This window comes from Sinomonas cellulolyticus, from assembly GCF_014656475.1.
GTDB lineage: Bacteria > Actinomycetota > Actinomycetes > Actinomycetales > Micrococcaceae > Sinomonas > Sinomonas cellulolyticus.
Genome location: NZ_BNCM01000008.1, coordinates 1 through 115,343, shown reverse-complemented (window position 1 = coordinate 115,343; position 115,343 = coordinate 1). Strand labels below are relative to the sequence as shown.

Sequence of the window (115,343 nt, the reverse complement as noted above, 5' to 3'; positions counted from 1 at the left end):
CAGGGGATCCCCGTCCGGGACGACGACGGTCGCGTGGTGCTCGGACAGGGCCGTGATCCTCGCGTCGGGAAGGTCGAGGAGCCTGCCGAATCCCGTGGTCCACGCGGGCCTGTCCCCGCCGAGCACTTTGGAGCCTGCGTCGAGGACGATGCGCCGGGGGATCTCCTCTGAGCCTTCGTGGCGGCTCACGACGGTCGCGGCGACCGTCAGTGCGATCTCCTCCGGCGCGCACCGGCCGAGCTCGAGCTGCTGCGCGTCGCCGAACACGTACACTCCGGGCCGCACCTCCGTGGTGTCGCCTGGCTCCGTGAGGAGGGCGCTCGGCGTGGAGCCGCCGCTCACCCGGGTCACCTCGAACCCTGCCTGCGCGAGCCGCTCGGCGGCCTCGGCGAGGGCGCGCTGCTCCTGGGCCGCGGCCTCCGCCGGCATCCCCGGGGCGTAGGAATGCCCGGGGAACGTGAAGACTCCCGCCACGGAGAGCCCGGCCTCCGCCGCGGCCCGCGCCACTCCCACGGCCTGGCCGGGCGCGACGCCGCTGCGGTGGTGGCCGCTGTCGATCTCGACGAGCACCTCGATGCCGGCAGCCGCGTCGCCGAGGCTCGCACCCATCTGAAGGGCGCCCTCGGCGGAGTCCGTCCCGACCGCGATCCGTGCCGTCCCGGAGAGGCGGCGCAGCCGCTCCGCCTCGCGGGGCCCGACCCACAGCGGGTACGCGATGAAGAGGTCTGCCACGCCGCGCTCGGCGAACACCTCGGCCTCGCCGATCGTCGCCACGGTCAGCCCCCCGGCACCCGCCGCGAGCTGGAGGTCCGCGATCTCGGGGATCTTGTGCGTCTTGGCGTGCGGACGCAGGGCGAGTCCCTTGGCCGCGACCGCCTCCGCCATACGTGCGATGTTCCGCTCGAGGATGTCGCGGTCCACAAGGATGTCGGGCGTGTCGATCTCGGGCGGGACGGCAGTCATGGGCTTCCTCGGGTCGGACTCGGCTGGCCCGACCAGCTTAGGCAACGGTGGCGGCGGCCGCCGTCCGGCGAGCGGCCGCAGAATAAGGCGCCGCCCGCCGTCGTGCGCTGTCCGAGGCCGGCCGTAGGCTGTGCGCATGAGGATCAAGATGTGCTCCATCCACGTCATCGACCCGGCCGCGGCGCACGCCTTCTACACGGAGACGCTCGGTTTCGACACGTTGCTCGCGATGCCCGAGGCAAGCCTGTTCATCGTGTCGTCACCGGATTCGGGCGGGGTGGGGCTGCTGCTCGAGCCGAGCGGGAACCCGGTGGCTGAGGCGTACCGGAAGGGCGTGTACGACGCCGGGCTGCCGGCCATCGTCCTCGGGTCGCCGGATGTGCGGGCGGACTACGAGAGGCTGACCGCCGACGGCGTCGTCTTCCGTGGAGAGCCCACGGAGGATCCCTCGGGCGTCATGGTCGACTTCGAGGACACGTGCGGGAACATCATCCGGCTCCACCAGGACTGATGCCCCGGGCCATTCGGGGACTTCATCCCTGAGGGCGTGGCGGGCGCCCGAAGCAGTGAACAATACTGACCCGTATGAGACGCACCGCGGCCGCCATCGCCCTGACCCTCGTCTTCGCTGCCTTCGCGGCCCAACCCGCGCTCGCCGCACCGTCGGGCGGGAAGGGCGGCGGGTCCGGGTCCGGTTCAGGTTCGACCCTCGGCGCGGACATCTCCTGGCCCCAGTGCGGCAAGGCCTATCCCGCGGGCCAGGCGTTCGGCATCGTCGGCGTCAATGACGGGCTCGCCACCACAACCAACCCCTGCCTGGCGGACCAGCTCGCGTGGGCCGCCAAGTCCACGGGCACCACCGCGCAGCCGAAGGCGCAGCTCTACGTCAACACGGCCAACCCGGGCGGCCTCGGAACGGCGTCGTGGCCCACGACCTCGCCCTCGGGGACCCCCTACGGCACGTGCGACGGGAGCGACAGCCTGGCCTGCGCGTGGCAGTACGGCTGGAACCGGGCGCAGGAGGACGTTGACCAGCGCTTCGTCCCGGCAGCCTCAGCCGCCGGGATCACGACCGACCCTGCCGCCTACACGTGGTGGCTCGACGTGGAGCTCGGCAACACCTGGAAGACGGGCGGCACCGCGGACGAGCAGGCCAGCAACCGCGCCGTCCTCGAAGGGATGACAGAGCACTTCACCTCGCGCGGCGCCAAGGTGGGGCTCTACGCCACGGCGAGCCAGTGGGGCACGATTGCCGGGACCGTTCCTGCCGGAAGCAACCTCCTCGGCCTGGACAACTGGCGGCCGGGCGGGTCGAGCCAGCGCAACGCCCAGCTTGCCTGCAGCGCGGCCCCCCTCACGGCGGGGGGCCGCGTCACGCTGACCCAGTTCGTCTCGGGGGATACCGACTACGACATCTCCTGCATCGGCTGACCCCCTCGCGCGCGCGAGCGTCCCGCGCGATACTTTTCGGCATGAAGCGACTCGCCGCCGCGCTGGCGCTCGTCCTCGGCCTGATTCCCTTCGGCTCCTCACCGGCCATGGCCGCGCCAGGCAGCTCCGACGGTGGCGCGGGCCCGGCGCTGGGCATCGATGTCTCGTGGCCCCAGTGCGGCGCATCGCTTCCTGCGGACGGCGCGTTCGCGATCGTCGGCGTCAACGGCGGCAGGGCGAGCACCACGAACCCGTGCCTCGCGGACCAGCTGCGGTGGGCCGTGGCCTCCCGGGGAGGGACCTTCCAGTCCACGGTGCAGCTCTACGTCAACACGGACAACCCGGGCGGCCCGTCGCCGTCGTCCTCGTGGCCTGGCAGCGGGAGCACGCCGTACGGTACGTGCGACGGCTCCGGCTCGACCGCGTGCTCGTGGCAGTACGGGTGGGATAGGGCCATGGAGGACATGGCGGGGCGCCTCGCCCCGGCCGCACAGGCCGCGGGCCTCCTGGCGTCGCCGTCGGCGTACACGTGGTGGCTCGACGTCGAGACCGGCAACACATGGCAGGCGGACGCCGCGGGAAACCGCGCTGTCCTCGAGGGCATGGCGGCCGCGTTCAGCCATGAAGGCGTAAGGGTCGGCGTCTACTCCTCGCCGTACATGTGGGAGGACCTGATCGGGACGGTAAGCTCCACGAGCCCCCTGTACACACTCAACAGCTGGCTCCCCGGCGCGCTCTCCGCCGAGGATGCCGCGGCGAACTGCAAGCTCGACCCGCTCATGGCCGGCGGCCACGTGGTGCTCACCCAGTACACTACCGGCCTCGACTACAACTACCCCTGCGGCGGCTGAACAGGGGCTGGCCGTCCCTTCAGAACGCTCACCCGCGTGGCTAGGCTGGCGTCATCCAGCGTCACCACGGAAGGGGTCCGTCATGAAAGCTGCCCGCTACTACGACCGCAAGGACATCCGCATCGAGGACATCCCGGAGCCCGAGCTCAAGCCCGGCACCGTGGCGATCGACGTCGCGTGGTGCGGCATCTGCGGTACGGACCTCCACGAGTACCTCGAGGGGCCGATCTTCATCCCGCCCAAGGGTTCGCCCCAGCCGATCTCGGGAGAGGAGGCACCGGTCACTATCGGCCACGAGTTCTCGGGCACCATCACTGCCCTCGGCGAGGGCGTCACTGATCTCGAGGTGGGCCAGAACGTCGTCGTCGAGCCCTACATCGTCCACGACGACGTCGACACGGGGCCCGGCCAGGCGTACCAGCTCTCGAAGGACATGAACTTCATCGGGCTGGGCGGTCGGGGCGGAGGACTGTCCCAGAAGATCGTGGTCCAGCGGCGGTGGGTCCACCCCATTGGCGACATCCCCCTCGACCAGGCCGCGTTGATCGAACCTCTGTCTGTGGGGCATCACGCGTTCGTCCGCAGCGGGGCGAAGGCCGGGGACGCCGCCATCGTGGGCGGGGCGGGACCGATCGGCCTTCTGACCTCCGCTGTGCTCAAAGCCTCCGGGCTGACGGTGTACGTCTCCGAGCTGAGCGAGGCGCGTAAGAAGATGGCGCGCGAGACCGGAGTGGCGGACGAGGTCTTCGACCCACGGGAGGGCGACGTCGCCGAACAGGTCCGGGCCCTGACCGGCGGCAGGGGCGCCGACGTGGGGTTCGAGTGCAGCTCCGTCCCGGCGGTCCTGGACATGCTCATGGCCACGGTCCGGCCGGGCGGAGTGATCGTCAACGTCTCCATCTGGGGCCACAAGCCTCAGGTGGACATGCCCTCTCTCGTGCTCAAGGAACTCGACCTGCGCGGGACCATCGGCTACGCGAACGACCACCCAAGCACGATCGCCCTGGTCCAGTCCGGCAAGCTCGACCTGGCGCCGTTCATCACCGCCAAGATCCCCCTGGACGACCTCATCACGGAAGGCTTCGACCAGCTCATCAACAACAATGAGCACCACGTGAAGATCCTGGTCAATCCCAACGCCTGAGCTGTGCCCATTCAGGGGCTGGCCGTCCCTTCATGGGCGGGGCACAGCTACCGGCGGGGGCATGCACAGCGCCCGGCGGGACGCTGGTGCCATGGAGAACAGGTCAGCCCCACAGCCCACGCCACGACGGGCGGGCCTCGGCGCCGCTTGTCTGGCTGCCCTCGGCGTCGGGCTGTTCGGGCTCGCGACCCTCCCCGCTGAGGAGGCCAGCGCGGCCGGGATCGTCGGCGGCATCCACTATCTCTCTGCGAAGGCGCCGGTGGTCAAGGCCGAGGGTATAGGCGAGGACTGAGAACCACCATGGGCTGAGCGCCGGTCAGCTCAGCCGTGGCGCCCGCCGCGCAGCGACCGCTCCGCCGCGGCGCCGTGCTTGGCAGAGGCCGACTTGGCGGCCTTCTGCTCAGCCTCCGCCTTGACGCGCCGGGCCTCCTCGCGCACGGCCGCCATGTTGGCCCGCTCGGCCTGGAGCCACTGGGGCCGGTCCGCGAGCAGCGCGGCGATCTCATCGGTGGTGAGCGCCTCGGTGATCCCGGCGCGGGCGAGACCCGAGATGGTCACGTTGAGCTTCTGGGCGACGACCGGCCGCGGGTGAGGACCCTTCTCGCGCAGCTCGGTGAGCCACGCCGGCGGGTTCTCCCGCAGCGAGTCGAACTCCTCGCGCGTCACCACGCCCTCTTGGAACTCCGCGGGGGCGGCGGGAAGGAAGATGCCGAGCTTCTTCGCGGCGGTGGCCGGCTTCATGGACTGGGACGCGCCCTGGGGGTTCGAGCTCATGGATCAAGGCTACCGTTGACCCATGCAGTCCGAGAGTGCTCCGCCCCTGAGGGTCGCCTTCGTCGCGGGTGTGGCCCCCGGCAAGTGGTTCCACCGGTGGGAGGAGCGCTTCCCCGGGCACCCGCTCGCCTCGGCGATGGTCGACGACGCGGAGCAGCTCGCGGTACTGCGCGACGGGCGGGCGGACATCGCCTTCGTCCGGCTGCCCGTGGACAAGGACCGGGAGGAGCTGCACGTCATCCCGCTCTACGAAGAGCTGCCGGTCGTCGTCGCACCCAAGGGCCATGAGATCCAGGCCTTCGAGGAGGTCCCTTTCGCCGAGGTCGAGGATGAGCTCTTCGAGTACAACGGCGGCCCCTCCGATCGCCTGGACCTGGTCGAGGGTGGGGCGGGGCTCGCGATCATGCCGATGTCCGTGGTGCGGCACTTCAACCGGAAGGACCTGCGGTACCGCCCCGTGACGGGCCTGGAGCCGTTCGGCGTCGCGGTCGCGTGGAGGCGTGACAACGAGGCGGAGGCCATCCAGGAGTTCATCGGGGTGGTGCGCGGCAGAGGTGCCAACAGCTCGCGGCAGGCCTCCGTGCAGCGGGGCCAGCAGGAGGCTGCGAAGAAGCGCCGCGAGGACCTCGCGGCGTCGCAGTCCAAGGAGGCGCGCGCACGCAACGAGTCTTCCCGGGCGGCGAAGGCTGCCCGCGGCGGCCGGCCCGGCGCGCGATCCGGCGGCGGACGCCCCGGGAAGGGCCGTCCGGGGGCAGGCAAGCGCCGGGGCCGGTGATTCCTGCGGCCTCTGGACCTCCCGCTCGGGCCGGTGGCGGACTAGCCTGAGCAGAATGGAACCCCAGATCAAGGTCGCCTAAGGCTGCGCGGTGGGGGAGAAGGATGACCCCTTCGAGGGGATGCCGACGTTCTCGATGGGTGCGGGGCCGCCGCTCGTGGTCCTGCCCGGACTCACACCCCGGCACGAGGTTCCGCGCGGGCCGGCTTTCCTCGCCGAGACGCGTCAGCTTGGCCCGCTCGCCCGTCATCGCACCGTGTGGTGGGTCAACCGTCGCCCCGGCCTCGAGCCCACTGCCGGCATGGCGGAGATCGCGGCCGACTACGCCGCGTGCCTGCCCCGGCTCGGTGCCCCGGTCGACGTGCTGGGCATCTCGACGGGGGGCACCGTCGCGCTGCAGCTCGCGGCGGACCATCCCACGCTCGTGCGCCGCCTTGTGCTCGTGGCTTCGGGCTGCCGGCTGGGCCCCGCCGGCAAGGCGGGCCAGCGGGCCCTGCTCGCGAGGATCGAGGCTGGGGACCTGCGGGGCGCGGGGGCGGAGCTGGCCCGCCTGGCGGGCGTGCGGCCGGCAGCCCGTAGCCTCGAGGGCTTGGCCGGGTGGCTCGCGGGGCCATGGATGTACAGGGGGCCGACGGCGGACGTCGCGGCGGTGCTCCGCGCGGAGGACGCCTTCGACATGACCGACCGCCTCGCGGCGATCGGAGTCCCGACGCTCGTGATCGGCGGCGACGAGGACACGCCGTACGGGCCGGAGGTCTTCCGCGAGACCGCCCGGGGGCTTCCCCGAGGGCAGCTGATCATGTACTACGGCCGCGGCCACGTCGGGGTGTCGCTCACCCCCGGCTTCACGAAGGACGTCCTGTCCTTCCTTGACGCCCCCTGACGGGAAGGGCGTCGAGCAGCGGCAGCTGGCCCTTGACGAGCTTCTCCCGGGCGGTCGGCTCCGGCACCCACTCGGCGCGGTCGATCTCCGGAACATCAAGCATGCGGCCCGATCCCCGCGGCCATTCGAGCGGGAAGGTGTTGCTCACGATCGATTCCGGGGCGAAGTCCGCCTCGGCGGTGAACACCGTGAGCCGCTTCCCCGAGGGCTGCCGGAACTCTCCGAGCAGACGGTACTCCGCCTCGGGCGGCGGGGTGCCGATTTCCTCGGCGAACTCGCGCTTGGCCGCCGCGAGGGGGTCCTCACCCTCCTCGTAGATGCCCTTCGGGATGGACCAGGCGCGTTCGTCCTTGCGGGCCCAGAACGGTCCCCCCATGTGCGCAATCCACACCTCGAGTGAGGGACCGGCCCCACCCTCGGCCCAGCGGTACAGCAGGATTCCCGCGCTCGTCACCGGCATCGCAGCACCATGCTGGCAATCTACCGCTCCTTCCCGACCGGAAGCCGGGGACGTGCTCAGAAGATGGACCATCCGATGCGCGAGGAGAGATCGGCGAGGGCTGCCGAGCCCGCCACGGAGTTGCCCTTGGCATCGAGCCCCGGGCTCCAGACGCACACGGCGCCGCGGCCCGGGGCGACGGCCAGGATGCCCCCGCCCACGCCGCTCTTGCCGGGAAGCCCGACCCGGTACGCGAACTCCCCCGCGGCGTCGTACATGCCGCACGTGAGCATGATGGAGTTGACCCGCCGTGTGTCCTCGGCGGAGAGAACCGCCGAGGGCGTGGCCACCGCGGGTGCGCCCCGCCCGGCGTCGGCCAGGAACACTCCCGCCCGGGCGAGGTCACGGCAGCTCATGGTGATCGAGCAGTGCCGCACGTAGTGCTCCACCACCTCGGGCACCGGGCGCCGGAGATTGCCGAAGTCTGCCAGGAAGTTCGCGAGGGCGAAGTTCCTGCTGCTGCTCCCGAGCTCCGCTGCCGAGGCCGCCTCGTCGACGGCCGGCGCCGTGCTCCCCGAGAGGGCGCGCAGGAAGGCAAGCACCTCTCCGCAGGCGTCCCCGCGTGCTTCGAGGAGGAAGTCGGTGACCACGAGGGCGCCGGCGTTGATGAACGGATTGCGGGGAATGCCGGATTCGGCTTCGAGCTGGACCAGGGAGTTGAAGGCGGTGCCCGACGGCTCCCGCAGCACCCGCTGCCACAGGGTCTGGCCCGGGTCGTGGCGGAGGGCCAGGGACAGTGAGAAGACCTTGGAGATGCTCTGGATGGAGAACGGCACGTCGGCGTCGCCGGCGGAGGTCACCTCCCCGTCGACGGTGGCGACGGCGATCCCGAAGCTCGTGGGGTCCACCGAGTGCAGATGCGGGATCGAGTCGGGCACCCGCCCGACCGGCGCGGCCGGTCGGTGGGCACGGACAAGCTCGTCCAGGGTCTGCCGCAGCCCCGTGGCGAGTGCGGTGCTCATACCTGCCCCACCGGCTGGGAGAGGCGGTGGGAGGCCCAGAGCTCGAGGTGGAGCAGCGCAATCGCGGCGTGCGCGGGCTGGCTGAAGTCCAGGTCGGTCATCCGGCTCGCCTTCGCCACCCGGTAGTACACCGTGTTCCTGTGCAGGTTCAGTCGCTTCCCGCACTCGGCGACGTCCGTGCCCGAGGCGAGATAGCCCTGCAGTGTCCGCGCCAGCTCTTCCTCCTCGAGGCACAGCCGCGTCAGGGCCCGGTGGCGGAACGGAGACGACTCCAGCGCGCGGACCGCCTCGTCGAGGAGCACTTCCGCCTCGAAGTCGTCCAGCGTCGCGACCTGCTGCCGCCTCCCGCTCAGACGCATCGTGCGCAGCAGTGCCTCCGTCTCGGCGCTCGTGGAGCGCAGCGCTGTCAGGCTGGGCGCGATCTGACCGATCGCGATGTGCACCGTGAGGCCCAGATGCTGGCGGGCGTCCCTCGCGATGGCCTCCGCGAGGGTCCGCAGCGTCGCGGCCGCGTTGGCCGAGCGCAGGTCCGGGACGATGATGGCGGTCTGGCCCCGGTGCTGGCCGACGATGGCCGAATCCTTGCACGCGGCGGCGAGGATCGAGGCGAGGTTGGCAAGCTCCCCGTGCTTCAGCTCTGCCTCGGCCGATCGGAGGTCCTCTGCGGAGAGCCCGATGAGCAGGAGGCAGGCGGGCCGCTCCGGATCGATCCGGGAGAACTGCGCGCTCGCGGTCGCCTCGTCCGGAGTGGAGAGGAGACGGGCGATCCGATCCTCGCGCAGGTGGACGGACTGCTGGTTCCGGTGCCGGACCAGCTCCGACGCCGCCCGGCGGGCTGCTCCCACGAGCACCTCGTCGACGTGGGCGCCGAACCCGAAGCCCGTCTCCTGCAGCCAGATGTAGCCGAGCACGCGTTCGCCCGCGAAGATCGCCACGGCGGCCCGTTCCTTGAGGCCGTCCTCGGGGCGCGCAGCCACCCGGACCACCCCATGGCTCCGGTGGAGTTCCCGGTAGGCGCCGAGGTCCTTGAGCATCGTCTCGTACTTCCGGGGCCCCCGGCGGGTCAGGATAGACGCCCGACGCAGCTCGTCGATGTCATTGGTGACCGTCGAGTAGGCGAGGACCTTGTTCGCCGCATCCTCGATGACGACGTGGCTGGAGGTGAGCCTCGCTGTGGTCTGCGCAATGGCGAACAGGTCCTCCTGGAGCAGCGCCAGGACGTCGCTGTGGTAGTCCGTGGTCTGGATGCGCCCGTTCACGAGGGAGAGGAACGCATCCCAGCCGGCCGACGGATCGACGAGGAACAGGCCGACCCCCGCAGCGCGCAGCAGTTCCTCGATCTCCAGGGTCTCCCCGGGAGCGCCCTTGAGGGCGACGGCGACCGGCCGGCTCTGCGCGAGACGTCGCACCATGGGCAGCGCCTCCCGTCCGCGGACCCCCATGAGGCAGGCCAGTGCGCCGGAAACGTCGCGGTCGATGTCCTCGGAGTCGAGGATGAGGGCCTGGGCCACGGGCGAGTTGGTGGGGCTCGGGCGGGTGATGAGCCGGCCCAGCGCCGTTGGGAGGTCTTCCAAGATGTCGTCGACGCTGACTGATCCCACAGCTAGTCCTTCACTGCCCTGATGATGTGCGGCGGCGCCTCATTGCGCCGCCGTCGATTCATGGTAGGCGGCTCACGTCGGGCTGTTTCTGTGGTGCAGCCCCATGCTGTCCGTGATCCTTTGGGCTGCTGCCCAAGGCGAGGGCCTCGCCAGAACGCGCCAGGGCGTGGGGCGTCACTTCGGCAGTGACGGTCCCACGCCCTGGAGGAGGTCAGGCGCCCGCGTGCGCCGGGCTCGACCTTCCTAGACCTTCGCGGCGAGCGCTACGGGGTTCGGGGTCCCGAAGCGGTGCGCTGTGATCGAGACAGCCTGCTCGTGCACGAACGGGAGGATCTCGACCCGGCCCGCGGCCACCACGGGATGCGCGTACACCGCGATGTCGGGGGTGCCGCCCACGGCGTCGGCGAGGCCGAGGACGGCCTGCCGCGCGGCGTCGCCCTCGCCGGCGATGAGCCGCACCCGGCCCTGGCCCAGCGTCGCCGCCCGGCGCAGCCACGCCTGCGAGTCCTCGACAGTCACGCCCACGCGGTGCTTCCGCAGGACCTCGGCGGTGCTCCCCGGAAGCTCGACGGCGCTGCTCACCGTCACGCGCGATCCCGCCACGAGCCCGGCCGCCACGACGCGGAGCGCCTCCGCGACGCCGTGGCCGGACGTCCCGGACTCGAAGCGGACCGTCACCGGCATGGGACGGTACCGGAACACGTTGCGCTCGCAGTCCAGCCCGGAGACGTCCTTCGAGATCCCGAACTCCGCGGCCCACGCCGCGGCGTCGCTGCCGAGCGCGGCGGCCAGCCACGCGGCGTCGTCCGCGCTGAGGCCCGCGTCGACGGCCGCCTGCGCGGCCGCGAGCAGCTCGGCCGGCGCGCCCTCGGGGCGCGCGCCCCCCGCCACGGGCGCGTCCTGCCAGGAGCCGAGCCCCACGAGGTAGTTGGGGCCGCCGGCCTTCGCCCCGGCGCCCACGGCGGACTTCTTCCACCCGCCGAACGGCTGGCGCCGGACGATGGCGCCCGTGATCCCGCGGTTCACGTAGAGGTTGCCGGCCTGGATGTGCTCGGTCCAGTAGGCGATCTCCTCGGCATCGAGGGAATGCAGCCCGGAGGTGAGCCCGTACTCGATCCGGTTGACCAGAGCCACGGCCTCCTCGAGGGTCGCGGCGGTCATGACGCCCAGGACGGGGCCGAAGTACTCGGTGAGGTGGTACTCCGAACCGGGGCGCACGCCGGCGCGCACGCCGGGGCTCCACAGCTTGTCCGAGTCGTCGAGCCGGCGCGGTTCGAGGACCCAGTGCTCGCCGTCGCCGAGCTGGGTGAGGCCGCGCTGGAGCTTCTCGCCGGGCGGCTCGATGATCGGGCCCATCTGGGTCCGGGCGTCCCACGGGTACCCGACGTGCAGGGACCGGACGGCGTCGACGAGCTGGTGGTGGAACCGCTTCGAGCGGGCCACGGAGCCGACGAGCACCACGAGAGAGGCCGCCGAGCACTTCTGCCCAGCGTGCCCGAACGCCGACTGGGCCACGTCCCGCGCCGCGAGGTCCAGGTCCGCGCTCGGGGTCACGATGATCGCGTTCTTGCCTGAGGTCTCGGCCAGGAGCGGCAGGTCCTTGCGGAAAGAGCGGAAGAGCTCCGCCGTCTCGTAGCCGCCGGTGAGGATCACGCGGTCCACGTCCGGGTGGGCGATGAGCCTCTGGCCCAGCCCGCGCCCTGGCTGTCCCTTCGGGAGTTGGACCAGTTGGAGCACCTCGCGGCCGACGCCGGTCTCGGACTGGGTCGCGTCGAGCGCCTCCCACAGGGCCTCCACCATGACGGCGCCCGAGCGGCGGGCCGGCTTGGCGGGCTTGATCACGACCCCGGAGCCGGCCGCGAGTGCGGCGAGCGTGGAGCCGGCGGGGATCGCCACGGGGAAGTTCCACGGCGGAGTGACGACCGTGAGGCGGCTCGGCACGAACCGTGCCCCGTCCACGGCGTCGAGCTCCCGGGCGAGCGTCGCGTAGTAGTGCGCGAAGTCGATCGCCTCCGAGACTTCCGGGTCGCCCTGGTCGAGGGTCTTGCCGGCCTCGGACGCCATCGCCTCGAGCAGGTCTGCGCGGTGCCGCTCGAGTGCCCGGCCCATCTCGTCCAGCACTGCGCCGCGCTGGGCGCCGGTGAGGGCGCCCCACCGCTCGCCGGCCGTCACGGCCGCGTGCACGACGGCGTCGAGGCCGCCCTCTGTGGTCAGCGTCGCCGAGTCTGCAGTGTCGGTCCCGATGCGGCTATCCTCCGCCCGGGAGAGGATCGCCCGGCCCCAGGCGCGGTTCGCCGGGAGATCCGGATCGGTGTCCGGTGTGTTCGAGAACGCGGCGCCGTCACCGCCTGATGGCCGCTGTGCGGAACGGTCCTGGGTGCGGTTGGGGCCGGGGACGGTCCGCCGGCCCGAGGCGTCGGCGAACGGCGGCTTGTCGAGCGCGGCGAGGGAGGCGAGGAAGCGCTTCTTCTCGCGCTCGAACAGAAGCTCGTTCGAGTCGAGCTCGAACACGGCGCTCATGAAGTTGTCCTGGCTCGCGCCCTCCTCGAGGCGGCGGATCAGGTACGCGATCGCCACATCGAACTCGCCGGGGTGCACCACCGGGGTGTACAGGAGGAGGTGGCCCACATCGGCCAGGACGGCCTGGGCCTGCGCGGAGGCCATGCCGAGGAGCATCTCGAACTCGATCGGCGCCTTCTGCCCGGCCCGCTGGCCCTCGCCGGCGCCGGTCTCGACCCCGCGCGCCTTGGCCAGATGCCAGGCGAGCGCCACGTCGAACAGGTTGTGGCCGGCGATGCCCACGCGGACGTTGGCGAGCCGCTCGGGGTGGAGCGCGTAGTCGAGCACCGCCTTGTAGGAGGTGTCGGAGGCCTCCTTGGAGTCCCAGGTGGCGGAGGGCCAGCCGTGGATCTCGGCGTCCACGTGCTCCATGGGGAGGTTGGCGCCCTTCACCACGCGGACCTTGATGGGCGCCCCGCCGGCGGCAGCCCGTGCGGCGGCCCAGTCCTGGAGGTGCATCATGGCGCCGAGCGCGTCCGGCAGGTAGGCCTGCAGCACGATCCCGGCCTCGAGCCCGCGGAATTCCTCCCGCTCGAGCAGCCGCGTGAAGACCTCGATGGTGAGGTCGAGGTCCTTGTACTCCTCCATGTCCAGGTTGATGAACTTCGGGGTGGGGCTGGAGGCGGCGAGCCGGTACAGGGGAGCGAGGGAGTCGACGATGTGCTCCACCGCCTCGTCGAACGCCCAGTGGTTGTGGGGGGCCACGGTGGAGGAGACCTTGATGGAGACGTAGTCGACGTCGTCCCGCGCGAGCAGCCGCCGGGTGCCCTCGAGGCGCCGCTCCGCCTCGCCCTGCCCGAGGATGGCCTCGCCGAGCAGGTTCACGTTGAGGTGGACGCCGGGCCGGCGGATCTTGGCGATCGCGGGGCCTAGCTTCGCGTCGGAGGCGTCGACGATGAGGTGCCCGACCATCTCCCGCAGCACGCGGCGGGCGATCGGGACCACGACCCCGGGCATCACGGGTGCGAGCGCTCCGCCGAGCGCGACGGCCCGTCGCAGCGGCCACGGCAGGAACGCGGGGACCATCGGGGCGAGCTCCCGGAGGTTGCGCGCCGCGACGGAGAGATCCTCCGGCCGCACGACGCCGTCTACGAACCCGACGGTGAAGGCGAGTCCCTTCGGATCCTTCAGTACGCCGGCGAGCTGCGCGGCAGAGGGGTCGACGGGGTAGGTGGCGGCGGCGTCCAGCCATGCCCGGACCTGGGCGATGGCGGTCTCGGCGAGATCCTGTGGGCGCACGTCCGAGGCGGAGGCGTGGGCAGCTGTTGTCATGCAGCCAGTATGTGGCGTACAACACGGAAGGAGAAGCGATGATTTGTGACCGATAATCATCGGAGATGCTGACCATTCTCAGTGGACCGGGAGGCTCCCATGCTCGAGATCCGCCGCCTCAGGCTCCTGCGCGAGCTGAGCATCCGCGGCACCCTCGCCGAGGTGGCCGAGGCCCTCGCGTACAGCCCGTCATCGGTGTCGCAGCAGCTCGCGCTCCTCGAGAAGGAGACCGGGGTCGAGCTGACGCGCAAGTCCGGCCGCGGCGTCCTGCTCACCCCGCAGGCGCAGGTCCTCGTGGCCCACACCGAGACGCTCCTCGCGGACCTCGAACGGGCCGAGGCGGCGCTCGCCGTGAGCCAGGGCGAGCTGAGCGGCACCGTGCGCGTCGCCGTCTTCCAGACCGCAGCGCTCGCACTCCTGCCCACCGCGCTGCGCACCCTGCGCGAGCGGCATCCGCAGCTGCGCGTCGAGATGGTCCAGCACGAGCCGGAGACGGCCCTGCGCGAGACGTGGGCCCGCAGCTTCGACATCGTCGTGGCGGAGCACTACCCGCACCACGCCGCGCCGCACTACCCGGGCCTCGACCGCGAGCGGCTCACCGAGGATGCGATCCGGCTCGCCCTCCCGCCCACGGGCGCGGACCCCGAGTTCGACGCCGTGCGGCGGCTCGCCGATGCGGCTCGCCTGCCGTGGGTCATGGAGCCGCATCCGGCCGCGTCCCGTCACTGGGCCGAGCAGGCGTGCCGGGCCGCGGGCTTCGAGCCGGACGTCCGGTACGAGACGGCGGACCTCCAGGCGCACGTGCGCCTCGTCGAGTCCGGCAACGCCGTGGCCCTCCTGCCCGACCTCGTGTGGGTCGGCAGGACGCCGTCAGCGCGCCTCGTGACGCTCGACGGCGCGCCGCGCCGCACCGTCTTCACGTCGGTGCGCGGCTCGGGTGCTGCGAACCCGATGATGCGCGCAGTCCGCGACGTGCTCGAGGAGACGGCGCGCGCGGTCCTTGCTGCATAGCCGCGGCGACTGGGTGGGAGGCATCCTCCCTCCGAGCGCACCACCGCAGCGCACGACGCCGGCCGCGCGGCCGCCGTCGTCCGCGCGGCCCGCGTGGTGCATGGTCCTCGGACGGCGTCCGGGCGTAAGGTCGGGCGGTACGCACGCCGCACCCTCCCGCAGCAACCCCGGCCAGCGCCGGGCCGACGAACGGAGCACGCCATGACGGACGCCCCCACCCCCCACAGCGACGAGCCCAGGGTCCCCCTCCCCGGATCCGAGCGTCCTCCCGCCCCGGGCCTGCGCGCGGCCAGGCCCGCCGATCCCTCGGAACGAATCGAGGTCACCGTGGTGCTTCGGCGCAGGGCCCCCCTGCCCGAACAGCCCTCCGCACCCCTGAGCCGCGAGGCGCTCGCCTCCGGCCACGGGGCCTCGGACGCCGACCTGCAGCTCGCCACAGAGACCTTCACCCGGCTCGGCGCCGAAGTGCTCGAGGCAGACGCCGCGTCTCGGCGGATCCGGCTCGGCGGCACGGTGGAGGTGCTGAGCGGGATCTTCGGCACAAGCCTCGACTCGGCCACGAGCATCGGCCCCGGCGGCGAGGCGGTCGCCCACCGGCACCGCACGGGCGGGCTGATGATCCCTGCAGCGCTCGACGGCGTGGTCACCGCCGTCCTCGGGCTCGACGACAGGCCCCAGGCGCGGCCCCAGTTCCGCGCCATCCCCCTCGCCGCTGCGGGAACCAGCTACAGCCCGCCGGACCTCGGCAGGATCTACGCCTTCCCGGCGGGCACGGACGGCTCCGGCCAGACGGTGGCGATCCTCGAGCTCGGCGGCGGCTTCGGGCAGGCCGACCTCGATGCGTACTTCTCCGGCCTCGGCCTCGCGACCCCCTCGGTCACAGCCGTGGGCGTGGACGGCGCCGTGAACGAGCCTCGCAAGGATCCCCAGGGCGCGGATGGCGAGGTGCTGCTGGACGTCGAGGTGGTCGGCGCATTGGCGCCCAAGGCCGACATCCTCGTGTACTTCGCCCCGAACACCGACGCCGGGTTCCTCGACGCCCTCTCGACCGCCGCCCACGCAACTCCCGCGCCCTGCGCGATCAGCATCAGCTGGGGGCAGAGCGAGGACGACTGGACCGCGCAGGCGCGCAACGCCATGGACCAGGCGCTCGCCGACGCCGCGGCCCTCGGTGTCACGGTGACCGCCGCGGCGGGTGATCGGGGGAGCACCGACGGCGCCACGGACGGCCGCGACCATGCCGACTTCCCAGCCTCGAGCCCCCATGCGCTGGGCTGCGGGGGGACCCGGCTCCAGGCAGACCCGTCCACCGGTGCCATCACGTCCGAGACCGTGTGGAACGACTCGCCCACCACGTCCGCCACGGGAGGCGGCTACAGTGACGTCTTCCCGGCGCCGTCGTGGCAGACCGCCGTCGCCCCGGCCCCGGCCGGGCACGCCTCCGCGGAGGCGCACCGCAAGCCCAAGCCCAAGCCCAAGCCGCCGACGCCTGCACCCGCTTCGCACGGTCGGGGCGTGCCGGACGTTGCCGGCGTTGCCGATCCGCAGACCGGCTACCGGGTCAGGGTGGACGGCGCGGACATGGTGATCGGCGGGACGAGCGCCGTGGCCCCCCTGTGGGCGGCGCTCATCGCCCGGCTCGCGCAGGCCACGGGGAAGCGGTTCGGGCTGATGCAGCCGGCGCTGTATGCGCAGCCGGGGGCCTTCCGCGACGTCACCTCGGGGAACAACGGAACCTTCCACGCCGGGCCCGGCTGGGACGCGTGCACGGGGCTCGGCTCGCCCAACGGCACCGCCCTGCTGAAGGCCCTCGGCGGCTGAGGCGCTGACCTGACGGCGCGCGCGCCGTCAGGTCAGCCGGTACCGCTCGATCTGCTTGAGACGGCGCTGGAGGGAGTCGCGGCGGGGGTGGGGCTCGGCCTCGGCGGGCTCCGCCGTGAGTTCGATGTGCTCCCGGCCGTACACCCACAGCAGCAGGTCGTCGAGGAGCCGGTCCGGCCCGGGGGAGTACCGGTGGTCGAGGGCCTTGCGGACCTCGGTGATGCGCTCGGCGTCGAGCAGTTCGACCAGCTGGCGGGTCTGGGTGAGGCCGTGCGCGGCGACGAGCTCCGAGGCCCACCCCCAGTCGTCGTCGACCTTGCGGTCGACGTGGGGCAGGAGGGTCTGCCACACGTCGCGGATGCGGTCGGGCGTGAGGGGAGCCGCGCCCTCGCCCTCGGCGTCCCAGTAGCTGACCACGGTCTCGTAGCGGTCGTGGAGGTCCGCGAACTCCTTCTCCACCACCTCGAGCATGGCCGCCGTGGCCGTGAACTGCCGGTCGAACTGGGGACTCCAGGCGCGGGGGTCCTGGCCCTTGAAGCGGATGTCGTGCTCGATCTCGCTCCACGCGTGGGCGAACACGGTGCGGATCTGGCACTCGAAGAAGTAGGACCCGTTGGCCGGCAGTTCCGGGTTGAACGCCGACTGGTAGGCGCGGACCGCGTCGTTGTGGATGGTGCGCAGGATGAGGTGGCGGCTCGAGTAGCCATAGGTCCCCGACTCGATGGAGCCGATCGCCTTCTCGCGGTCTCCCCGGCAGTCGAAGACCTGCCGCTGCCGCTTGATGATGTTCGCCGCCATGGTGTTCTCCGCGGGCAGCTTGGTGATGACGCGCACGCCCACCATGTCGTTGAGGGTGCGGAAGGGGTCCGGGAACTTCAGGGCCGGCTCCCCGCCGGGCACTGACGGCGGGTCGAGGCGGGAGATCTTCTCGCGGAAGGATTCGACCGTCTTGGTGCGCCCGGTGATGAACAGCGGCTCCACCTCGGAGTCCTTGAACATCGCGATGAGCGTCTGGAGCATGTTCCGGGTGACGTTCTTCAGCTCGGGCCGCACCCGCTCGTACGTTGCAACGGACGCGTCCACGAGGACGCGTTGGCCGGCGTCGAGGCGGTCGTAGTTGGAGGCCATGCCCAAAACGGTAGCGTGTCGGCTCCCGTGCGCGGCTGTTAAGGTGAGTGGCATGCTGACAGTCATCGGCGAGGGGCTCATCGACGTCGTGCGCCGCCCTGCGGGCACCGAGGCACACCCCGGCGGGAGCCCGCTCAACGTCGCCGTGGGCCTGGCCCGGCTCGACCACCCGGTGCAGTTCATCGGCCGCCGGGGCGACGACGCCAACGGCCGCCTGCTCGCAGACCACCTCCGCGTGGCGAACGTGCTCGTCCCGCTCCCGCCCGACGCCAGCCCGACCTCGGTGGCGGCCGCCGAACTCGACCACCGCGGCGCCGCGACGTACACCTTCGAGCTGGACTGGCACCTGCCCGACCTGCGGGACCGCCTCGACACCCTCCTGAGCGCCACCACACTCGTCCACACCGGCTCCATCGCGGCCGTCCTCGAGCCCGGTGCGGACCAGGTCCTGCACCTCGTGGAACGCGCGCGCCCCCGCGCCACGATCGGCTTCGACCCCAACTGCCGTCCCACGATCACGACCGACCCCGAGGTGGTCCGCGCCCGGGTCGAGCGGCTCGTGGCGCTCGCAGACGTGGTCAAGGCCTCCGACGAGGACCTGGCCTGGCTCTACCCCGGAACGGACCCCCTCGACTCCGCGCGCCGCTGGCTCGCGTTGGGCGCTCCGGAGGGTCCCGCCTTCGTGGTCGTGACCCGCGGAGCGGAGGGGCCCTGGGCGGTGGCGCATGCGGGCGAGACGGCCGTCCCCGCTCCGGCGGTCAGGGTGGCGGATACGGTCGGCGCCGGGGACTCCTTCATGGCCGGACTGCTCTCGGCCGTCGTGGACCGGGAGCTCGACGGCGCCCAGCGGCGCTCCGAGCTGCGCCGCCTCGACGTGCGCGAGCTCGGCCGCATCCTCGACTTCGCCGCGCGCGCCGCGGCGGTGACCGTCTCACGCCCGGGCGCCAACCCGCCGTCGCGCGCCGAGCTCCGCGCCGCGGCAGGGCACGGCGCAGACAACGGAGGTACGCCATGACCGAGAACGCAGGCGTGTTCGTCCTGACGAGCCAGGACCTCGTGGACGGCGGCGAACTGCCGCAGCCCCAGACCAGCGGGTACTTCGGCCTCGACGGGAAGGACCTCTCGCCGCACCTCGCGTGGAGCAGGGCGCCCGAGGGCACCCGCAGCTTCGCCGTCACCGTCATGGATCCGGATGCGCCCCGCGCGGGCGGCTTCTGCCATTGGGCCGTGGTGAACATTCCCGCCGCCGTGGACGAGCTGCCCGAGGGTGCCGGCGGTGCGCCGGACGGCATGGGGCCCGCCGACACGGACGCGGGCCTGCCGAACGGGTCGCTCGAGCTGCTGAACGATGCGGGCTTCACCGGGTTCGTCGGCGCCGCGCCGCCGCGGGGGTCCGGGCCGCACCGGTACGTTGTCACCGTGCACGCCCTCTCCGTGGAGCTGCTGCCCGGCACCCCGCGCAGCAAGGGCTCCCGCGTGCTGAAGGACATCCTCGAGCACGAGCTGGCCTCCGCGAGCCTTACCGCGCATTTCGAGGTGCGCTGAATGGCACGCTTGGGCATGGGCCGGGACATGCGCCTGGTCGCGAGCGACATCGACGGCACGATCCTGCGCCGCGACGGCAGCATCTCCGAGCGCACGGTGCGGGCGCTGCACGCGTGCGAGGCGGCCGGCGTCGAGCTCGTCTTCGTGACGGGGCGCCCCGCGCGGTGGCTCACGCCGCTGTCCGAGCAGCTCGGGCACACGGGAACGGTGATCTGCTCGAACGGGGCGCTCGTGTACAGCCTCGAGTCGATGTCTGTGGTCTCCTCCGAGGGCATCGCGAAGCAGACGATGCTCGAGGTCCGCGAGATCATCCGGGGGCTCTTCCCGGAGACGTCGTTCGCCGCTGAGACGCCGGCGGAGTTCGTCATGGAGGACGCGTTCGCGGAGCCCCGCCACCGCCGGCTGCTCGCGGAGGTGCGGCACGGCGACCTGGACGACCTCGTGGTGGGCGACGAGGTCGTGAAGTTCATGGCCAAGATCGAGGGCATCACGGCCGAGGAGTACATCCGTGCGGTTGCGCCGCAGGTGTCCCATCTCGTCTCGATCACCCACTCCGCCGTGGACATGACGATGCTCGAGATGGCACCGCTCGGCGTCAACAAGGCCGTCACCCTGGCCGAGTACGCGCATGCCCTCGGGGTCGAACCCGGCGAGGTGGTGGCGTTCGGCGACATGCCGAACGATGTCGAAATGCTCGCGTGGGCGGGGGAGGGCTACGCGATGTCCTCAGGCCACCCGCAGGCTCTCGCGGCAACGGAGCTCCACGCGCCCGGGATCGAGGACGACGGCGTCGCGCAGGTCCTGGAGCGCAAGCTGGCCGCCGCCGTGGAGCGCAGCGGCGCGGAGCCGGAGCACCGCCGAGCCAGTTGACGGGCCCCTGGGGCACGCCGGTCGAGCGCGCGTAGCGCGGGCGTGGCTGCCGCCCCGTCTGGGGAGGCCGGAGATCAGGTGGTCACTCGTTCCAGAGGCAAGGATCGCGTTCTGACAACCTCCTGGGGAAGCGCACAGCGGGCCCGGACCAGTGGATGCCCGTCTGGGCGTCGACACAACCCCGTAGAGCACGACTATGCTGCACGGTTCCGAAGAACCGCTTGCCCAGGGGTTGACTCTTGGCATCTGGGAGGTCTAGTTTCAGCGCCGGAGCCGTTTTCTGGCTCTGAACCCGCCAAGGGGGCGGCCCTTCCCAGGAAGGACGCAAAGGCGGGAGGTCTTCGCGGACCGTGTGCTGGCCTCGGTCAGCCGCGGTCGTCGTCGGAGTATCGGCGGACGTCTCACCGCCGATCGTCGACACACAGCTACACCACCTGAATGTGTTCTGTGTCCAACGGTGCCCTGCGCGCCGTCCACGATCGGTGATGCCTCATGATTCGGTCTGCGCTGTGGAAGGGGCTGGAGCGGCTGGTAGCCGCTCTCGCAGCCTTTGCCATGGTGCTCGCCGTCGCCACACCGGCTGGCGCATCGACGCTCGCGGACCCGCAGGGCGGCCCCTGGGCAGTGAGTCCCGCAGAGCTGGCGAACCACCAGGATGCGGCCTCGCTGCCCGCGGTTCCCGTCACGACGGCGATCACGCTCGCGGACATCCAGGCGGTCTACGGCGCCGCTGCGAGCCTGTGGGCCGGGCACGACGTGAGTGCCGCGACGTTCGCCGTCGCCCCGCTCGGCGGGACAGCCCTCGCCGTCACCAGCGGAACCGTCATCACGGTGAGCCCGACGGCGGCCGGCTGGGGCTGGAGCGTCGGGGCGGTCGCCGCGAACCGGATGGACCTCCAGACCGTGATCGCCCACGAGCTGGGCCACGTGCTCGGCCTGGCGGACCTCGCGGGCGGCTCGGACCTCATGAGCCGGGTGCTCAACCCCGGGGAGCGCCGGACCACGACGGTCCTGACAGTCCCCGCGCCGGCTCCGGCTCCGGCTCCGGCGCCGGCTCCGGCGCCCGTACCGGCTCCGGCCACCACCACGGCGACCACGACGGCGTCGACCACCACGGCCCCGTCGGAGACGACTGCGGCTGCGAGCACGGCGACGGCCCCGTCGGAGACGACTGCGGCTGCGAGCACGGCGACGGCCCCGTCGGAGACGACTGCGGCTGCGAGCACGGCGACGGCCCCGTCGGAGACGACTGCGGCTGCGAGCACGGCGACGGCTCCGTCGGAGACGGCTGCGGCTGCGAGCACGGCGACGGCTCCGTCGGAGACGGCTGCGGCCCCGAGCACGGCGACGGCCCCGTCGGAGACGACCACGACCGGGTCGACGGCGACCACCTCTCCGGCGACCACGACCACGACAACCACCGCGAGCCCCACGACCACGACCACCTCGGCTCCCGCGCCGGCGACGACCACCTCGGTCTCGCCGGCGTCGCCGTCCCCGTGGGCGCTGCAGATGACCTCGACGACGTCGACGCTGGCGTTCCACGCGGACGGGACGGTCACCTTCGAGGGGCAGACCCGGCAGCTGTCGGCGATCTCGGGCATCTCGGTCCTGGGCACCGTGGGGAACGACACGCTCCTCGTAGACCGCGGCACGGCCAACCCGAACATCACGGTGGCCTTCGACGGCGGCCCGGGGTTCGACACCCTGGCCACGGCGGGAACGGTGACGAGTTCGCGCTCGGTGGCAGTCAACGGCTCGACCGGCACGCTCTACCTCGACGCGACGACGATCAGCTACACGAACATCGAACCGATCACGAATTCGGGCACGGCCGCGGACATGGTCTTCACACTCAGCTCGGGTGACGACCAGGCGACGCTGACCCAGTCCGGGACCACGTTGACGCTCGCGAGCACGAACAGCAGCTTCGAATCCACCACGTTCTCGGCGCCGACCACCTCGCTCACCATCGACGGCGGGGCGGGCTGGGACTCGATCGTCCTCAGCGGCCCGATCTCGCTCGGCACCGCGCTCTTCGTCCTCAAGCTCGAGAAGATCACGCTGGCCAGCGGAACGAACCTCACCGCCGGCAACGTCCTCCTTGACGCCGCGGACAACATCTCGGGCGGCCCGCGGAACCTGCTGAGCGATCCGCGCAGCTGCGCGGTCCTCGCGACGCACTGCGGCGACGTCGAAGTCACGCTCCAGGACAGCCAGGTCACCTCGGCCGGCTTCACAGCTCAGGCCGCGTCGACGGTCGTTCCGGACGCGAGCGATACCCTCGCCTACGCGGTGAACGTCTCCTCGAAGGCGCTCGTCTCCCTCCTCGGCAGCACGCACATCGCTGCCACCGGTGACGTGGTCCTCTCCGCGGCCTCGACGGTCGGCCCGGTGACGCTCGTCAAGAAGTACGGCGACGCGGCTGTCGTGACCTCCGGCGCGGAGGTCACGATCGGCGACTCGGCCGTCGTCACAGCGACCGGCAAGACGACCGTCAGCTCGACGTCGACGGTCGACGTCGCGGCGACGCCCGGCTCCGACGCCGCGAAGAGCGAGGGGTCGGCGGACTCGAGCGGCACGGCCTCGAACGATGCCTCGGTCGCGATCGTGACGGTGAGCTCGACGGCGGTCACGAAGGTCACGAACACTGCGCACCTCGAGGTCACGGGTGACCTCGCCCTCACGGCCACGAACCACGCCGGCCTCACGGGCACGGGCGACGCAAGCGCGGCGACCTCGGGAGCAGGCATCGCGATCGTGAACCTGAGCCAGACCACGAAGGCGGTCATCGACTCGACGGGTGCGGTCCCCACCACGGCCGCGAACATCACGATCGCAGCGAACGCGGATGGCGCGAACGCCGCGTCGGCGAAGGCCGGCCAGGGCGGATCGACCGCCAACGACAAGCCCGTGAACGATCCGTCCCGCGCGAACGGCCAGGCCACCACCGCCGACGGCGCGATTGGCCTCGCCGGCGCCCTCGCCGTGAGCGTCCTGACGGCGGTCACGCAGGCGGTCGTCCAGGCCGCGCACCTCGTGACCGGCGCCCTCAAGATCCTCACCAGCTCGCAGGCCTCCTCGAGCGCCACCGGCGACGGAAGCACGACGTCGAGCGGCTCCGCGGGCGTCGGCGTCGGCGTGGGCATCGGTGTCGCGAACGTGACGACAGAGGCATACATCTCCGGTTCGACGATCCAGGCGACATCCGTGACGATCGAGTCGGACGAGACCCGCGCGGGCGGTTCGGTCTTCACCTCGAGCGCTACCTCGGGTGCGACGAACAACTCGGGCGGCGTCGGGGCGGCCGGCTCCTTCGCCCTCACCGTGGTCAACGGCAGGACGCTCGCCGAGGTCCGCGGCGTGGGCAACACGCTCGCCGGCACGCCGGCCGTGACGCTCAAGGCCACTGGGAAGCACGTGAACTCGGCCAAGGCCACCTCGGCGCAGAACGGAGGCGCGACGGGCATCGGGGCCTCCATCGCCCTGGGCATTATCGACTCGATCGTCGCGGCCCGCCTCGTACAGAACGCAGGGCTCACCGGCGCCGGCGCGCTGGCCCTCACGGCGACCGGCAGCGATGGGACGACCACGTCGGCGACCGGTGGCGCAGCGGGGGGATCGAACGCCTCACTCATGGGCGTCGTCGCCATCACGATCTCCAACGTCCAGACCATCGCCTCGCTCCTGGCAGGACCGGAGATCACGATCGCCGGCGCGCTGACCGGTGTGGCGACCCAGGCGGCCTCGGCCACCACGACGGCGACCGGAAGCACGACGGCAGGCTCCGGGGCCACCCTGGCCGCCGGCATCAGCCTCGCGCTGACGGTCGCGGACCACAGCGTGGACTCCTCGATCGACCGCGACACCACCGCCGGCGGCGACGTGGCCATGAGCGCCGACGGTACCTCGGCGACGTCCACGACCTCGACCGCCTCCGCGGCTGGCGCGCAGGGCGGCACCACGAGCAGCCCGACGAGCACTGACTCCTCCGGCAAGACCGCGAACCAGAAGGCCGACGCGCAGCTTGCGTTCGCGAGCGGCAAGTCGACGGCGAACGGCGGAAGCGGCAGCTCGGCGTCGAGCACCCCCGCGGCAAGCGACTCGAGCGGCAACAGCATTACCGTCGCCGCGGCGATCGCCTTCAACCTCGTGACCTCGTCCTCGACCTCCGAGCTCGCCCCAGCCGCGACCCTCTCGACGCCCGGCAAGGTGTCCTTCGCCTCCGCGAACACGACCACGGCGCAGGCCACGGCGGACGGCTCGGCGGCGGGCGGTTCGGGTCCGACCATCGGTGCGGCCATCGCGATCAACAAGGCGACGATCATCAACGAGGCATCGACCGGCGCCGGCGCGTCCGTCACGGCCACCGGCCTGGCACTCACTGCCGTGAACCACGCCGATGCTTCGGCGCCGAGCACGCCGCTCGCCCACAGCACGGGCGCCTCGGCGACGTCGGGCGCGAGCGGAACAGGCAGCAACATGGGGGTCGCGGGCTCGTTCGCCCTCAACATCGCCAACCTCTCCACGACGGCCGCTGTGCACGCCGCGACGGCTACGTCGACCGACCCGCTCGGTGGCGTCTACCTCGGCGGGACCGGCAACGCGGCCGCGACCGCGGGCTCCTCGTCCTCAAGCGGCGCCTCCGCCTCCTCGGCCCAGTCCACGGGCGGCAGCGGCGGGACGTTCGGCATGGGCGCCTCGATCGGCCTCAACCTCGTGACGGACCAGGTGTTCGCCGGCGTCGATCGGCTTGCGCTCGGCACGCGCGGCCCCCCACTCACGGGCATCAAGGACTTCACCATCCAGGCGACCAACAGCGATACGCTGACGACTGCGATCGACGGTGGAGCAGGAGGAGCGAATATCTCGCTCGCCCCCGCCATTGCGATCTCGCTCGCGAACGTATCGACTACCGCCGGAATCGGCGGCGCAGATCCGAGCCTCGGCACCACGGCCTTCGCCGGCGCCGTCTCTGCGACCGCGGACCAGACCACCAAGGTCACCACCACGGCCAAGGGCGCCGCGACCGCCGCCTCCGGCGGAGCCCTGGCCCTCGGCATCGCGCTCGCCCTCGCTATCGTGGACTCGACCTCCTCGGCGCCCCTCGACCGGACGCTCTCCGCCGCTTCAGCCAGCTTCACGGCCCACCACACCGAGTCGACGACGACGACCGGCACCGCGAGTGCCGCAGGGGCCCAAGGCGAGGGCAGCGACACCTCGGGCCAGGACGTCAACGGCAAGGCGGACGCGGCCCTCGGCGACGCAAAGGGCAAGCAGACCGCGAACGGCGGCAAGGCCACCTCCACGAGTGCCACGCCGAAGACCACCGTCGACAAGGCCTCGGGCGGCTCGGGCAGCATCAGCGTCGCCGCCGCGATCGCGATCAGCATCGTCGGCGTGGGCACGACGGCGCAGCTCGCCTCGGGCGTCTCCCTCACGACGACGGGCGCGGCCTCGTTCTCCGCGGACACGAATGCGGATGCGGTGACGGAGGCCAAGGGCGACGCGACGTCGCCGTCGTCCGCCGGCATCGGTGCGGCGGTCGCGATCAACTTCGCGAATGTCACGACCCAGGCGCTCGTCCCGGTCGGCGCGACGGTCAACGCGGGCTCGCTCGCCCTGTCCGCGACCGAGCGCGCTGTCCCTGCCACCGGCGGCGGTGCAGACACCGTGAACACGCTCTCCGCGAAGGCGACCTCGGGCGCGACCGCCGGGGCCGACATCGGCCTCGCGGGCTCGTTCGCGCTCAACCTCGTGAACATCCAGACGCAGGCGCTCGTGCTCGGCACCGTGGTGCTCGCGGTTACAGGTGCGACCCGCGATGTGACCCTCACGGCGGCCCAGTCCACTGAGAACACCGCGAACGCGGCCGCGAAGACTGACGTCTCGGGTGGCGCGTCCGGCCTCGGCGCGTCCGTGGCCCTCGACCTCATCAACGACGACACGACGGCGAGCCTCGGTGCCGGCGCAAGTGTGACGGGCGCGCATCAGCTTTCCGGCACGGCGACGGGCAGCGACAAGGCGACGACGACGGCCACGGGCGGTGCTGCCGCGAGCGGCACCGGCGCGCTGTCCCTGGCCGCGTCCCTCGCCCTCACGATCAGCAACGTCTCCACGACCGCGTCGATCCTCGCCGGCCCCGCGACGGCGATCTCCGCGGGCGCCGCGTTCCACGCCGCCCAGACGGCGACCGTGGCCGGCACCGCCAACGGCGCGGCCCAGGGCGGCAGCACGCTCGCCCTCGGGCTCTCGCTGGCCCTCACGATCGCGAACCACACGGTCGACTCCTCGCTTGACCGCTCACTGACCGCCGGTGCCGACGTCGGCTTCCTCGCCGAGGGCACTTCCCAGGTCTCCGACGCCTCGATCGCAAGCGCGGCCGGCGCGAAGGGCACGGGCTCGGACACGTCCGGCAAGGACGTCAACGGCAAGGCCGATGCGACCTCGGGCACGGCGGCGGGCCTCCAGAACGCGAACAGCAGCAAGACGACGACGGCCCCGACCTCGCCCAAGGCGACGACGGACAGCTCCTCGGGCGGCTCCGGCTCGATTGCCGTGGCCGCGGCGATCTCCGTGACGCTCTCGACGCAGACCGTGACGTCCGTCCTCGCTGCAGGCTTCACCCTCGCCACCGCCGGCAAGGCGACGTTCGCTGCGGCGGCCAACACGGACGCGAAGGCGACAGCCGACGGCTCGGCGACGTCGCCGTCCGGCGCTGGCATCGGCGCCGCGGTCGCGATCAACCTGGCCAATGCCACGGTCCTCGCGAGCGTCATGGCGGGCGCGACCGCGAACGTCGGCTCGCTCGTCCTCTCGGCCACCGAGCGCGTGGTCGGCACGGACAGCATCAACTCGTTCGACGCCGAGGCGAAGTCGGGCGCGACGGCGGGCAGCGACATCGGCCTCGCGGGCTCGTTCGCACTCAACCTCGTCAACGTCAGCGTGACTGCCTCGCTCGCGGGGACGCTGGTTCTGCCTGGCGGGCTGCCGACCACCGCCGACATGACCATCACCGCGGGCTCGGCCACCGAGAACATCGCGAAGGCGACGGCCGCGACGAACATCACGGGCGGCACGCTCGGTCTTGGCGCGTCGGTCGCACTCAACCTCATCAATGACACGGTCGCGGGCACGATTGCCGCGGGCGCGACGCTCACGAACGGCCATGCCCTCTCGATGACCGCGGTGAACAGCGACAAGGCGACCACCGACGCCGAGGGCGGCGCCAAGGCCACAGGCCAGACGACCCTCTCCCTCGCGGCGTCGCTCGCCCTCACGATCAGCGAGGTGGCCACGACCGCGAGCATCCTGGCCGGCCCGGCGCTCAGCCTCGCGGGCGGGATCACGGCGCACGCGGACCAGACTGCGACGATAGTCGATACGGCCAAGGGCGCCTCCTCGGGCGGCTCGACGCTCGGGCTGGGCCTCGCACTCGCACTGACCATCGCAGACCACGTCGTGGACTCCTCGCTCTACCGCAACACGACGGCGGGCGCGAACGTCTCCTTCGCCGCGGACAGCGTCTCGCAGTCCTCCTCGACCGCTACGGCGAGCGCCGCCGGCGCGGAGGGCGAGCAGGGCGGCACCGGGAAGGACTCCTCGGGCAAGGACGTGAACCAGAAGGGCGATGCCTCGCTCGCCACGGCCAAGGGACTCCAGTCGGCCAACAGCGGCGGCAAGACCACCTCGAGCTCCTCCACCCCGAGCACCAAGCAGGATTCGGGCGGCACCAATGTGACCGTCGCGGCGGCCGTCGCGATCAACCTCGTGACCTCCACGACGACCGCGCTCCTCGCTCCGGGAGTCTCGCTCATCGTCAACGGCGGCACCGCGAGCTTCACGACCACCAACCACACGGACGCCTCGGCCACGGCGGACGGTTCGTCGAGCAACAGCTCGAGCGTGGGCATAGGCGCCGCCGTCGCGATCAACCTCGTGACCGTCCGGAACGAGGCGAGCCTCGGCATCGGGTCCCAGCTCACGGCGCAGGGCCTGACCCTGAGCGCGACCACGCGGACCCTCGGGGCATCGAACACGCAGCACACCATCACTGCCAGCGCCACGGCTGGCGCCTCGGGGACCTCCGGGACGCTGGGGCTCGCGGGGGCCTTCGCCCTCAACGTCGTCAACCTCACGACGGTGGCGACCGTCCACGCGGACGCGACGACGAACCTCCCGGCCGCTCCGACGGGCACCGTCCAGCTCTTGGGCGGCGCAGCGAGCATGACGGCTGGCTCAGCCTCGAGCAGCACGACCAAGGCCAAGGCCAAGCAGGAGGGCTCCGGGACGGTCGGCATCGGTGCCTCGGTGGGCATCAACCTCGTCAACGACACGGTGTACGCGGGCATCGACCAGGTCGCCGACCCGACCCGCGGACCCCCGCTCACCGGTGCCGGGACCGTGACGATCAAGGCCACCACCGAGAGCGTGGTCGACAACGAGGTCGACGCGGGCGGCAAGGGCGGAAGCGTGACCGTCACCCCCGCCGTCGCCGTCACCATCGCGACGCTGCGCACGAGCGCTTCCGTAGGGGCCAGTGCGAGCGCTCTCACCGCGGGCGGCGCCGTCCAGGCCACCGCGACCCAGAACGCGACCACCACGACCATCGCCAAGGGCGACACGACGGTCGGCTCCTCCGCCGGCTTCGGCATCTCCCTCGCGCTCGCCATCGTCGACGACGCCGTCGACTCCGGCAGCGCCCGCAGCATCACCGCCACGGGCGGCACGAGCTCCGTCTCCTTCTGGGCCCTGGGGACCTCCGCCACCACGACGACGGCCGAGGCCGCCGCCGAGGGCGCCGAGGGACAGACGACCTCGGGCGCGAACGGCAAGGACTCCTCCGGCACCGACGTCAACCAGAAGGCCGATTCCAAGCTCGGCGCCGCGAAGCAGACGCAGGCCGACAACAGCAACGGCAAGACCACCGGCACCTCGTCCACCCCGAAGGCCGCAAGCAACGAGAACAGCGGTGCCTCCGTCTCCGTAGCGGCCGCCGTGGCCATCAACGTCGTCACGACCACCTCCCGCGCATGGTTCGGTGACGGCGTCGTCATCTCCTCCGGCGCCGTCGTGACGCTCAAGTCCACCGCGAACACGGACGCCCGCGCGACCGCCCGCGGCGACACGACCGCGGACGCGAGCGTCGGCATCGGGGCCGGCGTCTCGGTCAACAAGGTGGACATCACCAACACGGCACTCACGGGCACCGCGACGATCACCGCCACTGGGCTGATCCTCTCGGCCGGCATGACCCCGGGCGGCGCGGGCGACGTCCTGCGGGTCTGGAGCGCGGCGGATGGAGTGTGGAAGACCATCGACTCCGGCAAGCAGCTCCCCGGCCCCTCGGACGGGGACCTCGCTGCCGCGAAGGCCAAGACGAGCAGCAACAACGCGGGCATCTACAAGTACGACGGCACCAGCGCGAAGTGGGTCCTCCAGACCGACGCCGGTGCGTCGATCGCCTCGGGCACCACGCTCCCCTCCTCCCCGGCTGACGGAACGCTCTTCGTGCTCATGGCGCCCAAGGACGGCCACCCGATCGGCAGCGTCTGGAAGTACAGCACCGGCGGCTCCTCCTGGTCGTTCGTCACGAAGGACGCGTATGACGACTTCGACGCCCTGCCGGCGGACACGACCGCGAAGGACACGCTCTTCCAGCTGATCCAGCAGGACGGCTCCAACGCGGGCGGCCTCTACAAGCGCACCGCGAGCCACACGTGGGTCGCCTCCTCGGCCACCGTCACCGACGGCGACCACCTCCCCGAGAGCCCGGCAGACGGCCAGGTCTTCCGGCTCTGGGAGCACGAGGCCACGGCCACGGCCTATGCGGGAGTCGGCAAGGCGGACTCGGTGGGCATCGCGGGCGCGATTGCGATCAACATCGTCACCGAGCACACCACGGCCCTCCTGCAGGCCGGGGCTTCGGCGACCCTCACGAGCGCCGCCGCCTCGATGACCGCGCTCGCGAACTCCTACGACCTCGCGAAGGCGACGTCCAAGGCGGAGGTGGGCTCCGCAACCGGCGTCGGCGCCTCTGTTGCCCTCACGGTCCTTCCGGGCAGCTCGGTGCGCGCCGGGGCCGAGGACGGTGCGACCCTTACGGGCGGCACGTCCCTCACCATCGACGCGATGGGCTTCCGCGAGCTTCCCACCACCGCCGAGGGCGGCACCGCGGGCGGCACGGCGGTCACCCCGGTCGTCGCGCTCGTCGTGAGCGTCGGCGACACCGTCGAGGCCCGCCTGGGGACCCCCGCGTCTGGCGGCACGGGCTACGCTGCCTCTGCCGGCGGCACCGGCGCGGTGGTCGTGCATGCGACCCACGTGAACCGTATCGCCACGGAGGGCAACGCCGAGGCGGCCGGCAAGAGCACCGCCGTCGGCATCGACGTGGCCGTCAACGCCGTGGTCGGCTGGAGCACGACGGCGACGATCGCCCGGGACGTCACGGCCGCCTCGGTCGACGTGCTCGCCTCCTCGGAGATGACGAGCGAGGCGAAGTCGGTCGCGAGCGCGAAGGGCTCGAGCGACTCGGAGACGAAGAGCGGCGACGCGAAGGCCAACGAGCAGGCCAACGGCAGCAACCCGAACACGCAGTCCACGAAGGGCTCGACCGCCGGGATGCCGTCCTCCTCGGGCGGCACGAACGGCTCCAACGGCGCGACCGGCGCGAACAGCCAGTCCAGCTCGCAGTCCGGCAGCTCGGGCGGCGGGACGGGTGTGGCGGCGGCAATCGGCGTCAACTGGGTCGTGGCCACCACGAGCGGCAGCATCGCCCCGAACGTGACCGTCGTCGCGACCACGGGGGCCGTGACCGTCCAGGGCCTCATGCTGGCCGAAGCCGCCGCGCGCGGCACGGGCAGCGCGATCGACCTGCAGAAGGACACGGGCGTGGGCGCCGCGATCGGCCTCAACGTCCAGGTCCTCACCACCACGGCGTCGATCGGCGCGGGCGCGCACGTCACCGGGCAGACCGGCGTGAGCGTCGTGGCCGGGACCCCGGACGCGAAGCACAGCACGTTCATCATCTGGGGCATCTCCGCCGGGGCCGGCAACAACACCGCGGGCGTCGCGGCGTCGGCCGCCGTCCAGATCCTGCTGCTCACCACCACGGCCTCAGTTGGCGCGGGCGCCGCGATCTCCGCGCCAGCCGGCGGGATCACGGTCTCGGCCGCCGACGCTGTCATCTTCCAGAGCATCGCCCTGTCAGGGGGATTCTCGAAGGGCAACGGCACCGCGATCGGCGGCGCGATCGCCGTGGACTACGCCGAGATCACCACCAAGGCCGCCGTCGACTCGACGGCCCTCACCCCGACCTCGCTCGACGCGTCCGGGGCGATCTCGGTGACCTCTGCCGCAAGCCTCGCCGGCCAGGAGCCCGAGACGCCGCTCAAGGGCAAGATCACCCTCCCGTCCGCCACGAACGTGGCCGCTGGCGGCGGCGCGAGCAACGGCGGCGCCGCCGTGTCCGGCTCGTTCATCATCCAGATCTTCTCGATCGACACCCAGAGCTACCTCGGCGCCGGCACGAAGGTCAACCAGACGATCGGCCTCGGCGGCCCGGGGCAGACGCTCACGGTCAGGGCCACGAGCAACCTGACGCTCATCGACGTCGCGGGCGCGCTCTCGCTGTCCAAGAGTTCGGCGGCCGTCGGCCTGACCGTCATCGTGGATGTGTTCAACATCAATGTCCTGGCACGGATCGGCGACGGCGCACTGGTGTCCGCGGGCGGCATGGTCACCGTGGACGCGGAGTCGGTCGAGACCCTGACCGAGGTCTCCGTGGCCGGCGGCGCGTCGCTCAACTCGGCGTCCGTGACGGGCGCGGTCGTCGTCGTCGTGCTCAACCAGGGCGGCTCCTCGCCGAAGGTCCTTGCGAGTATCGGAGCCGCCGCCTCGGTGACGGGCAGCGGCGGAGTGGCCGTCACGGCGTCGAAGACCGGCACCGTCAACCTCGCGGCCGGCAACATCGCGGTCGGCGGCGGCTCGGCCGGCGTCGGCGCCTCGGCCGTCATCGTGGTCCGCGACTCGACCGTCGAGGCGTCCGTCGGCGCGGGCAGCACGATCCACGCCGGCGGCACCGGCCTGGCCGTGTCCGCGACCCAGGATGCCGACAACCTCTTCCTCGCGGTGGGCGGCGCGGGCGGCAACTCGGCCGGCGTGGCCGGCTCCGTCGTCGTCAACGTCACGAGCGATACGACCAAGGCTCATGTCGACACCGGGTCAACCGTCACCCAGGGAACCTCGACGGCCCTGACCGCCCGGGACACGACAACGATCCTGAGCCTCGCGGGCGTGCTGACGGTGGGCGGCACGGCGGGTGTCGGGGTCGGCGTCGACGTCGAGGTCCTCACCAAGGACACCGAGGCCTGGATCGGCCACGGCGCCACCGTCTCCGGGACCGGCAGCCTGAGTGTGGACGCGGTCTCGAGCGAGAAGCTCACCTCGATCTCCGTGGGCGGTGGGTTCGCCGGCACCGCGGCGGTCAACGTGAACGCGGCCGTCCCCGCCATCACGGTCACCACGAAGGCCTACCTCGAGGACGGCGTGAGCCCCTCAGACGGCGTCACCGCGACCATGGGCGGCACCGTGCGCGTCAGCGCCGACGAGGCACTCACCCTCAACGCCATCGCGGGCAACATCTCCGCGAGCGGTACGGCAGCGGTGGGCGCCGCCGTCGCCGTCCCGGTCGTCACGAAGGAGACGCACGCCTGGATCGGCAACTACGCCGCGGTCAGCGGGGCAGGGGCGAGCGGCCTCGACGTGGCGAGCGGCTCCTACACCGTCACGCCGCACGATCCGCGCTTCGCTCCGAGCGACATCACGGGCGGCACGACCATCCATGTCGACGCCCACGGCTTCGCGGACGGCGACCAGGTCCAGTACGACGCCGGCTACGGGACCCCGATCAGCCCGCTGGCCCAGGGCGGCCAGTACTACGTCAAGGTCATCGACGCCAACCACTTCCAGCTGTTCTCCGCCGCGGACCTCTCCGGGTCGCCGATCGTCCTCTCCGGCGGAACGGGCGAGAGCCACCGCCTCTTCAAGACGAACGAGGCCAACGTCACGCAGGACAAGACCCCGCGCTTCAACCCGGACAACGCCGTGGACCTCGTCGGCAACCGGATCCGCCTCCCGTACTCGCTCGGCACGATCAGCAACAACGACGCGGTCGTCTACAGCTCGGGCGGCGGCGCGCCGATCGGCGGACTCGTCGACGGCGGCACGTACTACTACAAGGACCTCGGGGGCGGCTGGTTCCAGCTCCTCGACAAGCCCGCGGACAAGGGCGGCGTGGTCATCACGCTGGGCACCGGCTGGACCGGCAGGTCCCACAGCCTCGTCCGCGAGGGCGACGCGCCCGCCGGGGACGCGAGCGCGATGGGCCCGCGCGACATCGCCGAGGGCACGACGCCAGGCTTCCGCGGCGTCGCGGTCACCGCGAACAACTCGGACAGCATTGGCGCCTTCGGCATCGGCCTCGGCTTCTCCGGAACGGCCGCCGTCACGCTTGCGGGAGCGATCGCCGTCGTCACCGTGCACACCTCCGCGCACGTGGGCGCACAGGCGAAGGTCAACTGCGGGGCGACGTGCGCGGACAACGTGGCCGGCGCGGACGCAGGCCAGTCGGTCCAGGTCTCCGCAGCCAACCAGTTCTACCAGCTCGGCATCGCCTTCACCCTTGCGATTGCCGGCACCGCCGGCGTCTCGATCCCCGTCGCGGTGCGCGTCGTCACCCTCGACACCTTCGCCTACATCGGCACAAGCACCTCGGTCAACGCCCGCAACTCGATTGCGGTCACGGCGGACGGTCGGGACACGGTCCTCTCCTTCGCCCTCGGCGCCGGCGGCGGAACGGTCGGCGTGGCCGGCACGGTCGCGGTCACCGTGCTCACGGTCCACACCTTCGCTTGTACTGGCACGCCCGGCGGTTCGGACCCGTTCGAGTGCACCGGGAACGGGGCGGCCCTGTCTGCCGGCAACAACGTCGTGGTGGCCGCGACGGATGCCACGAGGCTCCTCCTCATCACAGTTGCGCTTGCGGGCGGGTACGTGGGCGTCGGCGCAGCGGTGGGCGTCGCGACCCTCGACAAGAAGGTCCGGGCGTACCTGGGCGCCGGCAGTGTCGTGGACGCGCTCGCCCAGGGCACCCCGGTGGCCGGCGTCCCGGACGGCACACTCGGCGGGACCCAGAGCTTCTCGGGCGTGATCGTCCACGCGGGCTCGAGCGAGGACATCTTCGGCCTCGTCCCGGCGATCGGCGGCGGGTTCGTCGGCGTCGCGGGCGGCGTGCAGGTGACCCTCCTGACCACCTCGACCGTCGCCTCGATCGGCGGGTACAGCACCGTCAACTCGGCTCCGGGGGCCTCGTCGGCCCAGGGCGTCAGCGTCACGGCGACCGACAGCTTCAAGTCCCTCACGATCGCCGGCGGTGCGGCGGGCGGGTTCGTGGGCGTCTCCGGCGGTGTCGACGTCGGAACGGCCAACAGCTCCGTGCTGGCCCACATCGACGGCCCGTCCACCATCAACGCGCTCGGCAGCGTCGAGGTCTACGCGCTCTCGTCCAAGGACGTGAGCACCTTCGCCGTCAGCCTGTCCATCGGCGCCGTCGGCGTGGCCGCCTCGGTGTCCGTGTGGACCGTGGGCATGACCCCGACCTCGACCTACCAGGACAGCAACGGCGGCAACTTCCGCGACGCGTGGTCGTCGGCCAACTCCTATGCGAAGGGCGACGTCGTCACCTACGGCAGCACGCAGTACACCGCGACAGACGACATCGCGGCCGGCGGGAGCAACCCGACGGTCGACACCGCCCACTGGCGTGGCCCCTCCGATGCGATGAGCGGCGACGCCGGCAACAGCGTCACGTCTGCCGGCAGCACCGCCCAGGGCGGCGGAAGCGGCGGATACCAGAACCACTCCCTCGACGGGACGTCGGCAGGCTCCGCCGCCCCGTGGAGCAGCGCCGTGAACTACCAGAGCGGCCAGCTCGTCACCTACAACGGCAACACCTACTCGGCGACGGCGGACATCGCCTCCGGCGGCCTCGATCCCGAGCACAACTCCGCCTGGCGCCTCAACGCGGGCACCGAATCGGCCACGAACGCGCGCCTCGCCTCCCGGCTCTCGGCGGCCAGCTCGAAGATCGCCGGAGCGGCGCCGACAGCGAACCTCGGCTCGGCAGCGTTGAGCACCGCACCCACCGGCGGGACGGCGGCCACGATCGATGCGACCGTCATCGCGGGCGGCCACGTCAACGTCTGGGCGGTCGACAGGCTGCACGTCCTCGGCGTCGCGGGCGCCGGTGCGGCGGGCCTCGGCGGCCTCGGCGTCTCCATCCTCGTGCTCAACGTCAAGAGCGCCACGAACGCGGGCATTGGCGGCACGGCGACTGTCCGGGCCGGGTCCGGCTCGGGCGGCACGGTGAGCGTCAAGGCCCGTATGGACGACGAGACCGTCACCGGCGTCGGCTTCGTCGGGGCCGCGGGCGCCGTCGCGATCGGGGCCCAGGTCGTCGTCATCAACGACGACAGCACCCAGAACGCGCACATCGACTCGAGCACGAGCGTCTCGACCCTCATCGGCACGGTCACCGGGCAGGGCGTCACGCAGGCCGGCGGCGGCATCGACGTCGCCGCCTACGCCCAGCGGACCGCCAACAGCTACGCGATTGGCATCGGCCTCGGTGCCGTCGCCGTGGGAGTCTCCGCCGCGGTCGTGAACGTCACGGGCGGTGCGAGCGCCACGGTCGGGAACATCGCCGTCGGCGCCTTCGGCCCGGTCCAGCACCTCACGGTCTCGGTCATCGACAACGCGACCAACGACCTCCTGGCCATCGCGTTCCAGGCCGGCGTGGCGGGCGGCTTCGCGGGTGACCTCGCCTTCGTCTCGCTCGGCGGCACCGCGACGGCGTCGAGCGGCGCGCACGGGACGCTCGGTGCGGGCGGCCTGAGCGTCACGGCCGACGGCGTCCACACCGCAGCGGCGCGCACGCTCAACGTCGCGACCGGCGTCCTCGCCGTCTCCGTCACGGTCGCCCGCGTCACGAACGCGCGCTCGATGGAGGCCCTCGTGGGCCCCACCTCGGCGATCATGTTCAGCGGCCCCGCACCGTTGCTCGTCAAGGCCACCGCGAGCAACTCCGCGACGGCCACGGCACCCGGCGGAGGAGCGGGCGGCGTCCAGGTCACGGCCCTGCTCGCGTTCGCGACCATCTCCGGCCACACAACTGCGGAAGCCGACGGATCGGCGTCGAACGCCAGCACCATCACGGTCCAGGCCTTTGCGGACAACACCGCGAACGCGACGTCGACGACCATCGGCGTCTCGGTCGTGGGCCTGTCCGGCGGCGTCGCGACGGCGGACATCACCTCGGGGGCGAAGATCGAGGCCACGATCGGCACCGGCGCCGCTCTGAGCGGCAGCGGCGCCGTCCTCATCGAGGCCGGCACCCGCAATGCCGGGAACAAGGCCACCGCGGCGGCGACCCTCGGCAACCTCGGCGGCGTCGCCGCCCTCAGCGTCATGGCGGCCGCCGCCCACGACAACTCGGCCGCGCGGGTCCACATCAACGGCTCCGTCACGACCACCTCGACCGCGTCCACCCCAGGCGCGGCGGCCATCGGCGTCCACGCGAACGGCACGAACCTCGCCACGGCCGACATCTTCGTGGTCAGCGGCAGCCTCGGCTTCGCCGGCAACGGCAGCATGGCCTTCGCCGAGGTCGGGTCCAGCGGCGACGTCGAGGTCCTCGGGCAGGCCGGTGGCGCCCTCCACGCGAACGGCCTCGTCGAGGTCACCGCGATCTCGGACAACCACGCCGAGGCGAGCACCGTCCTCGGGGCCGGCGGCTTCGCGGCCCTGGGCGTCTCGGTCCCGACCGCGAAGGTCGACGGCGGCACGGACATCCGCCTCGACGGCACCTCCACGACGGGCACGGCCGCGAGCGCCACGGCGGCAAGCACGAACCTCGCCGAGGCGACCACGAAGGCCATCACGATGGGAGCGATCGCGGCGCAGATCGCCTCGGCGAAGGCCGAGATCGGCTCCAACGCGACCACCGAGGCCGGCATCGGCTCGGCGAACGTGGGCTCGGGCGCCGTCACACTCACCGCGACGTCGTTCGACACCGCGACGGCCGAGTCCGGCGGCGCCTCCGGCGCCGGACTCTCGGTCCAGGTGTTCACCCCCGAAGCCCAGATCCACGGCTCCACCCGGGCCTACGTCGCCGCCGGCAGCACGGTCGTGGCCGGGTCCCTCACGGCCGTCGCCACCGCGACGCCGAAGGCCACGGGCACCGCGAAGATGCTCGGACTGGCCCTCATCAGCGGCACGGGTGCGACGCCCGTCGCGAACGTCGACGGCACGACCGAGGTCTACGTTGGCGCCAGCAGCACCGTCTCGCTCGGCTCGGGCACGGCGGACCTCGAGGCGTCCCGGAACGCGTCCGCGACCGTCACGAACGTCGACATCGCCATCGCCGCTGTCTCGATCGCGTACGTCGACCTCGAGGCCACCACAGCGGGCACGATCGCCGCCCACATCGACGACGGCGCCAACCTCACCGCGGGCTCCCTCACGCTCCACGCGGGCGGCACGAGCACCCCGACGGCCACGAACGCCCCGCCGTCCGGCTCGAACATCACGGTCGGCCTGGCCTCCGGCGCCTTCATCACGACCCACGCGACGGACTCGACCACGGTGGCCGCCTACGTCGGGCCGGACGGCGCAGCTGCCGACGCGAGCCACCCCGCGACGGTGACGGTCAGCGGCACCGGGACCGCGGCGTCGGTCGCCGCGAGCCTCACCTCCGCCCCCCGGGCGGTCACCGACATGATCAGCGTGGGCCTCGGCTTCAACCTCGTCATCGTCACCGAGACCACGACCTCGGCTCCGACCGTCAAGGCCTTCCTGGGCGGTTCGGCGAAGGTCAGCGCGAGCGCGGGCGCGGTCGAGTTCGTCTCCTCCGCGTCGGCGACCGCGATCGCCGACGGCCGCGGCATCGGCATCGCCGGCGGCTTCAGTGCGGGCGCGACGACGGCGACGTCCGACTTCCGCCCCACGCTGCAGGCCTACACGGTCGGCGGCGGCGAGCTCCACGGCACCGGCGTCACGGTGACCGCGCGGCTCAACGTCGACTCGACCGGGGCCCCGATCCAGCCGTCCGTGACCCTCGCGGGCGACTCCACGCCGTCGACCGTCGACCCGTCGTTCGCCCGGGTGCGCCTGACCGGGATCGCGGTGGGTGGGGGCGTGACAGCCGCGAGCGCGACGGCGACGAGCACGCCCGAGGTGGCCACGACCGTCGGGGTCGGCACCCAGCTGACCGGCCCAGGCTGGGTCAACATCGCGAGCGTCGTGTTCAACGCCGCCACGGCGGATGCCCGCTCGCTCTCGGCCGGCGTCGTCGCCGGCATCGGCCTCGCCCAGCCCACCGCCGAGGCGGGCGGCCACGTCAAGACCGACTTCAACGGAACAGCCGCCGGCGTCACCGCGGTCACGATCGGCTCGACCGTCGACTCCTCGGCCATCGTGCACGGCCGCGCTGCCGCCGGCGGCGTCGGGGCCGGCGTTGTCGCGGGCACGTACCAGGCGACGACGGACCTGGGCGTCGCCACCGGCGTCGGCGGCGCGGTGAGCGCCTCGGGCGACGTCACCGTCCAGTCCGTCGAGCGGAACTCCACGATCGCGGACTACAGCGCGGTCGCGTTCGGGGGCTTCGGCGCCGCGGGCATCTCGACCGTCAGGGCCACCGATTCATCTTCGGTCTCTGCGGCGGTCAGCGGCAGCATCTCGAGCGGTGGAACCCTCTCCCTCCTCGCCTACCACAACTTCGACGGCAGCAACTTCCTCACCGACCACGTCGTCGACGCATCCGGCAGCGCCCTCACCGCGGCCATCGGGCTCGCGATCTCGAGCAACAACCTCTACGCGAAGGCTGCCTCGAGCACGACGGCGACCCTCGCGCAGGGCGGCACGCTTGCCGCGCCGGGAGGCGTGATCGACATCCGGGCCGTGAGCGGCAACTTCGCCAAGTCCAAGCTCAAGAACGCAAACGGCGCGATCCTGAACGTGTCCGTCGACTCGAACCCGGACGCCGAGGCCTCGGGCACCACGACCGCCTCCGTGCTCGGCAACGTGCGCGTTTTCGACGGCGTGAACAGCACCCCGGGCGCGTCGACCCTCAGGGTCTTCGCCAAGGGCAACGACACCGCGGTCGCGGGCATGGACGAGAGCGGCGGCGGCCTCCTGTCGGTGACGAACTCGACCTCGACGAGCCACGGCACCCCGAGCGTCGGCGTGGTCCTGGGCGGGCCCTCCTCGGTCATCCGGGTCAGCGGCGACATCACCGCCCAGTCTGTCGGGCTCACTGATTCCGACGCGAGCACGTCGAGCGCGACCGGCGGCGCGATCAACGTGACCAAGTTCAGCGCGACCGCGACCCTCTCGCCCACCTCGACTGCGTCCGTCACGGGCGGGGCCAGTGTCAAGGCGACGGGCGCGATCAGCCTCGACGCCTCGGCGAACCCGCCGCTTCCGCCAGCCTCCGACGGCACGTTCGACGGCGTGAGCGGTGTCTCCGATGCGGCGAACACCATTACCTTCACCGCGAACCACAACGCGAACACCGGCGACGTCGTGACCTACGACGCCCAGGGCCACCCCGTGATCCCGGGCCTCATCGACCAGGCGACCTACTCCGTGATCGTGACCGGGCCGCAGAGCCTCGCGCTCGGCGCCGTGTTCACGGGCGCGAACGTGAAGCCGGACACGGACGTCATCGACTTCGGCGTCCGCGAGCACCACCTGCACGAGGGCGACATCGTGTGGTACTCGGCCGTCCCGCTCGGCGCCTCGGGCGTGACCTCGGGCGTCGGCGGCCTGACCAACAACACGCGGTACCGGGTCCACGTGCTGGATGCCTACCGGATCAAGCTCCAGCCGCTCGGCTTCACGGCGACCCAGGTCTCGGTGAACGCAGGCAGCATCAACGGCGGCACGGGCGTCGTCAGCGTCAGCAACAGCTTCCACGACGGCGACTTCGTCACCTACTACCAGCCCAACACCGCGGCGACGTTCAGCTCGGGCCAGGTCAACGTGGTCTGGGACGGCGGTGCGAAGAAGTGGGTGGCCGCGACGGGCAGCGACGTCAACGATGTCTACTTCGCCGTCGAGGACCCGAACAACCAGGGCAGCTTCCTCGACATGGGCTTCTCGACCGGTACGCGCGTCTACTACGCGCCGTACTCGGGAAGCACGATCGGCATCGCCGCCGGCTACTACTACCTCATCCGGATCAGCGGCCAGGAGTACAAGTTCGCCGACTCGCTCTGCCACGCCACCGGCAACGCGGGCGACTGCGGCACCCAGACCAACCAGCCGCAGGCCGCTCTCACGCTCACGCCGGACACGTCGGTCGCGGGCAAGGCCGTGGTCCAGCAGCTCTGGTACGCCGCCAACGCCCCGATCTCGGGCCTGCAGGACGGCCACGGGTACTACGTGGTCGGCTGCGGCGGGGCGTGCACGTCGTCGTTCAAGCTCTCCGACACCCTCGGCGGGGCCGCGAAGACGTACACGATCGTCCCGGGCCAGACCGGCGGCCTCCACACGTTCGCCCGGGACGGCATCAACCTCGCCGTGCCGACACTGCCCGCGGGCGTCACGAGCGCCGGCAACCTCGTCTACACGCTGATCGAGGACATCGCGCCCGCGAGCGCTTCTGGCACCCAGAAGCTGCACGGCATCGGCGAGAACATCCCGTTCGGTGCCATCAGCGGCGACCAGATCGTCTCGGCCTCGGCCACCGGCGGCGGGGGCGGAGCGATCTCCGTCTCGACCGCGGCCTCCCTCGCCGAGGTGCTCTCGACCCTCGGCGCGACCGTGGGCAACGGCGCGACACTGGACGGCGGCACCGTCTCGGTCACGACCCACGGCATCGTCGCGGGCAAGACCGTCTCCTCGAACGACAGCGGTGGCCTCATCTCGGTCAACTCGGCCAGCGCAGACACTCACCTGTACATGGGCAACGCGATCCTGGTCGACACCAATGCGGTCCTGTCCGCGGCCCAATCGGTGACCGTTGCGGCGTATTCCGTGCTCATCCCGACCATGATCGCGTCGTCGAGCTCCGGCGGCCTCTTCGCGGGCGGCTCGAGCGGCGAGACGATCCTCACCGACTACTCGACCACCGTGGATGTCAAGGGCACGGTGACCGCCGGAACGACGGCCGCGATCGAGTCGCACACCGCGGCCTACGCGTACGGCCGGGGCACGGCCGACGTCGGAGGCCTCGGCGTGAGCGGCGTGACGAACCTCCTTGTGGCCATCGGCACGGGCGACGGATCGTGGGTCCCAGGCGCGGCGGCGGTCGGCCTCACCCAGACCACGATCGGCGGCGCGGTGAGCGGCCGCGCAGTCGCCGTGGGATCCTACGTCGACGCGCTCCAGGCCACGGGGACGTCGCGCACCCGCGCGACCGCGTTCGGGGCGAACTCCGAGGCCACGACGGCCGTGAACGTGAGCGGCCTGACCCAGACGGTCCTGGCCAGCGGGTCCAGCATCACGGGCAATGTCTCGACCGCACTCAACGCCGAGTACCGCGGCATCAGCATCGACAGCTACGCGTCCTCGACGTGCCACTGCTTCGGGGGCCACACGTCACCGACCGCGAGCGCGGACATCAACACGACGGCGCAGGTGGCCGGCATGAGCGGCTCGACCATCACGACGTCGGACCTCACCGTCACGGTGAACCAGCTCGTGGACCGCTACCTCCGCCACACCGACCGCAGCGGCGGCTTCCTCGACTTCGGCGGGTCGAGCTCGGACGGAGGCAGCCAGAACTTCAACCGCTGGATCTTCTGGGAGTCCACGGTGATCATGCTCGGCGAGCCGAATCCCTGGATCGAAGTGGATTCCGCGGGCAACGTCACGAAGCTCGTCAACGCGACCGTGCGGGACACCATGGGGCACGTCTACACCGACGACCCGTTCAACAACATCCACACGGTTGGCCAGCTCACGGGCCCAACGTTCAGCGTCGACGACATCCTGTACGACCACGGCGCCAACGCGCGGTTCCTCGCCAACGTGCCCACGAACATCTCCGGGGGCAGCGCCCCCGCCGGCGTCATCTGGGGCGGCCTCGGGCAGTTCCAGTTCCAGCAGACGTGGGACTACGTCAAGATCCTCAACGCGTCGAACCTGAACATGATCGTGAACAGGATCAACGTGGTGAACACGCTCAACTCGCCGGTCATCGACATCCGCGTCCAGACGATCAAGCCGGGAACCGGTCATGCCACGAGCGGGCTGAGTCCGCCCGTCGTGGGCGGCAGCTTCGACGTCGACATCAAGTACACCTTCCCGCCCACCCTCGTCCTCATCCAGAACACGTGCGCGTACACGTGCCCGGGCCAGAACCCGTTCATCCGGCTCGACAACTTCATCGAGAACCCCATCGGCACCACCGAGGCAGACAACGCGAGCGGCGACATCCTCGCCGGGCCGCTGGGGGCGCTGAACCCCAACACCAAGGTCATCCGCACCAACGTGCTCACGCTGTCCGCCCCACACGGGAACATCGGCCACCAGGCCGCCCAGCACCCCGCGGCCGGGACGCAGGACGCCGAGCGCGACCCGATCGCCGTCGAGCTGGTCCGCTACCAGAGCGTGGACGGCGCCTACCACGACATGGCCATCACGGCCGACGCCGGCGCCGACCTCGTGCTCGACCTCACCGCGAACCGCCGCACCGACGAGGCTCTGGGCTCCGCCTTCACCGTCACCGTCACGCGGCTCACCGCGGGCGACGACCTCGACGTCGTCGTCAACGACAGCAAGAACGGCAACGACCTCGCCACCAACATCCTCGTGACGGTCAACGCGTACCACGCCGCGACGAGCAACTACCACTACGTCTTCCCGACGGGCTTCGACCCTGCCCTCGGCGCCGATGGGAGCCCCTACGGCTCGATCTCGACCAATCCCGGCAGCGGCCAGTACCAGACCCATTACGAGCCGGACACCGCGGACGCGAACCTCGCCCGGATCCTCCGCGCCTTCGGCACCGCGACGAGCACGCTCGACTCGGCCTACCAGTTCTCCGAGGCCCGCGCGGGCGACGACCTCGCCGTCTGCCACGTCGCCACCTCGGGGGTCGCGGCCCAGGAGCCCACGTACTGCCCGACCACGGCGATCAACGACGCGACGCACGTGGTCTCGACGGCCACGCCGGCCACGGTGGTCACGTTCGTCCTCAACACCGACGTCGCGTGGACCGGGGGAGCGCCGACCCACAGCCCGGTGGATGATCCGAGCCAGTCGGGCGGGTACCTCGCGGCGGACGTCGCCCAGATCTTCCTCACGACCAATGGCAAGATCACGGCCACCGAGCTCGCGGGCGACATGCTCGTGGGCCACATCGACTCGACCCAGAACGACGTCGTGCTGTCGTCGCCGCAGCGCATCCTCGACGCGAACGGCCAGACCTCGATCGATGTCACGGGCGTCAACATCACCATGACGGCCGGCACTGGGGGCGTCCTCGGCGGCATCGGCCTCGCGACCGACTTCCTCGAGGTCAACGTCGACGTCCTCCGCACGAACACGGGCGTCCTCACCGCGATCGACACGGCCTCGACCAACACCCTCGGCGTGTTCGCCACCGAGATCGGCGACAGCAACCCCGCCACAACCGACGACCTCCGGATCCACCTCGTCCGCACGCGCGGCGACGTCTCGCTCGCCACGGTCAAGGGCTCGGTCATCGACGCGAACGCGGATTCGGCCGCGGATGTCATCGGCAACACGATCGACCTCAAGGCCATGGGCGGCTCGATCGGCGCGACCGACGGCACGAACGATCTGGATATCTCCTCCGGGCGCTTCGCGACGCCGTGGAGCCCGTCCTCGACGACGCCGGCCGCGACGGTCGCGTTCGAGGCGGACACGGGCATCTTCGTCACCGAGATCCCCGACTCCGCCGACGCGAGCGATCTGGGCCTCCCGGCCCCGATGAATGTGGTCCTTGCGCGGACCTTCGCAGGCAACATCCGGCTCACGGTCGCGGAGACTGCCGCGCAGGGCGAGGACCTCAACCTCCTGCCGTGCGCCAACCCGGCCACGGGCGGCAGGCAGTCCTGCAGCCTCCTCTTCGTCGAGAACGCGCCCCGCACGACCGCGAACGGCCAGATCCAGCGCGGGCTCATCCAGGCGGACGCCGGCTGGGTGCTCCTGCGGGTCGGCGACAACGTCACGACCGACGGCTACAACGCCGCGGGCGGAGGGTCAGTAGCGACCGACGCGAACCCTGCCCTCGTCGCGAGCATCCGCGCCGCCCAGTGGATCGACATCTTCGGAGACTTCTCCAACACGGGCGCGGGCTCCGCGGTCGGCGTCCCGGATTCCGGCTGGGGCACGGTCATGCACCTGCACGGCGAGCTGTGGAGCGGCGCCGCGCAGACCACGAACGGCACCGCGAACTTCAGCGGCACCCAGACGAACGCGTGCGTCAGCCAGCTCGACAAGGACGGCCACGCGTGCAGCCTCACGCGCGTGTTCGGCAACACCGATTCGGACATCATCAGCTTCGACCAGACCTACCTGCGCAACATCACTCGCGCGTACGGCAGCAACACGCCAACCCCCGGCGGGTCCACGGCACCGCTCGGGGACGGGGAGGACTTCCTCTTCGTTAACCAGCTCCAGACCATGGATGTCGCGGACGGCATGACGCTCACGCTCGACGGCCAGTCGGGCACCGATACCTACGTGATCGCGACGACGGGCAGCCAGCCGTGCTTCGCAGGCGACCCGACCGGCTCGACGTGCCACAGCTACGTCATCAATGTCCTCGACACGGGCGCACCCGGCGACGGTGCGGACGTCCTGACGGTGAACGGCTATGACAGCCCGCTCTCCGGCTACGACGCCCAGGGCAACCCGTACCCGACCGACGACGTCTTCCTCCTGCGCCGCTCCCAGTTCATCGCCTCGACACCGACCTCGAACACGGCCGGGGAGCGCGCCGATGATCCCGGCTTCGTGGCCCTCCTCCACGGCCAGCTCGGCGCGCGCACCCCGCTCTTCACGGGCAACCTGACCCTGTGCTTCCAGTCCACCGGATGCGGAGCCGGAACGGCCCCCGGGCGCACGCTCATCGGCGCCGCGGGCACGTTCGCCCCGGGCCTCGCGGGGCTGCGCATCCACCTCGGCGGCCCGACGGCGGGCGTCTGGGCCGGCGACTACACGGTGTCGAGCGTCGCGGCCGACGGTTCGTGGATCACGCTCGCCGAGACCCTCCCCCTCGGCGTATCGCTCACCACCGAGCAGGTGCCCACCGCGAACGTCGTCCTCTCCAACGTCACGGTGAGCCTCCTGGCGAACGACGTCACGACGTCGGACCCGACCGGAAGCGCGGCAGTCCGCACCCAGGCCTACGAGCGCGTCAACTACGACACGGGCATCAACGGCCGGCTCACCGTCAACGGCCTCGGCGGCAACGACGTCTTCGCCTCGGACGACGTCACGGTCACCACCACGCTCGACGGCGGCGCCGGGAACGACTCGTTCCAGATCGGCCAGATCTACGGCCTCCAGCGCGACGCCCACGCGTTCTCCTCGAACACGGGCGTCTCCGCGGACGGCATCACGCGGGACACGAGCGGCGGCGACCTCAACCCGCAGGACGTGTTCGGCACGGTCGCGACGACGCGCGGCTGGGTCTCCGCGGGCGCGTCCGCACCGCTCGTCGCCGTGGGCGACGCGGGCGACGACACGTTCACCGTGTACTCGAACCAGGCCCCGCTTCGCCTCGAGGGCGACGACGGCAACGACCTCTTCGTGGTCCGCGCCTTCGCGCTCGCGGAGGTCCGCACCGGCCACGGGCTCCCGGCCTCGATGGGCGGCCTGTCCTGCACCGACCCGGGCGTCTCGCTCACGGACGCCCAGCGCGCCACGTGCGACATCGTGTGGATCAACGCGGCCGACCAGATCGCGATGCCGCGCCTCACAAGCGGCTTCTCGACGGCGGCCGAGAGCGACATCCGCACGGGCGCGGGCCAGAACCAGGTCGAGTACAACATGAACGCGCCGGTCTCGATCGACGGCGGCACCGGCTTCAACAAGGTCGTGATCCTGGGCACCGAGTTCGCCGACCACATCGTCGTGACGTCCAAGGCCATCTACGGTGCCGGGCTGAGCGTGAAGTACGTCAACATCCAGGTCCTCGAGATCGACGCGCTCGAGGGCGACGACACGATCGACGTCCTCTCAACCGCGCCGGGCATGGCCACGCGTGTGATCGGCGGCCTCGGCAGCGACACGATCAACGTCGCCGGCGACGTGGCCGGGGACGTGTTCGCCCTCAACATCGACGGCACCTCCAGCACGGTGAACCACGGCGTCGTCTCCACGGACCCGAGCTACAACGGCATCGTGGCCGACGGCGTGCCGGTCACCGTGGCGCGGCCGGGCCAGGGCCAGGTGGTCATCACCGAGAGCGGCGGCTTCACGGCCGTGTACGAGGGCGGCTGCTACCTGCTCACGCCGACGACGTCGACGTGCGGCGCCGCGCCTCCGCTGCCCTCGCTCGACTCGTACACCGTGCACCTGGCTGCCCACCCGGTGTGCACGGGCCTCACGGACGCCCAGTGCAAGGTGTATGTGACCATCTCGGCCGCCTACGCGCCGTCGACCGAGCACACCCAGCTCACCGTGGGCACCCTGCCCGACGGGGCACCGACCGGGCTCGACGGCGACACGATCCTCCTCGCCGCGAACCTCACGGGCAGCGCGCTGGCCGACTTCTACCGCCAGATCCTCCTCGGCGGCGCATCCAGGAACGTCTCGAACCGCTCGATCGTCCTCGTCTTCGACGGCACGAACTGGAATGCGGACCAGACGGTCTACCTGTACGCAGTGGACGACAAGCGGCCCGAGGGCACGCGGATCGTCACGGTCAACCACTCGGTGATCAGCGCGGACCCGACCTTCGACGGCGCGGTCGTGCGCAATGTCGAAGCGACCATCTACGACAACGACCAGGCCGACGTGCTCATCGCGCAGACGGACCCGGCCACGGGCCACCTCGACAACGAGACGACGGTGCTGGCGGGCACGACCGTCACGGAGGCCGCGGACCAGATGACGGTCCAGCTCGCCATGGCCCCCGCAGCAGGCAAGACGGTTGTGGTGCGGATCGTTCCCGACGCCAACGGCGGAATGGGGACGGTCTGCCTGGCCAGCGCGGACGGCCGCTTCGGCATCGCCTCGGGCGCGGCGTTCAGCGACCCGACCGCATGCGGCGCAACCCCGTACGTCTACACCGCGACGTTCGACAGCACCAACTGGTACCTGCCGGTGATCGTGAGCATCCACGCGCGGACCATCCTCGCGCCGATGGATCCGCGCAACACGGCGATCATCATGACGATCGACCCGTCCAGCACGGATCCCGCCTACCTCGCCGCCGCCGCCCGGATCAGTGCCCGCGTGGACGTCCAGGTCATCAGCGACAAGGTGCCCGGGGTGTTCGTGTCGCAGAGCGACGGCTCGACGCTCGTCCAGGCATGCGGCAACGCCGCCTGCACGGTGCCGGGCACCGGCGACTCGTACACCCTCCGGCTCACCAGCGCCCCGACGTCGAATGTGACGATCTTTGTCCTCACGGACGGGCAGGTGGACGTCACAGCGTTCGGCGGCGCCAACTACGCCCCCTACGGCGGCCAGCACGCGGCCCAGGCGTTCCTCGGCGTCATCAACATCTCCGGGAATACCGTGACGCGCGGCAACGGCTCCGACCTCGGCAGCTTCCTCGACGAGGGCTTCCGGATCGGGCAGAAGATCCGCATCTCCGGCACGGGCACGGCCGACGACGGCGACTACCAGATCCTGAACCTCACCGCCTCCTCGCTCACCCTCGACCGCACGCTCCCCGTGGACCGGAGCAGCTGGGCCAGCCCGTTCACCAACGTCATCATCAGCCAGCTCCAAGACGCCGGGATCTTCACCGGGACCGCCGGCCACACGCTCTCCTACAACGCCGTCACGGGCGCCCTCACGCGCGACGACGGCTCGAGCTGGCTCGACAGCGGCTTCACCGAGGGCATGGTCGTCAAGCTCTCCGGCGACCCGACGTTCTACAAGATCCAGAGCTTCGGCTCCGCCAACGGCGGCACCCTCAACGTCCTGTACTTCACGTCCGCGGCCAAGCCGGCGGCCGTCGATCCGCTCGCCACGCTCACCCAGTGGGCCGCGTTCGTGACGTTCACGCCGTCGAACTGGTGGATCGCGCAGACCGTCAACCTCGTCGCGGACGTCCACTGGGCAGTCCCGGCCGGCCGGTCGACCATCATGACCTTCCCGAAGCAGGCCCACCGGCTCGATGCGATCCGCGGCCCGCTCTCGGTCGAGGGCGGCACCACGGCCTCCGACCGTTCGCTCAAGGCGGCGATCCTCCTGCCGGGCGAGGGCAACATGCCTCCGTTCCGTGTTGCGGCGCAGCCCCCGGAGTGGCAGCAGATCGACACGCTCAACGTCTACGACGACGGCAGCCACCAGAACCTCTCCGGCGCGCTCACGTCCACGGCCGTCACAGGCCTCAACATGGGCCCCGCCCTGGACTTCTCGAACCTCGCGGACCCGGTGACGCACCGCCTGCCGTGGGGCGAGCCCCTCGTCTTCCCGGGCGGCATCAGCTACGGCTCGCTCATGGTGGATCCGAACACAGGCCTCTACTCGACGGACGGCGCCGTCTCGACGATCGAGATCCTCAACATCATGCTCGGCGCGGGCAATGACACCTTCGCCGTCCAGTCCACGCTCATCCAGGGCGGGGACGTCAACCCGATCACGGGCCTGCGCGGCGAGCTCGCCCACCACGGCGGCATCACGGCCGTCCACGGCGGCGGCAACAGCCCGCTCCTTGTCAAGGGCACGTTCGGCGTCCTCGCGGTCGGGGGCGCGAGCGGGCTCGTCCGGCCGGACGGCCTGCCGTGGACCGACCTCGGCTTCCACGCGGGCCAGCTCGTCGAGGGCCCCGACGGACGGCTCCACACGGTGACCGGCTTCGCGAGCAGCGGGGCCCCCGGCACCCTGCCGGGCGACGTCATGCTCCTCGCGGGTGCCACCGCTCTCGCCGGAGGCCCGTTCACCGGAGCCGTCTCGGTGGTCGACGACCTCGCCGCCGGCAACGGCGCTGTCCGGACGCCGCTCCCGGCGGGCTGGTCGATGACGCAGAGCATGCTGAGCATCGTGGCGGGCAACGGCATCCTGATCTCCAACGGCCAGGCGTGGCAGGCCCTCGGCTTCCGTGCCGGCCAGCGCGTCTTCATCCCGGGCGTCGGGATCCGCACGGTCCTGGCCTTCGCGAACAGCGCCGCGCTCAACGCGGACGGCAACCCGTCGGACGGTGCCGTGATGATCGTCGACGGCGCGCCGCTCACCCCGGGTGCGCTGGCCGGCGTCGTGAGCCGCGTGAGCAGCCTCTGGGTCACCGGTTCCGGCTCGGTCGCCCCGACGTCCGACGGCGGCACGCTCGCCTTCGCGGGCCTGCCCGCCGGCGCGCTGGCTGGCTCGGGACTGACGGTCGGCATGCTCGTGCGCATCGACGGCGTCGACGGGTACCGCATCATCACCGCGATCGACCCAGTGGCCGGGACCATCACGGTCAACGGCGGCCCGCTGGCCGCGACGCCCTCCTGGACCGGAACCGTGAGCGCGGTCCGGCTGGGCGGCGACACGATCACCGTGACGGGCGGCGGCGGCCCCGCCTCGCCGCTGGTCCTCTATGGCGACACGTCCCAGGACGGCGTCTGGTACGGCGGCGACCCGACGCACCTCACGCTGCACAACTTCGGGCCCAAGCCAATGCCGCACGTCGAAGGTGCGGACGTCACGCTCGGCCTCTCTGCGGACGGCCACACCGGGACCATCGCCCTCACCTCGTGCGCCGGCGCCTGCACGGGCAGCGGCACGTTCCTCCACGACGGCTTCGCCGTGGGCCAGGAGCTCGCCCTGAGCCTCGCGGCCCCGATCGTCCAGACGGGCTCGATCCTGCTCGGCACCGACCGCATCAGGCTCGCCGCGGGCACCTGGAACGCCGCCTACACGACGGGCATGCAGATCACGATCTCCGGACTCTTGGGCGTCTGGACCATCACGGGCTTCGACGCCGCGCGCCAGACGATGCTCCTCAACGGCCCCGTCATCTCGCCGATGCCGTGGCAGAACCTGACGGTCACCGCGGTCTCGCAGTATGTGGGGATCGTCAAGGCCGTCACCGCCACGGTGATCACCCTCAACCTCGCGCTCTCGCTCGCCGACTTCCCGGCTGGCCCGCACTTCCCGGTCACGACGCCGGGCGCGAGCATGGCGGGCGTCTACAGCGTCATCGTGCTCAACCGGGTGGGCAACAGTGCGCCGTTCTTCATCTTCCCGCTCGCCAATCCGTTCCAGTTCAGCGGCAACGACGTGATCGACGCCCATGCGCTCCCCGGCACGGATGCGGCCGGGAACCTCCTGAGCATCGGCGTGACGATGTACGGAGGCGCAGGCGACGACGTGCTCATCGGCTCGCAGACAGGCGACCAGATCGCGGGCGGCTCGGGCGCGGACACCGTGTTCGGCCAGCGCGGCGAGGACATGGTCTACGGCGACTCGGGCTTCAACGTTGACCTCATCACGCGCGTCCTGGGCGTCGCCGTCGTGGGCAACGGGCCGGCCGGGTACCCGGCCGCTCAGTACCCGGACCGCGACCTCCTCAAGGCCGGCTCCGACCTGCTCTACGGCGCAGGCGCCGGCACGGTGGCGGGCGCCAACGGGACCACGATCGGCCAGGACGACAACATCGTCTTCGGCGACCTCGGCGTCATCACCCAGGACGTCTCGGGCGCACGCGACACGACCAAGCCCGTCCCGGGCAAGCTCCAGAAGATCCAGACGACCCTTCTGACCGGAGGCCTGGGTGTAGCCGGCCTCGGCATCGCCGGCAGCCCGCTCGACGGCGGGATGGGCGTCACGAGCGTCGACTCGAAGGCCCTCCAGAACGGCGGCGACGACTGGATCTACGGCGGCGCAGGCCGCGACCTGCTCATCGGCGGCCCCGGCAACGACGCCATCGACGGCGCCGCCCAGGACGACATGGTCTTCGGCGACAACGTCTCGATCCAACGCTCCTTGGGCGACTGGACCAACGGGCGCTTCCAGGCGCTGTGCGGCACGCTTCTGTACAGCCGCTCCGATCTGGCCAACCCGTGCGGCGGAAGTGTGGACGCGTACACCTCCGGCACTCTGCTCACCAACGGAATCGCCCAGAACTACCGCACCGCGAACGACGTCCCGTGGTGGGCCGAGTACAAGGTCTCCAACCTGTGGCAGGACTTCGCGGCGGACGACGGCCTCAAGTGGCTCGGCTCGTGGGGCAACGACTACCTTGCCGGCGGCCCTTCGAACGATCTCATCCTCGGCCAGATGGGCGACGACACGATCCAGGGCGACGGCTCGATCGACTGGATCGCCCCGAGCAGCCCGGCATCGATCCTCCAGCGCGTCTCCGCCTTCCGGACTCCGACCGGCTGCACGGGCGCCCCCGGCACGCTCGTCTGCGATCCCGTCGGTCCGCTCACGGTCTACCCGAGCGTCGAGCGCGCCACCGACGGCTCCGACTACATCGAGGGCAACGCGGGCAACGACGTGATCTTCGGCGGGCTCGGCCAGGACGACCTCGTCGGCGGCAGCTCCGACTTCTACAGCCTCGCCAACCCCTACCAGCGGCCCGACGGCGCCTCGTACCACGTGGTGAGCGACGCCTGGGGCAACCCGACCTACGTGGCGGACTCGGCCGTCGTCGGCGACCTCGGCAAGAACCTCATCTTCGGCGGTGCGGGCACGCAGATCGACCTCAACAACGAGGTTGGAGAGCCGGGCGGCCTGAACCAGGGCGTGCGGCAGCTCGCCGACGGCACGGCCGCCCGCGACATCCACGCGCGCGACGCCGACACGATCGTGGGGGCGAACGGGGACATCGTGCGGATCGTCGGCATCAACGGAACCGACACCTCCGGCTGCGTGGCCGCGACGGCGGCCGGCAAGGCAGGCGACTGCCACCTGCTGCTCAGCAACCCCGACACGATGCGCTACGTGACCTACAACTGGGACACCTACGACACCTCGCGCTGCACTCTCGACGCAAACAACCGGCCGGTCTCGTGCAAGTACAACGTCGACGGCGTGCAGGTGGTCCGCGGTGTTAGCCTGCTCGACTACACGCCCGGCGGCCCGGACTTCCGGCCGGACCTCTTCTTCAGCCCCGCGTCGCTCGCGGCCGCGACCTGCAACACCTCGCCCACCCAGCCGCTGTGCAGCCCGATCCTGGCCAACGGCGCCCACAGCGACATGTTCGCGGCGCAGCTCGCCGCGTGTACCCCGACCCTGGATGCCAACGGCAACCCGGTCTACAACCCGGCGTGCCGGATCTACGACATCGGTGGCGTCAACGAGACGCACGGCGAGTCCGGCGACGACACGATCTACTCGGGCCCCGGCAGCGACATCGCGTTCGGCGACGCGCAGAACGACCAGATCATCGGCGGCTGGGGCAACGACTGGATCTCCGGCGGCTCCGGGGACGACACCGTACTCGGCGACGACGGGCGCATCTTCACGAGCCGCAACAGCGCCACCGGCGTCACCTGGAATGGATCCGCGTGGGTCGCGAACGGCTGCGCCCCGAACAGTGCCGGCTGCTACTCCGAGCCCCTCTACGGTGTCCTGACCCTCCTGCCCACGGACCCGAACACGCGCATCTCGAACGGCAACGTGCTCGACGAGTACATCTACACGCCGGGCCAAGTCCAGCAGGCGGTCATCAACCGCTCGGGCGCGCTCGCGACCGCCGTGGACGAGACGCCGTTCGACCTGACCCCGCGCTCGTCGGGCGCCGCGAACCCGAACTACGACCCGAACAACTCGGACGACGTGATCTTCGGCGGCCTCGGCAACGACCAGCTCCACGGCGGCGCGGGCGACGACGCGATGAGCGGTTCCGAGGCCCTCGCGGCGAGCTACGTCCAGGCTTTCGATGCCAACGGCAACCCCGTGGGCGTGACACGGACCGACTTCAACCACCCGTGGAACCCGGGCGACGTCCTCCACTTCGGCGCCGACACGAACGCGTGGCACTCGAACCACCACGTGGCCGGCCGACTCGGCGAGTTCCTCCTCTACGACGAGTACGATCCGCGCCGGATCATCCTGTTCAACCCGGACGGATCCGTGTGGAAGGGCGGCACCCCGCCGATGGCGATGCAGTTCTTCCTCAACAACGACGCGACCCTCGGCGATCCCGTGACGGCGTGCGTCGCCGTCGACAACCAGGGCAACTGCACGGGGACGGCCACCAAGGCCTCCGACGGCAGCGATGTCCTCTTCGGCGACCTCGGCAACGACTGGCTCGTGGGCGGGACGGGCAACGACACGCTCTACGGCGGCTACGGCAACGACCTCCTGCAGGCGGACGACGACCTCACGACCGGCACCTCCTACGGCCTCAATGACGTCCCAGACGGCCCGAACTCAAGCTACGAGGACCGCGCGTTCGGCGGCGGCGGCCTCGACATCCTGATCGGCAATACGGGCGGCGACCGCCTCATCGACTGGGTCGGCGAGTTCAACAGCTATCTCGTGCCGTTCTCGCCGTTCGGCATCGCGACCGTGAGCCGCCAGGTCGAGCCGCAGCTGCCGGAGTTCCTCTACGCGCTCTCGCGCTCGCAGGGCGCCGACCCGACGCGCGCCACTGACACCGGCGACGATCCGGCCCGCAACGGTGAGCCCGACGGCGAGCTCGGCCTGGTGACGCAGCACGACCACGGCCTGTGGCAGCAGCAGACAGGCGGCCCGACGGACCCGCAGGCGGGGAACCTGCCCGGCGGCAAGCGGGACGTGCTCCGCTCGGCTGATTTCAACGGAGGCACGGCACAGGGCTTCGCGGTGGACTCGGGCTCGTTCGTCGTGGCAAATGGCCAGCTCCAGGTGGGCGCCACCTCGCTCGGCAGGGACGCGGCTGCCGTCTGGTACGCGGACGCCTATCTCCCCGTCTACTACGAGATCCGCGCCTCGATCAGCGTCCAGAAGCCCACGGCAGGCTGGAAGGCGAACTCGTTCGTCATCTTCGACTACTGGGGCCCCACCGACTTCAAGTTCGCCGGCATCGACGTCGCCATCAACAAGATGGTGATCGGGCACCGGGACGCGAACGGCTGGTGGTACGACGCACAGGGCGCCGTGACCGGCTCGCTGAGCGCCGGCACGTTCTACGACCTCCTTGTGGCCGTCAACGGCACCGTGGTGACCGTGACGGTCAACGGGACCAAAGCGTTCACCTACACGTTCCCGGTCAGAGTGCTGCCGAACGGCGACCAGGTGGGACTCAACAAGGGCTTCATCGGCTTCGGCTCGAACAACTCCCAGGGAGCCATCGACAACATCGCCCTCCAAGTGGTCCCGCCGCAGGCGTCGCTCGATCGCACGAGCTACTTCGACAACGGCGCCGCCGACTGGTTCAGCGCGGACCAGACGGGCATCTGGAACGTCGCGTACGGCCGCTACGGGACGGCTGCGAGCGGCACCCCGGTGGTCTCCACGGCGAGCTACACGCCGCAGGGCCAGCTCATCGACCCGATCTCCTACGCCGAGGTCGCCGCGGTCCTGAACACGAGCGGCGTCGCGGGCCTCGTCTTCGACGAGTACGCGCCCAACGATTTCAAGTTCGCTGCGCTTGACGTCGCGGGCCAGCGCGTCGTCGTCGGGCACATGGACCCGCGGCGCGGCTGGCAGGTCCAGCAGTCGTTCGCGGCCTCCCTCGTCGCGGGCAAGGACTACACGCTGGACCTGGTGCTCAAGGGCACGGTCGTCACCGTCACGCTCAACGGGAGCGTCCTCGGCAGCTTCGTCTTCAACGCCGCCGTGGCCGACGGGCGCGTGGGAACCCTCGCCAAGTCCGGCACCGCCTCCTTCGACTCGTTCCGGTTCCTCACTGACGACCAGGTGTTCGCGGGCGCGGCTCCGCCGCCCCCCACCGTCTCGATCGGGGACGTCTCGGTCACCGCCCCCACGAGCGGAAGCACGACGGCGACCGTCACCATCACGCTCTCGGCCGCGCCGACCAGCGCGCTCACCCTGCGCTGGACGACGCTCGACGGGCCCGTGGCCACGGCGGCGGCCGGAGACTTCCCGGTCCAGTCGGGGACCGTCACGGTCGTCGCAGGCGCGACGTCGGTGACGTTCAAGGTCACCGTGAACGGAAGCAGCGCATACGAGCCGGTCGAGTTCTTCTGGATCCAGATCCTCCCGGTCGCCGGCTACAATCTCGCGCGCGGCTTCGCGGCCGTGACCATCGTGAGCGCGCTCGCGCCCCCGGCCGGCGCCACCACCACGACGGCGACTCCCGTGGCCACCGCGAGCTCGGCGAGCTGGGCTCCCGCGCTCTACCCGGCCGCGAACACGACGTCGACGGGCACGGCAGGCACGAGCGGTTCGACGTCGACAACGGGCACCACCTCGACCACGAGCACCGCCGCGGGCACCACCAGCGGGGCGACCATCACGGCGGTCCCCGCATCCGGCGGCAGCACCATCACATCGACCGGCGGCGTGTACTTCCAGGTGACGGGTGCGAACAACCGGGACTTCTACCAGGTCATGGTGGTGTGCACCGTCAACGGCGTGGTCGTGTACGGCACGACACTGACGGTCGTCATCGGCGCGGACGGCACGGGCAGGACGCCGCCCATCTACCCGCCGTCGGGCAGCGCGTGCACCGCGTACCTGCAGATCCCCAAACAGATCGACAGGCCCCGCACCGTGAGCCAGATGACCTTCACCGTCACCTAGCCTGAGTACCGGCCGCCTGGCTCCCCGCACCCTGGCTCCCCGCCGTCTGAGCACCAGCCTGTGCCGTCTGAGCAGCAGCCCCCGCGGTCGCCGCCGCGACGATCAGCTCAGCCACCTCGGGGTGCCGGATGTCCGAGTGCGCGCCGGCAAAGGAGGACTGGGACGTGTCCCGGATCACGGCGTTGGCGTCGGCGCGGTAGAAGGTCCCCGCAGCCAGCGCTGTTCCCGGCGCGAGCGGGAGCGAGATGTCGCCGCTCGGGGTGACGCTCTGGTAGCCGTCCGACCCCATCCCGCCCCAGCGGTTCGGCGCCGCCGTGTCCTCGTTGTCCTGCTGGGCGAGGAAGGATGCCCTCGGGTACCACTTGCCCACGGCCCAGTCCGCAGTGGTGAAGGTGGAGATCAGGGGCCCGGCCACCCTGTCTGCTACGGCGCAGAGGGCCCCGGCCTCGGCGAAGGGGCTGTCTGCCGCCTGGGTGAAGGACCAGTGCGAGAACGCCCCCTGGACGAGGGTGAGCGAGGCGACCGGGCTCTGGGCGGGGGCGCCGATCCCGCTCAGAGCGAAGGAGACAAGCCGCGCACCGAAGCTGTGGCCGATCAGGTGCACCCGCAGCGCTGGCGCGGCGGCGTGCAGCCGCACCAGGAACGGGCCCAGGCCCTTGGCACCGACCGTCCCCGCCCGCGCCTTCATCTGGTAGAACGAGGCGACCCGCAGCGCGTCCTTGGCCCCGTTCCAGATGGGGCCGAAGATGTCGCCGAGGCCCTCGGCGTCACCCGCTGGTGGGGCGCTGCCCATCGTCGTGGCCAGAGCGGCGTAGTCCCGCTGGGGGTTCTCACTGGCGATGACAGCGCTCTCACCGTCGTCCTCGGTGCTCGCCGTGGTTCCGCCGAACACGCTCTGCAGCATTCCGTGGAACTGCTCGACCGCGGCGCCCTGCTCTGCGGGGGTGGCGGTCCCCGCCTCGACGTGCCCCAGCCCGGTGTCGATGAGCGAGCCCATCGTTGCCAGCGGCGCGGCGGCCTCGGGCACGCTGCGTGCGAGCGAGGAGGCGATCTGCGCCCCGGAGAGCGCCGCGTCGGTGGCGCCGGCGGGCGGATCCGGGAACCAGATCGAGGGCCAGAACACGCCGAGGTAGCGCGATTGTGCGGGAGCGCCGGGCGCCGAGTCGATGAGCGGGAACATCGCGGAGTACAGAGCCTCGGCATCGCCCTCGGAATTGTCCCATCCGTGGCTCATCACGAATAGGTCAGTTGCCCCGCTCCCGGCAATCTCGGCGACTAGGTCCCCAGGATCGGTGGCCGTGCCGTTCTCATCGAAGTGCAGCTGCCAGTAGCCGCTCGCTGAACCGTCCACGGTGTGCTCCTCTCGGTGTTTCACTGCCAAAGGTGGAGGCGTCAGTAGCCCAGGAGCATCGCCATCGCGTCGGCGAGGCCGGCCCCCTGCGCGTACCGGTCGCGGCCCAGGTCCAGCGCGGTCCGCATGAGCAGCGCCTTCACGTCCGCTGCGCGGCCGATGTACTCGGGCCGGCCGGACAGGAAGGCGGCGATGATCCCCGAGACGTGCGGTGCCGCCATGCTCGTGCCGGACAGCTCCGCGTAGGTGAGGGACGCGTCGTCGCCCGTGAGCGCGCCGAAGCCGGCCCGCGTGCGCACCGTCCCCGTCGCGGCCGAGCAGATCCACTCGCCGGGTGCCACGACGTCCGGCTTGGGCCGGCCGTCCAGGGTGGGCCCCTTGGATGAGGTCCAGGAGACGCCGAAGACGTGCGGCGCGTCCCGGTGCGTCGACCCGACCGTCACCACTGCCTCGGTGTGCCCGGGCTCCGTGATCGAGGCGAGGACGCCCGTGGACTGGTTGGCGGACTGTGCAGCCGCAGCGCTGCCGTTGTTCCCTGCCGACACCACGACGTTCACCCCCGTGGACACCAGTTCGGTGAGCATCTGGTCCAACGGCGACTGCCCTGCGGCGTAGTGGCTGGGGTCCCACTCGCACCCCAGGCTCAGGTTCACCCCGTGCACGCGCAGCGGCGAACGGCTCACGTTGACCTCGGTCAGCACATACTCGATCGCGGCGATGACGGCGGACGACGACGTCACGGCCACCCCGGCAACGCGGCGGAAGACCTTCAGGCTCACGAGCTCGCAGTTCGGTGCCATCCCGTTCAGCATCCCCGTGTGTGCCCGGGCCACGAAGCCGCCGTCCGGTGCCTCGTCCGACGATGCGACGTGGGCCGTGCGCCCTTCCGGGCAGGTCCCTGCGATGATCCCCGCGACGTGGGTGCCGTGCCCCTCCTCGTCCACGAGCGGCGCCTCTGCCGCGTCCGGGGCCCCCAGGCTCGGCCGCACGAGCCTGGAGAAGTCGCGGTGAAGGCCGCCCGTCCGGGGCGGGGGGACGGCGTCCTGCGCCTCCCGTGCGAGCTCGAGCGCGGCGAAGTGCGGGTGCGTGGCGTCGATCCCCGTGTCGATGACGGCCCACACGATCCCGTCGCCGAGTGCGCTGAAGGACCGGTGGACGGCGTCGATCTTCACCGTGGGCGCCGATCGGTCGATGTGCGGGTACAGCTCGTAGTCAGGCCACGCGCGGAAGATGATGCGCTCGCCCGTGGGGCCCGGACCGTCGAGGTCGAGCAGCAGCGCCAGAGTGGCCCGCGTCAGGACGCACTGGTAGAGCTTCCGGGAGATCCTGGTCTTCTGGAACAGCACCTCCGGGACGGCGCCCTCGGGCGCGGCCTGCTCCATGAACCGGTGCCACAGCGCTTCGAACGCGTCGTGGGCAGCGGTCGCCGGTCCGGGGAACCGCGCATTGAGCTCGACCACCACGTCGATCGGCTCGTCCGGATCGGGCCCGTCGAGGCCGCGCGCACCGCTTGGCGGCGCCGCGAGATCACCCACCGTCCGTGACTTGGCCCCTTGCCCGGACCCGGTGCTGGGCATCCGCTACGCCCCCTGCGCCTGTGGCTCTGCGGATGGCGGGACCGCGGGAGCGCCCGTGCTGCCCTTGCCCGTCATCATCCAGGACGAGTTCTCGCTCATGACCACGCCCTCGGTGCGCTGGGCGAAGAGCGCCGCGGGGTTGGCCGCGCCGGCGTAATCGCCTGCCCCCGCAGTGAACAGGGCGAGCTGCGAGGCGAGTGCAATGTTCGCCGAGCGGTACCGGTACCAGTTCTCATGGAATTGGAAGAGCTGCTGGACCCCCTCGAGGACCACGACGACGACGCCCAGCGCTGCCGTGACCGGAACCCAGCCCGCGTTGCCGGCCTGGACCGAGGCCGCGAACGGAACAAGTGCGCCTGCAAGGATCTGCGCGAGCTTGATGGCCACGTACCCGACACGAGCCCTCGTGGCGTGCTGCCCGTACCAGGCCACCTGGCTCCTCGCGCGCGCCACAGCGGCCTCCGTTTGCTGGGAGACGGCCGGCGGAGCCGCTGTGGGGAGCGGCGATACCGTGGCCGGTGCATCGGCTGACTCAGCTGCCATCGTGATCCGCCTTCGGGCTCTGTTCCTCCCCGAGGGACATGATCGGCGCCAGCTGGTGCCGATTCAAGATCCGTGCACGACCTGACGCGGATTGTCGAGAAACCCGTGGCACCGTCTCCCATGAGTGCCACCCCGAATGTCCTCTGGTGTCGGTCCTCCTGCTCTAGCCCATTCACCACTCGGCTGCGTAGCATGGCGGCCATACACAGGCTGAGGTCGGGGAGCGTTCAAGGGGGCGGCGGAATGGTTGCCTATGGAGACTCGGCGATTGCTCATCTTGCAGAGGTGGATCTCGCCGAGACGGTCACCAACCTCAGCCGGGTGAGGGCCCAGAACAGGGCCAGGCTCGCCAATTCGGCCCTCACGCGGGCGTTCCTCAATGCGGCGATGAGCCTCAGCGAGGATCTGTTCGCAGGCGATGACGACCTCACGGAAGGGGTCCCGCAGAGCCTCGCCCATCTGTCGCGGCCCCGGGTGGTGGGCCGTGCCCAGAAGGATTATCCCGATCTGGTGCCTACAGAGGCCAAGTTCCGGGACCGGTGGGCGGGGCAGCAGGACTTCATCGACGACTTCATCGCGTACGCCCTGGTGGTCCGCAGGGTGAACCTGGGCGCCGCGATCGAGCAGATTTCCCGGGAATCCTCTGCTGGGGAAGACCTCCCAGCGGCCCTGCACCGGATCGCGTATGCGGGCGCTCTGCTGGTTCTCCAGCTCCCGGGGTTCCGCCTCCAGCTCCTCACGATCGCGTCCGCGTCCGCCCATCCGCTCGTCTCCCGGGCCCTGAAGGACATGTACGCGCAGGTCACGCAGGCTTGGTTCGGGCTGTATGAGCGTGTCCTCGCATCGGCTGGCCTCGCGCTGCGTCGGGACGTCACCGCCGAGGAGTTCTCGATCATGCTCGAGGCTCTGGGGGAGGGCTTGGGGCTGCGGCTCCTCGCAGACCTCGAGGAGCCTCTCGTGGACCACGGGGAGCGGCGTTCCCTCCTGGGCAAGGCTGCGCTGGGCCTGATTCTGGGCTTCATGGACGACGGCGACGGGCTGGGTGTCGAGGACGCCGTCGCCTCCCGTCTGGGCCGACTCTAACTACCCCCCGAACGGGACCACATTTGGTGTGGTCCCTGCAAGACGTCATGCGCTGGTGCTAGAACCGGTTGTCTTGCGGTGCTCCACTGATCCCGACGGGCAGACGGGGGCATCGGTTCGTTCAGTTCAGCTGTCCCCGAGGAACCGCGTGATCCGGAAGGACAGGGAGGCTGAGTGGGCCAGCACCGGAGGAGCGTGAACCCAGGGTGGAGATGGCTGCGAGCCATCGCACTGGGCCTCGCCGTGATCCTCGCGGTGGCGGCCCTCGTCTACCAGAGCGCCCGGGATTCGGAGCAACGGCGACGGATCGATGCCGCCAACCAGCTTGCCGCCTCTGCCTCCGTCTCCGCACCCGCGCCGCCGTCGTCCGCAGCGGCCGCTTCGGCCCCTGAATCACCGCCCAGCCAGAGCGCGCCCCAGAAGCCTTCTCGGACGGATGTTGCGCTTCCGCCTGCACGCTTCTCGTGGCCCGCTGCCGGATTCGCGGTGAATATCGTCCCCATGGACTGGGACCCTGCCGTGCCGGTCAATCCGCCTCTGGACAGCAATGGGTTCGACCCCGTGGGCCACTGGCTGAAGGGCTCCGGCGAATCTGACACGGTTCTGCCCGTGGTGCTCGCCGGCCATACCTGCCATCAAGATGTCTACCTGTGCAACGACCAGACATTTCCCTTCAACCGCCTCAGTTTTGACGGCTGGGCGGTCGGTCAGCCCGCAACAATCACCGATGCCAAGGGAAGTGTCATTCCCTGCACTCTCGAGGAAAGGAGCCTCGTCGATAAATCAAAACAGTTCTCCTTCAAGAATGACCCGTGCCTTGTGGTCTTGTTCACCTGCAATTTCGAGCGCCCAGACGATCAGGTCACCCTGGTGACGTTCCGGTGTGGACAATGCACGTGATGCGGCAGGGCGGCGTCATGTCCGCGTTTCAGCACGCAAATTCCAAAAGGGAAAGGAGGTGGGTAGCGTGTCGCTGCTCACCACAGTCAGAACGAAGAGAACTGGCCTGATGGCCACCGCCGCCGGTGCACTGCTCGCCGGAGGCTTCCTCACGATGCCGTCCGCGTTGGCGGAGAGCCCAAATCAGGACCCTAAGCCATCTTCTCCACCGTTCCACGTTACGATCTGCCACCACATCGGCGGGAAAGACGCTGCGAGATGGAATCCGATCTCACCGTCGAGCGTCGGCGACCTCATGGGGCACGTGGGTCCCAGCCACCAGTGGGATCTTGATATCATACCGCCGTTCGACTATACAGACAGCTCCGGGCAACCACAGCAGTTCAAGGGTCAGAATTGGACGACAATCGTTCTGAACACCGGGGTTACTGGTCAGGTGATCTTCGACAACGGGTGCGTAGCCCCCGTCGTCACGACGCCGGCCACGACCCCTGCGACAACGCCGGCTACCACTCCTGCGACAACGCCGGCGACCACGCCCGCAACGACGCCAGCGACCACCCCCGCCACGACGCCTGCCGTCGTGCCGCCTGTGACGAACGGGACGTCGCCAGCAGTGGTGCCGGGTGCCGTGCAGCCCGGAGCGCCGGGCGGCCAGGCGATGGCCGGGAACGCCGCACCAGCGTCCGTGGGCGTCTCGGCTGAGACCTCCGTGAGCGCGGCACCGGCAGACTACACGGTGCCCGGCCTCCTGCTCGGCTCCGGAACGCTGCTGGGCGCATGGCTGGCTCTCACCCTTTGGATGAAGCGCCGCCGCGGCGAGCACCGGTAGCCTGAGCAACCCTCTGGATCAGCGGAGGGACAGGGGAACGGGCCGCGGTGCACGTGAGCACCGTGGCCCGTTCCATGCCCTCTCGTGCCCGGCCGCCAGCCTCCGGGCCGGCCAGGGCCGGGGTGCCTCCACAACGCCGGGGCCCCCTAACAACACAGAAGGCTCCCGCAGCGACGATCGCTGCGGGAGCCTTCTGCTTCAGAGGGTCAGACCGCGCTGCGGCCCCGGACGAAGTGCAGGATCAGGAGGATCACCGCGACGATGAGCAGGACATGCACAATCCAGCCGAGGGACGGCAGGGCGATGAATCCCAGCAGCCACAGGACAACAAGAGCAAGAGCGATCCAGAGAAGCATTCTAAACTCCTAAGCGTCAGTGGAACGGCCTGAATGCCATTCTCTGTACGCCGGGATTATAACCACTCGCGGCGTTCCTGAAACATCTTTCCCGCACCGCTCAGCGCGCCGGATGGGCGAGCTTCATGGCGCCGATGGCCATGAGGACCACAGCGGCCCACAGGAACATGTAGATCCCGCCGCCGATGTTGACCAGAACTCCGAGGATGAACAGGACCAGCAGCGCGAGGCCCCAGACCATGAGCTTCATTGCGCACCCCTCTCTCGAGCAGACAGTACGCACATTGTGTGCCTGCCCACTGGCCTCTGGCCATGGCTCGCGCGGTCCTGCTACCCCGTTCGCCTCGCGCGATACCAGGCATTTCCCGGCGACGTACTGCGTTGAGGGAGCATGACTGGCGATGTTGAAGCAGTCGGGGTGGGCGGTGTGTCCGACGAGGAAGCGCTCGACGCCTATTCCCGCACGGTCGCGGGCGTGGCGAGGCACCTGACTCCCCGCGTTGCCTCGGTGCGGACGGAGCGGGGGGCGGGGAGCGCCGTCGTGCTCACCGCGTCCGGCCACCTCGTGACGAACGCCCATGTGGTGGGCGGCGCGAGCCGCGGTGAGGTGGCGTTCGCCGACGGCGCGAGCGGGCCCTTCGCGGTGGTCGGCCGGGACCCGCTCTCAGACCTCGCCGTGCTCCGCTGCGGCCTCGGCGTTCCGGAGCCGCCGGAGTTCGGCGATGCGGACCGGCTGCTCGTCGGCTCTCTGGTGGTAGCGGTGGGGAGCCCACTGGGGCTCGAGGGGAGCGTGACCGCGGGGGTGGTCAGCGCCCTCGGCCGGTCCATTCCGGCGCGGGGGCGGACGGCGTCGCGCCTCATCGAGGACGTCATCCAGACGGACGCCGCGCTCAACCCCGGCAACTCGGGCGGTGCCCTCGCCGACTCCCGCGGCAGGGTGGTGGGGATCAACACCGCCGTGGCTGGGTTCGGGCTCGGCCTCGCCGTCCCCATCAACGCCACCACCCGTCGCATCCTCGACGCGCTGCGGGAGGACGGCCGCGTGCGCCGCGCCTACCTCGGCCTCGTGAGCGTCCCGACCCCGCTGGACGCCGTCTGGGCCGCACGCACAGGGACCCGTCGGGCGCTGCGCGTGGCGGAAGTGCTGGCCGGCAGCCCCGCCGAGTCGAGCGGGATCCGGCGCGGTGACCTGGTGCTCGCCATCAACGGCGCACCGCTCAAGGACGCCCAGTCGCTGCAGCGGCACATGTTCGCCGACGCGATCGGCCGCCGCACCGAGATCACAGTGCTGCGCGGAGAAGCGATGGTGGACGTGGTCGCGGAGCCCAGCGAGCTCGTGGACTAGAGGGCCACCGTCCCACGGATGCCGATCACCGTGTCCCCGCCGATCCACACGTCCCCGCCCTCGGCGTCCACCCGCACGAGGCCCCGCCGTCCCAGCGCTGTGCCCTGCCGGGCGATGTAGTGCGGCTGCGGACGCCCGGTGCCGATGAGCCACTGGGCGAGTCCGGCGTTGAGGCTGCCTGTGACGGGATCCTCGGGGACGGCGAGGTCGGGGCAGAAGGCCCGCACCTCGAACGCGGCCTCGTCTCCCTCGGCCAGGGGGCCGATCACGCCGACCTGGTACGTGCCCATCGCAGCGAAGTCGGGGCGGAGCCCGAGGACTGTCTCGGCGTCCGGGAGGAGCAGGCCCACCCAGCCGGGTCCGTTGTCCACCCAGGCCGCGTCCACGACCTCGTCCACGTCGAGCCCGAGGGACGCGGCGATCGCGGCGAGGTCCGCTGCCTCGACAGGACCCGAGCGGAGCAGGGGCGGCGCAGCGAAGGCGAGGCGGCCGGCGTCGTCCTTGAGCGTCACGAGGCCCACCCCGCACTCCTGGACGATCCGCCCCTCCGTGGCGGGGGTGCCGCCGGCCTCGAGCCAAGCCCGGGCCGACCCGAGCGTGGGGTGCCCGGCGAAGGGAAGCTCCCCTCCCGGGGTGAAGATGCGCAGGCGGTAGTCGGCGCCGGGCTGGGTGGGAGGCAGGAGGAACGTGGTCTCTGAGAGGTTGGTCCACCTCGCGAAGGCGGCCATCCCCTCATCCGGGATGCCTTCGGCGTCGTGCACCACGGCGACCGGGTTGCCGCGCAGGAACTCCGCGGTGAAGACGTCCACCTGGCTGAAGGGCCTCACAGGACCTCGACGCCGTCCTCGAGCTCGAGCGTGCGCTTCTCCTCCAGCCCGGTGAGGGCCGCCTGAATGTGCAGGGCGCCGTGGTCGCCGAAGTGCTCCTCGAACTGCTCAGGGGCAACGAAGCGCCACTCGGTCAGCTCCTCCTCCTGCAGCGTGATGCTGGCCCCCTCGGGCAGGGAGCCGCCGTCGTACAGGAAGCTCAGCCCGTCCCCGACCGGGTCCGGGAATGCCGAGTGCGCGATCAGCAGCAGCGCACCCGGCTCGATGTCCAGCCCCAGCTCCTCCCGGCCCTCGCGACGGGCCGCCTTGCGTGGCGCCTCCCCGGGATCCACCGTGCCGCCGGGCAGGAGCCACCCCTCCTTGTAGTTCGGCTTGACCGCCAGCACACAGCCGTCGCCGTTCCGGATCACGAGGCCCGCGGCGACCCGCCGGCGGGGCAGCGTGCGGAAGTACTCGCGGCTCACGTCGCTCAGCTCCATGCGGCCAGCCTAGCGCGGTAACGTGGGCGCGTGGCGTTCCTCCACTCGGCACCCATGGCCTTCGCGCACCGCGGCTTCTCGCTCGGCGGCCTCGAGAACACGCTTACCGCCTTCCGCGCCGCACGCGACCTCGGCTTCACGCATCTCGAAACCGACGTGCGCGCCACGCGCGACGGCGAAGTAGTCGCCTTCCACGACGACCGGCTCGACCGCGTCACCGACCGCACCGGCCTGCTCGCCCACCTGGACTGGGCGCAGGTGGCCGCCGCCCGGGTCGGCGGAGCCGGGGGAGATGTCGGCGGTCCCGCGGGAGGCGCCGAACGCATCCCCCTGTTCTCCGAGGTGGCGGAAGAGCTGCCCGACACGTTCTTCAACGTGGACGTCAAGGAGGCCGCCGCCGTCGTGCCCTTCGCCGAGGTGATCGAGAGGATGGGGCTCCACGAGCGCGTCCTCGTCACCTCGTTCTCCGACGCACGACGCCGCGGGGTGCTCGAGCGCCTGTCACGGCCCGTCGCGTCGTCGGCAGGGGTGGCGACGGCCGCCGCCTTCCGCCTCCTCGGAGCCGTCCCGGACGTGGCGCTCGCCCAGTCGCTGCGGGACGTGCAGGCGCTGCAGGTGCCCGAGCGGTACCGCGGACTGCGGGTCGTCACTGCCCAGTTCCTGGCGCGGGCGCACCGTCTGGGCCTGCAGGTGCACGTGTGGACCGTGAACGAGCCCGCGGACATGGAACGGCTACTCGACCTCGGCGTCGACGGGCTTGTGACCGACCGGGCGGACGTGCTGCGCTCCGTGCTCGAGGGGCGCGGGGAGTGGCCGCCGGGCCTCTGAGCCTCCGGCCCGAGGTTGCTCTCCGGCACCGCTCTCAGGCGGGGTCGTTGCCCGCGGCAACCGCGCGCTCGATCCGCCGGTCGGGGATGATCCACAGCGCCGCCACCGCCACATACGCGGCCACGCTGATCCACACCGACAGGAACGCGCCCGCGCAGCCCGCCACGTACAGGCCCATGGACCACTTGCCTTTGGCGTCGTTGCTGATCGCGCGGGCCAGGCGGCTCTGGGCGCCCTGGATCCGGATGAGGCGCCTCTGCAGGATGGTGTAGGAGACCGCGGCGGCGAGCAGGTTGATTCCATAGACGAGCACCGGCAGCTCGGCGACGCTGCTCTCGTCCATCCAGCGCGTCGTGAAGGGCACTACCGAGAGCCAGAACAGCAGGTTGAGGTTGGCCCACAGTGCGGCACCGTCCACCCGCTGCGTCAGGTGCATGAGGTGGTGGTGATTGGTCCAATAGATGCCGATGTACACGAAGCTCAGCACGTACGTCAGCAGGGTGGGCAGGACCGCCGTGAGGCCGTGCAGGTCCGGGGTCTCCGGGGTCTTGAGCTCGAGGACCATGATGGTGATCGCGATGGCGAGCACGCCGTCGCTGAACGCCTCCACGCGGTTGGTCTCCACGGGGACATTCTGTCAGGGCCAGTTCTGTCGGCGCCTGCTGGCACGATGGGGGAATGCGCATCCTCATCGCACCGGACAAATTCAAGGGCTCGCTGACTGCCGCACAGGCCGCCGTCGCCATGGCGGAGGGTGCTCTGGCCATCTATCCCGACGCGGAGGCAGTGCAGGCTCCGATCGCCGATGGTGGCGAGGGAACGCTTGAGGCCGCCGTCGCCGCTGGCTTCGAGGAGCGCATCCGCGCCGTGACCGGCCCGCTCATCAAGCCGGTCGGTGCGGCGTGGGCGCTGCGGGGCACGACGGCGGTCATCGAGACGGCCCAGTCCTCGGGCTTGGCGGCGCTCGGTTCGGAGCCGGACGCGGAGACGGCCGGCAGAGCGCACTCCTATGGCGCCGGCCAGCTCATCGCCGCCGCCCTCGACGCCGGGGCCAGGGAGATCGTGCTGGGGCTCGGCGGCTCCGCGATGACCGACGGCGGCTCGGGCGCCCTCCGGGCGCTCGGGCTGCGGCCCCTCGACGCCCACGGGAACGTGGTGCCCTTGGGGGGCGCCGCGCTGGCCGAGGTGGCGGCCGTGGACGTCTCTGCCCTGGATCCGCGCCTCGCCGCTGCGCGACTGCGCATCGCGGTGGACGTGCGCAACCCCCTGGTCGGCCCCGACGGCGCTGCGCACATCTTCGGCCCGCAGAAGGGCGCCGACCAGGAGACGGTGGAGAGGCTCGACGCCGGCCTGCGCACGTGGGCGAAGGTCCTCGCCGAGGCGACGGGACGCGACGTCGACGTGCCTGGCGCCGGCGCGGCCGGCGGCTTCCCGGCCGGGTTCCTCGCCTTCACCGACGCCACGCTCGAGAGTGGGTTCGCACTCGTCGCGGAGATGGTCGGCCTTGAGGACCGCCTCGCCGGCGCGGACCTCGTGATCACGGGGGAGGGGTCCCTCGACGGGCAGTCGCTCACGGGGAAAGCCCCGATCGCACTGGCCGACCGCGCGCGGGACCGCGGCATCCCGGTGGTGGCGGTGGCGGGGCAGATCCTTGCCGAACCTGAAGAGCTGGCCGAGCACGGGATTGAGGCGGCAGGAGCGCTCGTTGACCTCGCGCCGACCCCTGCGGACGCGATCGTCCACGCCGCCGAGTATGTCCGGCGCGCGGTCGCGGAGCTCCTCGCGGGCGCCTGACCCCGGGTGGCCGGCAGGCGACCCCCGGATTGGGGGCCGGGCGGGCTAGCGGCCCTGGGCCGCGAGCGCGTCGAGCTGCATGACGAGCCACGGGCTGAAGGCATATGGGGCCGCGGCGACGGCCCCCCGGAACTCACCCGGATCCGACCAGGCCCACTCGGAGACCTCCTCCGGGTTCGGGTTCGGGTCGCCGTCGGCGACCGCCCGGAACACGGGGCAGATCTCGAACTCCACGATGCCGGAGGCGTCCACGGCCCGGTAGCGGAAGTCGGGCAGGACCGGCTCGATCGAGGTGAGCGAGAGCCCCAGCTCCTGCTCGGCGCGCCGGCGGATCGCGTCGTCGAACGCCTCTCCCGGCGTGGGGTGACCGCAGAACGCGTTGGACCACACGCCGGGCCACGTCTTCTTCGACAGGGCGCGCCGCGTCACGAGCACCCGGCCGTCGGGGCCGTAGACGTGGCAGGAGAAGGCCAGGTGGAGCGGGGTGTGCTCGCTGTGGACGGTGGCTTTCGGCGCCGTGCCGAGGGGTGTGCCGTCCTCGGCCACGAGCTGGACCAGTTCCTCGCTCATGCGCGCTCCCCCCGGGCCGAGGCCATGGGTTCCACAGCGTCGTCGGTCGCCGTCCCGCGCCAGCGGGCAAGGGCCGTCATGCCGTGGTAGATCACGAGCGCGGCGGCCGATCCGAGCGCGATCCCGGCGAAGCCGAGGTCGCCGATCTTCCACGTGTAGTCTGCGATGCCCACGATCAGCGCCACCGCCGCCGTGGTGATGTTCACCGGGTTGGAGAAGTTGACCCGGTTCTGCACCCAGATCTTCACTCCGAGCACGCCGATCATGCCGTAGAGCATCGTCGCGGCGCCGCCGAGCACACCCGCCGGGACGGTCGCGATGAGCTCGCCGAACTTGGGCGAGAAGCTCAGCAGCAGCGCCGCGATGCCGGCCACCCAGTACGCCGCCGTCGAGTACACGCGCGTGGCGGCCATGACGCCGATGTTCTCCGCGTAGGTCGTGGTGCCCGAGCCGCCGCCGATTCCGGCCAGGACGGTCGCCGCGCCGTCGGCCATGAGGGCCCGCCCGGCCATGTCGTCGAGGTTCTGCCCGGTCATTGCCGCCACGCTCTTCACGTGGCCCACGTTCTCCGCGACCAGCACGAGCACCACGGGAACGAACAGGCCGAGCACCCCGAGGTGGAACGAGGGCGTCTGGAAGTGCGGGAACCCGATCCACGCCGCCGCGTCGACCTTCGAGAAGTCCACCTCCCCGCGCCACACCGCCACGACGTACCCGACCACCACGCCGATGAGGATGCTCAGCCGCCCCACGATGCCGCGGAACAGCACCGAGACGAGGATGATCGCCAGCAGCGTCACGAGCGCCGTGACGGGCGCGGCGTCGAAGTTCTGCTTCGCCGCGGGGGCGAGGTTGAGGCCGATGAGTGCCACGATCGCGCCGGTCACGACCGGCGGCATCACGACGTTGATCCAGTGTGCACCGAACGCCTGCACCACGGCGCCGACCACCGCGAGCACGACGCCGGCCACCACCACGCCGCCGAGCGCCCCGGCGACGCCGAACTGCTGCTGCGAGGCGAGGATCGGGGCGATGAACGCGAACGAGGAGCCCAGATAGCTCGGTACGCGCCCCCGCGTGATGACGAGGAACAGGAGCGTGCCGATGCCCGAGAAGAACAGCGTCGTCGCGGGGGGCATGTGCGTGAGGATCGGCACGAGGAACGTCGCCCCGAACATCGCCACGACGTGCTGGAGGCCCACGCCGACCGTGATCGGCCACGCGAGCCGCTCCTGCGGCGCCACGACCTCGCCCGGACGGACGGAGCGGCCGTCCCCGTGGAGGGTCCATCTGGTTCCGAGCAGGCTCATCGGGCGCCTTCCGAGCGTGGGGTGCGGGGATGTCGGGGGATATTTTATCCCCGCACCCACTTCACCACGTGACGCGCGACGGCGGCCACCTCGCCGTCCGCACGCAGCTCGACGTCGCCCGCGCCGCGCAGTGCGTCCGCGTCGTAGTCCTTCCACTCGAAGCTGAGCGCGAGCGTCTGTCCCGGGAACACGGGACGGACGAACCTGATCCTGTCGTAGCCGAGGGACACCGGCGTGAGCCCCTCGGGCCGGGCGTGCTCGAGGGCCCGCGCGGTGACGGCGGACATGAACCCGACGAGGAGGGCGCCGTGGACCTGCCGGGTGCCGAACGGCGTGCCGCGCATGTACTCCTCGTCGGTGTGGTTGCTCGCGAAGTCGCCGGTGATGCCGGCGAAGAGCACGAGGTCGGTCTCCGTGACGGTCTTGCGGAAGGTCGTCACCTGGGCCGGGTCGAAGGGTGCGCTGTCCATGGGCCTCTCCGGAGGGTGGGCGGTCTGAGGGCTGGGGTGCTGCATGGTGAAGGGGCGCTACATCGTGAGGCCGCCGGAGACCGAGAGCACCTGTCCGGTGGTGAAGCCGGCATCCGCCGATGCGAGGTACGCGACCGCCGCAGCGATCTCCTCGGGCCGCGCGGTCCGGCCCTTCGGGACGGCCTTCACCGTCCCGGCCATGACCTTTCCCGTGAGGCCGTCCGCAGCGAGCATCCCTGCGAGGAGGCCCGTGTCGGTGGGGCCGGGGGAGACGACGTTGACGGTCACGTCCGCGCGGGCGGTCTCGCGGGCCACGGCGCGCGCGAGCCCGTGCAGCCCGGCCCGGGCGGACGACGACGCGGCGTCGCCGAGGGTGCCCGCCTTGCCGCTGTCGGATCCCACGAGGACGATCCTGCCGAAGCCGGCCTCGAGCATGCCCGGCAGCACGGAGCGGACGACGAGCAGGGGGCCGAGGAGTTCGGTCCGCACAATGTCCTCGAGGACGTCCGGGGCCGTGGCCGTCAGGGGTGCGAGGGGGTGGCGGTGCCCGGCGGTGACCACGAGGGTGTCGATCCCCCCGAGGGCCGAGGCCGCGAGCCCTCCCGGCCCGGCGACGTCGTGCGCCGACTGCGGGTCAGCGGCGTCGAGCTGGGCGCAGCCCGCCCATGCACCCGCGGGGAGCCTCGCGCCGAGGGCCGCCGCGCCGGCGTCGTCCGAGCGGTAGGTGCCGAACACGCGTGCGCCCTCCGCGGCGAGCCGCTCGGCGACCGCCGCACCGATCCCGCCCGTCCCCACGAGCAGGACGCGGCGGCCGTCGAAGCTGCCCATCAGAACGCCGACCTCCCCGTGACCTTGCGCCCGATGAGCAGCGACTGGATGAACTCCGTCCCCTCGTACGTGTGGACCACCTCCATGTCGGTGAGGTGCCGGGCCACGTGGAAGTCGAGGAGCAGTCCGTTGCCGCCCAGGAGGTCACGGGCCTGCTGGGCAATGGCGCGCGCCTTGTTGGAGGTGTGCATCTTGGCGATCGAGGCCATCGTCCCGCTCCACGTGCCGGCCTCCTGGAGCTCGGCCATGCGGAAGCAGAGGAGCTGCATCGCCGTGAGCTCCGAGAGCATGGAGGCAAGCGTGGCCTGGACGAGCTGGTAGTTGGCGATCGGGTGGCCGAACTGCTCGCGGACCTCCGTGTACGCCACGGCGGCCTCGAAGCACGCGATCCCGTGGCCGAGGGCCTCCCAGCTCGCGCCGCCGCGGGTCGTGGCGAGCACGCGGGACGTGTCGCGGAAGCTGTTCGCATGCGGGAGCCGGTTCTCCTCGGGGACCCGCAGGTTCTCGAACGCGAGGTCCGCCTGGAGGATGGCGCGCTTGCCGACCTTCCCGTCGATCGTGCGGGCGGCGAAGCCCTCGGGCATGCTCTCCGGGTTGCGCGGGTCCTCGCGCTCCATGACGAACGCCTTGACCTCGCCGTCGGCCTCGTCGCGGGCCCAGATCACCACGAGGTGGGCCATCGAGCCGTTGCCGATCCACCGCTTCGCGCCGTTGATGATCCACGAGTCCCCATCGCGCCGCGCGGTCGTCTCGAGCTGGGCGGAGTCGGACCCGTGCCGCGGCTCCGTGAGCGCGAACGCCCCGATCCTCTCCAGCCGTACCATGCCCGGCAGCCAGCGGTCCTTCTGCTCGTCGGAGCCGAGGAGGCTGATGGTGCCCATGGTCAGGTTGGCCTGGACGCCGAGGAAGGTGTTGACGGACCCGTCGCCGCGCGCGAGCTCCGCGGTGGTGAGGCCCGCGGCGAGGCGCGAGAGCCCCGCGGCGCCGTGCCCGCGGATCACCCCGCCCACGAGGCCGGTCGCCGCGAGGTCCGGAAGGATCTCCCAGGGGAACTCGGCCCGCTCCCAGTAGCCGTTGATCACGGGCAGGACCTTCGCGTCCACGAACGCGCGCATGCGGGCGCGGGCATCCGCGGCCTCGTCGGGGAGGCCGTCGGCGAGGAGCAGGTAGTCGGTGTCCCGGGGGACGGTGAGGCGCTCGCGGAGCGCCGCGAGGTACTCGTCGGTCTCGGCGAAGCCGGTCCCGGGCCCGGCGTCGAGCAGCTCACTCATACGTGTACCAGCCCTTCCCTGTCTTGCGGCCGAACTCGCCGGCCTCGTACTTGGCGGTGATGAGCGGGTGCGGGAGGTCCTTCTCGTCCCCGGTCTGCTCGTAGGCGGCCCGGCGGATGAGGTAGGTGACGTCGAGCCCCACGAGGTCCATGAGCTCGAACGGGCCCATGGGGTAGCCGAGCGCATCCTTCGCCGCGGTGTCGATGTCCTCCACCGAGGCGACGCCGGCAGCGTACAGGGCCAGCGCCTCGTCCCGCACGGCCCCCATGAGCCGGTTGGCCACGAACCCGGGGATCTCCTTGGCGAGCAGCACGGGGGACTTGCCCATCGCGCGCGCCACCGCGGCGACCGTCTCGACGGTCTCGTCCGAGGTGTGCGGGTTCCGCACGATCTCGACGGCCTTCATGACGAGGGCCGGGTTGAAGAAGTGCATGTTGCAGACCTTCTCGGGCCGGCCCGTCGCGTCCGCCACGGTCGAGGAGGCCAGGGTCGAGGAGTTCGTGGCGAGGATCGCGCGGGCGGGGGTCAGCGCGTCGAGCTCGGCGAAGATGGACCGCTTGACGTCGAGGCGCTCGGTCGCGGCCTCGATCACGAGGTCCGCTTCAGCCGCCGCGGCCGCCAGGTCGGTCGTGAACGTCAGGCGCTCCCACGCGTCCGCTGCGTCGGCCTCGGCGAGGCGGCCCTTCGCGACGCGGCCGTCGAGCCAGCGCCGCATGTCCGCCTCGGCGGCCGCGGCGGCGTCGGCACTGACGTCCCGTACCGCCGTCGTGAATCCCGCCACGGCCGCAGCCATGCCGATCTGCCGGCCCATCGCCCCGGACCCGACCACGAGGATCCTCTGCACGTCCATGGTCACCGCCCCGCGAATTCCGGCTGGCGCTTGGCCAGGAACGCCGCGGCGCCCTCCGCCTTGTCCTCGGTCGTGTAGAGCAGGGTCTGGGCGAGCCGCTCGAGCAGGAGGCCCGTCTTCTGGTCAGCCTCGGCGCCCTGGCGGATCACCATCTTTCCCAGCCGCACCGCGAGCGGGCCCTTCGAGAGGATGGTCGCGGCGGTGGTGGCGGCGGTCGCCTCGAGCTGGTCGCGGGGCACGACGGCGGTGACGAGCCCGTAGCGCTCGGCCTCGGCTGCCGTCAGGGCCCGGCTCGTGAGGATCATCTCGACGGCGCGGCCCGTGCCCACGAGCCGCGTGAGCCGCTGGGTCCCTCCGGCGCCCGGGAGGACGCCGAGGGTGGCCTCGGGCAGGCCCATCTTCGCGCCGTCGGCCGTGATGCGGATGTCGCAGCTCATGGCGAGCTCGAGGCCGCCGCCCATGGCCACGCCGTTGATCGCCGCGATGGTGGGCTTGGGGTAGTCCTCGATGCGGTCGAAGAGCTTCTGCATGTGCGCTGCCAGGCCGTACGCGAGGTCGTAGCCCGCGAGCTGGCCGATGTCCGCGCCGGCCACGAAGGCCTTCTCGCCCGCGCCGGTGAACACGACCGCGCCCACGGCGTCGTCGTCCTCCCACGCGTCCAGGACTGCCGCGATCTCGGCGAGGACCGTCTTCGAAAGCGCGTTGCGGACCTCGGGGCGGTTGACCGTGATCGTGCCGACCGTGCCGCTCCCGGCCCGGCTGACCGCTGTGGTGATGGTCTCGAACGTCGTCTCCACGCCTACCTCCCCGCCGCCTGGAAGGCCCCGATGCCCGTGAGCGCGCGGCCGAGGATGAGCTGATGGACCTCGTCCGTGCCCTCATAGGTCCGCACGGATTCGAGGTTGTTGGCGTGCCGGAGCGGGGAGTAGTCGAGGGTGATGCCATTCCCGCCGAGCATCTCGCGCGCGTCCCGGGCGATCTTGATGGCCTCGCGGCAGTTGTTGAGCTTGCCCACGGAGATCATCGTCGGGTTGAGGGTCCCGGCGTCCTTGGCGCGGCCGATCTGGAGCGCGAGCAGGTAGCCCTTGGTGATCTCCACGGCCATGTCCGCGAGCTTGGCCTGGGTCAGCTGGAAGCTGGCGAGCGGCGTCCCGAACTGGGTGCGCTCGCTGCTGTAGCGGAGCACTTCCTCGAAGCTGTCCCTCGCGGCACCCATGACGCCCCAGATGATCCCGTAGCGGGCCTCGTTCAGGCACGCGAACGGTCCCTTGAGGCCGATCGCGCTGTCCGCGGGCAGGACGGCGTCCGCCGGGAGGCGGACGTCCTCGAGCGTGATGTCGCACTGCACCGAGGCCCGCATGGAGAGCTTGGGCTCGATCGCCGTGGCGCGGAAGCCCGGCGTGTCCGTGGGGACCACGAACCCGCGCACCCCCCTCGCGTCCCCGTGCTCGCCCGTCTGGGCCCAGATGACCGCCACGTCGGCGATGGTCGCGAGGCCGATCCACCGCTTCGCGCCGTTGAGCACCCAGTCCCCGCCCGGCTGCTGCACGGCCGTGGTGCGCATCGAGGCGGGGTCCGAGCCCGCCGTCGGCTCCGTCAGGCCGAAGCAGCCGACGGCGCGGCCCGCCGCCATCTCGGGGAGCCAGCGCTGCTTCTGCTCCTCGGAACCGTGCTTGTGGATCGCGGCCATGGCGAGGGAGCCCTGCACGGAGACGAACGTGCGCAGGCCGGAGTCGCCGGCCTCGAGCTCCGACGCCGCAAGCCCGTACATGACCGCGGAGCGCCCGGCGCAGCCGTAGCCCTGCAGGTGCATGCCGAGGAGGCCGAGCTTCGCGAGCTCGGGGATGATCTCGCGGGGGAACACGGCCCGCTCGTACCAGCCGGCGATGTTCGGGCGGATGTGCTCGTCGACGAGGCTGCGGACCGCGAGGGCGAGGTCGCGCTCCTCGGCGCTGAGCTGGCCGTCGAGGCCTGTGAGGTCGGCGGGTCCGAAGACCGAGCCCGGAATGGTCGTGGTGGTCACGCCTTCGCCTCCTGGCTGTACTCCTCCGACAGCTCCTGCCGGATCTTGAACTTCTGGATCTTCCCGCTCGGGGTGCGCGGCAGGTCGGGGACGACCTTGAGCACCTCGGGCCAGTACGGCTTCGCGAGGCCCTTGGACTCGAGGAAGGCCTTGAGGTCGTCGAGCGTGAACGGCGCGGAGTCCTTGAGCTGGACCACTGCTCCGCCGATCTCCTGGAGGCGCGGGTGGGGCACCGCGACGAGGGCCACGGCGGCGATGCGCGGGTGCTCGTAGAGGACGTTCTCGACATACGCCACGGGGACGTTCTCGCCGCCGCGCATGATGATGTCCTTCGTGCGGCCCGCGAGGCGCACGTACGAGTCCTCGTCCTGGGTGCCGAGGTCGCCCGTGTCGAACCAGTCGCCGTCGAACTCGTTGCGGGTTGCGTCGAGCTGCTCGAGGTACCCGCGGAACAGGAAGGACCCGCGGACCTGGATCCGGCCCTCGCTCCCCGCGGGGACGACGGTGCCGTCGTAGTCGACGATGCGCAGCTCCATGCCGGGGAGCACCCGCCCGTCCGAGTCGAGGACCTTCTCGATCGGGTCCGCCGGGCTGCCCATGGTCACGAGGCAGCACTCGGTCTGGCCCCACCCGCCGAACACGTTCAGGCTCGGCAGCTTCTCCTTGGCCGCATGCAGCACGGCCCGCGGGATGGGGGCGCCCATGCAGCAGAACCGGGCGAGGCTCGAGACGTCGTGCTGGGCGAGGTTCGGGGCGTCGAGGATGTCCTGGAGGAACGGCGTGGCGCCCGAGGTGTGCTGGATGCGGTGCCGCTCGACGAGCTCCACGAACTCCTCGGCGTTCCAGACTTCCTGGAACACGCCGCTCCCGCCGAGCATGATGGGCAGGGCGACGCCGAACAGGTAGCCGGTGAGGTGCCCGAAGGTCGAGGCCATGTGGACCACCGTGTCGCTGTCCATGCCGAGCCTGTCCGGCCACGGGAGGGCGCCCGAGAGCACGGTGTTGTGGCTGTGCATGGCGCCCTTCGGCCGCCCGGTGGTGCCGGACGTGAACATGATGAGCGCGAGGTCGTCCGGATCGGGACGCCGTGCGGCGGCCTCGGTCGCCGTGATCCCGCGCTCGCGGCCGCGGGAGGCGAGGTCGGCCCAGGTGATGAACCCCTCCCGCCCGGGTGCCGCCGTTCCGAGCACGACGGCGTGGCGCAGCTCGGGCAGCGACGGCCGCAGCCGGTCGATCATCGCCGCATAGTCGAAGTTCCGGAACGTGTCAGGGATGAAGATGGCCTTGGTGCGGGCCTTGGCGGCCATGTACTCGATCTCGCGGTCGCGGTAGATCGGGATGAGCGCGTTCGTCACGGCGCCCACCCGCTCGGCGGCGAGGTGCGCCACGATCCACTCGTGACGGTTGGGAAGCTGGATGGACACGGTGTCCCCGGCCTCGATCCCGAGGGCGAGCAGGCCGGCGGCGATGGCCTCGACCTCGGCCGCCATCTCGCGGTACGTCGTGGTGCCTGCGGCGTCGATCGAGGCGACCTTGTCGGGGTGTGCGGCGACAGCGTCGTCGAAGTAGTCGAGGAGGAGACGGTTCTTCCAGTACCCGTTGGTCCGGAAGTCCGGCGCGTTCTCCGGGAGCGGGAGCATCTCGAAGGGCGAGCTCATGATGGGGGTCCGTTCGGCTAGTGGCGGCAAGGGGTGCGGCTCACGCCATCGTGAGTCCGCCGGAGACCGAGAGGGTCTGGCCGGTGATGTAGGCGGCCTCGTCCGAGGCGAGGAACGCGACGGCGTTGGCGAGGTCCTCGGGCTGGGCGAGACGGCGCAGCGGGATGGACTTCTCGAGCGCGGTGCGGAGCTTGGGGTTGTCGGCGCTGATCGCCGCGAAGAGCGGGGTGTCGGCGGGTCCCGGGCAGACGCAGTTCACGGAGAAGCCCTGGCGCGCGGTCTCCCGGGCGAGGGTCTTGCTGAACGAGATGATGCCGCCCTTCGCCGCCGAGTAGACGGCCTCGCCCGAGGAGCCGACCCGGCCGGCGTCGGACGCGATGTTCACGATCGCCGCCCGCTCCTGGCCCTCGACTGCCCGCAGGAACGCCTGGCTGCAATGGAGCGTCCCGTAGAGGTTGATCGCAACGACGCGGTCCCAGTCCGCGACCTCGCTGTCCACGAAGGGGCCCACCTTGTCCCACCCGGCGTTGTTCACGAGCACGTCGATGTGCCCGAACTCGGCCTGCACTGCCCGGATCATCTCGTCCACCGACTCGCGCGACGTCACGTCGGTGCGCACGCCGATCGAGCGATTGCCCAGCCCGGCGGCGGTCTCCTTCGCGGCGGTCTCGTTGAGGTCGCTGACGACGACGGTCGCCCCCTCAGCGGCTAGCTTGGTGGCGATGCCCTTGCCGATGCCGGAGGCACCGCCCGTGACGATCGCGATCTTGTTCTCGAGCTTTCCCATGGTTCTCCTTTGAAATGGGCTCAGAAATGGGCTCAGGGCTGAGCGCTCAGGGCGCGTAGGCGCGGCCGGCGATGTTCCTGGCGATGATCATCTTCATGATCTGCGCGGTTCCGTCTCCGATCTGCAGGCCGAGCACGTCCCGGAGGCGCTGTTCGATCGGCTTGTCCGTGCGGTAGCCGAACTGGCCGTGCAGGAGGAGGCACGAGTTGATGACGTCGTAGGCGGTCTTGGGCGCCCACCACTTGCACATGGCGGCCTGGGCCGTGTGGGGCAGGCCGTTGTCCTTGAGCCAGAGCGTCAGGTGGCACAGGAGCCGGGCCGCGGCCAGCATGGTCTCGCTCTCGGCGAGCGGGAACGCCACGCCCTGGAACGTGCTGAGCGGCTTGTCGAAGGCGACGCGGTCCTTCGTGTACTCCCACGTCTCCTCGAGGGTCACCGCGGCGGTTCCGATGCACTGCAGGCCGATGAGCGCGCGGGAGAAGTCGAACCCCTGCATGACCTGGGTGAAGCCCTGCCCCTCGGCGCCGAGGAGGTTCTCGTCAGGGATCCACGCGTCGGTGTAGTGGGCGAAGCCCCGCGTCACGGCCTTGGTGCCCATGTCGTCGACGGCCTCGAGCTCGACGCCGTCGGCGTGCAGGTCGGTGACGAAGGCGCTGATCCCGCGCCCGCGGCCCTGCCCGTGGTCTGTCTTGGCGAAGACCACCGCCGCGTCCGCCTGGAGGGCGAAGGACATGGACTTGGTCCCGTTGAGGACCCATCCGCCGCGCTCCCTCCGTGCGGTGAGGGAGGGGCTGCCGGCGTCGGAGCCCGCGTTGGGCTCGGAGAGCCCGATCGCCACGATCCCCTCGCCGCTCGTGATCCGCGGCACGTACCTGGCCGCCACCTCGGGCGCCGCGTTGGCTGCGAGGATCTGGCCCACGAGGGAGCCGACCACCTGGACGTAGGCCACGTTGAAGTCGCCCCGGGCGATCTCCTCGGTGATGAGGCCCGAGGTGAGGCGCTGCTCTCCGCGGCCTCCGAGCTCCTCCGGGAGCTCCGGCGCGATCAGCCCCCGGGCGCCCATCTCGCGGCGCACTTCCGGCTCGATGCGGCGCTCGGCCTCGCGGTGCTTGTAGCCGGGCGTGATCTGCGCCGCGACCTCCCGGGCTTCCTTGACGAACTGCTGCTGGGATTCGGTGAAGGTGAAGTCCATGGTGGCCCCTAGTGGTACTGGACTTTGCTGGCGAAGTCCGGCGTGCGCTTCTCGGTGAATGCGGCGGCACCCTCCATGCCCTCGGGGGAGGCGACGAACAGGTCGAGGGCGGACATCGCGAGGTTGCTCAGCCCTGCCTGGTGGTCGGTGTCCGCGTTGAAGGACTGCTTGAGGAAGCGGATTGCCGTCGGGCTCTTGGCCGCGATCTCGTCCGCCCAGGCCATCGCCTCGTCGAGGAGGCGTTCCGGCTCGACCACCGCGTTGGCGAGGCCCCAGCGTTCGGCGGTCGCGGCGTCGTACTGGCGGCACAGGTACCAGATCTCGCGGGCCCGCTTCTCGCCGACCACGCGTGCGAGGTACGCCGAGCCGAACCCGGCGTCGAAGGAGCCGACGCGGGGGCCCGCCTGCCCGAACCGGGCGGTCGAGGAGGCGATCGTGAGGTCGCACAGGACGTGCAGCACATGGCCGCCGCCCACCGCCACGCCGTTGACGGCGGCGATCACCGGCTTCGGGATGTCCCGGATGAGCTTGTGGAGGTTCCCGATCTCGAACATGCCGGACTCGGTGGGGCCGTAGTCGCCGGTCTCGGCGCGCTGCTTGACGTCACCGCCGGTGCAGAACGCCTTCTCGCCTGCGCCCGTGAGGATGACGGCCTGGACGCCGCGGTCGGCCCAGGCGAGGCGGAACGCCTTGATGAGCTCGTCGACGGTCCTGCCGCGGAAGGCGTTGTAGCGTTCCGGCCGGTTGATGGTGATGATCGCCGCTGCGTTGCGGCGCTCGTAGATGATGTCCTCGAACGCGGGGACCGCGGGTGCGGTGGCCGCGCTGGGGGCGGTCGTCTGCTCAGTCATCGGTGTTCCTTTCAGGCGAGGGGGCCGAGGAGGTCTGGGTAGGCGGCCCGGTGCTCGGGCCGGATCACGGCGGAGAGGGCCAGGGCGGTCTGCTCCGCCACGTACTGCTCGTGGGTCAGGAAGCGGCTGAAGTACCAGTGCTTGAGGGCCCAGAGGTGGGCTGTGGTGAGGAAGCCGTAGGCGAAGACGCGCGGGTCCACCTCGCGGATGAGCCCGGCGTCGATGGCCTCGCGGGTGGCCGCGATGAGGGGCTCGGCGCTCTCGACTTCGAGGTCCTTGACGGTGTCCCGGCCCTCGGGCTCGAGGGTCTTGGACTCCTGGTAGGCGAGGACGGCGGCGTCGCGGAGCTCCTGCACCACGGCGCAGTAGCCGGCGAAGGCTGCCGCGATGCGCCGGACCGGGTCGGGCTCGTCCTGGACGGGATCGGCGACGCGCACGCTGAACTCGTGCAGCACGTCCTCGATGACGGCCTGCACGAGCTCCTGCTTGTTGGCGAAGTAGCGGTAGATGAGCCCGACGCTCACGCCGGCCTCGTCCGCCACGTTCTGCATGGACACCGACTGGGATCCGGCGCGGCCCAGCAGCCGGGCGGCTGCGTTGAGGAGCTGCCGCCGGCGGGTGTCCACGAGCGCGGTGCGCGCGGCTTCCGCGGCGTCGGTGCGGACTTCGCTGGTCGGCATTGGCACTCCCGGTGAATCTTGGTTCATAGTGAATGAATCTTCATTCACTGACTTTAGAGTAGTGACCTGGGCCACGTCGGTCAAGGGTCTCTGTGAGGAACTTCACCGGCCTGTTTGGGAAGCCGCAGCGCACGACGGCGGGTTGTCGCCTAGTGGAGGCGACCGCCGGGCCGCCGTGAGGAGAGACATATGAGCATCGCCCACGAGGAAGCCGTCCTCGACACCGCCGCAGTCGACGCACTGTTCACCCAGGCGCGCACGGCCAACACCTTCACCGGGGAGGTCACCGAGGAGCAGGCGCAGGCCATCTACGAGCTCGCCAAGTTCGGCCCGACCGCCTTCAACAACCAGCCCCTGCGCGTCACCTACGTGCGCACCCCCGAAGCGCGCGAGCGCCTCGTGAAGCACATGAGCCGCGGAAACCAGGCCAAGACGCTCAGCGCCCCGCTCGTCGCCGTGCTCTCGTTCGACACCGAGTGGCACGAGCAGGTCGACACGTTCCTGCCCGTCGCGGCGGAGTACATCAAGGGCGCCTACTCCGCCGACGACTCCCTCCGCTACGGCACGGGCCGCGACAATGCGCACCTCCAGGCCGGCTACTTCATCCTCGCCGTGCGTGCACTCGGCCTCGCGGCCGGCCCGATGACCGGTGCCGACTTCTCCGCCATCGACGCCGAGTTCTTCCCGCAGGGCGGCCGCAAGAGCTTCCTCGTGGTCAACATCGGCCAGCCCGGCGAGGACGCGTGGGGCCCTGCCAAGACGAAGTTCGCGTACGAGGACGTCGTCGAGACCGTCTGACCCTCGTCCGCCGGCCCTCGACGGGCCGGTGAGGCACGGCTGCTGGCTCTGCCGACACGATCTGGCCGCCCGGCCCCGGAAGGGGTCGGGCGGCCAGATCTTTCTCGTCGGTTGGCTCCCGGGTCATGCCCCAGCGTCAGAGGGTCAGGTCCCGGCGACGCGGGTTCACGTCCCTGCGTCCGCGGCGATCCCGGCAGGGGCCCCTCGCCGACTCAGCGCCGGGGTGCGGGGGTTCCCCTCCGCGGTGGGTCCAGCCTGGGCGCCACCGTGGGGTGCTGGCCGGTCGGCACAGGAGTGCGGGCGGGGCGGACGGTGCCGCGCGCCGCGGATCCGGACGGCCCCGCGAGAGGCGAGCGTCCGGCGTCGTGCGCGGCGGCCGGTGACTCCCCGGCGGTGGGATGCGACGCGTCAGTCTGGGCGTGGGCCGCCGCGTTGGGCGCGATCACCGGGAGCGTCCCCGTGGCGGCCTGCTCGGCGCGGCGGGCTGCCCAGGCGGCGCGGAGCTGCTCCCGGATGGTGCCGTCGCCCCATCGTGCGAGCGCCCAGATGCCGATCGCGCCGGCCGCCAGGGCCGCGAGGCCGCCCGCGAGAAGGGCCCAGCGGGTCCCGACGGCGTTGGCGAGCCATCCGACCAGCGGTGCGCCGATCGGGGTGCCGCCCTGGATGACGGCCATGTAGAGGGCGAGCACGCGGCCCCGGTACTGGGCGTCCGTGCTGAGCTGGACGATCGTGTTCGCGCTGTTGAGGAACGTCAGCGCTGTCACGCCCACGAACACGAGCATTACGGCGTACGTGAGGTAGCTGGGCATGGCGGCGGAGACCATGGTCGCCACGCCGAGGCCCACCGCAGAGGCCACGAGCAGGGACAGCCGCGGCTGCTTCCGGCGTGCTGCGAGGAGCGCGCCGCCGAACGTGCCGATCGCCTGCACCGATCCGAGGAGGCCGTACGCGTCGGCACCGGTGTGGAAGACGTCGGCAGCCATGAGGGCGTTCGTGACCTGGAAGTTCAGGGTGAACGTGCCCACGAGTGCCGCCATGATGAGGATGAGCAGGATCCGCGGCTGCGTGCGCACGTAGGTGATGCCGGCGAGGATCTGTCCCTTGCCGCGTGGCAGCGGCGGGGTCCTGTGCAGGAGGCCGACGTTCAGCCGGGTCAGCGAGAACAGCACGCCCGCGAAGGTGAGGGCATTGAGCATGAACACCCAGCCCGTGCCGATCAGGCCGATGAGCAGACCGGCCACACCCGGGCCGGCCATGCGCGCGAGGTTGAACGACGCGGAGTTGAGGGCCACGGCGTTGGGCACGTCGGCGCGCCCCACGAGCTCGGAGACGAACGCCTGGCGCGGCGGGGCATCGAAGGCGCTCGCGATGCCGAGGGCGAGGGCGATCGCGTAGATCTGCCACAGCTGTGCGACCCCGGTCAGCACGAGGATGCCCTGCAGGAGCGCGAGGAGTCCCATGGCGCTCTGCGTGGCGATGAGAAGCTTGCGCTTGTCCAGCCGGTCGCCGAGGACGCCCGCGTAGGGGCCGAGGACGAGGATCGGGAGGAACTGCAGGCCGGTCGTGATGCCCACGGCGGCGCCGTCGTGATCGGTGAGCTGGGTCAGGACGAGCCAGTCCTGCGCGACCCGCTGCATCCAGGTGCCCACGTTGGAGACGAGCGCGCCGGCGGCCCAGAGACGGTAGTTGGGGTGCTGGAGGGCGCGGAACATGCGGCTGTTCACTTGGCGCTCATCTCCAGGAGCAGCTCGGCCGCCCGGTGGAGCGTGTCCCTGTCCGCGGCCGGCAGGCCCTCGAGGCGCCCCGCGAGCCAGGCTGCGCGCAGTCTGCGGGATTCCTCGAGGACCTGCCGCCCCGCGTCGGTGAGGGAGGCGATGACCTGACGGCCGTCAGTGGGGTGCTCGGCGCGGGCCACGTACCCGCCGTCGCACAGGTGGTTCACCGTGCGGGTCATGCTGGGCGCCTGGACGTGCTCGATGTCCGCGAGCTGCCGCATCGTGAGCGGGCCGCGCTTGTTGAGCAGGGCCAGCACGGTGATCTGGCTGGGGCTGACGGCGTCGCCGCTCGCCTGGGTGCGCAGCAGGCGCGATGTGCGCATGATCGCCGCCCTCAGCTCGGCGGCAAGTTCGAGGACGTCGACGGGCGCGTGGCCGTCGGTTCCGGCGGGGTCAGGGGTGGCAGCGGATTCGGTCTCGATGGTCTTCGCAGGCGTCATTGATACTTAGCATACCTTATTACCCTTGCTAAGGATATGACGGCTGTCACCCCCACACCGTCTATCCGATCACAGAGTCCACGAGCGCCTTCGCTTCCGCCTGGACCTGCTTGAGGTGCTCGTCGCCCTTGAACGACTCGGCGTAGATCTTGTACACGTCCTCGGTGCCGGACGGCCGTGCCGCGAACCAGGCGTTCTCGGTGGTGACCTTGAGGCCCCCGATCTTCGCCCCGTTCCCGGGCGCCTCCGTCAGCTTCGCGGTGATGGGCTCGCCCGCGAGCTCGGTGGCGGCGACGTCGTCCGCGGAGAGCGCGCCGAGGCGCGCCTTCTGCTCCCGGCTCGCCGCGGCGTCGATCCGGGCGTACGACGGCGCGCCGTACTTCGCGGTCAGCCCCCGGTAGAGCTCGCTGGGGGACTGGCCGGTGACGGCCCGGATCTCCGAGGCCAGGAGGTCCAGGAGGATGCCGTCCTTGTCCGTGGTCCAGACGCTGCCGTCGCGCTTGACGAAGCTGGCACCCGCCGACTCCTCGCCCCCGAACGCGCCCTGCCCGCTCAGCAGCCCGGGCACGAACCACTTGAAACCGACGGGGACCTCCACGAGCTTCTTCCCGAGGCCCTCGGCGACACGGTCGATCATCGACGAGCTGACGAGCGTCTTGCCCACCACGGTATCTGGGCGCCAGCCGCTGCGGTGGCGGTACAGGTAGTCGATCGCCACGGAGAGGTAGTGGTTCGGGTTCATGAGCCCGGCGTCCGGGGTGACGATGCCGTGCCGGTCGGCATCGGCGTCGTTGCCGGTGGCGATGTCGTAGCCCGCGCCCCCGGAGACCTTCTGGATGAGCGAGGCCATGGCGAAGGGGGAGGAGCAGTCCATGCGGATCTTCTCGTCCCAGTCCAGAGTCATGAACGCCCACTGCGGGTCCACGGTGGGGTTGACCACCGTGAGGTCGAGGTGGTGGCGCTCGCCGATCTCGCCCCAGTAGTCCACGGACGCCCCACCCATGGGGTCGGCGCCGATGCGCACGCCCGCGTTGCGGATCGCGTCGATGTCCACCACGAGGGGAAGGTCGTCCACATAGGAGGAGAGGAAGTCGAACTGGCCCGTCGTGTCCGCCGCGAGCGCGTCCGCGAGCGGCACGCGCTTGACGCCGGAGAGGTCCGCCTCGAGGAGCTCGTTCGCGCGCTTCGCGATCCAGCCGGTCGCGTCCGTGTCCGCGGGGCCGCCGTGCGGAGGGTTGTACTTGAAGCCGCCGTCGGCAGGCGGGTTGTGACTCGGGGTGACGACGATGCCGTCCGCGCGGCCCCGGTCGTCCTCGGGCCGGCCGGCGTTGTACTTGAGGATCGCGTGGCTCGCCGACGGCGTTGGGGTGTAGCCGTGGCGCGCGTCGACGAGGACCTGCACGCCGTTGGCCGCGAGCACCTCGAGAGCGGTGTTGGTGGCCGGCTCGGAGAGCGCGTGGGTGTCCTTCGCCAGGAACAGCGGTCCCGCGATGCCCTGTCCGGCCCGGTACTCGACGATCGCCTGGGTGATGGCGGCGATGTGCTTCTCGTTGAAGGAGCCCTTGAGGCTCGAGCCGCGGTGGCCCGAGGTCCCGAAGGCCACGCGCTGGCCCGGGTCGCCCACGTCCGGGGACACGTCGTAGTACGCGTCGAGGAGGGCGGTGATGTCCACGAGGTCACTGGGAAGGGCTACGGTGCCCGCACGGTTCGCCATATGCCTAGCTTTGCAGAGAAGGCCACCAATGCGTGGCGCCCGTGTGAACATTTCGTAGCCCGCGGCGGCGCTGGCAGCCCTCGGCGGAGGTCACTGCCCCTCAGCGAGCACGCGTTCCGCCAGCTCCCTCAGCGCACCCGAGAGGTCCGTGTCGGGCACTTCGATGCGCTCCCTGCCAAAGCGGAGGGTCCACTGGAAGGCATCCCTGACGCGCGACGGCGCGCGGGCGGCGTCGTCCGTCGCCCCACCGCCGGCGCCGAGCAGCCCGCATTCGCTGCGCGCCTGCCGGTAGAGCGCCGCCCATGAAGCATCGGACGGGGCCCGAGCCCCGCGCATGGCGAATTCGACGCTTCCGGTGCGGTGCACGCCCGCAACCCCGCCCGACCGGGTGACCTCGATCTTCATCGCATGCCCATCCCTGCGCCAGCCTCCCCTAGTGCCCGGGCCTCCTCGTCTTCGCGGCCTCGGTGAGCCGCACCGTGATCCCCACACCGCGCCAGCCGGCGCGCACGGCCCGCTCCTCGGCGGACTCGCGCCCGTAGAGGGAGCGGGCCACCCGCACAGTCTCCCGCGCGAACCCGCGGAAGTCGACGTCGAGCGGCAGCTTCCCCGGTGCGATGGTCTCGAACCAGACCCGCCCGGCCCGCTCCCAGGCGTGGCCGCCGAGCGCCGCCGCGGAGAGGTAGAACGCTCGGTTCGGGATCCCCGAGTTGAGGTGGACCCCGCCGCTGTCCTCGCGGGTGCGCACGTACCCGTCCATGTGGTCCGGCTGCGGGTCCTTGCCGAGGACCGGATCGTCGTAGGCGGTGCCGGGGGCCTTCATGGACCGCACGCCAGTGCCCTTGATCCCGGGCAGGAAGATGCCCTCGCCCACGATCCAGCTGGCCGACTCCACCGTGTCTCCGCGGTGGAACTGCTCCACGAGCACCCCGAAGACGTCCGCGAAGGACTCGTTGAGCGCCCCCGACTGGCCCTCGTACTTCAGATCCGTGGTGTGCTGCATGAGCCCGTGGCCCAGCTCGTGCGCAATGATGCTCAGCGAGCTCGTGAACGAGGCGAAAACCTTGCCGTCGCCGTCCCCGAACACCATCCGGAAGCCGTCCCAGAAGGCATTGTCGTATCCGACGCCGTAGTGCACGGTCCCCTCGAGGGCCAGCCCTGCGCCGTCGATGCTCGACTGGCGGAACACTTCCTCGAGGAACCGGTAGGTGTCCCCGAGCCCGTCGTACGCACGGTTGACGTCCGCATCCCCGACCGGGTCCTGGCCCTCCTTGCGCACGAGCTTCCCGGGCAGCACCTCGGTCCGCTCGGCGTCGCTGATCTCCCGGCGCAGGGTGCCCGGCTCGGCCAGGATGGTGTGCCCTGGCTCGCGACCGTGCGTTGCGCGGCGCTCGCGCAGGCGCTCGTCGGCGAGGAGCGTGCGCCGAGCGAGCTCGGCCACGGTCTCGAGCCCGCGCGTGTCCGTGGCCCATCCGTTCGCGGGCCCTTCACCGCGCAGGGCGCGCGTCCGCCTCTCGTCGGAGGTCGCGAGACGCTCGAGGAGGTAGGGAGGAACGACGCCGCGGTGACGCCCGGGGTGGGCAGGGGTGAGACTGCCGATCGGGCGCCCTGTGCTGCCCGCCGCGGTGCTGGTTGTCTCAGAGCTGGACATCGGCGAAGCCCCCGATCTCGCGCCACCGCTCGGCGGTGCCGCGGGCGCCGCGCGGCACGGAGTACCGGTCGGCGGCTGTCAGCGGGCCGAGGTCGAGGCCAGTGAGGGCTGCGATGTCGGATACCGGCACCTGGAAGGTCTTGAACGGGCCCAGGGGCGGGGCCTCGCGTGCCCCCTCGTGCAGGACGGCGTCGAGCCCGTTGGACTGGTCGAGGATGTAGCCGGTGCAGGCGAGCGCGGAGTCTGCCGCTTGCGGCCCCGCGTTCCAGGCCCCGATCTTGAAGAACTTCCGTGGGATCCGGGCACTCCTGTACTCGGGGTCGCCGACGTCGAAGATCGGCCCGGAGAACACCGAGAGCCGCTGCCGGTCGGCACCGGCGTGGCCGAGGATGTAGTCCTCGAGCCCGAGCCACAGCTCTCTGCCCTGGTTGAAGTAGTCGGCCTGCGGCGCGCACACGGTGTAGTGGAACGTGTCCAGATTCGCCTTCTCGGCCGTTGCCTGATCCCCCCAGAGCGGGTCCTGCCTGCGGACGAGGTGCCCCCGGTCGAACCTGTTGTCCGAATACAGCTCGGCGCCCCACTGCTGGTCCGGGCCGATCCGCGGATCCAGATTCCAGGTCTCGCCTCCACGCGTGATGTCCACGAGCGTTGCGCCATCGATGTTCACTGCCGTGGCCGCGGGCATGCGTCGGACGGGATCCTGGTGGATGGTGAAGTGGGTGTAGGGCAGTTCGAGAAGTCCGGGCCCGGTGGGCATCGGCACAGGCGCCGGTGTGCCGAGGAACGCCGGATCGTACCCCGCCCCGTCTGGGGCCGGTGCCGGCCTGCGAGCTGCTTCCCCATGGGTGCTGGACATCGTCGTTTCCCCTTCCGCGCTGGTGCGAGATGCCTCCAGCATGGCAGCCGCCTACGACATTTCTGGGCAGTCCGCGCGAGGGTAGGCTGGGGGAAACGCACAGGCTAGGGGAGAGCGCGATGTCACAGGATCCGGAAGTGCCCAAGCCCTCCGAGACGGACGGGGCGCCCGAGCGCCCAAGGTACAGCCCGCCGTCCTACGTCCCTCCGGTCTCGCTCGGCAAGGGCCGCGACAACCCGACCGAGCCGCTCCCGCCCGGGCCGATGTCCCCCGGTGCGACGCAGCCACTGCCCCCCGGCACGCCCCCGCGGGCTCCCGAGCAGCGCCCGCGGCCGGACGGGGCCCCGCGGGAGGATGACCGGCAGGGCCAGGATGCCTCGCGCGGGAGCGGCCTCGGCTCCGTGCCCTATGGTCAGACCCAGGCGTCGTACGGCCAGCCCCCGTACGGCCAAGGGCAGCCCCCGTACGGCCAGTTCCCCTACGGCCAGAACCAGCAGTACGGCCAGCCCCCCTACGGTCCGGCGGCCCAGTACGGCCAGGGCTACCCGCCGTACCCCTACGGGGCACCCGAGCCGAGGGGCCTGAGCATCGCCGCGATGGTCTGCGGCATCTCGGTGTTCGTGGGCTTCGGCTTCTTCGTGCTGCCGCAGATCGCGGCCGTGGTGCTCGGGCACATGGCCCTCTCACGGGAGCCCGCCGGACGTGGCATGGCGCTCGCTGGCCTCGTCATGGGATACGTGGGCCTCGCGCTGACCATCGCGTTCATCGCGCTCTTCGTTGTGGTGCTTGGCATCGCCCCAACCACGGGCCGCTACAGCAGCCTCTGACCCTCAGCCCCCGGGCGCCGGGACGTGCAGCAGCCGGGCGAGCTGGAGCAGCACGGCCTCGGACCCGGGGTGCCCGACGGCCTGCACGCCCATGGGCAGCCGCTCGGCGGTCCAGTGGGTCGTGGCCACGACGGCGGGCAGCCCGCAGACGTTGACCCACGAGGACCACGGGGCGAACTCGCACTGGCGGCGGTAGTCGTCGTCGGCAGTGCCGCGCCATTCCGGGCCACCGGTGAACCACCCCACCGGTCGGGGCGTCTGCGCGAGCGCGGGGGAGAACAGCGCATCCCAGTCGGCGAGCTGGGCGGCCATGTCGCGCTCGAACTGGTGCAGGAACGCCAGGGCTTCCTCGAGCTTCGCATGGGAGCGCTGCTGTGCGCGGCGCCGGAACGCGCGGGTCACCGGCGTCAGCAGGGGCTCGCGTTCGGGCCGGATCCTGGCGGTCCCCACGCCAGCGGTCCACGCGGCCGTGAAGGCGTCGGGGTAGCGGTTGTCGAACCGGACGTCGTGCTCCACGACGAGGTGCCCCGCCGCCGAGAGCGGCCCCACGGCGCGCCGGAGCGCCTCGAGCGCCTCCCGCTCGGGCCGCACCTCGTACCGGGCGTCCCAGGGGCTCGCGAGGCTCACCGCGATCCGGAGCCGCCGCGGCGCGCGCACGACGGCGTCCGCGTACGTCCCAGCGTGGCGTCCCCGAGGCGGGCGGTCGCCGCGGGGGAGATCCTCGGCCGTGCGCGCTCCGCCGGCGTGGTGGCGCCCAATGCCTGTCACCATGGCGTCGAGGAGGAGGGCGGCGTCCTCGGCGCTGCGGGCGAGCGGGCCGGCCACGACGAGCCGCGGAGCGTCCGAGCTGCTCTGCCCCTCGGGGATGGTCCCGCGCCCCACCTTGAGCCCGACGATGCCGCAGGCAGCGGCAGGGATGCGGATCGAGCCGCCCCCGTCGGATCCGGCGGCGAAGGGCACGAGGCCGGCGGCGACTGCAGCAGCCGAGCCGCCCGAGGAGCCGCCGGAGCTCAGCGCCGGCCCGTGCGGGTTGCGGGACGGCGGCCCGATCCGGTTCTCGGAGTAGGCAGTCAGCCCGAACTCGGGCACCTGCGTCTTGCCGAGGGAGACGATCCCCGCGCTTCTCAGGAGGCCCACGATGGGGGAGTCGGCCGGGGCCGGCCGGTGCTCGAGTGCCGCCGAGCCGTGCGTGGTGGGGACGCCGGCCACGTCGGTGAGGTCCTTGAACGCCGTGGGCATCCCGTGCAGCGGCCCGAGCTCGTCGAGCCGGCCCGAGCGGGAGAGGAGGGCATGCTGGGAGTCGGCGGCAGCGGCGGCGTCGTGCGCGCGCTCGGCGGTGACGGTGAGGAACGCCCCGAGCAGCGGGTTCGCGGCCTCGATCCGGCCAAGGAAGACGTCCGTCACCTCACGGGCCGAGACGTCCCCGTCGCGGAGCGCGTCGCGCAGCTCGGCCGCTGAGGCCCACGCGCCGTCCTCCTCCGGACCGGCCTCCCCGCTGTTCGCGAGCACATCGCCTGCCATGGTCCTCCGTAGGTCACTGCGCGTCTGAACCACTATAGGCTGGAGGAAATGACCATTTTCGGAGGCTGAGAATGTCTGATTTCGAGACCGTGCGCGTGGACGAGCTCCCCGCCGAAGGGATCCTCCTGGACGTGCGCGAGGACTATGAGTGGGAGGCCGGGCACGCCGAGGCCGCCGTCCACATTCCCCTCGAGCAGCTGCCGGGCCGCCTCGACGAGCTGGACCCCGACGAGGACCTCCTCGTCATCTGCCGCACCGGCGGCCGGTCGGCCCGGGCGGCCCAGTGGCTCGTGGCCAACGGCTACTCGGCGTACAACGTGGCTGGCGGGATGGACGCCTGGCTCACGGCAGGCAAGCCCCTGGTCGCCGAGAACGGCCAGACGCCCACGGTCCTGTAGCCGCTGTGACGTACACGTTCCTGGGCCCCGAGGGCACGTTCACGGAGGCCGCGCTCCTTAAGGTCCCCGGCGCCCGCGACGCCGCGCGCGTCCCCGCGAGCAACGTCAACGCCGCCATGGACGCGGTCCGCGACGGGACGGCGGACGCCGCCATGGTTCCCATCGAGAACTCCGTGGAGGGCGGCGTCACGGCCACCCTCGATGCGATTGCCACAGGGCCGGACCTGCGGATCGTCCGCGAGGAGGTCGTGCCGATCACCTTCGTGCTCGTCGCCCGCCCCGGCACGCGCATTACGGACATCCGGCGCATCTCCACCCACGGTCACGCGTGGGCCCAGTGCCGCGGATGGGCGGCTGCGCACGCGCCCGACGCCGTCCACCTCGCCGCGAGCTCGACCGCGGCAGGCGCGCTTGCCCTCCTCGATCCCGCCTCACGCCCGGGTGACGCCGCGATCTGCGCCCCGATCGTCGCCGAGGAGCACCCCGAGCTCGAGGTCCTGGCCACGGACATCGGCGACAACCCGGGCGCGGTCACCCGATTCATCCTCGTGGCGCGGCCCGGTGCCCTCCCGCCGCGCACCGGGGCGGACAAGACCTCGGTTGCCGTGCCGCTGCCCGAGGACCGCGCCGGGGCGCTCATGGAGATCCTCGAGCAGTTCGCCGCGCGCGGTGTGAACCTCTCACGGATCGAGTCGCGTCCCACCGGCCGGTACCTCGGCCACTACTTCTTCTCCATCGACGTGGACGGGCACATCCAGGACGCCCGGATCGCCGACGCCCTGCGCGGCCTGCACCGCATCAGCCCCCATACGCGGTTCCTCGGCTCCTATCCGCGCGCCGACGGGGCCCGTCCCGTGGTCAAGGACCACGTCACCGATGAGGCGTTCGCCTCGGCCCGGGAGTGGGTGGAGGGGATCCTCGGTGGCTGACCGCTTCCTGCGCGACTACCTCAGCCGGATCGGCTACAGCGGGGACACGGCGCCCACGATCGAGAACATTGCCGCGATCCACGCGCACCACACCCGCGCGATCCCGTTCGAGAACCTGACCCCCGCCGGCGGCGGAATCGTGGACATCTCCGCCCAGGGGATCGAGGACGTCCTCGTGCGCCGGCGCCGTGGTGGCTACTGCTTCCAGCACTCCGGCCTGCTGTCCCGCGCGCTGGCCGAGTTGGGTGCGGCGGACGTCGAGAATCACCTCGGCCGCGTCTACTGGCAGCGGGAGCCGGGCTCGGGCGCACCGGCCCGCACCCACCAGGCCACGCTCTTCACGCACGACGGCGAGCGGTACCTCCTCGACGCCGGCTTCGGCGGGTTCACCCCCTCGGGGGTGCTGCCCCTCGGCACCGCCGAGACAGTCACCGCGCTCGGCACCTTCCGCTTCGTCGCCGCGGCCGAGGCGGGACTCCCCGCGGGCGATACAGCCGGCACCGACCTCATGCTCCAGGCGATGGTCGGCGGCGGTTGGGCGAACCTTTACGGGATCGACCTCCGGCCCAGCGCCCCTGCGGACCTCGCCGTCGCCAACTGGTTCACCTCCACGTCGGACACCCCGCCGTTCACGCGCTCGCTCATCTTCGCCATCCTCACCGAGCGCGGGCGGGTCACGCTGTCCAACCTGGTCCTCTCCGTGCGCACCTACGCACAGGACGGGTCCTCAGCCGTGGAGAAACGCACGCTCAGCAGCGCCGCGGAGCTCCGGGACGTGGCGAGGGAGCTGTTCCTCATCGAGGACGCACGGATCGACTGGGACCGCATCTACAGAGTGGCGGCTGCCGCCTGAGGCGACCCGACGGCGTCGTGCGCCGACGCCCTCGCGCGCCGACGGCGCAGTGGTGCGCTCCGGGCTGAGGCTACGCGACGCGCACGAGCAGGCTCGCGGGGTGCACCTCGACGTCCACGCGCGTGGCCGGGCCCACCACATCGCCGTCAACCTGCGTCTCGATCGGCTCCGGCACCCGGATGGAGACCTTGCGGGCGCCGTAGAACTGCATGACCGGCAGCTGCCGCTTGTGCTGGAACATGATCTTGACGTACATCGCGATCCAGCCGATGAGGCTGCGGGGGCTCATGATCGCCACATTGAGGACGCCGTCGTCGATGTACGCGTCCGGGATGAAGTCCACGCCTCCGGGCAGCTTCGCGCAGTTCGCGAACAGCACGCTGCGCACGCGGCGGGACTGGAAGTCACCGTTGTCCAGCGAGATCTCCACGCGGCGGCGCCGCTGGCCGGGCATGTGCCGGATCCCCGCCTCGGTGTAGGCCATCCAGCCGACCGCGCGCTTGAGGTTCTCGCTCGTGTCGTTGAGGATCTCGGCGTCCATCCCGACGCCCGCGATGACGAGGAACGTGTGCTCGGAAGTGCCGCCGTCCGGGGCGGTGAGCGTCATGGTGGCCGTGTCGATCCGGCGCTGGCGGCCGAAGATCGCCGTGTAGACGCACTGGGAGATGTGCGCCACGTCGAGGTCCAGGTTCCGGGCGAGGAGGTTGCCCGTGCCCAGTGGCACCAGGCCCAGCGCGGTGTCGGTTCCCGCGAGGGCCTCGGCGACCACCCGCACCGTGCCGTCGCCGCCGCACGGGATCACGACGTCGGCGCCCGCCTCGAGCGCCTGGCGCGCCGCCGTGTGCCCCGGGTCCTGCTTGGTGGTCTGGAAGACGAGGGGGTCGGGCCAGCCGGCTCCGCGGCAGGCGGCCTCGATGAGCAGGCGCGTCTCGTGCGCGTGCTCCTTCACGGGGTTCACCACCACGGCCACCTGCTGGGGCCCGGAAGGCGGCGGTGCGGCGGGCTCGGCGACCGCGCTGCGTGAATGCTGCGCCTTGAGCCGGCGCACGCCCCACCAGCTGGCGACAGCGAAGCCGCCAGCAGCGGCAACAGCACCAGCAATGATCCAACCGCGCATGATGCTCACACTCTAGCCTGACGCGGGAGCCCTTCCGCACCGCCCCCGCCAGTCCCGCTAGTCTTGGACTCGTGATCGACGTCAAGGACCTTACCGAGAACCCCGACAAGTACCGTGCGAGCCAGCGGGCCCGCGGGGCGGACGAAGCGCTCGTGGACTCGATCATCGCCGCCGACGCGCGCCGTCGTGGTTCGCTGACCGAGTACGAGACGCTGCGCGCGCAGCAGAACCAGTTCGGCAAGAAGGTCGCGGCTGCCAAGGGCGAGGAGAAGCAGGCACTGCTCGCCGAGGTCAAGGACCTCGCGCAGAAGGTCAAGGCCGCCCAGTCCTCCGCGGACGAGGCGCAGGCCGAGATGGACGAGCTCATGCGCGTGGTGCCCAACCTCATCATCGACGGCATACCGGCCGGCGGCGAGGACGACTACGCCGTGGTCAAGACCGTGGGCACGCCCCGCGACTTCGCCGCCGAGGGCTTTGAACCCCGGGACCACCTCGAGATCGGGGAGCTCCTCGGGGCGATCGACATGGAGCGGGGCGCCAAGGTCTCCGGCTCACGGTTCTACTTCCTCAAGGGCGTCGGGGCGCGGCTCGAGATCGCGCTGCTCTCGATGGCCATGGACCAGGCCGTCGCGAATGGCTTCATCCCGATGATCACGCCCACCCTCGTGCGTCCGGAGACGATGCAGGGTACGGGCTTCGATGTCGCGCACGACGCCGAGATCTACCGTCTTGCCGAGGACGACCTCTACCTCGTGGGCACCTCCGAGGTGGCTCTGGCGGGCTACCACGCCGACGAGATCCTCGACCTCTCCGCCGGGCCCACCCGCTACGCCGGCTGGTCCTCCTGCTACCGCCGGGAGGCCGGCTCGCACGGTAAGGACACGCGCGGGATCATCCGGGTGCACCAGTTCAACAAGGTCGAGATGTTCGTCTACTGCAGCCCCGAGGACGCCGAGGCCGAGCACGCCCGCCTGCTCGCGTGGGAAGAGGAGATGCTCGCCAAGGTCGAGCTGCCGTACCGGGTGATCGACACCGCGGCTGGGGACCTTGGCATGAGCGCGGCCCGCAAGTTCGACTGCGAGGCCTGGGTGCCGACCCAGGGCCGCTACCGCGAGCTCACGTCCACCTCCAACTGCACGGGCTTCCAGGCGCGCCGCCTCAACATCCGTGAGCGCGTGCTCGACGCCGAGGGCTCGTCGAAGGGGACGCGCGCCGTCGCGACCCTCAACGGGACCCTCGCCACGACGCGCTGGATCGTGGCCATCCTCGAGCACCACCAGAACCCCGACGGCTCGGTGAATGTCCCTGCCGCGCTCCGCCCCTACCTCGGCGGCCTCGAGGTTCTCCCCGTCCTGTAGCTCACCAACGGGCGGTTTACCACAGGTTTTGGACATGACCACACGCCACGGCGCGGGGTCGTGTCCAGAACCTGAGGTGACTTCGGTTATCCACAGGTGTGCCGGTGCCGGTGGCGCCAGCATCGTGGGTCCGGTTGGGTGGTCCCACGAGATTTCCCAGCGTGCAGTTCGAGACGTCGACAGCCCAGCACCGGACGGGGCGCAGCTCGCAAGACGCCCAGCCGCGCCTACGCGGCTGGGCGTCTTGTGCGGCTACGGCGGGGCGTATACCTGCCGACGGATGAATGGCTCTCCGGGACCGCAGCTGACCGCTACGCCATCACGACGGCGTCACTCGCCGCAGCGGGACCGTCGCCAGTGCTGTGCCGGGAGACCGCGCTGATGGCATGGGGTGTGGAGTTTGCCCGGACGCCGACGCACGTCCGCTACCGGACGACAAGCCGGGCACGAAGCGGGTCGACCCAGCCGGCCGGGATCTACGGCAACGAATCAGTGGCGCTCAAGGCCTGGACCGCGTCCCAACGGGGGCAGATGCTGCCGCGGGGCTACCCCGAGGCGAAGCATTGGTGGGAGCCCGTACCCGCCAACCGTCTCACGGTGCCCCATCTCGGGCTCTCGCTGGCCATGGAGCCCTTCGACGCGGCGTTCGCGGACACCATCCACCGCCTGCCCTTCACGGAGGCCGTGGTCGTCGTGGACGCGCTGCTCGCCGGGCGCGATGGGCTCAAGGTGCGGCGCACGGCCGGGCAGCTACGCGCCCTCCAGGCTTCGCTGCCCACGGCGAGCGCGCGCACACGGACCGCGGGTGTGCTCGACTTCGCCGATGCCGGTTCGGAGTCTGTGGGTGAGTCGTTCAGCCGCGCGCTCATGTGGGAGCTCGGGTTCGAGATGCCGCAGCTTCAGGTATCGATCACGCGGGACGGGCGGTGGATCGCCCGGGTGGACTTCTGCTGGCCGAGGCTCAAGCTCGTGGGCGAGTTCGACGGACTCCAGAAGTACCTCCGCTCCATGGAACTCTCGGGGAAGTCCGCGGCCGAGGCGGTGGTCGCGGAGAAGCTGCGCGAGGACGAGATCCGGGCGGCGGGGTATGGCGTGGTGCGCTGGATCTGGGACGATCCAGAACCTGTGGTGTCCTGACCGGCAGGCGGCGGGAGACCCCGCAACCCACCGGACCCGTAGGTGAACACTCACACTGTGGGCGAGGGTGTGGATATTCACCTGCGCCTGTGACTGTTCACCCCGTGTTCACGGCCTCCAGACCGGAACCACAGGGACGCTCAGGCGGAGGGTGGTTCACTAGTAACCATGACAACAGCACTGAACGCTGGCATCGATGACCAGCTCATCACCATGAACCGCAAGCTCATCGGCCTCGACGTGGACGGCACGCTCGTGGACCACTACGGCCACATGTCACCGGCCATCAGGGAGGCGGGCGCCGCCGTCGTGGGTGCGGGCCACGAGGTCGTCGTCGCGACCGGCCGCTCCCTCGGTGCCACCCTCCCGGTGGTGGAGCTCCTCGGGGTCGACCAGGGCTACGCCGTGTGCAGCAACGGCGGGGTCGTGGTCCAGATCCACGCTGGCGCGAACGGCGGCTACACCGTCATCGACCGCCGTTCCTTCGACCCGGCCCCCGCGCTCAGGGCCCTGCGGCACCGCCTGCCCAACGCGAAGTACGCCCTCGAGGACATCGAGGGCAACTTCCTCTCGACCGAGCGCTTCCAGGACGCGAGCTTCGGCGTCGAGGCCCGAGGCGTCTCCTTCGGCGAGCTGCTCGAGGCCGAGGCGGTGCGTCTCGTCGTCTTCTCCACCGATTCCACGGCTGAGGAGTTCGGCGAGGCTGTCGAGTCCATCGGGCTCCACGGCGTGACCTATTCGGTGGGGTGGACGGCTTGGCTCGACATCGCCGCGCACGGGGTGACGAAGGCCAGTGGGCTCGAGCACGTCCGCAGCCTCCTCGGCATCGAGCGGGCCGACACCGTGTGCATCGGCGATGGCCGCAACGACATCGAGATGCTCCAGTGGGCCGGCCGCGGTGTCGCGATGGGCCAGGCGCCCGATGAGGTCAAGGCGGCCGCAGACGAGGTAGCCGCACCGGTGGAGGAGGACGGCGCTGCCGCGATCCTCCGCTCGCTCCTCTAGCGCCTCACGCACGACGGGGGCGGGTCGCCATGTGCGGGATCCCATGCAGTCGGGCGGGTACCGCCCCGTCAGGGAGCCGCGTCGAGTAGCCCCAGGAGCCGCGCTGCCGCGGGCCGCGCGGCCCATTCCTCGGGCCAGTGCGCGCGGGCGATCGCCTTCGAGACCGCCTGCGTCGTGATGCCGAGTGCCTCGGCGACGGCCTTCTGCTGCCCCCGCACCCCGGGGGTCAGGAGGTCCAGGACCCGCCACTCGGCGGCGGTTCGCTTCACGATCGCGAGGCCGAGCAGCCGGAGCACCCCCTCGGCGTCGTGCGCGAGGGCCGCGTCGGGGCCCTCCACGGCAATCGCAGGGCCGTCACCGCCCGCCTGCGCACGCTCGACCGCGCGCCGCGAGTGCGCCAGCGCAGGGCCGCGGGCCTCGGCGATGCCGAGCGGCAGCGGCTCGGCGAGACGCCCGACGCCGATCCCCACGTTCCAGCGCACGTCGCCGCACGCGTCCGGCCTCAGTGCGGTGAGGGCGGCGTCCACCGCAGGACCGGGGGAGGTGAAGACGGCTTGGGCCTCGTCGCCCACGGTCCGGTCGAAGGGCACCTCGGGCCGCAGCCGGCCGAGGGCCCTGAGGAGTTCGGGAACGCGGTCCCCGAGGGCGCGGTCGCGCTGGTTGATCGTGACCGTGTACATGGCCAGAGCCTAGCGGCGGCGCACCGGAACGGCGAGAGGCGGCCACCGCGTTGCCGCTGGTGGCCGCCCCCGGGGGTCCGCACGCGGCGGGCCGGATGAGTCCAGGTTCCTAGTGGCCTTCGCCGAACCGCTTGATGGAGGCCTCGAGCTCGGCCTCGGCCGCGGCACGGTCTGCCCAGCCGGCCGGCTTGACCCACTTGCCCGGCTCGAGGTCCTTGTACCGGGAGAAGAAGTGCTCGATCTCCTTGATGAGGAACTCGTCGAGGTCGGAGGCCTCCTGGATGTGGTCGAACCGCTTGTCGGCGGGGACGCACACGAGCTTGGCGTCGCCGCCGGACTCGTCCTCCATGTTGAAGATCGCGATCGGGCGCGCCTCGAGGACGATGCCGGGGAACAGGTCCACGTCCGGGTACCACACGAGCGCGTCGAGCGGGTCGCCGTCCTCGCCGAGGGTGTTGTCGAAGAACCCGTAGTGGGTCGGGTACTGCATCGAGGTGAAGAGGACGCGGTCGAGGCGGACGCGGCCCGTCTCGTGGTCCACCTCGTACTTCACGCGCGAGCCGCGCGGGATCTCGATCGTCACGTCGTGCTTCATGGTGCTCCTTGCCTGGCCCGGAGGGGCCGGATGGCGGTCGGTTGGCGGCCGCCCGGCCCAATCGTGGGGCGGGCCGCGGCGGCGACTACCATGAAGGATATCTGCCCCCGGGGTCCTCGTTCCCCGCGCCGACGCCATACCACCCGAGGACGGAGCGTTCCATGACTGCCCAGCGCGGCCCTCGCACGCTGCTCGGAGGCGTGTGGGTGCTGGCCGCCGCGGCGGTCGCGGTCGCGGTGCTCGTGGCGGTCGGCATGCTCTCCACCGGCGCCGCCACGGACCTGCGCGGCGCTCTCTTCCCCCGCCCCACTCCCACGGCGACGACCCCCGCCTGGCTCGCGCCGCCGTCGTCCGGCGCGCCGGCGCCGTCGGGCGCGACGCCCGTCTCCACCGCCGCGCCGGTGCCCGACCAGGCGACCGTCGCCAAGGAGCTCGACGCACGGCTCGTCCCGGGCTCCGGAACGATCACGGGCTCCGTCCTGGACGGGATGACGGGCCAGCCGCTGTACTCGCGCTCGGGCGCGCAGCCGAGCATTCCCGCGTCGAACCTCAAGCTCCTCACGGCGTCCGCCGTGCTCACGACGCTCGGTCCCGACGCGAGGCTCACCACCAAGGTGGTGCGCGGTGCGGACCCGGGGACGCTCGTGCTCGTGGGCGGCGGGGACGCGATGCTCGGCGCGGGCGCGTCGCAGCCCGGCTCCACGATGGGCCGGGCCGGGATGGCGACGCTCGCTGCGGAGACGGCGGCGGCGCTGACCGGGACGCACGACGCCGGCGCCTCGCCGTTCGCCGCGTCCTCGCCGTCCGCCGCCTCCTCGCCGTCCGCCGGGGGTGGGGCGTCGAGGCCGGCCTCCCTGCCCGCCGCCATCACGGTGAAGCTCGACGACACCCTGTTCACTGGCCCCGCCCTCAACCCGGCGTGGGCCCCCGAGGATATCGACGCCGGCGAGATGGCCCCCGTCTACGCGCTCGCCCTCTACGCGGGGCGGACCGGGCCGGGCGCAGGAGGGCCGCGGCCTAAGGACTCCGCCATGGACGCGGCGGCGGCGTTCCGCGCCGAGCTCGCCAAGGACCTCTCTGCCGCCGGCGTGACCGTCGCAGACAACATCACGCGGGAAGCTGCGCCGGCGGGCGCGCCGGAGGTCGCCTCGGTGCAGAGCGCCACGGTCGCGGAGCAGGTCGGCTACGCCCTGCGGGAGTCGGACAACTACGCCGCTGAGGTGCTGGGCCGCCTCGCCTCGCACGCCGGGGGCGGCCCTGGGAGCAACGACGGCGCGGTCGCCGCGCTCAAGGACGCCGCCACGCGGATCCTCGGCAGCGCGGCCGGATTCGAGCTCTCGGACGCGTGCGGGCTGGCGATCGCGGACCGCGCAGCCCCCGAGGCGCTCGCGGGCCTCGTCCGCGCGATGGCCTCCGGACCGGACGCCAGGCTCCGTGCCGCCCTCGACGGCCTTCCCGTGGCTGGCCTCGACGGGACCCTCGCCACGCGCTTCAGCGGGCCGACGACGGGGGGAGGGGCCGGCGTCGTGCGGGCCAAGACGGGGACGCTCAATACGGTCGCCTCCTTGAGCGGGTACCTGGTCGACGCCGATGGGCGGCTCCTCGTGTTCTCCTTCGTGGCGAACGGGCTCGACCCCGCCGCTCGGCAGCAGGCGGTCTCGGCGATCGATGCCGGCGTCGCGGCGCTGGCCGGATGCGGCTGCCGGGGCTGACCCATCGCGCAGGCGCCTGATCGCCCGGCGCGAACGGGGGGCATCGGGCCGCCCCGGGGCACAGCGGATTGTCGGTGCGGTGTGGTCGAATGGTCCCATGGATGCCTCGCAGATGGCCGGTCGACTGATCAACTGGGAGCTTGCCGCCTCGACCGCGGCCCGCCTCGCCCCGCCCGGGCCCTCCCTGAGCGCAGGCGAGGCGGAGGAGGCGGTCGCGAGCCTGCGCCGCCAGGCAGACGCCTCGGTGGACCACGTCCACCGCATCACCGGGCTCTCGGCCGCCGAGGACCTCCGCGACTCGCAGCTGCTCATCGTGGACCGGGCCTCATGGGCGAAGGCCAACGCGCAGGGCTTCGAGGTCATGATGGGGCCGGTCTTATCCAAGCTCGTGGAGAAGAAGGCGAGCGAGCTGACTCCTGCCGCAGCCAGGGTGGGCGGAGCCATCACGGGGGCCCAGCTCGGCGCCATCCTCGCCTATCTCGCGAGCCGCGTGCTGGGACAGTACGAGCCCTTCGCGGCGATGGCCCCGGGATCCACGCTGCCCCCGGCGGGCCGGCTCCTGCTGGTGGCCCCGAACATCGTCCACGTGGAGCGTGAGCTGCACGTGGATCCCGAGGACTTCCGCCTCTGGGTCTGCCTCCACGAGCAGACCCACCGCGTCCAGTTCGCCGCCGCCCCCTGGCTGCGCGGGCACATGATCGAGCAGATCTCCCACCTCAGCGAGAGCCTTGTGGGCAACATGGACAGCCTCATGGAGCGTGCCACGGCCGCCGCCAAGTCGCTGCGCGACCGCACGGGCGGTGCCGCCGACCTCCCGAGCAAGGGCGCCATCCTCGACCTGCTCCAGGACCCCGAGGAGAAGGCCGCCATCTCCCACCTGACGGCCGTCATGAGCCTGCTGGAGGGGCACGCGAACGTGGTGATGGACGCGATTGACGCCTCCGTGGTGCCGAGCGTGAAGACCATCCGCCAGCGCTTCCAGGCCCGGAACGAGAACCGCGGCCCGCTCGAGATGTTCGTGCGCAGGCTCCTCGGCATCGAGGCGAAGATGCGCCAGTACACGGACGGGCAGAAGTTCGTGCGGCACGTCGTGGACGCCGTGGGCATGGAAGGGTTCAACCGCGTCTGGGAGTCGGCGGACCACCTGCCCTCCGAGGAGGAGATCCACGACCCGGCGGCGTGGATTGCCCGGATGGGGCTGTGAGCCCGGAAGGTCCCTCCACGGGCCAGGGGCCAGCTTTCGATCCGGCCCGCGACTCCGCCTCTCCGGCCCGCCGCCGCCTCCACCCAGCCGTGGGAAATGCGCGCAACGCCGTGCGCGCGGCACTCGAGGAGGCGGGCTGGCCGGCGCGGGTGCTCGTGGCTTGCTCGGGCGGACCGGACTCGCTCGCCTTGGCCGCTGCCGTCGCGCACTACGCGCGGCGTGGTGCGGTCCGCGGGAAAGGCGGCGGGAGCCACCCGCTCGAGGCGGGCGCCGTCGTCGTCGACCACCAGCTCCAGGAGGGCTCCGGCGAGGTGGCGCGCGCGACGGCGCACGTGCTGGCGGGGCTGGGCCTCTCGCCGGTGCGGGTCGTCACCGTAGAGGTGCAGCAGGCAGGGGAGGGCCCGGAGGCCGCGGCGCGGATCGCCCGCCACGAGGCACTCGCGGCCGAGGCTGAAGCCAGCGGCGCGGGCGCCGTGCTGCTGGGCCACACGCTCGACGACCAGGCGGAGCAGGTCCTGCTCGGGATCGCGCGCGGGTCGGGTCCGCGCGCCCTGGGCGCAATGCGCCGGGTCCGCGGCCTGCTCCTACGCCCCTTCCTCGGGCTCCGGCGCGCGGACACCCTCGACGTGTGCGTGGCCGAGGGCCTCGACCCCTGGTTCGACCCGACCAACGAGGATCCCCGCTTCATGCGCTCCCGCGTGCGCAGCGCAATCATGCCGTTCCTCGAGGCCGAGCTCGGCCCAGGTGTCGCCGAGGGGCTCGCCCGGACGGCCGCGCTGCTCGGGGCGGACGCCGACTGGCTCGACGAGGAGGCACGCCGCACCTACGCCGGGCTCGCCGAGTTCGGGTCCAGCGACACGGAGGTGACCCCGGGTGGCGGCGAGGTGACCCTCCCCATCGACGCACTCCGCGCCCTCCCGCCCGCGCTGCGGGGCCGGGTCCTCGCGCTCGCCGTCACCGATCTCGGCGGCCAGACCACGTTCGAGCGCCTCGGCGCGGTCGAGCGCCTCCTCGAGCGGCGGGGGTCGGCCGGACCGGTCGAGGTGCCGGGCCACGTGAGCGCCTACCGAGCCGCCCAAGGGAGGCTAGTCTTGGTATCGCACCGCTGACCCACAGGAGCCGCACGTGGAATCGACAGACGTCCAGTCAGACCTCAAGCACGTCCTCAAGACCAAGGACGAGATCCAGAAGCGCATCGGCGAGCTCGCCGCTGAGATCGACCGCGACTACGAGGGCCGGGACCTGCTGATCGTCGGCGTCCTCAAGGGCGCCGTCATGGTCATGGCGGATCTGGCGCGGGCACTCCACTCCCACGTGACGATGGACTGGATGGCCGTCTCGTCCTACGGCTCCGGCACGCAGTCCTCCGGCGTGGTGCGCATCCTGAAGGACCTCGACACGGACCTCATGGGCAAGCATGTCCTCATCGTCGAGGACATCATCGACTCGGGCCTGACCCTCTCGTGGCTCAAGACGAACCTCGAGTCGCGCGGCACCGCCTCCGTCGAGATCTGCACGGCGTTCCGCAAGCCGGACGCCGCCAAGGTGAAGATCGACGTCAAGTACGTCGGCTTCGACATTCCCAACGAGTTCGTGGTGGGCTACGGCCTCGACTACGCCGAGAAGTACCGCAACCTCGACTTCGTCGGCACGCTCGCGCCGCACGTCTACGAGTAGGCATTCCGGCACCGGCGCGCGCTGCGGCAGAGGCACGACGGCGCGCGGCCGGGTTCGCCCTCAGCGCACGGCTCACGCCGATTGGTGGCCCGGGGGAACTTTTGCGACCACCCGTGCGTGAACGCTTCCGAACAGTGTCATGCTGGTGGGCACGGCGCATGGGCGCACGGCCGGGCGTGAGCGCAGCAGTGCATGAGGAGAAGGGACGGGGCTCAGCCCCGAGTTCATGAAAGTCAAGAGCTTCGTCAAGGGTCCGGGCATCTGGATCATCGTCGTGATCGTCCTGCTCCTGCTGGCCTTCGGGACCCTCGCGCCGGGCGGCAGCACCCGCGTCGACACCTCGGTCGGCCTGTCCCTCCTCAAGGACGGAAAGGTCGAGCAGGCCAAGATCTTCAACGGCGACGAGCGCGTGGACATGGTCCTCAAGGACGACTACGTGGTGGACGGCCAGGACAAGGGCAAGAACGTCCAGTTCTACTTCATCACCCAGCGCGGCGACGACGTCATCAACGCGATCAACAACGCGAACCTTCCGCAGGGCTTCTCCGATCAGCCGGTGGAGAACAACTGGTTCAGCTCCATGCTGTCCCTCCTCATCCCCGTGGTGCTGCTGGGAGCCCTGTTCTGGTTCCTGCTCTCGCGGATGCAGGGCGGCGGCAGCCAGGTCATGAAGTTCGGCAAGTCCCGGGCCAAGATGATCACCAAGGACATGCCGCAGGTGACCTTCGCGGATGTGGCCGGTGCTGACGAGGCGGTCGAGGAGCTCCACGAGATCAAGGAGTTCCTCCAGGAGCCGGGGAAGTTCCAGGCGGTCGGGGCCAAGATCCCCAAGGGCGTGCTGCTGTACGGCCCTCCGGGGACGGGCAAGACCCTCTTGGCCCGCGCGGTGGCCGGCGAGGCCGGGGTTCCGTTCTTCTCGATCTCCGGCTCGGACTTCGTGGAGATGTTCGTGGGCGTCGGCGCGTCCCGCGTCCGCGACCTGTTCGAGCAGGCCAAGGCCAACGCCCCGGCGATCGTGTTCGTCGACGAGATCGACGCCGTGGGGCGCCACCGCGGGGCCGGCATCGGCGGCGGCAACGACGAGCGCGAGCAGACGCTCAACCAGCTCCTCGTCGAGATGGACGGCTTCGACCCGAAGACCAACGTCATCCTCATCGCGGCGACGAACCGTCCGGACGTGCTCGACCCGGCCCTCCTGCGGCCGGGCCGGTTCGACCGGCAGATCCCCGTCGAGGCCCCGGACCTCCAGGGCCGCGAGCAGATCCTCTCCGTCCACGCCAAGGGCAAGCCCATGGCCTCCAACGTGGACCTCAAGGCTGTGGCAAAGAAGACGCCGGGCTACACCGGCGCGGACCTCGCGAACGTGCTGAACGAGGCAGCGCTCCTCACCGCCCGCTCGAACGCCCAGCTCATCGACGACCGTGCGCTCGATGAGGCCATCGACCGCGTCATGGCCGGCCCGCAGAAGCGTTCGCGGGTCATGAAGGACCTCGAGCGGAAGATCACCGCCTACCACGAGGGCGGCCACGCGCTCGTGGCGGCGGCCCTGCGGAACTCCGCCCCCGTCACCAAGATCACCATCCTGCCGCGCGGCCGCGCCCTCGGCTACACGATGGTGGTCCCGGAGGAGGACAAGTACTCGATCACCCGCAACGAACTCCTCGACCAGCTCGCCTACGCCATGGGCGGCCGCGTCGCCGAGGAGATCGTGTTCCACGATCCGTCCACCGGCGCGTCGAACGACATCGAGAAGGCCACGGGCACCGCGCGCAAGATGGTCACGCAGTACGGCATGAGCGAGCGAGTCGGCGCCGTCAAGCTCGGCCAGGGCGGCGGCGAGCCCTTCCTGGGGCGGGACGCGGCGCATGAGCGCAACTACTCCGACCAAGTCGCCTACGTCGTGGACGAGGAGGTGCGCCGCCTCATGGACCAGGCCCATGACGAGGCGTACGCCATCCTCACGGAGAACCGCGACATCCTCGACCGTCTGGCCCTCGAGCTGCTCGAGCACGAGACGCTGAACCAGAAGGAGATCGCGGAGATCTTCAAGGATGTCCGCAAGCGCGACTTCCGGGAGATCTGGCTCTCCAAGGAGACGCGCCCCGTCCAGAACATACCGCCCGTGGAGACGGAGGCCGAGCGCAAGGAGCGCGAGGCCCGCGAGGAGGCCACGGCCGCCCGTCGCGAGGAGCCGCTCGACGTTGCCCATGCCCACCATCCGCACGGCGAGCAGGAGTACGCCAAGGACCCCCGCGACGGCGCCTGACGGCCCGTGACCGACCAGTCAGCCACGCACCGCTAGGATCATTGACGTGACCCACTTCGACGACGACGACGTGTCCGAGCTGCCCGACGCGGCTGAGGGCATGGACCTGCCCCGGATCGAGGCGGCAGTCCGGGAGATCCTCCTCGCGGTGGGCGAGGACCCGGACCGCAGCGGGCTCAAGGACACCCCCAAGCGGGTCGCGAAGGCCTACGCGGAGGTGTTCGCGGGCCTGCACCAGAACCCTGAGGAAGTCCTGGGCGTCACGTTCGACATGGACCACGAGGAACTCGTGCTCGTGAAGGACATCCCGTTCTACTCGACGTGCGAGCACCACCTCGTGCCGTTCCACGGTGTGGCGCACGTGGGCTACATCCCCTCGCACGACGGCCGGGTGACCGGGCTCAGCAAGCTCGCCCGCCTCGTCGACATCTACGCGCGCCGGCCGCAGGTGCAGGAGCGCCTGACCAGCCAGGTGGCGGACGCAATGGTCCGGCACCTCAAGCCGCGCGGTGTCATCGTGGTGGTGAGCTGCGAGCACATGTGCATGTCGATGCGCGGCGTGCGCAAGCCCGGCGCGCACACCGTCACGAGCGCAGTCCGCGGCCAGCTCCACGACCCGGCGACCCGCGCCGAAGCCATGAGCCTCATTCTCGGAAGGTGACCACGACGATGGACTCTCTCGCAGCTGCGCCCGGCACCGGGCCCAACACGTCCCCTCTGCCCGTGCTCCGCAAGCCCCGCCCGAGGGCGACGTTCGAGGGCCTGCCCCGCGACCGCGCCGTCGTGATGGGGATCCTCAACGTCACGCCGGACTCGTTCAGCGACGGCGGGGAGCACGTCACGGCCGACAGTGCGATCGCCGCGGGCCTGCGGATGTTCTACGGCGGGGCGGACATCATCGATGTGGGAGGCGAGTCCACGCGCCCGGGCGCCGACGAGGTGCCCGAGGACCTCGAGCAGGAGCGGATCCTGCCGGTCGTGGAGGCCCTCGCGAAGGCCGGCGCCCTCGTCTCGGTGGACACCCGGCGTGCGAGCACCGCGGAGAAGGCGCTCGACGCGGGCGCGACGATCATCAACGACGTCTCCGGGCTCGCCGTCACGGACGAGATGGTCAAGCTCGTCGCGGCCCGGGACGCCTACTACGTCGTCATGCACAACCGCGGCGACTCGAAGGAGATGGACAGCCTCGCCTCGTACGGGGACGTGGTCGAGGACGTCATCGCCGAGACCCTCCAGATCCGCGACCGCCTGCGCGCGGCCGGGGTGTCCGATGCGAAGATCATCCTCGATCCAGGACTCGGGTTCGCCAAGAACGGCGAGCAGAACTGGGAGCTCGTGAAGAACGTGGGGCGCTTCACCGCCCTCGGGCACCCTGTCCTCGTTGCGGCGTCCCGCAAGCGCTTCCTCGGCGAGCTGCTCACCAGCGCCGGCAAGGCGGCACCGCCGCAGGCCCGCGACGCCGCGACCGCGGCGATCACCGTCCTCGCGGCGGCGGCCGGAGCGTGGGGCGTGCGCGTGCACGACGTCGCGTCGAACCTCGACGCCGTCAAGGTCACCGCCCGGGCAAAGGCCTAGGACGCCGTGGGCAGCCGCCCTGACCTCATCACCCTGACAGGGGTCACCGCCATGGGGCACCACGGCGTGCTCGCGGCCGAGCGCCGCGATGGCCAGCCCTTCGTCGTGGACGCGGTGATGCACGCGGACTTCGGTGCGGCCGCGTCGTCGGACAGCATCGCCGCGACGGCGAGCTACGCCGAGGTGGCCGAGCGGATCGTCGACGTGGTCGAGGGCGAGCCGGTGGACCTCATCGAGACCCTCGCAGTGCGCCTGGCCGAGACGGTTCTGGCCGAGTTCCCGGTCGAGGCCGTGGAGGTCACCGTCCACAAGCCCCAGGCACCGATCTCCGTGCCCTTCGCGGATGTCTCCGTGACCGTCTTCAGGGAGCAGCGGCGTGCAGACTGAGCACCACGGCTGGACCAGGGCCGTCCTGGCCCTCGGCAGCAACTTGGGCGCGCGGGCGGAGACGCTCGCGGAGGCCGTTGCGGACCTCGTGGACCGGCCCGAGGTGCGCCTTGTGGACGTCTCCCCGGTTGTCCAGACGAAGCCGGTGGGCGGCCCCGAGGGGCAGCCGGACTTCCTGAACATGGTGCTGATCGTGGAGACGACGCTCGGCCCGCACGAACTCCTCGAGCACTGCCACGCGGTCGAGGCCAAGCACCACCGCACCCGCGAGGTGCGCTGGGGCCCCCGCACGCTCGACGTCGACATCATCACGTACGGCGACCTCACGCTCGACGACCCTGACCTGACCATCCCCCACCCGAGGGCCGCGGAACGCGCGTTCGTCCTGTACCCCTGGCTCATGATCGATCCGCTCGCGGTCCTCGAGGGCCATCCCATCGTGGGCCTGCTCGCGGACTGCGAGGACGCAGAGGGCATCGAGGGCTACGACCTCATGACGGACGGGGGTAGCCCGAAGTGAGCCCGCTCAAGCCGTGGGTGCTCGTGCTCGTCGCGTTCGTGGTGGGCCTGATCGGCGTGGCCGCGAACTCCCTCGCCCTCCGGGCCTCCGCGGCAACCCCTGTCCTGCCCATCAGCGCGCTCGGCTCCATGGCCGTGATCGCCGTCGTCACCTTGGTCCTCGGGATCAGGGTGCTCCGGTGGCGCACCGGCCACCGCACCCGCATGCTCGACCCGATCTTCGCTGCCCGGACCCTCGTCCTCGCGCATGCCTGCGCGTACGCCGGCGCAGTCCTGCTGGGCTGGCACGGCGGGGTGATCGCGGACCAGGTGCCCTTCCTGGCAAGCCGCGCGGGCACGCCGCTCGTCGAGACGGCGCTGCTCATGATCGTGGGCGGGATTGTCATGGTGGCCATCGGCTTCATCGTCGAACGGTTCTGCCGCATCCCGCCCGAGGACGGCGAGGAGGAGGAAGGACACGCGGACGGCGGCCGCGCGCCGGATGCCGAGGGCGGCCTTGCCTAGCCCTGCCCTCCACGCGATCGACCCCGTCGGGGTCCGGTGGCGCCGGCTGGCTCCCCGGTACGTGCGCCTGCGCCTCGTCAGGGAGGGCATCTCGACGCTGGCCTGGACGGCGCTCGCCCTCATCCCCTGGGGCGCCGCAGCCGTCCGGATGGTCGCCCTCCCGGGCTGGCTCACGCTCGGACTTCCGGTGGCCGTGTTCGCGTGGGGGCTCGCCCAGCTCGCGCTCACGCCGCGGCGGGTGCGGGCCATGGGCTACGCGGAGCGCGAGGATGACCTCCTGATCCGCCGCGGCCTGCTCATGCGCCGTGTCAGCGTGGTGCCGTATGGACGGATGCAGTACGTCGACGTGTCCGTCGGACCGCTCGAGGGCGCGCTCGGCCTCGCCACCGTCAAGCTCCACACGGCCGCCGCCGCCACGAGGGCGGAGATCCCTGGCCTCCCCGAGACCGAGGCGGCACGCCTGCGCGATCAGCTCAGCGCCCGCGGCGAGGCCCGCCTGGCGGGGCTGTGAGCCTCCCCTCGGCTCCGGCCCGCACCCCCGGTACCGCGGACGACGGCGGGTGGCGGCGGGTGCATCCCCTCTCGCCCTGGGTGCGCGGCTGGATCCTGCTGCTCGCCCTCGCTGTCAGCTTGGGTCGGGACTGGCTTCAGTCCGTCGTGACGGGGGAGCCGATGCACGGGTGGTGGAATGCGGTCCCGGTCGCCATGCTCGCGTGGGTGGGAGCCGGCGTGATCCTGCTCGTGGGCGGCGGGTTCGTGCTGTCGTGGCTGACCACGCGCTACCGGGTCGACGGCTCGACCGTGCGGGTGAGGACCGGCATCGTGTTCCGCCAGCACCGCCAGGCGAGGCTGGACCGGATCCAGGCGGTGGACGTGGTCCAGCCCTTCCTCGCGCGCCTCTTCGGCCTGGCGGAGCTGCGCTTCGAGGTGGCCGACGCGAGCGGGAACGCCCTGCGGCTCTCCTTCCTTCCCCTGGCCGAGGCGCAGCAGCTCCGGGCCTCGGTGCTCGCCGCAGCGTCCGCGGCGCGGGCCGCGTCACCGGTCCCAGCTCACGTTCCCGACCCTTCCCTGGCACCCGGCGACGGTCTCCACCCGGCGGAGGTCCCGCCGTCGTCCGCGGCAGTGCGCGAGACGCTCGCGGTGCGCGTGCCGGTGGCGAGGATCCTCGCCTCGACGGCGCTCACGCCGTTCCTCATCGTGGCAGGGCTGGTGTCCGCCGGGGGCATCGTGCTCGAGGCGGCCCTCGGGGTGAGGGCACTGGGTGCGGCGTTCATCCCCGCCCTGCTGGGGGCCGCGGTGACGGTGTGGCACCGCATCAGCTCGTTCTGGGACTTCCGCGTGCTGTCCAGCGGCGACGGGCTCCGGCTTACGCGTGGGTTGCTCGAGACCCGCAGCCAGACCGTGCCGGCCGGCCGGGTCCAGGCGATCCTCATCCGCCAGCCGCTCCTGTGGCGCCCGTTCGGCTGGTGGTCCGTCCACGTGAACGTGGCAGGCTACCGGCACACCTCGGAGCGCGAAGGGTCCAAGTCCACCGTCCTGCCGGCGGGGACGCCGGCGGAGGTCTTCGGGGTCCTCGGGCTCGTCCTGCCAGACCCCGGCCTCGAGCCGGGCACGGCCCGCGCGGTCTTCGAGGACGGGATGACAGGCGCAGGGGACTCGGGAGGATTCGTCCACTCGCCGCCTTCCGCGCGCTGGGTGGACCCGCTCGCCTGGCGGCGCACCGGGTTCCGCGCCACCGCCACCGCGCTCCTGTGCCGCACCGGCGTCTTCGCGCGGACCCTCGCGATCGTTCCCCACGAGCGGACCCAGTCGATCGCGCTGACCCAGGGGCCCCTCCAGCGGCGGCTGGGCCTGGCCGGCGTCGAGCTCCACTCGACTCCGGGTCCGGTCAGGCCCCTCGTCCCGCACCAGTCCGTCTCCGTCGCCGAGGTGCTGTTCGCCGAGCAGGCCGCACGCGCCGCCCACGCCCGCCGTCCCGGACGGCCTGCACCAGGAGGAAACGCATGAGCCTTCCGCCCTCTCCCCAGACGGGACCCTCCGCGGCATCGTCGCGACCCCCGCGGCCGGGACGGCTCGGCATCGGGATCATCGGCGCGGGCAAAGTGGGCGCCGTGCTCGGTGCCGCGCTGCGGGCTGCCGAGCACGCGGTGGTCGGCGTCTCCGCGGTCTCCGAGGCGAGCCGGGAGCGCGCCGAGCTGCTCCTGCCCGGGGTGCCTGTCCTCGAGATCCCCGAGATCGTGGAACGCGCCGAGCTCGTGCTCCTCGCCGTCCCCGACGACGCCCTCGGACCCCTCGTGGAGGGACTCGCGAAGCTCGGCGCGTGGCAGCCGGGCCAGCTCGTCGCGCACACCTCGGGACGGCACGGCGTCGGAATCCTCGCCCCCGTCCGCTCGGCCGGCGCGATTCCGCTCGCGATCCATCCCGCGATGACCTTCACGGGCATGAGCCTCGACCTCACGAGGCTCACCGACTGCTGCTTCGGCGTCACCGCCGATCCGGCCATGCTCCCCATCGCGCAGGCCCTCGTGGTGGAGATGGGCGCGGAGCCGGTAGTCATTGCGGAGGGCGACCGGGTGGCGTACCACGCGGCGCTCGCGCACGGCTCCAATCACCTCGTCACGCTCGCCTCGCAGGCGGCCGAGGTGCTTGGGCGCATCGGTGTCGCCGACCCCGCCGCCATGCTCGGCCCGCTGCTGCGCGCTTCGCTCGACAACGCCCTCGCCGCCGGGGAGTCCGCGCTCACCGGACCCGTGGCACGGGGCGATGTGGGGACCGTGGCCGCACACGTTGCCGCGCTCGCCGAGCTCGTGGCGGAGGCCGCCTCACCGGGCGGGGCCGGAAGCGGCTCCGCGGATATCCTTGAGGCCTACCGAGCCATGGCCCGGGCAACGGCGGTCCGCGCCGAGCGCCGCGGGCTGTTCGGCGAGGATGTACGGGCGCGCGTCGAGGCGGCGCTCGACCCCGATGACCCGACGTTCGGCGATCCCGCCGGAGAGGAATCCTGATGCCCATCACCGTTGCCCGCACCAGGGCGGAGCTGCAGGCCGCGATCACGCAGGCGCTGGCGGCCGCCGAGCTGCGGGCCAAGGTCGCACGGGAGCTGGCCGAGGACGCCCTTGAGGCCGCTCCCAGCGAGGACGTCACGGGCGTGTCCCTCGGACTCGTCCCCACCATGGGCGCCCTCCACGACGGGCACCGCCGGCTTGCCGAGGCCGCCGTGGCGGGGAACGACGTCGTTGTCGCGAGCATCTTCGTCAACCCGCTCCAGTTCGGGGATCCCGTGGACCTCGAGCGCTACCCGCGCACTCTCGAGGCGGACACCGCCCTGCTCGAGTCGGTCGGCGTGGACATCGCGTTCGCCCCGGAGCTCGAGGAGATGTACCCGGGCGGCGAGCCGCTCGTGCGCGTGACGGCGGGACCGCTCGCCTCGAAGTGGGAAGGGGCGTCCCGTCCCGGGCACTTCGACGGCGTGTGCACGGTGGTCGCGAAGCTCCTCCACCTCGCCCAGCCCGGGCCCGGCGGGGCGCCCACGGCGTTCCGCGCCTACTTCGGGCAGAAGGACGCGCAGCAGGTCGCCATCGTGCGCCGCATGGTCAAGGACCTCAATTTCCCCGTCGAGATCGTCCCCGTGCCGATCGTGCGCGCCGAGGACGGGCTGGCCCTCTCGAGCCGCAACCAGTTCCTCTCGGCGACGGAGCGTGACGCGGCCCTCGTCCTCTCTCGCGCGCTGCGGCTCATCGAGGAGCGCGCCTCGGCGCACGAGCCGCTCATGCCGGACGACGCCGTGGCCCTCATCGAGTCACAGCCGGGCGTCGCGCTGGACTACTTCGACGTCGTGGACACCGACACCCTCGAGCCGCTCGCGTTCAACTGCCGCGAGACCCCGTTCACCGGCGAGGCGCTTGCCATCGTCGCGGCCACGGTCGGCCCGGTCAGGCTCATCGACAACATGCCGCTCCGCGCCCGCTGACCACCCGGGCGCCGCGCTGGCCACCCGGGCGCCGCGCCGACCACCGGGCGCCACGGTCAGCGGTCGTCCGCGGTCAGCTCGAGAAGAACTCCGTGAGCCTCTCGATGAGGGCCTTGGCCGGCCGCGTGGGGGCGTCGTGGGCCAGCTTCGGGAGTACGTCGATGTCCGAGGCCGGCAGGACGCCGTCGAGCTTCCGCGCGGCCTCGCCGAAGTACTCGGGGCTCGCGCCGCCCACGAGGAACAGGGTCTCGAGCGGCAGCTCGTCGAAGCCCTTGGCCTCGGCGTCGGCGGCGAGGACGGCGCGGATCTCCGCCGGGCCCGTCGGCAGGAGCCGCGAGAGGACCTTTCCGACCGGCATGCGGCTGCCGATCCGGTTCAGCACGGTCAGCACGGGCAGCGGCAGCTTCGCGATCGGTCCCGCGGTCTGGAGGCCGCGCAGCAGCACGGCCAGGGCCTTCTCCTCGTCCTTCGCGGCGAGCGCCTCCTCGAACTCGGGCATCCACTCCGCCTTGATGCTGCCCTCGAAGGAGATGATCGGGTCGTACACGGCGATCTGCCCGATCTCGAGTTCGCGTCCCGCGTGCAGCACGATGCAGCCGCCGTAGTTGTGCCCGAACACGGCGTCGGCGCCGGTCTTCTCGAGCACGGCCGACAGGTCCGAGATCTCGGTCGCGAGCGAGTAGTCCGCCGGCTGCGGCGAGGACTCGCCCCTCCCGCGGCGGTTGTAGACGTGAACCGGCGCCCCGAGCGCCTCGGCGAGCCGGAGCGCGAAGTCCTTGTACAGCTCGGCGGTCACCATCGAGCCGTGCACGACGACGACGCCCCCGTGCGCGCGTGCCCCGCCGTCCGCCGTGCCCGGGGCTGCCTGTACGCCGGCCGGGGCGGTGAACAGTTCGAGGGTGGCGCCGTCGGGGGTCGTGATGGTCGAGGTGGTGAGCTGGGTAGCGGCCATGGACCGAGCCTAGCGGGTGCCCGGCCCTGCGCCCGGAGACCTCACAGGCGGCTGGCCTAGAATTGAATGCTGTGACCGCAGAGAACGCCGCAGGGGAGCGCCCCGCACCGAAGGGGCCCGCAGAGCCCGCCGACGCCAGCGAGCAGATGCACATCCGCCGCGACAAGCGCGAGAAGCTGCTGGCGAACGGTGAGCCCCCATATCCGGTGACCCTCCCGCGGACGCACTCCCTCGCCGAGGTGCGGGCCAAGTACCCTGACCTCGAGCCGGATACGGCGACGGGGGAGAAGGTCGGGGTCGTGGGCCGCGTCGTGTTCATCCGCAACACCGGCAAGCTCTGCTTCGCCACCCTCCAGGAAGGCGACGGCACGCGCCTGCAGGCCATGCTGAGCCTGGCCAACGTCGGCGAGCAGCGCCTGGCCGACTGGAAGGCCCTCGTGGACCTCGGCGACCACGTCTTCGTCTCGGGCGAGGTCATCTCCTCCCGGCGCGGTGAGCTCTCCGTCATGGTGGACGAGTGGCGGATGGCGTCCAAGGCCCTGCGCCCCATGCCGACCCTGCACGCGGACCTCAACGAGGAGACCCGGGTCCGCCAGCGCTATGTGGACCTCATGGTCCGCGAGGAGGCCCGCAGGATGGTCTACACGCGCTCCAGGATCACCAAGAGCGTCCGCGACACGCTTGACTCCCACGGCTACGTCGAGGTCGAGACGCCCATGCTCAATCTCGTCCACGGCGGTGCGACCGCACGCCCGTTCGAGACGCACCTCAACGCGTTCGACCAGCACATGACCCTGCGCATCGCCACCGAGCTGTACCTCAAGCGCGCCGTGGTGGGCGGGATCGAGCGGGTGTACGAGATCGGCCGTGTGTTCCGCAACGAGGGCGTCGATTCGACCCACAGCCCGGAGTTCACGACCCTCGAGTGCTACGAGGCGTACGCGGACCAGTTCACCATGGCGGACCGGATGAAGGAGATCATCCTCAACGTCGCGGACGTGGTGGGCACCCGGAAGATCGAGACCCCGGAGGGCACGATCGACCTCGACGGCGAGTGGAGGTGGCTCGGCGTGTATCCGGGGCTCTCCGAGGCGGTCGGCGAGGAGGTCACGCCCGACACACCGCTGGAGCGGCTGCTTGAGATCGGTGACGCCCACGGCGTCAAGACCGATCCCCTGTGGACCCAGGAGAAGGCCGTCATCGAGCTCTTCGGCGAGATCGTCGAGCCCACGCTCCTGAACCCGACCTTCGTCTACGACTACCCGCCCTCCGCCCAGCCGCTTGCCCGCCCGCACCGCGAGGACCCCCGGCTCATCGAGGCGTGGGACCTCATCATCGGCGGCATGGAGCGCGGCACGGCGTTCTCCGAGCTCATCGATCCGGTGATCCAGCGCGAGCGGCTCACCGAGCAGTCGCGTCTCGCCGCGGAGGGCGACGACGAGGCAATGGCCCTCGACGAGGACTTCCTCCGCGCCCTCGAATACGGTGCGCCGCCCATGGGCGGGATCGGCCTCGGCATCGACCGTCTGGTCATGCTGTTCACCCAAGCCGGTATTCGCGAAACAATCCTGTTCCCCCTCCTGAAGCCCGAGGCCAACTGATGGATTATGTGTTTGCCATCCTCCCTCCCCTCGTGGTGGGCCTGATTTTCTGGTTCGCCATGCGCGCGATCTTCAATGCCGACAAGTCCGAGCGGGAGGCCCTCGCGAAGGCTGAGCGCGATGCTCAGGACTCATCCGCGAATTGAAATGAGCGGGTCCTTTTGACTCACGCCTTTTAGGCCTCCATACTGTTATTGCTCAGTGGGTGGTGGGCCGTGGATTGGTCTGCCTTGGCCTGTATTTGCACGGTCCTTCGGCTGCTGATTGCTTGACCTCGCATTTGCTATGTCCCCAGCGATGAGAAGAGAGAGAGCCTCAGATGGCACAGAAAGTCCAGATCATCCTTGAGGACGACATCGACGGCGGCAAGGCGGACGAGACCGTCCGCTTCAGCCTCGACGGGTCGAACTACGAGATTGACCTATCCACCGCCAATGCCGGAAAGCTCCGTGATGCGCTCGCCGAGTTCATTGCTGCCGGCCGCAAGGCAGGCACGGGCCGTTCCGCGTCCGCGCCCCGGGCACGCGCAGCGTCTTCTGGGCGCAATTCGGATTCTGCGAAGATCCGGCAGTGGGCGCGTGACAATGGGTACAACGTGAATGCCCGCGGTCGCATCCAGCAGGAGGTCCAGGAAGCCTATCGCCGGGCCAATGGCTGATCCCGGCAATACCGTGTGACGCGTTTGCGCGCGGTCAAGGAAATCCCGGCGCCGCTGCGCCGGGATTTCCTGCGTCAGGGATGGGGAATCAGCGCCTTCGTTGTCGGAGCAGGGCGCACGACGGCGAGGCGAGGCGCCGCATTCGAGGCGAGCGGGCGGCGTCGTGCGCTTCATGCACCCCCCTTCGGCTGCGGGTGGCCCTCTCCCTGGGCGCCTGAGTTTGGTCATTTGCTTAGTGCCTGAGATTTCCCGGTGGTGAGGGCGTCGAGGATGGCCTGCCG

General features: G+C 71.3%; 84 protein-coding genes (1 of these 84 running past the window's edge). 44 read left to right on the top strand and 40 right to left on the bottom strand.

Features of this window, described 5'->3' with window-relative positions:
* Window positions 1–963: the 5' portion of a D-TA family PLP-dependent enzyme gene (locus tag IE231_RS11725; protein ID WP_189694157.1), read on the bottom strand. It extends 138 nt beyond the left edge of the window; 963 of the gene's 1,101 nt are visible here — the first part of the coding sequence; it begins with the start codon at window positions 961–963; the stop codon falls past the left edge of the window.
* 136 nt (window positions 964–1,099) lie between these two features.
* On the opposite strand from IE231_RS11725, the gene IE231_RS11720 reads away from it, so the two are divergent.
* The 5 genes from IE231_RS11720 (at window position 1,100) to IE231_RS11700 (ending at window position 4,681) form a co-directional block, all read left to right on the top strand.
* Window positions 1,100–1,474, top strand: coding sequence for a VOC family protein (locus IE231_RS11720; RefSeq protein WP_189694156.1), 375 nt, complete (start codon window positions 1,100–1,102; stop codon window positions 1,472–1,474).
* 74 nt (window positions 1,475–1,548) lie between these two features.
* Complete coding sequence (locus IE231_RS11715; protein WP_189694155.1) at window positions 1,549–2,394, top strand: glycoside hydrolase family 25 domain-containing protein; 846 nt, start codon at window positions 1,549–1,551, stop codon at window positions 2,392–2,394.
* Between the two features lie 41 nt (window positions 2,395–2,435).
* Window positions 2,436–3,245: a glycoside hydrolase family 25 domain-containing protein gene (locus tag IE231_RS11710; protein ID WP_189694154.1), complete on the top strand. Its 810-nt coding sequence runs from the start codon at window positions 2,436–2,438 to the stop codon at window positions 3,243–3,245.
* 82 nt (window positions 3,246–3,327) lie between these two features.
* Complete coding sequence (locus tag IE231_RS11705) at window positions 3,328–4,389, top strand: 2,3-butanediol dehydrogenase (protein ID WP_189694153.1); 1,062 nt, start codon at window positions 3,328–3,330, stop codon at window positions 4,387–4,389.
* 91 nt (window positions 4,390–4,480) lie between these two features.
* On the top strand, window positions 4,481–4,681 hold the full coding sequence (locus IE231_RS11700; RefSeq protein ID WP_189694152.1) for a hypothetical protein: 201 nt from the start codon (window positions 4,481–4,483) through the stop codon (window positions 4,679–4,681).
* Window positions 4,682–4,710: 29 nt separating this feature from the next.
* Here IE231_RS11700 and IE231_RS11695 read toward each other — a convergent pair whose 3' ends face one another.
* The gene (locus tag IE231_RS11695) at window positions 4,711–5,130 is read right to left on the bottom strand and encodes a DUF5997 family protein (RefSeq protein ID WP_189694202.1); all 420 of its coding nucleotides are present in this window, start codon (window positions 5,128–5,130) and stop codon (window positions 4,711–4,713) included.
* 55 nt (window positions 5,131–5,185) lie between these two features.
* Here IE231_RS11695 and IE231_RS11690 point away from each other — a divergent pair, with 55 nt between their 5' ends.
* Both IE231_RS11690 and IE231_RS11685 read left to right on the top strand, forming a co-directional pair.
* The gene (locus IE231_RS11690) at window positions 5,186–5,938 is read left to right on the top strand and encodes a LysR family substrate-binding domain-containing protein (protein WP_189694151.1); all 753 of its coding nucleotides are present in this window, start codon (window positions 5,186–5,188) and stop codon (window positions 5,936–5,938) included.
* A gap of 91 nt (window positions 5,939–6,029) precedes the next feature.
* Window positions 6,030–6,821, top strand: coding sequence for an alpha/beta fold hydrolase (locus tag IE231_RS11685; protein ID WP_189694150.1), 792 nt, complete (start codon window positions 6,030–6,032; stop codon window positions 6,819–6,821).
* On the opposite strand, the gene IE231_RS11680 is transcribed toward IE231_RS11685, so the two are convergent.
* The 4 genes from IE231_RS11680 to IE231_RS11665 form a co-directional block, all read right to left on the bottom strand.
* Complete coding sequence (locus IE231_RS11680) at window positions 6,784–7,281, bottom strand: NUDIX hydrolase (RefSeq protein WP_189694149.1); 498 nt, start codon at window positions 7,279–7,281, stop codon at window positions 6,784–6,786. The genes IE231_RS11685 and IE231_RS11680 overlap by 38 nt on opposite strands.
* A gap of 56 nt (window positions 7,282–7,337) precedes the next feature.
* Window positions 7,338–8,282: a glutaminase gene (locus IE231_RS11675; RefSeq protein WP_189694148.1), complete on the bottom strand. Its 945-nt coding sequence runs from the start codon at window positions 8,280–8,282 to the stop codon at window positions 7,338–7,340.
* Window positions 8,279–9,883 (bottom strand): PucR family transcriptional regulator, encoded by a 1,605-nt coding sequence (locus IE231_RS11670; RefSeq protein WP_189694147.1) that lies wholly within the window; start codon window positions 9,881–9,883, stop codon window positions 8,279–8,281. The genes IE231_RS11675 and IE231_RS11670 overlap by 4 nt, the downstream gene beginning before the upstream one ends.
* Before the next feature lie 243 nt (window positions 9,884–10,126).
* Window positions 10,127–13,714: a proline dehydrogenase family protein gene (locus IE231_RS11665; protein ID WP_189694146.1), complete on the bottom strand. Its 3,588-nt coding sequence runs from the start codon at window positions 13,712–13,714 to the stop codon at window positions 10,127–10,129.
* Window positions 13,715–13,813: 99 nt separating this feature from the next.
* Between IE231_RS11665 and IE231_RS11660 the strand changes: the two genes are divergently transcribed.
* Window positions 13,814–14,725: a LysR family transcriptional regulator gene (locus IE231_RS11660; protein ID WP_189694145.1), complete on the top strand. Its 912-nt coding sequence runs from the start codon at window positions 13,814–13,816 to the stop codon at window positions 14,723–14,725.
* Between the two features lie 201 nt (window positions 14,726–14,926).
* A complete protein-coding gene (locus IE231_RS11655) occupies window positions 14,927–16,546 on the top strand; it encodes a S53 family peptidase (protein WP_189694144.1) in 1,620 nt (539 codons plus the stop codon).
* A 27-nt stretch (window positions 16,547–16,573) separates the two neighbouring features.
* On the opposite strand, the gene IE231_RS11650 is transcribed toward IE231_RS11655, so the two are convergent.
* The gene (locus tag IE231_RS11650; protein ID WP_189694143.1) at window positions 16,574–17,674 is read right to left on the bottom strand and encodes a GTP pyrophosphokinase; all 1,101 of its coding nucleotides are present in this window, start codon (window positions 17,672–17,674) and stop codon (window positions 16,574–16,576) included.
* A gap of 52 nt (window positions 17,675–17,726) precedes the next feature.
* Between IE231_RS11650 and IE231_RS11645 the strand changes: the two genes are divergently transcribed.
* From IE231_RS11645 to IE231_RS11635, 3 genes are read left to right on the top strand one after another with little or no spacing between them, the layout of a single operon-like run.
* Window positions 17,727–18,689, top strand: coding sequence for a carbohydrate kinase family protein (locus tag IE231_RS11645; protein ID WP_189694142.1), 963 nt, complete (start codon window positions 17,727–17,729; stop codon window positions 18,687–18,689).
* A complete protein-coding gene (locus tag IE231_RS11640; protein WP_189694141.1) occupies window positions 18,686–19,219 on the top strand; it encodes a YbhB/YbcL family Raf kinase inhibitor-like protein in 534 nt (177 codons plus the stop codon). Before IE231_RS11645 ends, IE231_RS11640 begins: the two co-directional genes overlap by 4 nt.
* 27 nt (window positions 19,220–19,246) lie before the next feature.
* Window positions 19,247–20,089 (top strand): HAD family hydrolase, encoded by an 843-nt coding sequence (locus IE231_RS11635; protein WP_189694201.1) that lies wholly within the window; start codon window positions 19,247–19,249, stop codon window positions 20,087–20,089.
* Between the two features lie 719 nt (window positions 20,090–20,808).
* Here IE231_RS11635 and IE231_RS11630 read toward each other — a convergent pair.
* Complete coding sequence (locus IE231_RS11630) at window positions 20,809–21,651, bottom strand: hypothetical protein (RefSeq protein WP_189694140.1); 843 nt, start codon at window positions 21,649–21,651, stop codon at window positions 20,809–20,811.
* Here IE231_RS11630 and IE231_RS11625 point away from each other — a divergent pair.
* On the top strand, window positions 21,602–55,978 hold the full coding sequence (locus IE231_RS11625; RefSeq protein WP_189694139.1) for a hypothetical protein: 34,377 nt from the start codon (window positions 21,602–21,604) through the stop codon (window positions 55,976–55,978). The two genes, IE231_RS11630 and IE231_RS11625, sit on opposite strands and share 50 nt — an antisense overlap.
* Here the strand turns inward: IE231_RS11625 and IE231_RS11620 are convergent.
* Genes IE231_RS11620 through IE231_RS11610 form a run of 3 tightly spaced genes read right to left on the bottom strand, consistent with a single transcriptional unit; the run spans window position 55,971 to window position 59,449 of the window.
* The gene (locus IE231_RS11620; RefSeq protein WP_189694138.1) at window positions 55,971–57,329 is read right to left on the bottom strand and encodes a hypothetical protein; all 1,359 of its coding nucleotides are present in this window, start codon (window positions 57,327–57,329) and stop codon (window positions 55,971–55,973) included. The genes IE231_RS11625 and IE231_RS11620 overlap by 8 nt on opposite strands.
* Before the next feature lie 41 nt (window positions 57,330–57,370).
* A complete protein-coding gene (locus tag IE231_RS11615; protein WP_201896947.1) occupies window positions 57,371–58,864 on the bottom strand; it encodes a S8 family serine peptidase in 1,494 nt (497 codons plus the stop codon).
* A 45-nt stretch (window positions 58,865–58,909) separates the two neighbouring features.
* On the bottom strand, window positions 58,910–59,449 hold the full coding sequence (locus IE231_RS11610) for a DUF4231 domain-containing protein (RefSeq protein WP_189694136.1): 540 nt from the start codon (window positions 59,447–59,449) through the stop codon (window positions 58,910–58,912).
* Window positions 59,450–59,734: 285 nt separating this feature from the next.
* On the opposite strand from IE231_RS11610, the gene IE231_RS11605 reads away from it, so the two are divergent.
* The 3 genes from IE231_RS11605 (at window position 59,735) to IE231_RS11595 (ending at window position 62,264) form a co-directional block, all read left to right on the top strand.
* Window positions 59,735–60,532, top strand: coding sequence for a hypothetical protein (locus IE231_RS11605; protein WP_229866779.1), 798 nt, complete (start codon window positions 59,735–59,737; stop codon window positions 60,530–60,532).
* 195 nt (window positions 60,533–60,727) lie between these two features.
* Window positions 60,728–61,432: a sortase family protein gene (locus IE231_RS11600; protein WP_189694134.1), complete on the top strand. Its 705-nt coding sequence runs from the start codon at window positions 60,728–60,730 to the stop codon at window positions 61,430–61,432.
* Between the two features lie 583 nt (window positions 61,433–62,015).
* Window positions 62,016–62,264 carry a hypothetical protein gene (locus IE231_RS11595; RefSeq protein WP_189694133.1) on the top strand — a complete coding sequence of 83 codons (249 nt, stop codon included), beginning with the start codon at window positions 62,016–62,018 and terminating at the stop codon, window positions 62,262–62,264.
* 206 nt (window positions 62,265–62,470) lie between these two features.
* On the opposite strand, the gene IE231_RS11590 is transcribed toward IE231_RS11595, so the two are convergent.
* Both IE231_RS11590 and IE231_RS11585 read right to left on the bottom strand, forming a co-directional pair.
* Entirely contained in the window at window positions 62,471–62,620 is a 150-nt protein-coding gene (locus IE231_RS11590; protein ID WP_189694132.1) for a lmo0937 family membrane protein, read from the bottom strand.
* Between the two features lie 100 nt (window positions 62,621–62,720).
* On the bottom strand, window positions 62,721–62,870 hold the full coding sequence (locus IE231_RS11585; RefSeq protein ID WP_189694131.1) for a hypothetical protein: 150 nt from the start codon (window positions 62,868–62,870) through the stop codon (window positions 62,721–62,723).
* Between the two features lie 141 nt (window positions 62,871–63,011).
* Here IE231_RS11585 and IE231_RS11580 point away from each other — a divergent pair, with 141 nt between their 5' ends.
* Window positions 63,012–63,965 carry a S1C family serine protease gene (locus IE231_RS11580; protein ID WP_189694130.1) on the top strand — a complete coding sequence of 318 codons (954 nt, stop codon included), beginning with the start codon at window positions 63,012–63,014 and terminating at the stop codon, window positions 63,963–63,965.
* Here the strand turns inward: IE231_RS11580 and IE231_RS11575 are convergent.
* The gene (locus tag IE231_RS11575; RefSeq protein ID WP_189694129.1) at window positions 63,962–64,792 is read right to left on the bottom strand and encodes a PhzF family protein; all 831 of its coding nucleotides are present in this window, start codon (window positions 64,790–64,792) and stop codon (window positions 63,962–63,964) included. The two genes, IE231_RS11580 and IE231_RS11575, sit on opposite strands and share 4 nt — an antisense overlap.
* Complete coding sequence (locus IE231_RS11570) at window positions 64,789–65,271, bottom strand: NUDIX domain-containing protein (protein WP_189694128.1); 483 nt, start codon at window positions 65,269–65,271, stop codon at window positions 64,789–64,791. The genes IE231_RS11575 and IE231_RS11570 overlap by 4 nt, the downstream gene beginning before the upstream one ends.
* Before the next feature lie 54 nt (window positions 65,272–65,325).
* Between IE231_RS11570 and IE231_RS11565 the strand changes: the two genes are divergently transcribed.
* Complete coding sequence (locus IE231_RS11565) at window positions 65,326–66,099, top strand: glycerophosphodiester phosphodiesterase family protein (protein ID WP_189694200.1); 774 nt, start codon at window positions 65,326–65,328, stop codon at window positions 66,097–66,099.
* A 34-nt stretch (window positions 66,100–66,133) separates the two neighbouring features.
* Here the strand turns inward: IE231_RS11565 and IE231_RS11560 are convergent, their stop codons facing one another.
* The gene (locus IE231_RS11560; protein ID WP_189694127.1) at window positions 66,134–66,724 is read right to left on the bottom strand and encodes a TMEM175 family protein; all 591 of its coding nucleotides are present in this window, start codon (window positions 66,722–66,724) and stop codon (window positions 66,134–66,136) included.
* 53 nt (window positions 66,725–66,777) lie between these two features.
* Here IE231_RS11560 and IE231_RS11555 point away from each other — a divergent pair, with 53 nt between their 5' ends.
* Window positions 66,778–67,893: a glycerate kinase gene (locus IE231_RS11555; RefSeq protein ID WP_189694126.1), complete on the top strand. Its 1,116-nt coding sequence runs from the start codon at window positions 66,778–66,780 to the stop codon at window positions 67,891–67,893.
* Between the two features lie 45 nt (window positions 67,894–67,938).
* On the opposite strand, the gene idi is transcribed toward IE231_RS11555, so the two are convergent.
* Genes idi through IE231_RS11490 form a run of 13 tightly spaced genes read right to left on the bottom strand, consistent with a single transcriptional unit; the run spans window position 67,939 to window position 80,383 of the window.
* The gene (gene idi / locus IE231_RS11550) at window positions 67,939–68,463 is read right to left on the bottom strand and encodes an isopentenyl-diphosphate Delta-isomerase (protein ID WP_189694125.1); all 525 of its coding nucleotides are present in this window, start codon (window positions 68,461–68,463) and stop codon (window positions 67,939–67,941) included.
* Window positions 68,460–69,773, bottom strand: coding sequence for a uracil-xanthine permease family protein (locus IE231_RS11545; protein ID WP_189694124.1), 1,314 nt, complete (start codon window positions 69,771–69,773; stop codon window positions 68,460–68,462). The genes idi and IE231_RS11545 overlap by 4 nt, the downstream gene beginning before the upstream one ends.
* Before the next feature lie 44 nt (window positions 69,774–69,817).
* Entirely contained in the window at window positions 69,818–70,243 is a 426-nt protein-coding gene (locus IE231_RS11540) for a MaoC family dehydratase (protein WP_189694123.1), read from the bottom strand.
* Window positions 70,244–70,300: 57 nt separating this feature from the next.
* Complete coding sequence (locus IE231_RS11535; protein ID WP_189694122.1) at window positions 70,301–71,071, bottom strand: SDR family NAD(P)-dependent oxidoreductase; 771 nt, start codon at window positions 71,069–71,071, stop codon at window positions 70,301–70,303.
* Window positions 71,071–72,342, bottom strand: a complete 1,272-nt coding sequence (locus IE231_RS11530) for an acyl-CoA dehydrogenase family protein (protein WP_189694121.1) — start codon at window positions 72,340–72,342, stop codon at window positions 71,071–71,073. The genes IE231_RS11535 and IE231_RS11530 overlap by 1 nt, the downstream gene beginning before the upstream one ends.
* Entirely contained in the window at window positions 72,335–73,192 is an 858-nt protein-coding gene (locus IE231_RS11525; protein ID WP_189694120.1) for a 3-hydroxyacyl-CoA dehydrogenase family protein, read from the bottom strand. Before IE231_RS11525 ends, IE231_RS11530 begins: the two co-directional genes overlap by 8 nt.
* Before the next feature lie 2 nt (window positions 73,193–73,194).
* Window positions 73,195–73,989 (bottom strand): enoyl-CoA hydratase/isomerase family protein, encoded by a 795-nt coding sequence (locus tag IE231_RS11520; protein WP_189694119.1) that lies wholly within the window; start codon window positions 73,987–73,989, stop codon window positions 73,195–73,197.
* 2 nt (window positions 73,990–73,991) lie between these two features.
* Window positions 73,992–75,215 carry an acyl-CoA dehydrogenase family protein gene (locus tag IE231_RS11515; RefSeq protein WP_189694118.1) on the bottom strand — a complete coding sequence of 408 codons (1,224 nt, stop codon included), beginning with the start codon at window positions 75,213–75,215 and terminating at the stop codon, window positions 73,992–73,994.
* Entirely contained in the window at window positions 75,212–76,873 is a 1,662-nt protein-coding gene (locus IE231_RS11510) for an AMP-binding protein (protein ID WP_229866778.1), read from the bottom strand. Before IE231_RS11510 ends, IE231_RS11515 begins: the two co-directional genes overlap by 4 nt.
* A 40-nt stretch (window positions 76,874–76,913) precedes the next feature.
* Window positions 76,914–77,660 carry an SDR family NAD(P)-dependent oxidoreductase gene (locus tag IE231_RS11505; RefSeq protein ID WP_189694117.1) on the bottom strand — a complete coding sequence of 249 codons (747 nt, stop codon included), beginning with the start codon at window positions 77,658–77,660 and terminating at the stop codon, window positions 76,914–76,916.
* Between the two features lie 46 nt (window positions 77,661–77,706).
* Window positions 77,707–78,852, bottom strand: coding sequence for an acyl-CoA dehydrogenase family protein (locus IE231_RS11500; RefSeq protein WP_189694116.1), 1,146 nt, complete (start codon window positions 78,850–78,852; stop codon window positions 77,707–77,709).
* Window positions 78,853–78,860: 8 nt separating this feature from the next.
* Complete coding sequence (locus IE231_RS11495) at window positions 78,861–79,703, bottom strand: enoyl-CoA hydratase-related protein (protein ID WP_189694115.1); 843 nt, start codon at window positions 79,701–79,703, stop codon at window positions 78,861–78,863.
* 11 nt (window positions 79,704–79,714) lie between these two features.
* The gene (locus IE231_RS11490; protein WP_189694114.1) at window positions 79,715–80,383 is read right to left on the bottom strand and encodes a TetR/AcrR family transcriptional regulator; all 669 of its coding nucleotides are present in this window, start codon (window positions 80,381–80,383) and stop codon (window positions 79,715–79,717) included.
* Between the two features lie 189 nt (window positions 80,384–80,572).
* Between IE231_RS11490 and IE231_RS11485 the strand changes: the two genes are divergently transcribed.
* Window positions 80,573–81,181 carry a malonic semialdehyde reductase gene (locus IE231_RS11485; RefSeq protein ID WP_189694113.1) on the top strand — a complete coding sequence of 203 codons (609 nt, stop codon included), beginning with the start codon at window positions 80,573–80,575 and terminating at the stop codon, window positions 81,179–81,181.
* Between the two features lie 212 nt (window positions 81,182–81,393).
* On the opposite strand, the gene IE231_RS11480 is transcribed toward IE231_RS11485, so the two are convergent.
* The 6 genes from IE231_RS11480 to IE231_RS11455 form a co-directional block, all read right to left on the bottom strand.
* On the bottom strand, window positions 81,394–82,905 hold the full coding sequence (locus IE231_RS11480; RefSeq protein ID WP_229866762.1) for an MFS transporter: 1,512 nt from the start codon (window positions 82,903–82,905) through the stop codon (window positions 81,394–81,396).
* Entirely contained in the window at window positions 82,902–83,396 is a 495-nt protein-coding gene (locus IE231_RS11475) for a MarR family winged helix-turn-helix transcriptional regulator (protein ID WP_189694112.1), read from the bottom strand. Before IE231_RS11475 ends, IE231_RS11480 begins: the two co-directional genes overlap by 4 nt.
* 61 nt (window positions 83,397–83,457) lie before the next feature.
* Window positions 83,458–85,110 (bottom strand): phosphoglucomutase (alpha-D-glucose-1,6-bisphosphate-dependent), encoded by a 1,653-nt coding sequence (pgm, locus tag IE231_RS11470; RefSeq protein WP_189694111.1) that lies wholly within the window; start codon window positions 85,108–85,110, stop codon window positions 83,458–83,460.
* Between the two features lie 90 nt (window positions 85,111–85,200).
* Complete coding sequence (locus IE231_RS11465; protein WP_189694110.1) at window positions 85,201–85,515, bottom strand: protealysin inhibitor emfourin; 315 nt, start codon at window positions 85,513–85,515, stop codon at window positions 85,201–85,203.
* Window positions 85,516–85,543: 28 nt separating this feature from the next.
* A complete protein-coding gene (locus IE231_RS11460; protein ID WP_189694109.1) occupies window positions 85,544–86,761 on the bottom strand; it encodes a M4 family metallopeptidase in 1,218 nt (405 codons plus the stop codon).
* The gene (locus tag IE231_RS11455; RefSeq protein WP_189694108.1) at window positions 86,748–87,617 is read right to left on the bottom strand and encodes a DNA/RNA non-specific endonuclease; all 870 of its coding nucleotides are present in this window, start codon (window positions 87,615–87,617) and stop codon (window positions 86,748–86,750) included. Before IE231_RS11455 ends, IE231_RS11460 begins: the two co-directional genes overlap by 14 nt.
* Before the next feature lie 137 nt (window positions 87,618–87,754).
* Between IE231_RS11455 and IE231_RS11450 the strand changes: the two genes are divergently transcribed.
* Complete coding sequence (locus tag IE231_RS11450; RefSeq protein WP_229866749.1) at window positions 87,755–88,444, top strand: DUF4190 domain-containing protein; 690 nt, start codon at window positions 87,755–87,757, stop codon at window positions 88,442–88,444.
* A 3-nt stretch (window positions 88,445–88,447) separates the two neighbouring features.
* Here the strand turns inward: IE231_RS11450 and IE231_RS11445 are convergent, their stop codons facing one another.
* Window positions 88,448–89,965: an amidase gene (locus IE231_RS11445; protein WP_189694106.1), complete on the bottom strand. Its 1,518-nt coding sequence runs from the start codon at window positions 89,963–89,965 to the stop codon at window positions 88,448–88,450.
* A 71-nt stretch (window positions 89,966–90,036) separates the two neighbouring features.
* Between IE231_RS11445 and IE231_RS11440 the strand changes: the two genes are divergently transcribed.
* Genes IE231_RS11440 through IE231_RS11430 form a run of 3 tightly spaced genes read left to right on the top strand, consistent with a single transcriptional unit; the run spans window position 90,037 to window position 92,145 of the window.
* The gene (locus IE231_RS11440) at window positions 90,037–90,363 is read left to right on the top strand and encodes a rhodanese-like domain-containing protein (protein WP_189694105.1); all 327 of its coding nucleotides are present in this window, start codon (window positions 90,037–90,039) and stop codon (window positions 90,361–90,363) included.
* Between the two features lie 5 nt (window positions 90,364–90,368).
* A complete protein-coding gene (gene pheA / locus IE231_RS11435) occupies window positions 90,369–91,292 on the top strand; it encodes a prephenate dehydratase (protein WP_189694104.1) in 924 nt (307 codons plus the stop codon).
* Window positions 91,285–92,145: an arylamine N-acetyltransferase family protein gene (locus tag IE231_RS11430; RefSeq protein ID WP_189694103.1), complete on the top strand. Its 861-nt coding sequence runs from the start codon at window positions 91,285–91,287 to the stop codon at window positions 92,143–92,145. Before pheA ends, IE231_RS11430 begins: the two co-directional genes overlap by 8 nt.
* Window positions 92,146–92,215: 70 nt before the next feature.
* On the opposite strand, the gene IE231_RS11425 is transcribed toward IE231_RS11430, so the two are convergent.
* On the bottom strand, window positions 92,216–93,262 hold the full coding sequence (locus IE231_RS11425; RefSeq protein WP_189694102.1) for a diacylglycerol/lipid kinase family protein: 1,047 nt from the start codon (window positions 93,260–93,262) through the stop codon (window positions 92,216–92,218).
* A 71-nt stretch (window positions 93,263–93,333) separates the two neighbouring features.
* Here IE231_RS11425 and serS point away from each other — a divergent pair, with 71 nt between their 5' ends.
* The 3 genes from serS to IE231_RS11410 all read left to right on the top strand — a co-directional run bounded on the left by serS (window position 93,334) and on the right by IE231_RS11410 (window position 96,762).
* Window positions 93,334–94,620 carry a serine--tRNA ligase gene (serS, locus tag IE231_RS11420; protein WP_189694101.1) on the top strand — a complete coding sequence of 429 codons (1,287 nt, stop codon included), beginning with the start codon at window positions 93,334–93,336 and terminating at the stop codon, window positions 94,618–94,620.
* Between the two features lie 381 nt (window positions 94,621–95,001).
* Window positions 95,002–95,757 carry a putative endonuclease domain-containing protein gene (locus IE231_RS11415; RefSeq protein ID WP_189694100.1) on the top strand — a complete coding sequence of 252 codons (756 nt, stop codon included), beginning with the start codon at window positions 95,002–95,004 and terminating at the stop codon, window positions 95,755–95,757.
* Window positions 95,758–95,925: 168 nt separating this feature from the next.
* The gene (locus IE231_RS11410; RefSeq protein ID WP_189694099.1) at window positions 95,926–96,762 is read left to right on the top strand and encodes an HAD family hydrolase; all 837 of its coding nucleotides are present in this window, start codon (window positions 95,926–95,928) and stop codon (window positions 96,760–96,762) included.
* Between the two features lie 68 nt (window positions 96,763–96,830).
* On the opposite strand, the gene IE231_RS11405 is transcribed toward IE231_RS11410, so the two are convergent.
* Complete coding sequence (locus tag IE231_RS11405) at window positions 96,831–97,442, bottom strand: hypothetical protein (protein ID WP_189694098.1); 612 nt, start codon at window positions 97,440–97,442, stop codon at window positions 96,831–96,833.
* A gap of 109 nt (window positions 97,443–97,551) precedes the next feature.
* Complete coding sequence (locus tag IE231_RS11400; protein ID WP_189694097.1) at window positions 97,552–98,037, bottom strand: inorganic diphosphatase; 486 nt, start codon at window positions 98,035–98,037, stop codon at window positions 97,552–97,554.
* A gap of 161 nt (window positions 98,038–98,198) precedes the next feature.
* On the opposite strand from IE231_RS11400, the gene dacB reads away from it, so the two are divergent.
* The 14 genes from dacB (at window position 98,199) to panC (ending at window position 111,851) form a co-directional block, all read left to right on the top strand.
* A complete protein-coding gene (gene dacB, locus IE231_RS11395; protein ID WP_189694096.1) occupies window positions 98,199–99,749 on the top strand; it encodes a D-alanyl-D-alanine carboxypeptidase/D-alanyl-D-alanine endopeptidase in 1,551 nt (516 codons plus the stop codon).
* A 97-nt stretch (window positions 99,750–99,846) separates the two neighbouring features.
* Complete coding sequence (locus IE231_RS11390; RefSeq protein WP_189694095.1) at window positions 99,847–100,953, top strand: Rv3626c family coenzyme F420 biosynthesis-associated protein; 1,107 nt, start codon at window positions 99,847–99,849, stop codon at window positions 100,951–100,953.
* A gap of 89 nt (window positions 100,954–101,042) precedes the next feature.
* Window positions 101,043–102,062, top strand: a complete 1,020-nt coding sequence (tilS, locus tag IE231_RS11385; RefSeq protein WP_229866743.1) for a tRNA lysidine(34) synthetase TilS — start codon at window positions 101,043–101,045, stop codon at window positions 102,060–102,062.
* A gap of 16 nt (window positions 102,063–102,078) precedes the next feature.
* A complete protein-coding gene (gene hpt, locus IE231_RS11380) occupies window positions 102,079–102,630 on the top strand; it encodes a hypoxanthine phosphoribosyltransferase (RefSeq protein ID WP_189694094.1) in 552 nt (183 codons plus the stop codon).
* 226 nt (window positions 102,631–102,856) lie between these two features.
* The gene (gene ftsH / locus IE231_RS11375; RefSeq protein ID WP_189694093.1) at window positions 102,857–104,896 is read left to right on the top strand and encodes an ATP-dependent zinc metalloprotease FtsH; all 2,040 of its coding nucleotides are present in this window, start codon (window positions 102,857–102,859) and stop codon (window positions 104,894–104,896) included.
* Between the two features lie 46 nt (window positions 104,897–104,942).
* Window positions 104,943–105,557, top strand: a complete 615-nt coding sequence (gene folE / locus IE231_RS11370; protein ID WP_374189443.1) for a GTP cyclohydrolase I FolE — start codon at window positions 104,943–104,945, stop codon at window positions 105,555–105,557.
* Window positions 105,558–105,565: 8 nt separating this feature from the next.
* Window positions 105,566–106,471 carry a dihydropteroate synthase gene (gene folP / locus IE231_RS11365; RefSeq protein WP_189694195.1) on the top strand — a complete coding sequence of 302 codons (906 nt, stop codon included), beginning with the start codon at window positions 105,566–105,568 and terminating at the stop codon, window positions 106,469–106,471.
* Window positions 106,472–106,477: 6 nt separating this feature from the next.
* Window positions 106,478–106,858, top strand: a complete 381-nt coding sequence (gene folB, locus IE231_RS11360) for a dihydroneopterin aldolase (protein WP_189694092.1) — start codon at window positions 106,478–106,480, stop codon at window positions 106,856–106,858.
* Window positions 106,848–107,378, top strand: a complete 531-nt coding sequence (folK, locus tag IE231_RS11355; RefSeq protein ID WP_189694091.1) for a 2-amino-4-hydroxy-6-hydroxymethyldihydropteridine diphosphokinase — start codon at window positions 106,848–106,850, stop codon at window positions 107,376–107,378. Before folB ends, folK begins: the two co-directional genes overlap by 11 nt.
* A complete protein-coding gene (locus IE231_RS11350; protein WP_189694090.1) occupies window positions 107,375–107,881 on the top strand; it encodes a DUF3180 domain-containing protein in 507 nt (168 codons plus the stop codon). The genes folK and IE231_RS11350 overlap by 4 nt, the downstream gene beginning before the upstream one ends.
* On the top strand, window positions 107,859–108,392 hold the full coding sequence (locus IE231_RS11345) for a PH domain-containing protein (protein ID WP_189694089.1): 534 nt from the start codon (window positions 107,859–107,861) through the stop codon (window positions 108,390–108,392). Before IE231_RS11350 ends, IE231_RS11345 begins: the two co-directional genes overlap by 23 nt.
* Entirely contained in the window at window positions 108,389–109,888 is a 1,500-nt protein-coding gene (locus tag IE231_RS11340) for a PH domain-containing protein (RefSeq protein ID WP_189694088.1), read from the top strand. Before IE231_RS11345 ends, IE231_RS11340 begins: the two co-directional genes overlap by 4 nt.
* Window positions 109,885–110,886: a Rossmann-like and DUF2520 domain-containing protein gene (locus IE231_RS11335; protein WP_189694087.1), complete on the top strand. Its 1,002-nt coding sequence runs from the start codon at window positions 109,885–109,887 to the stop codon at window positions 110,884–110,886. Before IE231_RS11340 ends, IE231_RS11335 begins: the two co-directional genes overlap by 4 nt.
* Window positions 110,886–111,851, top strand: a complete 966-nt coding sequence (gene panC, locus IE231_RS11330) for a pantoate--beta-alanine ligase (protein WP_189694086.1) — start codon at window positions 110,886–110,888, stop codon at window positions 111,849–111,851. The genes IE231_RS11335 and panC overlap by 1 nt, the downstream gene beginning before the upstream one ends.
* A gap of 73 nt (window positions 111,852–111,924) precedes the next feature.
* Here panC and IE231_RS11325 read toward each other — a convergent pair whose 3' ends face one another.
* The gene (locus IE231_RS11325) at window positions 111,925–112,803 is read right to left on the bottom strand and encodes an alpha/beta hydrolase (protein ID WP_189694085.1); all 879 of its coding nucleotides are present in this window, start codon (window positions 112,801–112,803) and stop codon (window positions 111,925–111,927) included.
* Between the two features lie 146 nt (window positions 112,804–112,949).
* On the opposite strand from IE231_RS11325, the gene lysS reads away from it, so the two are divergent.
* The 3 genes from lysS (at window position 112,950) to IE231_RS11310 (ending at window position 115,062) form a co-directional block, all read left to right on the top strand.
* Window positions 112,950–114,404 carry a lysine--tRNA ligase gene (gene lysS, locus IE231_RS11320; protein WP_236663382.1) on the top strand — a complete coding sequence of 485 codons (1,455 nt, stop codon included), beginning with the start codon at window positions 112,950–112,952 and terminating at the stop codon, window positions 114,402–114,404.
* Window positions 114,404–114,550 (top strand): hypothetical protein, encoded by a 147-nt coding sequence (locus IE231_RS11315; RefSeq protein WP_189694083.1) that lies wholly within the window; start codon window positions 114,404–114,406, stop codon window positions 114,548–114,550. The genes lysS and IE231_RS11315 overlap by 1 nt, the downstream gene beginning before the upstream one ends.
* Before the next feature lie 173 nt (window positions 114,551–114,723).
* A complete protein-coding gene (locus IE231_RS11310; protein ID WP_189694082.1) occupies window positions 114,724–115,062 on the top strand; it encodes a histone-like nucleoid-structuring protein Lsr2 in 339 nt (112 codons plus the stop codon).
* The last annotated feature ends 281 nt before the right edge of the window (window positions 115,063–115,343 follow it).

What these genes read in the sequence shown, in the direction of transcription:
- IE231_RS11720 (WP_189694156.1), top strand. Translation starts at nt 1,100, where the DNA reads ATGAGGATCAAGATGTGCTCCATCCACGTCATCGACCCGGCCGCGGCG.
- IE231_RS11715 (WP_189694155.1), top strand. Translation starts at nt 1,549, where the DNA reads ATGAGACGCACCGCGGCCGCCATCGCCCTGACCCTCGTCTTCGCTGCC.
- IE231_RS11710 (WP_189694154.1), top strand. Translation starts at nt 2,436, where the DNA reads ATGAAGCGACTCGCCGCCGCGCTGGCGCTCGTCCTCGGCCTGATTCCC.
- IE231_RS11705 (WP_189694153.1), top strand. Translation starts at nt 3,328, where the DNA reads ATGAAAGCTGCCCGCTACTACGACCGCAAGGACATCCGCATCGAGGAC.
- IE231_RS11700 (WP_189694152.1), top strand. Translation starts at nt 4,481, where the DNA reads ATGGAGAACAGGTCAGCCCCACAGCCCACGCCACGACGGGCGGGCCTC.
- IE231_RS11695 (WP_189694202.1), bottom strand. Translation starts at nt 5,130, where the DNA reads ATGAAGCCGGCCACCGCCGCGAAGAAGCTCGGCATCTTCCTTCCCGCC.
- IE231_RS11690 (WP_189694151.1), top strand. Translation starts at nt 5,186, where the DNA reads ATGCAGTCCGAGAGTGCTCCGCCCCTGAGGGTCGCCTTCGTCGCGGGT.
- IE231_RS11680 (WP_189694149.1), bottom strand. Translation starts at nt 7,281, where the DNA reads ATGCCGGTGACGAGCGCGGGAATCCTGCTGTACCGCTGGGCCGAGGGT.
- IE231_RS11675 (WP_189694148.1), bottom strand. Translation starts at nt 8,282, where the DNA reads ATGAGCACCGCACTCGCCACGGGGCTGCGGCAGACCCTGGACGAGCTT.
- IE231_RS11665 (WP_189694146.1), bottom strand. Translation starts at nt 13,714, where the DNA reads ATGACAACAGCTGCCCACGCCTCCGCCTCGGACGTGCGCCCACAGGAT.
- IE231_RS11660 (WP_189694145.1), top strand. Translation starts at nt 13,814, where the DNA reads ATGCTCGAGATCCGCCGCCTCAGGCTCCTGCGCGAGCTGAGCATCCGC.
- IE231_RS11655 (WP_189694144.1), top strand. Translation starts at nt 14,927, where the DNA reads ATGACGGACGCCCCCACCCCCCACAGCGACGAGCCCAGGGTCCCCCTC.
- IE231_RS11650 (WP_189694143.1), bottom strand. Translation starts at nt 17,674, where the DNA reads ATGGCCTCCAACTACGACCGCCTCGACGCCGGCCAACGCGTCCTCGTG.
- IE231_RS11645 (WP_189694142.1), top strand. Translation starts at nt 17,727, where the DNA reads ATGCTGACAGTCATCGGCGAGGGGCTCATCGACGTCGTGCGCCGCCCT.
- IE231_RS11640 (WP_189694141.1), top strand. Translation starts at nt 18,686, where the DNA reads ATGACCGAGAACGCAGGCGTGTTCGTCCTGACGAGCCAGGACCTCGTG.
- IE231_RS11635 (WP_189694201.1), top strand. Translation starts at nt 19,247, where the DNA reads ATGCGCCTGGTCGCGAGCGACATCGACGGCACGATCCTGCGCCGCGAC.
- IE231_RS11625 (WP_189694139.1), top strand. Translation starts at nt 21,602, where the DNA reads ATGACCTCGACGACGTCGACGCTGGCGTTCCACGCGGACGGGACGGTC.
- IE231_RS11610 (WP_189694136.1), bottom strand. Translation starts at nt 59,449, where the DNA reads ATGGCAGCTGAGTCAGCCGATGCACCGGCCACGGTATCGCCGCTCCCC.
- IE231_RS11590 (WP_189694132.1), bottom strand. Translation starts at nt 62,620, where the DNA reads ATGCTTCTCTGGATCGCTCTTGCTCTTGTTGTCCTGTGGCTGCTGGGA.
- IE231_RS11585 (WP_189694131.1), bottom strand. Translation starts at nt 62,870, where the DNA reads ATGAAGCTCATGGTCTGGGGCCTCGCGCTGCTGGTCCTGTTCATCCTC.
- IE231_RS11580 (WP_189694130.1), top strand. Translation starts at nt 63,012, where the DNA reads ATGACTGGCGATGTTGAAGCAGTCGGGGTGGGCGGTGTGTCCGACGAG.
- IE231_RS11570 (WP_189694128.1), bottom strand. Translation starts at nt 65,271, where the DNA reads ATGGAGCTGAGCGACGTGAGCCGCGAGTACTTCCGCACGCTGCCCCGC.
- IE231_RS11565 (WP_189694200.1), top strand. Translation starts at nt 65,326, where the DNA reads ATGGCCTTCGCGCACCGCGGCTTCTCGCTCGGCGGCCTCGAGAACACG.
- IE231_RS11555 (WP_189694126.1), top strand. Translation starts at nt 66,778, where the DNA reads ATGCGCATCCTCATCGCACCGGACAAATTCAAGGGCTCGCTGACTGCC.
- idi (WP_189694125.1), bottom strand. Translation starts at nt 68,463, where the DNA reads ATGAGCGAGGAACTGGTCCAGCTCGTGGCCGAGGACGGCACACCCCTC.
- IE231_RS11545 (WP_189694124.1), bottom strand. Translation starts at nt 69,773, where the DNA reads ATGAGCCTGCTCGGAACCAGATGGACCCTCCACGGGGACGGCCGCTCC.
- IE231_RS11540 (WP_189694123.1), bottom strand. Translation starts at nt 70,243, where the DNA reads ATGGACAGCGCACCCTTCGACCCGGCCCAGGTGACGACCTTCCGCAAG.
- IE231_RS11535 (WP_189694122.1), bottom strand. Translation starts at nt 71,071, where the DNA reads ATGGGCAGCTTCGACGGCCGCCGCGTCCTGCTCGTGGGGACGGGCGGG.
- IE231_RS11530 (WP_189694121.1), bottom strand. Translation starts at nt 72,342, where the DNA reads ATGAGTGAGCTGCTCGACGCCGGGCCCGGGACCGGCTTCGCCGAGACC.
- IE231_RS11525 (WP_189694120.1), bottom strand. Translation starts at nt 73,192, where the DNA reads ATGGACGTGCAGAGGATCCTCGTGGTCGGGTCCGGGGCGATGGGCCGG.
- IE231_RS11510 (WP_229866778.1), bottom strand. Translation starts at nt 76,873, where the DNA reads ATGAGCTCGCCCTTCGAGATGCTCCCGCTCCCGGAGAACGCGCCGGAC.
- IE231_RS11505 (WP_189694117.1), bottom strand. Translation starts at nt 77,660, where the DNA reads ATGGGAAAGCTCGAGAACAAGATCGCGATCGTCACGGGCGGTGCCTCC.
- IE231_RS11500 (WP_189694116.1), bottom strand. Translation starts at nt 78,852, where the DNA reads ATGGACTTCACCTTCACCGAATCCCAGCAGCAGTTCGTCAAGGAAGCC.
- IE231_RS11495 (WP_189694115.1), bottom strand. Translation starts at nt 79,703, where the DNA reads ATGACTGAGCAGACGACCGCCCCCAGCGCGGCCACCGCACCCGCGGTC.
- IE231_RS11490 (WP_189694114.1), bottom strand. Translation starts at nt 80,383, where the DNA reads ATGCCGACCAGCGAAGTCCGCACCGACGCCGCGGAAGCCGCGCGCACC.
- IE231_RS11485 (WP_189694113.1), top strand. Translation starts at nt 80,573, where the DNA reads ATGAGCATCGCCCACGAGGAAGCCGTCCTCGACACCGCCGCAGTCGAC.
- IE231_RS11475 (WP_189694112.1), bottom strand. Translation starts at nt 83,396, where the DNA reads ATGACGCCTGCGAAGACCATCGAGACCGAATCCGCTGCCACCCCTGAC.
- pgm (WP_189694111.1), bottom strand. Translation starts at nt 85,110, where the DNA reads ATGGCGAACCGTGCGGGCACCGTAGCCCTTCCCAGTGACCTCGTGGAC.
- IE231_RS11465 (WP_189694110.1), bottom strand. Translation starts at nt 85,515, where the DNA reads ATGAAGATCGAGGTCACCCGGTCGGGCGGGGTTGCGGGCGTGCACCGC.
- IE231_RS11460 (WP_189694109.1), bottom strand. Translation starts at nt 86,761, where the DNA reads ATGTCCAGCTCTGAGACAACCAGCACCGCGGCGGGCAGCACAGGGCGC.
- IE231_RS11455 (WP_189694108.1), bottom strand. Translation starts at nt 87,617, where the DNA reads ATGTCCAGCACCCATGGGGAAGCAGCTCGCAGGCCGGCACCGGCCCCA.
- IE231_RS11445 (WP_189694106.1), bottom strand. Translation starts at nt 89,965, where the DNA reads ATGGCAGGCGATGTGCTCGCGAACAGCGGGGAGGCCGGTCCGGAGGAG.
- IE231_RS11440 (WP_189694105.1), top strand. Translation starts at nt 90,037, where the DNA reads ATGTCTGATTTCGAGACCGTGCGCGTGGACGAGCTCCCCGCCGAAGGG.
- IE231_RS11425 (WP_189694102.1), bottom strand. Translation starts at nt 93,262, where the DNA reads ATGCGCGGTTGGATCATTGCTGGTGCTGTTGCCGCTGCTGGCGGCTTC.
- IE231_RS11415 (WP_189694100.1), top strand. Translation starts at nt 95,002, where the DNA reads ATGGCATGGGGTGTGGAGTTTGCCCGGACGCCGACGCACGTCCGCTAC.
- IE231_RS11410 (WP_189694099.1), top strand. Translation starts at nt 95,926, where the DNA reads ATGACAACAGCACTGAACGCTGGCATCGATGACCAGCTCATCACCATG.
- IE231_RS11405 (WP_189694098.1), bottom strand. Translation starts at nt 97,442, where the DNA reads ATGTACACGGTCACGATCAACCAGCGCGACCGCGCCCTCGGGGACCGC.
- IE231_RS11400 (WP_189694097.1), bottom strand. Translation starts at nt 98,037, where the DNA reads ATGAAGCACGACGTGACGATCGAGATCCCGCGCGGCTCGCGCGTGAAG.
- dacB (WP_189694096.1), top strand. Translation starts at nt 98,199, where the DNA reads ATGACTGCCCAGCGCGGCCCTCGCACGCTGCTCGGAGGCGTGTGGGTG.
- IE231_RS11390 (WP_189694095.1), top strand. Translation starts at nt 99,847, where the DNA reads ATGGATGCCTCGCAGATGGCCGGTCGACTGATCAACTGGGAGCTTGCC.
- ftsH (WP_189694093.1), top strand. Translation starts at nt 102,857, where the DNA reads ATGAAAGTCAAGAGCTTCGTCAAGGGTCCGGGCATCTGGATCATCGTC.
- folP (WP_189694195.1), top strand. Translation starts at nt 105,566, where the DNA reads ATGGACTCTCTCGCAGCTGCGCCCGGCACCGGGCCCAACACGTCCCCT.
- IE231_RS11345 (WP_189694089.1), top strand. Translation starts at nt 107,859, where the DNA reads ATGCCGAGGGCGGCCTTGCCTAGCCCTGCCCTCCACGCGATCGACCCC.
- IE231_RS11335 (WP_189694087.1), top strand. Translation starts at nt 109,885, where the DNA reads ATGAGCCTTCCGCCCTCTCCCCAGACGGGACCCTCCGCGGCATCGTCG.
- panC (WP_189694086.1), top strand. Translation starts at nt 110,886, where the DNA reads ATGCCCATCACCGTTGCCCGCACCAGGGCGGAGCTGCAGGCCGCGATC.
- IE231_RS11325 (WP_189694085.1), bottom strand. Translation starts at nt 112,803, where the DNA reads ATGGCCGCTACCCAGCTCACCACCTCGACCATCACGACCCCCGACGGC.
- lysS (WP_236663382.1), top strand. Translation starts at nt 112,950, where the DNA reads ATGCACATCCGCCGCGACAAGCGCGAGAAGCTGCTGGCGAACGGTGAG.
- IE231_RS11315 (WP_189694083.1), top strand. Translation starts at nt 114,404, where the DNA reads ATGGATTATGTGTTTGCCATCCTCCCTCCCCTCGTGGTGGGCCTGATT.
- IE231_RS11310 (WP_189694082.1), top strand. Translation starts at nt 114,724, where the DNA reads ATGGCACAGAAAGTCCAGATCATCCTTGAGGACGACATCGACGGCGGC.